The 91,783-nt window shown below is 31.8% G+C and carries 82 protein-coding genes; 55 read left to right on the forward strand and 27 right to left on the reverse strand.

The genetic code is table 11. The annotated features are described in order from the left end of the window. Nucleotides 1-543 precede the first annotated feature (543 nt). Together B3578_RS02095 and B3578_RS02100 are read left to right on the forward strand one after the other, a co-directional pair. Nucleotides 544-1,080 (forward strand): RNA polymerase sigma factor, encoded by a 537-nt coding sequence (locus tag B3578_RS02095; protein ID WP_291046807.1) that lies wholly within the window; start codon nucleotides 544-546, stop codon nucleotides 1,078-1,080. 24 nt (nucleotides 1,081-1,104) lie between these two features. Beyond that, nucleotides 1,105-1,521 (forward strand): hypothetical protein, encoded by a 417-nt coding sequence (locus B3578_RS02100; protein WP_125350307.1) that lies wholly within the window; start codon nucleotides 1,105-1,107, stop codon nucleotides 1,519-1,521. A gap of 6 nt (nucleotides 1,522-1,527) precedes the next feature. Here the strand turns inward: B3578_RS02100 and B3578_RS02105 are convergent, their stop codons facing one another. The 3 genes from B3578_RS02105 to mnmD all read right to left on the reverse strand — a co-directional run bounded on the left by B3578_RS02105 (nucleotide 1,528) and on the right by mnmD (nucleotide 3,447). Beyond that, complete coding sequence (locus B3578_RS02105; RefSeq protein WP_180905936.1) at nucleotides 1,528-1,824, reverse strand: ATP-dependent Clp protease adaptor ClpS; 297 nt, start codon at nucleotides 1,822-1,824, stop codon at nucleotides 1,528-1,530. Nucleotides 1,825-1,830: 6 nt separating this feature from the next. Continuing rightward, on the reverse strand, nucleotides 1,831-2,658 hold the full coding sequence (gene prmA / locus B3578_RS02110; RefSeq protein ID WP_038336885.1) for a 50S ribosomal protein L11 methyltransferase: 828 nt from the start codon (nucleotides 2,656-2,658) through the stop codon (nucleotides 1,831-1,833). 72 nt (nucleotides 2,659-2,730) lie between these two features. Next, entirely contained in the window at nucleotides 2,731-3,447 is a 717-nt protein-coding gene (gene mnmD, locus B3578_RS02115; protein ID WP_114999065.1) for a tRNA (5-methylaminomethyl-2-thiouridine)(34)-methyltransferase MnmD, read from the reverse strand. 80 nt (nucleotides 3,448-3,527) lie between these two features. Between mnmD and B3578_RS02120 the strand changes: the two genes are divergently transcribed. From B3578_RS02120 to B3578_RS02130, 3 genes are all read left to right on the forward strand, one after another. Beyond that, nucleotides 3,528-4,589, forward strand: a complete 1,062-nt coding sequence (locus B3578_RS02120) for a branched-chain amino acid aminotransferase (RefSeq protein ID WP_291046810.1) — start codon at nucleotides 3,528-3,530, stop codon at nucleotides 4,587-4,589. A 105-nt stretch (nucleotides 4,590-4,694) separates the two neighbouring features. Continuing rightward, nucleotides 4,695-5,717: a DUF4407 domain-containing protein gene (locus tag B3578_RS02125; protein WP_291046811.1), complete on the forward strand. Its 1,023-nt coding sequence runs from the start codon at nucleotides 4,695-4,697 to the stop codon at nucleotides 5,715-5,717. Nucleotides 5,718-5,771: 54 nt separating this feature from the next. Continuing rightward, nucleotides 5,772-6,200 carry a hypothetical protein gene (locus B3578_RS02130; RefSeq protein WP_291046812.1) on the forward strand — a complete coding sequence of 143 codons (429 nt, stop codon included), beginning with the start codon at nucleotides 5,772-5,774 and terminating at the stop codon, nucleotides 6,198-6,200. Between the two features lie 32 nt (nucleotides 6,201-6,232). On the opposite strand, the gene folP is transcribed toward B3578_RS02130, so the two are convergent. Beyond that, entirely contained in the window at nucleotides 6,233-7,060 is an 828-nt protein-coding gene (gene folP / locus B3578_RS02135) for a dihydropteroate synthase (protein WP_291046813.1), read from the reverse strand. 53 nt (nucleotides 7,061-7,113) lie between these two features. Here folP and B3578_RS02140 point away from each other — a divergent pair, with 53 nt between their 5' ends. From B3578_RS02140 to B3578_RS02165, 6 genes are all read left to right on the forward strand, one after another. Beyond that, a complete protein-coding gene (locus B3578_RS02140) occupies nucleotides 7,114-7,662 on the forward strand; it encodes a DUF1599 domain-containing protein (RefSeq protein WP_038336876.1) in 549 nt (182 codons plus the stop codon). Then, nucleotides 7,659-8,783 carry a BT_3928 family protein gene (locus tag B3578_RS02145; RefSeq protein WP_291046814.1) on the forward strand — a complete coding sequence of 375 codons (1,125 nt, stop codon included), beginning with the start codon at nucleotides 7,659-7,661 and terminating at the stop codon, nucleotides 8,781-8,783. The genes B3578_RS02140 and B3578_RS02145 overlap by 4 nt, the downstream gene beginning before the upstream one ends. Before the next feature lie 3 nt (nucleotides 8,784-8,786). Beyond that, nucleotides 8,787-9,869 carry an ABC transporter permease gene (locus B3578_RS02150; RefSeq protein WP_291046815.1) on the forward strand — a complete coding sequence of 361 codons (1,083 nt, stop codon included), beginning with the start codon at nucleotides 8,787-8,789 and terminating at the stop codon, nucleotides 9,867-9,869. 76 nt (nucleotides 9,870-9,945) lie between these two features. Then, the gene (gene tpiA / locus B3578_RS02155; RefSeq protein ID WP_180905945.1) at nucleotides 9,946-10,704 is read left to right on the forward strand and encodes a triose-phosphate isomerase; all 759 of its coding nucleotides are present in this window, start codon (nucleotides 9,946-9,948) and stop codon (nucleotides 10,702-10,704) included. A 219-nt stretch (nucleotides 10,705-10,923) separates the two neighbouring features. Further along, nucleotides 10,924-11,685, forward strand: a complete 762-nt coding sequence (locus B3578_RS02160; RefSeq protein WP_038336870.1) for a hypothetical protein — start codon at nucleotides 10,924-10,926, stop codon at nucleotides 11,683-11,685. Between the two features lie 123 nt (nucleotides 11,686-11,808). Further along, on the forward strand, nucleotides 11,809-12,723 hold the full coding sequence (locus tag B3578_RS02165; protein ID WP_291046816.1) for a helix-turn-helix transcriptional regulator: 915 nt from the start codon (nucleotides 11,809-11,811) through the stop codon (nucleotides 12,721-12,723). Nucleotides 12,724-12,756: 33 nt separating this feature from the next. Here B3578_RS02165 and B3578_RS02170 read toward each other — a convergent pair whose 3' ends face one another. Beyond that, nucleotides 12,757-14,898 carry a type IA DNA topoisomerase gene (locus B3578_RS02170; RefSeq protein WP_221854610.1) on the reverse strand — a complete coding sequence of 714 codons (2,142 nt, stop codon included), beginning with the start codon at nucleotides 14,896-14,898 and terminating at the stop codon, nucleotides 12,757-12,759. 323 nt (nucleotides 14,899-15,221) lie between these two features. On the opposite strand from B3578_RS02170, the gene B3578_RS02175 reads away from it, so the two are divergent. The 4 genes from B3578_RS02175 (at nucleotide 15,222) to B3578_RS02190 (ending at nucleotide 18,239) form a co-directional block, all read left to right on the forward strand. Then, on the forward strand, nucleotides 15,222-16,034 hold the full coding sequence (locus tag B3578_RS02175; RefSeq protein WP_038336866.1) for a MotA/TolQ/ExbB proton channel family protein: 813 nt from the start codon (nucleotides 15,222-15,224) through the stop codon (nucleotides 16,032-16,034). An 88-nt stretch (nucleotides 16,035-16,122) separates the two neighbouring features. Next, entirely contained in the window at nucleotides 16,123-16,713 is a 591-nt protein-coding gene (locus B3578_RS02180; RefSeq protein ID WP_291046817.1) for a biopolymer transporter ExbD, read from the forward strand. An 18-nt stretch (nucleotides 16,714-16,731) separates the two neighbouring features. Continuing rightward, nucleotides 16,732-17,259, forward strand: coding sequence for an ExbD/TolR family protein (locus B3578_RS02185; RefSeq protein WP_038336863.1), 528 nt, complete (start codon nucleotides 16,732-16,734; stop codon nucleotides 17,257-17,259). 32 nt (nucleotides 17,260-17,291) lie between these two features. Then, nucleotides 17,292-18,239: a hypothetical protein gene (locus B3578_RS02190; RefSeq protein ID WP_038336862.1), complete on the forward strand. Its 948-nt coding sequence runs from the start codon at nucleotides 17,292-17,294 to the stop codon at nucleotides 18,237-18,239. A 175-nt stretch (nucleotides 18,240-18,414) separates the two neighbouring features. On the opposite strand, the gene B3578_RS02195 is transcribed toward B3578_RS02190, so the two are convergent. After that, nucleotides 18,415-19,482 carry a M20 family metallo-hydrolase gene (locus B3578_RS02195; protein WP_038336860.1) on the reverse strand — a complete coding sequence of 356 codons (1,068 nt, stop codon included), beginning with the start codon at nucleotides 19,480-19,482 and terminating at the stop codon, nucleotides 18,415-18,417. Next, on the reverse strand, nucleotides 19,476-20,243 hold the full coding sequence (gene argB, locus B3578_RS02200; protein WP_038336859.1) for an acetylglutamate kinase: 768 nt from the start codon (nucleotides 20,241-20,243) through the stop codon (nucleotides 19,476-19,478). Before argB ends, B3578_RS02195 begins: the two co-directional genes overlap by 7 nt. A gap of 251 nt (nucleotides 20,244-20,494) precedes the next feature. Between argB and B3578_RS02205 the strand changes: the two genes are divergently transcribed. From B3578_RS02205 to carB, 8 genes are all read left to right on the forward strand, one after another. After that, nucleotides 20,495-21,073: a GNAT family N-acetyltransferase gene (locus B3578_RS02205; protein WP_219034927.1), complete on the forward strand. Its 579-nt coding sequence runs from the start codon at nucleotides 20,495-20,497 to the stop codon at nucleotides 21,071-21,073. 70 nt (nucleotides 21,074-21,143) lie between these two features. Then, nucleotides 21,144-21,596 carry an arginine repressor gene (locus B3578_RS02210; RefSeq protein ID WP_221854616.1) on the forward strand — a complete coding sequence of 151 codons (453 nt, stop codon included), beginning with the start codon at nucleotides 21,144-21,146 and terminating at the stop codon, nucleotides 21,594-21,596. 7 nt (nucleotides 21,597-21,603) lie between these two features. Beyond that, nucleotides 21,604-22,785: an argininosuccinate synthase gene (gene argG, locus B3578_RS02215; protein ID WP_291046818.1), complete on the forward strand. Its 1,182-nt coding sequence runs from the start codon at nucleotides 21,604-21,606 to the stop codon at nucleotides 22,783-22,785. 94 nt (nucleotides 22,786-22,879) lie between these two features. Next, entirely contained in the window at nucleotides 22,880-23,866 is a 987-nt protein-coding gene (argC, locus tag B3578_RS02220; RefSeq protein ID WP_291046819.1) for an N-acetyl-gamma-glutamyl-phosphate reductase, read from the forward strand. 33 nt (nucleotides 23,867-23,899) lie between these two features. Continuing rightward, nucleotides 23,900-24,259, forward strand: coding sequence for a four helix bundle protein (locus tag B3578_RS02225; RefSeq protein ID WP_219034924.1), 360 nt, complete (start codon nucleotides 23,900-23,902; stop codon nucleotides 24,257-24,259). Nucleotides 24,260-24,295: 36 nt separating this feature from the next. After that, the gene (locus B3578_RS02230) at nucleotides 24,296-25,432 is read left to right on the forward strand and encodes an aspartate aminotransferase family protein (RefSeq protein WP_280050113.1); all 1,137 of its coding nucleotides are present in this window, start codon (nucleotides 24,296-24,298) and stop codon (nucleotides 25,430-25,432) included. Further along, a complete protein-coding gene (gene carA / locus B3578_RS02235; RefSeq protein ID WP_291046821.1) occupies nucleotides 25,425-26,513 on the forward strand; it encodes a glutamine-hydrolyzing carbamoyl-phosphate synthase small subunit in 1,089 nt (362 codons plus the stop codon). The genes B3578_RS02230 and carA overlap by 8 nt, the downstream gene beginning before the upstream one ends. Before the next feature lie 11 nt (nucleotides 26,514-26,524). Continuing rightward, nucleotides 26,525-29,755: a carbamoyl-phosphate synthase (glutamine-hydrolyzing) large subunit gene (gene carB / locus B3578_RS02240; RefSeq protein WP_219034921.1), complete on the forward strand. Its 3,231-nt coding sequence runs from the start codon at nucleotides 26,525-26,527 to the stop codon at nucleotides 29,753-29,755. Nucleotides 29,756-29,945: 190 nt separating this feature from the next. Here the strand turns inward: carB and B3578_RS02245 are convergent, their stop codons facing one another. After that, nucleotides 29,946-30,980, reverse strand: a complete 1,035-nt coding sequence (locus B3578_RS02245) for a DUF3667 domain-containing protein (protein ID WP_221854620.1) — start codon at nucleotides 30,978-30,980, stop codon at nucleotides 29,946-29,948. A 149-nt stretch (nucleotides 30,981-31,129) separates the two neighbouring features. Between B3578_RS02245 and B3578_RS02250 the strand changes: the two genes are divergently transcribed. Next, on the forward strand, nucleotides 31,130-32,929 hold the full coding sequence (locus B3578_RS02250) for an ATP-dependent nuclease (protein WP_221854621.1): 1,800 nt from the start codon (nucleotides 31,130-31,132) through the stop codon (nucleotides 32,927-32,929). 57 nt (nucleotides 32,930-32,986) lie between these two features. Here B3578_RS02250 and B3578_RS02255 read toward each other — a convergent pair whose 3' ends face one another. From B3578_RS02255 to B3578_RS02265, 3 genes are read right to left on the reverse strand one after another with little or no spacing between them, the layout of a single operon-like run. After that, nucleotides 32,987-33,694, reverse strand: a complete 708-nt coding sequence (locus B3578_RS02255; protein ID WP_125350289.1) for a hypothetical protein — start codon at nucleotides 33,692-33,694, stop codon at nucleotides 32,987-32,989. Between the two features lie 60 nt (nucleotides 33,695-33,754). Then, a complete protein-coding gene (locus tag B3578_RS02260) occupies nucleotides 33,755-34,477 on the reverse strand; it encodes a tRNA threonylcarbamoyladenosine dehydratase (protein WP_038336843.1) in 723 nt (240 codons plus the stop codon). 15 nt (nucleotides 34,478-34,492) lie between these two features. Continuing rightward, nucleotides 34,493-35,149, reverse strand: coding sequence for a TatD family hydrolase (locus tag B3578_RS02265; RefSeq protein WP_221854622.1), 657 nt, complete (start codon nucleotides 35,147-35,149; stop codon nucleotides 34,493-34,495). A 73-nt stretch (nucleotides 35,150-35,222) separates the two neighbouring features. Between B3578_RS02265 and mdtD the strand changes: the two genes are divergently transcribed. Continuing rightward, nucleotides 35,223-36,626 (forward strand): multidrug transporter subunit MdtD, encoded by a 1,404-nt coding sequence (gene mdtD, locus B3578_RS02270; RefSeq protein WP_219034956.1) that lies wholly within the window; start codon nucleotides 35,223-35,225, stop codon nucleotides 36,624-36,626. Nucleotides 36,627-36,688: 62 nt separating this feature from the next. On the opposite strand, the gene B3578_RS02275 is transcribed toward mdtD, so the two are convergent. After that, the gene (locus B3578_RS02275; RefSeq protein ID WP_180905964.1) at nucleotides 36,689-37,729 is read right to left on the reverse strand and encodes an asparaginase; all 1,041 of its coding nucleotides are present in this window, start codon (nucleotides 37,727-37,729) and stop codon (nucleotides 36,689-36,691) included. A 125-nt stretch (nucleotides 37,730-37,854) separates the two neighbouring features. Between B3578_RS02275 and B3578_RS02280 the strand changes: the two genes are divergently transcribed. The 5 genes from B3578_RS02280 to B3578_RS02300 all read left to right on the forward strand — a co-directional run bounded on the left by B3578_RS02280 (nucleotide 37,855) and on the right by B3578_RS02300 (nucleotide 43,109). Next, nucleotides 37,855-38,691, forward strand: a complete 837-nt coding sequence (locus B3578_RS02280) for a hypothetical protein (RefSeq protein WP_219034955.1) — start codon at nucleotides 37,855-37,857, stop codon at nucleotides 38,689-38,691. 63 nt (nucleotides 38,692-38,754) lie between these two features. Further along, entirely contained in the window at nucleotides 38,755-39,210 is a 456-nt protein-coding gene (gene lysM / locus B3578_RS02285; RefSeq protein WP_219034954.1) for a peptidoglycan-binding protein LysM, read from the forward strand. 149 nt (nucleotides 39,211-39,359) lie between these two features. Beyond that, nucleotides 39,360-40,202 carry an OmpA/MotB family protein gene (locus B3578_RS02290; protein ID WP_181816279.1) on the forward strand — a complete coding sequence of 281 codons (843 nt, stop codon included), beginning with the start codon at nucleotides 39,360-39,362 and terminating at the stop codon, nucleotides 40,200-40,202. Between the two features lie 92 nt (nucleotides 40,203-40,294). Further along, nucleotides 40,295-41,593 (forward strand): cation:proton antiporter, encoded by a 1,299-nt coding sequence (locus B3578_RS02295; RefSeq protein ID WP_286496087.1) that lies wholly within the window; start codon nucleotides 40,295-40,297, stop codon nucleotides 41,591-41,593. Nucleotides 41,594-41,732: 139 nt separating this feature from the next. Then, on the forward strand, nucleotides 41,733-43,109 hold the full coding sequence (locus tag B3578_RS02300) for an AAA family ATPase (RefSeq protein ID WP_291046831.1): 1,377 nt from the start codon (nucleotides 41,733-41,735) through the stop codon (nucleotides 43,107-43,109). Nucleotides 43,110-43,146: 37 nt separating this feature from the next. Here B3578_RS02300 and B3578_RS02305 read toward each other — a convergent pair whose 3' ends face one another. From B3578_RS02305 to dnaN, 3 genes are read right to left on the reverse strand one after another with little or no spacing between them, the layout of a single operon-like run. Then, on the reverse strand, nucleotides 43,147-43,581 hold the full coding sequence (locus B3578_RS02305; RefSeq protein ID WP_219034952.1) for an META domain-containing protein: 435 nt from the start codon (nucleotides 43,579-43,581) through the stop codon (nucleotides 43,147-43,149). A gap of 13 nt (nucleotides 43,582-43,594) precedes the next feature. Next, the gene (gene pheT, locus B3578_RS02310) at nucleotides 43,595-46,024 is read right to left on the reverse strand and encodes a phenylalanine--tRNA ligase subunit beta (protein WP_291046834.1); all 2,430 of its coding nucleotides are present in this window, start codon (nucleotides 46,022-46,024) and stop codon (nucleotides 43,595-43,597) included. Nucleotides 46,025-46,060: 36 nt separating this feature from the next. Further along, a complete protein-coding gene (dnaN, locus tag B3578_RS02315; RefSeq protein ID WP_038337242.1) occupies nucleotides 46,061-47,179 on the reverse strand; it encodes a DNA polymerase III subunit beta in 1,119 nt (372 codons plus the stop codon). A gap of 268 nt (nucleotides 47,180-47,447) precedes the next feature. On the opposite strand from dnaN, the gene B3578_RS02320 reads away from it, so the two are divergent. The 5 genes from B3578_RS02320 to B3578_RS02340 all read left to right on the forward strand — a co-directional run bounded on the left by B3578_RS02320 (nucleotide 47,448) and on the right by B3578_RS02340 (nucleotide 52,196). Further along, complete coding sequence (locus B3578_RS02320; protein ID WP_125350239.1) at nucleotides 47,448-47,726, forward strand: GNAT family N-acetyltransferase; 279 nt, start codon at nucleotides 47,448-47,450, stop codon at nucleotides 47,724-47,726. A 6-nt stretch (nucleotides 47,727-47,732) separates the two neighbouring features. Next, entirely contained in the window at nucleotides 47,733-48,359 is a 627-nt protein-coding gene (locus tag B3578_RS02325) for a carbonic anhydrase (RefSeq protein ID WP_219034949.1), read from the forward strand. A 63-nt stretch (nucleotides 48,360-48,422) separates the two neighbouring features. After that, on the forward strand, nucleotides 48,423-51,248 hold the full coding sequence (locus tag B3578_RS02330; protein WP_291046838.1) for a hypothetical protein: 2,826 nt from the start codon (nucleotides 48,423-48,425) through the stop codon (nucleotides 51,246-51,248). Between the two features lie 4 nt (nucleotides 51,249-51,252). Beyond that, nucleotides 51,253-52,002 (forward strand): SDR family NAD(P)-dependent oxidoreductase, encoded by a 750-nt coding sequence (locus tag B3578_RS02335; RefSeq protein WP_219034947.1) that lies wholly within the window; start codon nucleotides 51,253-51,255, stop codon nucleotides 52,000-52,002. Nucleotides 52,003-52,019: 17 nt separating this feature from the next. Beyond that, on the forward strand, nucleotides 52,020-52,196 hold the full coding sequence (locus B3578_RS02340; RefSeq protein WP_286496092.1) for a hypothetical protein: 177 nt from the start codon (nucleotides 52,020-52,022) through the stop codon (nucleotides 52,194-52,196). A gap of 28 nt (nucleotides 52,197-52,224) precedes the next feature. Here B3578_RS02340 and B3578_RS02345 read toward each other — a convergent pair whose 3' ends face one another. Next, the gene (locus tag B3578_RS02345; protein WP_286496093.1) at nucleotides 52,225-52,683 is read right to left on the reverse strand and encodes a GNAT family N-acetyltransferase; all 459 of its coding nucleotides are present in this window, start codon (nucleotides 52,681-52,683) and stop codon (nucleotides 52,225-52,227) included. Between the two features lie 49 nt (nucleotides 52,684-52,732). Then, nucleotides 52,733-55,099, reverse strand: coding sequence for an outer membrane beta-barrel family protein (locus B3578_RS02350; protein WP_286496095.1), 2,367 nt, complete (start codon nucleotides 55,097-55,099; stop codon nucleotides 52,733-52,735). A 122-nt stretch (nucleotides 55,100-55,221) separates the two neighbouring features. Between B3578_RS02350 and B3578_RS02355 the strand changes: the two genes are divergently transcribed. Both B3578_RS02355 and B3578_RS02360 read left to right on the forward strand, forming a co-directional pair. Further along, nucleotides 55,222-56,544 (forward strand): sensor histidine kinase, encoded by a 1,323-nt coding sequence (locus B3578_RS02355; RefSeq protein WP_125350246.1) that lies wholly within the window; start codon nucleotides 55,222-55,224, stop codon nucleotides 56,542-56,544. After that, complete coding sequence (locus B3578_RS02360) at nucleotides 56,534-57,211, forward strand: response regulator transcription factor (protein ID WP_125350247.1); 678 nt, start codon at nucleotides 56,534-56,536, stop codon at nucleotides 57,209-57,211. The genes B3578_RS02355 and B3578_RS02360 overlap by 11 nt, the downstream gene beginning before the upstream one ends. 89 nt (nucleotides 57,212-57,300) lie before the next feature. Here B3578_RS02360 and gdhA read toward each other — a convergent pair whose 3' ends face one another. Further along, nucleotides 57,301-58,650 (reverse strand): NADP-specific glutamate dehydrogenase, encoded by a 1,350-nt coding sequence (gene gdhA, locus B3578_RS02365; RefSeq protein WP_221854634.1) that lies wholly within the window; start codon nucleotides 58,648-58,650, stop codon nucleotides 57,301-57,303. A gap of 199 nt (nucleotides 58,651-58,849) precedes the next feature. Next, complete coding sequence (locus B3578_RS02370) at nucleotides 58,850-59,440, reverse strand: DUF937 domain-containing protein (RefSeq protein WP_180905983.1); 591 nt, start codon at nucleotides 59,438-59,440, stop codon at nucleotides 58,850-58,852. Between the two features lie 104 nt (nucleotides 59,441-59,544). On the opposite strand from B3578_RS02370, the gene B3578_RS02375 reads away from it, so the two are divergent. Further along, complete coding sequence (locus B3578_RS02375) at nucleotides 59,545-60,582, forward strand: GyrI-like domain-containing protein (RefSeq protein WP_219034942.1); 1,038 nt, start codon at nucleotides 59,545-59,547, stop codon at nucleotides 60,580-60,582. Nucleotides 60,583-60,668: 86 nt separating this feature from the next. Then, nucleotides 60,669-63,494, forward strand: coding sequence for an excinuclease ABC subunit UvrA (gene uvrA, locus B3578_RS02380; protein WP_291046839.1), 2,826 nt, complete (start codon nucleotides 60,669-60,671; stop codon nucleotides 63,492-63,494). Between the two features lie 45 nt (nucleotides 63,495-63,539). Here uvrA and B3578_RS02385 read toward each other — a convergent pair whose 3' ends face one another. Next, on the reverse strand, nucleotides 63,540-64,076 hold the full coding sequence (locus B3578_RS02385) for a hypothetical protein (RefSeq protein ID WP_291046840.1): 537 nt from the start codon (nucleotides 64,074-64,076) through the stop codon (nucleotides 63,540-63,542). Nucleotides 64,077-64,328: 252 nt separating this feature from the next. Between B3578_RS02385 and B3578_RS02390 the strand changes: the two genes are divergently transcribed. Further along, nucleotides 64,329-64,793, forward strand: coding sequence for a Dps family protein (locus B3578_RS02390; protein WP_038336951.1), 465 nt, complete (start codon nucleotides 64,329-64,331; stop codon nucleotides 64,791-64,793). A 109-nt stretch (nucleotides 64,794-64,902) separates the two neighbouring features. Here the strand turns inward: B3578_RS02390 and B3578_RS02395 are convergent, their stop codons facing one another. Both B3578_RS02395 and B3578_RS02400 read right to left on the reverse strand, forming a co-directional pair. Continuing rightward, nucleotides 64,903-65,229, reverse strand: coding sequence for a YegP family protein (locus tag B3578_RS02395; protein WP_291046841.1), 327 nt, complete (start codon nucleotides 65,227-65,229; stop codon nucleotides 64,903-64,905). A 127-nt stretch (nucleotides 65,230-65,356) separates the two neighbouring features. Then, nucleotides 65,357-67,306, reverse strand: coding sequence for a KUP/HAK/KT family potassium transporter (locus B3578_RS02400; protein WP_221854639.1), 1,950 nt, complete (start codon nucleotides 67,304-67,306; stop codon nucleotides 65,357-65,359). 325 nt (nucleotides 67,307-67,631) lie between these two features. Here B3578_RS02400 and B3578_RS02405 point away from each other — a divergent pair, with 325 nt between their 5' ends. From B3578_RS02405 to B3578_RS02435, 7 genes are all read left to right on the forward strand, one after another. Next, a complete protein-coding gene (locus B3578_RS02405; RefSeq protein WP_019976592.1) occupies nucleotides 67,632-68,093 on the forward strand; it encodes a MarR family winged helix-turn-helix transcriptional regulator in 462 nt (153 codons plus the stop codon). Continuing rightward, nucleotides 68,077-70,476, forward strand: a complete 2,400-nt coding sequence (locus B3578_RS02410) for a 3-hydroxyacyl-CoA dehydrogenase/enoyl-CoA hydratase family protein (RefSeq protein ID WP_291046842.1) — start codon at nucleotides 68,077-68,079, stop codon at nucleotides 70,474-70,476. Before B3578_RS02405 ends, B3578_RS02410 begins: the two co-directional genes overlap by 17 nt. A gap of 39 nt (nucleotides 70,477-70,515) precedes the next feature. Next, complete coding sequence (locus B3578_RS02415) at nucleotides 70,516-70,866, forward strand: four helix bundle protein (RefSeq protein ID WP_114999168.1); 351 nt, start codon at nucleotides 70,516-70,518, stop codon at nucleotides 70,864-70,866. A gap of 54 nt (nucleotides 70,867-70,920) precedes the next feature. Continuing rightward, entirely contained in the window at nucleotides 70,921-72,102 is a 1,182-nt protein-coding gene (locus B3578_RS02420) for an acetyl-CoA C-acyltransferase (RefSeq protein WP_286496101.1), read from the forward strand. A gap of 86 nt (nucleotides 72,103-72,188) precedes the next feature. After that, on the forward strand, nucleotides 72,189-73,991 hold the full coding sequence (locus B3578_RS02425; protein WP_291046843.1) for an acyl-CoA dehydrogenase family protein: 1,803 nt from the start codon (nucleotides 72,189-72,191) through the stop codon (nucleotides 73,989-73,991). A 498-nt stretch (nucleotides 73,992-74,489) separates the two neighbouring features. After that, nucleotides 74,490-75,170 carry an SIR2 family NAD-dependent protein deacylase gene (locus tag B3578_RS02430; RefSeq protein WP_280037613.1) on the forward strand — a complete coding sequence of 227 codons (681 nt, stop codon included), beginning with the start codon at nucleotides 74,490-74,492 and terminating at the stop codon, nucleotides 75,168-75,170. Nucleotides 75,171-75,209: 39 nt separating this feature from the next. After that, on the forward strand, nucleotides 75,210-76,343 hold the full coding sequence (locus tag B3578_RS02435) for a M28 family peptidase (RefSeq protein ID WP_291046844.1): 1,134 nt from the start codon (nucleotides 75,210-75,212) through the stop codon (nucleotides 76,341-76,343). 1,012 nt (nucleotides 76,344-77,355) lie between these two features. Here B3578_RS02435 and B3578_RS02440 read toward each other — a convergent pair. Both B3578_RS02440 and B3578_RS02445 read right to left on the reverse strand, forming a co-directional pair. Next, nucleotides 77,356-78,453 carry a hypothetical protein gene (locus B3578_RS02440; protein WP_125350260.1) on the reverse strand — a complete coding sequence of 366 codons (1,098 nt, stop codon included), beginning with the start codon at nucleotides 78,451-78,453 and terminating at the stop codon, nucleotides 77,356-77,358. Between the two features lie 2 nt (nucleotides 78,454-78,455). Next, complete coding sequence (locus B3578_RS02445) at nucleotides 78,456-79,238, reverse strand: RNA polymerase sigma factor (RefSeq protein ID WP_225542675.1); 783 nt, start codon at nucleotides 79,236-79,238, stop codon at nucleotides 78,456-78,458. Nucleotides 79,239-81,116: 1,878 nt separating this feature from the next. On the opposite strand from B3578_RS02445, the gene B3578_RS02450 reads away from it, so the two are divergent. Continuing rightward, a complete protein-coding gene (locus B3578_RS02450; protein ID WP_291046845.1) occupies nucleotides 81,117-81,464 on the forward strand; it encodes a helix-turn-helix domain-containing protein in 348 nt (115 codons plus the stop codon). A gap of 21 nt (nucleotides 81,465-81,485) precedes the next feature. Here the strand turns inward: B3578_RS02450 and B3578_RS02455 are convergent, their stop codons facing one another. Then, nucleotides 81,486-82,325 carry a tyrosine-type recombinase/integrase gene (locus B3578_RS02455; RefSeq protein WP_291046846.1) on the reverse strand — a complete coding sequence of 280 codons (840 nt, stop codon included), beginning with the start codon at nucleotides 82,323-82,325 and terminating at the stop codon, nucleotides 81,486-81,488. A gap of 323 nt (nucleotides 82,326-82,648) precedes the next feature. Between B3578_RS02455 and lnu(H) the strand changes: the two genes are divergently transcribed. Beyond that, nucleotides 82,649-83,431 (forward strand): lincosamide nucleotidyltransferase Lnu(H), encoded by a 783-nt coding sequence (gene lnu(H) / locus B3578_RS02460; RefSeq protein ID WP_026726551.1) that lies wholly within the window; start codon nucleotides 82,649-82,651, stop codon nucleotides 83,429-83,431. Nucleotides 83,432-83,677: 246 nt separating this feature from the next. On the opposite strand, the gene B3578_RS02465 is transcribed toward lnu(H), so the two are convergent. Further along, a complete protein-coding gene (locus B3578_RS02465) occupies nucleotides 83,678-85,204 on the reverse strand; it encodes a SulP family inorganic anion transporter (RefSeq protein WP_115000917.1) in 1,527 nt (508 codons plus the stop codon). 384 nt (nucleotides 85,205-85,588) lie between these two features. Here B3578_RS02465 and B3578_RS02470 point away from each other — a divergent pair, with 384 nt between their 5' ends. The 6 genes from B3578_RS02470 to B3578_RS02495 all read left to right on the forward strand — a co-directional run bounded on the left by B3578_RS02470 (nucleotide 85,589) and on the right by B3578_RS02495 (nucleotide 91,189). Beyond that, nucleotides 85,589-86,101, forward strand: coding sequence for a hypothetical protein (locus B3578_RS02470; protein ID WP_291046850.1), 513 nt, complete (start codon nucleotides 85,589-85,591; stop codon nucleotides 86,099-86,101). Between the two features lie 306 nt (nucleotides 86,102-86,407). After that, the gene (locus B3578_RS02475) at nucleotides 86,408-87,064 is read left to right on the forward strand and encodes an SH3 domain-containing protein (RefSeq protein WP_291046852.1); all 657 of its coding nucleotides are present in this window, start codon (nucleotides 86,408-86,410) and stop codon (nucleotides 87,062-87,064) included. Nucleotides 87,065-87,077: 13 nt separating this feature from the next. Then, the gene (locus B3578_RS02480) at nucleotides 87,078-88,088 is read left to right on the forward strand and encodes a PD-(D/E)XK nuclease family protein (RefSeq protein ID WP_291046854.1); all 1,011 of its coding nucleotides are present in this window, start codon (nucleotides 87,078-87,080) and stop codon (nucleotides 88,086-88,088) included. 237 nt (nucleotides 88,089-88,325) lie between these two features. Next, nucleotides 88,326-88,799: a hypothetical protein gene (locus B3578_RS02485; RefSeq protein ID WP_291046856.1), complete on the forward strand. Its 474-nt coding sequence runs from the start codon at nucleotides 88,326-88,328 to the stop codon at nucleotides 88,797-88,799. Between the two features lie 414 nt (nucleotides 88,800-89,213). Beyond that, nucleotides 89,214-90,128, forward strand: a complete 915-nt coding sequence (locus B3578_RS02490) for a hypothetical protein (RefSeq protein ID WP_291046857.1) — start codon at nucleotides 89,214-89,216, stop codon at nucleotides 90,126-90,128. A gap of 146 nt (nucleotides 90,129-90,274) precedes the next feature. After that, nucleotides 90,275-91,189, forward strand: coding sequence for a glutaminase (locus tag B3578_RS02495; RefSeq protein WP_065722182.1), 915 nt, complete (start codon nucleotides 90,275-90,277; stop codon nucleotides 91,187-91,189). Between the two features lie 141 nt (nucleotides 91,190-91,330). On the opposite strand, the gene B3578_RS02500 is transcribed toward B3578_RS02495, so the two are convergent. Then, a partial coding sequence (locus tag B3578_RS02500; RefSeq protein WP_291046861.1) for a transposase occupies nucleotides 91,331-91,783 on the reverse strand: 453 nt, incomplete at its 5' end.

Raw genomic sequence — 91,783 nt, forward strand, 5'->3', positions numbered from 1 at the left:
AGGCTTTTTTTGTGGGTATACTTTTTTGTAAAATGTACAAAGTAAAATGTAAGCTACCACATCTCCAGACTATGTTTTATAAAACAAGAAGCTTGCTTTCATCCAACAAGAGCTTCTAATTAGTCAACTAGAAGCTTCTTCTTGATAAAAAGGAAGCTTCCTTTTTGCAACTAACTCAGAACTTACAACCAGCGTTAGGGAGAGTAGTCTAAATCCTTTTGTAGAAATTGGATTTTCTTACTTGTAATAGAATTTTATTCTACAAAAGATTGCAACGGATAGCCCGACCGAGCGATTTACATTTCTTGTTATTGAATTATTAAGAGATAATTGAGGGAGATTGTATAAATACGAGGAATAGAGCGAGTGAATGCCCAAATAAATTTTTCAATAGAAATATACTTTTATTGATAGGTTCATACTTAAGTATATGTGGAATATGGATTTGATTTCATAAAAAAAATATAAAATATAAACTATGTTCAAAATTATTAGAAGTTTATCATTTGAAATTTAATAGCTTTACAGCTTAATATTACTTAATTGGATCAGAAAATATTAGATCACATTTTAGATAAGGATTGGGAACAGGCTTTTAAACTTCTTGTAAAAGATTATCATCAGAGAGTTTATTGGCAAATTCGTCGTATGGTTTTGATTCATGAAGACGCAGATGATATTGCTCAAAATGTTTTTATAAAAATCTATCAAAATTTGCATTCATTCAAAAATGAATCAAAATTATCGACATGGATTTTTAGGATTACTTATAACGAAACCATCAATTTTATTCATAAAAATGCTAAAGAACAAAATGTTTCGTTTGAAGATTATTCGATGAATATTGCAGATGATTTATCTACGGATGAGTATTTTACAGGTGATGAAATTGAGTTGAAACTACAAAAAGCGATTGCAAGTTTGCCAGAAAAGCAGCGCGTAGTATTTATGATGAAATATTATGATGAAATGAAATATGAACAAATTTCTGAAATTTCAGGAACATCTGTTGGTGCGCTAAAGGCGTCTTATCATCATGCAGTTACAAAAATTAAAGAATTTTTAGAGGATGAAGATTAAACCTTTTTAACTTTTTTTTGTCTTATGAATGATATGAAAGAAAATGGATTAAAAAATAATTTTAAGGTTCCAGAGAATTATTTTAAGAATTTAGAAGATGAAATTTATTTTAAAAGCTTAAAACAAAAGGAAAATTATACAACCCCTACTAATTATTTTGACGATTTAGAACAGTCAATTTTATCGAAAACTATTGATAAAAAAGAAACAAAAGTTGTACATTTCAATATTTGGTGGGCTGCTGCTTGTATATTGCTATTAGCATTGGTTGTAACTCCTTTTGTGATTAATTCTACAGAAAAATCTACAGAAGTTGTGGATACAAAAACAGAAAATCATGTTTACGAGAAGATCTATGATTCGTATATAGTGAGTGATCAAAACAAAAAATCGTCCAATGTAACATTAGACGATTCTGATTTTGCTTTATATGATTATTAAGAAATTCTAAATAATTTCTGCACTTAAACCTCGGTTCAATAATTCTGTGCATCGAGGTTTTAAATCTTCTAATTCACCCGTCAAGACTTCGCATTTACCTTTGTAGTGAATCAAAATAGAACATTGTTCCGCTTGCTCTGGCGTGTGTTCACAAACATCAATCAACGATTCGATTACCCAATCAAAAGTATTCACATCATCATTGTAAACAATAATTTGATATTTGTGTGATTCCTGTTCCAATACATCAACAGCCGAATCTTTTTCCGTTTCCCACATGGGTTGCGTTGCGTATTTTGTCATATCATTTTATTTTTTGAAATGTAGCGCAATCCACTCATTTCGTTGTTTTTTAGATACAAATTTCAAACCATTTTCTGTACAAAAAGCTAAGATATCATCAAAATCTTGCTCCATCAATCCACTTAAAAATAAATCACCATTTTCATTCAAAACATTGATGTAAGAAGGAATTTGACTGATTAAAATATTTTTGTTGATATTCGCTAAAATAATGTCAAACTGTTTGCTTCCCAAAAGTGAATTATCACCCATTTTCGCATCTAAACTAACACCATTTCGTTTTCCATTTTCGATAGAATTTTCCACAGCCCACTCGTCAATATCGATACATTCTGCATAATTTGCACCACGTTTCATTCCTAAAATTGCAAGAATTGACGTTCCACAGCCCATGTCCAAAATATCTTTTCCTGTAAATTCAGTTTCCAAGATATATTCTACCATCAAATGTGTTGTAGAGTGATGTCCAGTCCCAAAAGACATTTTTGGTTGAATGATAATTTCGTACGGAATATTTTCAACTGTTTCGTGAAATTCTGCACGAATCAAACATTGGTCATTCACTAAAATTGGCGTGAAATTTTCTTCCCAAGTTGCATTCCAATTTTGTTGTTCAATTTCTTGACGCGTATAAGAAAAATCAATATTCTCGATAGAATCAATCACTTCTTTTACTTGGTCAATATTTTCGTCAGTTTTTGGCATGTAAGCATCAAAACCTTCTTCGTTTTCAACAAAACTTTCAAAGGGTAGTTCAGAAATCATTGCAATAATAATTTCATTAAAAGGCTCTACTTCCGCAACTTTAAATTTATATTCGATATAATTTGTCATAAAAAAATGTAGAAAACATCAAATTGTTTTCCAGCGCAAATTTACGATTTTTATAATTAATGATAAAGGAGATTATTTATCAAATGGAAAGTCCTTCAAACCAACCATCATTTCACGTTTTCCTGGAGGCCCAGGACGTTTTTGTACAATATAGCCCAAATCTTTCAAACCTCTTTTTATGGTTCCTTTCGCTGCATAAGTGGTAAAAATGGCAGATTTTTTAGTTAAAGAATCAACAATTTCTAACAATTCTTTTTCCCATAATTCTGGTTGAACACGAGAACCAAATGCATCAAAATAAACTAAATCAAAATTATTTTCGTTGATATTTTTCAGATTGAAAAAATCTTCTTCCACTTTCTTAACTTCAAAATATGGAGAAATTTTATTCCAATTTTCCCAATTTGAATGAAATAATTGTTGATAATAATCTAAAAACTCTTCTTTTCGATGTTCAAATTCCGGATAAAGTTTGAAAACATTTTCGAAATAATTCACCAATTCAAATTCTTCATCAGAAACTGGAAATTTTTCAATTCCAACATATTGCACTGGAGTTTTATGTTTTTCAGCTTCCATCAAAGTAATGAAAGAATTAAGTCCCGTACCTAATCCAATTTCTATAATTTTTATAGGATTTTTTGTTTCTGTAAAATGATGAAATCCATTTTTTATAAATACATGAAAAGCCTCTTGTACAGCGCCATGCTTAGAATGATAAGATTCATCCCAATCTTCAATATAGATAGTTTTAGATCCATCTTCCGTTTCTTGAATAATTCTTTTCATCGTCGAAAGTTATGATATTTATTATGAAAAAGTGCAAATAAAATGTACCTTTGATAAGCACAAACAAAATATATCATAAAATGATTATAGAAAAAATTGCTGAATCAAAATTTAACGATTCAGTTTTTAACTCTACTACTTTTGGGAAAGAGTTTACAGATCACATGTTGATCGCGCATTACAAAGATGGTAAATGGGATGAGCCAAAAATTGTTCCTTACGGACCAATTTCAATGACTCCAGCAGCGATGTCTTTCCATTATGGTCAAACAATTTTTGAAGGAATGAAAGCCTACAAAAATGATAACGAAGAAGTGTTTATTTTCCGTCTAGAGAAAAACTTCGAGCGTTTTAATTTATCTGCGGCACGTCTTAATATGCCTCAAATTCCGAAAGAAATTTTTATTGATGGTTTAGAAGCTATTATTGATATCGATCGTCAATGGGTACCAAAAGATTACGGAACGTCATTATATATTCGTCCAGTAATGTTCGCAACAGAAGAAGCAGTTTCTGCTAGGGCATCTAACGAATATATTTTTGCTATTTTATTAGCTTATGCTCCTAATTATTACGATAAACCTTTATCAGTAAAAATTGCTGATTATTATAGTCGTTCAGCTCAGGGAGGTGTTGGTTTTGCAAAATGTGGAGGAAACTATGCTGGATCTTTCTTTCCAACTTCTGAAGCTCAAAAAGATGGTTATGATCAAGTAATTTGGACAGATTCTATCGAGCATAAATACATTGAAGAAGCAGGAACAATGAATGTGATGGTGCGTATAGGAAATAAAATTTTAACAGCGCCAACGTCTGAGCGTATTTTGAACGGAGTAACACGTGATTCTGTTTTAACTTTAGCAAAAGATAGTGGATATGAAGTAGAAGTACGTCCTGTAGAAGTACAAGAATTGTATGATGCTTACAAATCAGGAGAATTAAAAGAAGTATTTGGATGTGGAACTGCTGTTGTAATTACACAATACGATGCAGTTGGATTTGGTGAAGAGCGTGCTCAATTACCAACTTTAGCTGAAGAAGATTCTTTTGCATTACAATTGAAAAAGAAATTAAAAGATATTCAATACGGATTAGCAGAAGATCCTTATGGATGGAGAATTAAAATCGAAAAACAAGCTTAATTTTGTTTAAGTAAATTTTTTGAAAATATAAGCTGACAATTTGATTGTCAGCTTTTTTTGGCACGATATTTAATAATATGTTATACAAAGTACTATATTTGCAAAATGAATGGACTACAGAAATTTTTAATCATCTGTTCAGGGAGTAGTCTTGAACTCTTGAAAAAAACACCAACAGATATCAACAAACATGTTGGTATTGGAGGTGTCATATTATTTACAGGAATTTTGGCGGCTTTGTCTGCTGGATATGCGCTGAATACTGTTTTTGATAATATATATGCAGCAACAGGTTTTGGTTTGTTGTGGGGATTAATGATTTTTAATCTTGACCGATATATTGTCACATCAATGAAAAAGTCAGGTGGATTTTTTCGTCAGTTTTTTATTGCTTTGCCACGTATTTTGGTTGCAATTTTATTAGGTATTGTGATTTCGAAACCGTTAGAATTAAAAATTTTCGAGAAAGAAATTAACAAGCAATTAAATATTATTGTCAATCGAAATAAAGCGGAATTACAAAAAGGAATTGATGCGCGTTATGCTGAATTGGGAACGCCTTTTTCGAATGAACGAAAAGAAATTTATGCAGAAATTGATAAATTAAGAAATGAGTATAATTCAGCTTCTACCGAGTTGGAAAAAGAAGTTGTTGGTACACAAACTGAAACAACAACTGGACGCGAAGGTTATGGACCAAATGCGAAACGAAAAGCAGAATTGAAAAAACAAAAAGCTGCCGAAATCGAAACTTATATTCAACAATCTGCGCCTCGTTTAGCTGAAATTAATAAAGAATTAGATCGATTGAATGTTGCAAAAGAAAAAGAAATTGATGCGGCTAAACCAACCGAAGAGAATTACAATGGTTTTGCTGCACGTATGCAGGCTTTAGACGAATTGTCAGTTAATAATCCAATTTTAGGGATTGCAGCTATTTTTATAGCTCTTGTGTTTATCTCGTTAGAAACTGCGCCAGTTTTAGTGAAATTAATTGCACCAAAAGGACCTTATGATTTTCTCTTAGAAAAACATGAACATTCGTTCAAGATTTTCAGTAAAGAATCCATTCAGATTATGGATATCAAATCTGAAAAACGTGTGAAACATGAGTTAGAAAAAGTATAAATAATTAAAAAAGTAACTTCCGTTTGAAGTTACTTTTTTAATTTTGCATAAGATATGGAAACTTATAAAATAGAAATTTACGGAGAAGACGAAAACCAAATTCAACGAATGGAAGAGGTGATTGCTCCAATAAAAGATATACAGGATTATTTTTGGAAAATTCTTTGGGTTGATGGTGAAAGTGAAACGGACGAATATTCGGTTTTCGAATTGCAAGAAGTGATTGATCAACAAGACGGAATTTTTGTGGAATATGATCAGTTAGAAAGTATGTGTTATAAAATGGAACATGTAACGGAGGCGTTGATTATTGGAGATAGAAAAGAAAATAATTTGCATGTAAATATTGAGGATGAAAATTTATACGACAACGAAGTTGTGTTTGAATTTGTGAAAGATTCACATTGGCAAATTTTGACTTCGGATATCAATATTGTTGATACGTTCAAAGTTTTCTTTCCAAATAGTAAAATCATTGATTAAAAATAAAAGCCACTTTTTAGTGGCTTTCTTATTTATTTTTGATTCAATTTTTGGAAAATTTGTAAGGTTTCTTTTGCTTCTCTTACATCGTGCACACGCAAAATTTTTGCACCTTTTTGTAACGCAACCATATTCAGGACAGAAGTTCCGTTTAAAGCTTCTTGCGGAGTTGTTTCGAATAAATTATAAATCATCGATTTTCTTGAAATTCCTACTAATAAAGGAAAACCTTCAAAACCTAAAACTTCCATTTTACTGAATAATCCGTAATTATGATCCAATGTTTTTGCAAAACCAAAACCAGGATCTAAAATAATATCATTCACTTTTGCAGCTTTTAATTGCGCAATTTTTTTGGAAAAATATTCGTTTACTTCCAGCGTAATATCTGCATATGCAGGATTATTTTGCATTGTTTTTGGCGTTCCTTTCATATGCATTAAAATGTATGGAACTCGAAGTTCTTTGATTGCATCAAACATATTTTCGTCTAACTCCCAACCCGAAACATCATTTATAATAGAAGCACCAACTTTTACAGCTTCACGTGCAACATTTCCTCGAAAAGTATCAATCGAAATAATCAATTCTGGATATTCTTCAATAATTTTTTCGATAATTGGTGCAGTTCTATCAATTTCTTCCTGCTCCGAAATATTTTCTGCTCCAGGTTTTGTCGAATAACCACCAACATCAATCATATCGGCACCTTCGGACAAGTGTTTTTCAACTTTTTCTAAAATCAAATTCATCGATTGATTACTGCCACCATCGTAAAAAGAGTTTGGCGTTGTATTCAAAATTCCCATAATTTTAGGCTCGTTCAAATCAATCAAACGACCATTACAATTAATTGTCATATCTTAGAAGTTCTTTAAGCAATTTCAATTATTTTTGAAATCGAAACGAAATTATGAAAAATACCTCAATTCAATTTAAAGAAATCATCTCTGTTTGTCGAGATTTATATACAAAAAAATTACAAGATTACGGTCCAGCTTGGCGTGTACTGCGTTTGCCGTCTTTAACAGATCAAATTTTTATCAAGGTAAACCGTATTCGTACGTTGCAAGAAGCAGCGGAGCGTTTGGTTGATGAAGACGAAGAAGGAGAATTTGTGGCAATCGTTAATTATTCGATTATGGCATTGATTCAGTTGGAACTTGGTTTTGCAGATCAGCCAGATTTGACAGACGAACAAGCTATCGAATTTTATGATAAATATGCAACAATTGCGCACGATTTGATGATGAAAAAAAATCATGATTACGGTGAAGCTTGGAGAGATATGCGTGTAAGTTCGATCACAGATTTAATTTATCAGAAAGTTTTGCGCACAAAAAGTATCGAAGATAATAAAGGAAAAACAATTGTGTCTGAAGGTTTAGATGCAAATTATTTGGATATGATTAATTATTCGATTTTCGCAATGATTTTAATTAACGAAAAGAAAGCTTCATGAGGTATTTAGTTCAATTTGCCCGAATTATAGTTGGAGTTATTTTTATAATTTCTGGATTTGTAAAAAATGTAGATCCAATTGGGTTAAGTTTCAAATTAGAAGAATATTTTTCGCCAACAGTTCTTAACATTCCATTTTTAGAAGGTTTGAGTTTGCCTTTGGCAACTTTCTTTTCACTTTTTGAAATAGTTTTAGGCGTTTTATTATTGCTTGGAGTTTGGAAAAGATTTACAACAATAGCTTTATTGTTAACGATTATTTTCTTTACATTTTTGACATTTTATTCAGCTTATTTCAACAAAGTAACCGATTGTGGATGTTTTGGTGATGCACTAAAGTTAGAACCTTGGACATCATTTTACAAAGATGTTGTGCTTTTGGTGTTGATCATTATTTTAGTGATTGGTCAAAAATATATCAAACCATTATTTGTCGAAAAAGCGAATTACGTAATCAATTTTATAACAATTTTAGGTTCTGCAATTATTGCTTATATCGGAATTAATCATTTACCAATTATCGATTTTAGATCTTATGCAGTTGGCAAAAATTTGATTGAAGGAATGAAATCTCCGCAAGAGTTAGGTTTGAAACCAACAACGTATAAAACGATTTACACGATGAAAAACAGTGTTGATGGTAAAGTAGTCGAAATTGATGATGCGCAATATATTGCTGATGACAAATGGTACAAACACGGAACGCCTTGGGTAATTGAAGCGGATAAAACACGAACTATTGTCGAGAAAAAAGGGTACGAACCTCCAATTCATGATTTTAGTTTTGATTGTAATGGCATTGATAAAACTTCTGAGATTCTAAATGCTCCGAAAGCGATTGTTTTTGTTGTTCCTTTTGTTGAAAAGGTAAATGAGAAGCAAATTGAAAAATTGAATATTTTAGGAAAAGAAGCTTCTAAATATAAAGGATATAGAGTTGTTTCGGTTTCAAATAATCCGATTAAAGGTTTGGAACTTGAAAATTGTTTTATGGATCAAACAACAATGAAAACAATTATTCGCTCTAATCCAGGTGTGATGATTTTAGAAAAAGGAACGGTGAAAGCGAAATATCATGACAATGATTTTCCTTCGCTTAATCAATTAGAAGATTTATTTTAACAAGTGATTAATTATATTTTAAATAAAATTTTCTACGGATTTTTGACACTTTTTGGTGTAGTAAGTGTAGTTTTTCTATTGTTTTCGGTACTTCCTGGAGACCCTGCGCGTATGATGCTTGATCAAAAAGAAGATCCAGAGCAATTGGCTCAAATTCGAAAAAACTTAGGTTTAGATCAACCTTTATGGAAACAATATGCGTTTTATATTAATGATTTGTCACCGATTTCTTTTCATAATATTGACGAAAACAATACAACATATACTTCATTAAGTTCTGATAAATACAATTACACAAAATTGATAGATTTCGGAACAAATGAAATGGTTTTGAAAACGCCTTATTTGCGTGAATCTTTTCAAAAACAAGGAAAAAGCGTCAGTACAATTATTGGAGAAACTTTACCAAATACAATGGTTTTGGCAATTGCAGCCATCATTATTGCAACGATAATTGGTGTTGCGTTGGGAATTGTTTCTGCTTTGATGAAAGATACATGGATTGACAGAGTTTTGTTGGTCGTAACAAGCTTTGGTATGAGTATTCCGTCTTTCTTTTCGGCAATTATCATTGCCTATATTTTTGCTTTTTTGATGCACGATATTACAGGGCTGAATATGATTGGAAGTCTATATGAAGTGGATGATTTGGGAGAAGGAAAACATTTGATGTTGAAAAATTTAATTCTTCCAGCAATTACATTAGGTTCGCGTCCGTTAGCGGTTTTTACGCAATTAACACGAAATTCGTTGTTAGAAGTTTTGAACCAAGATTATATCCGAACAGCTTTTGCAAAAGGACTTTCTAGAAAAACGGTGATTACAAAACATGCATTACGAAATGCACTTAATCCAGTTGTTACAGCAATTTCGGGTTGGTTTGCGTCGATGTTGGCAGGATCGGTTTTTGTGGAATTTGTTTTTGGTTGGAATGGTTTAGGAAAAGAAATCGTAAATGCATTGAATACATTAGATTTACCAATTGTGATGGGAGCTGTTTTAGTTATTGCGGTGATGTTTATTGTAATTAATATTCTGGTTGATATACTTTACGGAATTCTAGATCCGCGCGTTCGCATAAAATAAATCAGGTATAATTTCGCAAGAAATAATTATCTTGCAATAAATATTAAAACCAAAATCAAATAAAATACACTTTTTTATGCGTGATAGAATAGTAGCAGGAAACTGGAAAATGAACTTAAATTATGAAGAAGCAATTCATTTAGCAACAAACCTTAATGCTTGGGTGGCAGATAATCATCCAATTGCACAAGTTATAATTGCGCCTTCTTCTATTTATTTACAAACATTGTTAGAAGCTGTAGATGAGCAATATGTTAAGATTTCTTCGCAAGATATTTCTGCTCACGAAAAAGGAGCGTATACAGGAGATATTTCAGCAGAACAATTGGATAGTATCGGATTAGATTTCGCTATTATTGGGCATTCTGAGCGTAGAGAATATCAAGGAGAAACAGATATTGTAATTGCTGAGAAATTAAAACAAGCTTTTAAACATCAAATTAATCCAATTCTTTGTGTAGGAGAAAAATTAGAAGAACGTGAAGCTGAGAAACATTTTGAGGTTGTAAAAACCCAATTAATGGATGCTTTAGTTGCTCAAAAACCAGAAGATCTTTCTCGTTTGATTATTGCTTACGAACCAGTTTGGGCAATTGGAACTGGAAAAACAGCTACACCAGAGCAAGCGCAAGAAATTCATGCATTTATTCGTAAAGTTTTGAATGATGAATTTGGCGTAGAAGTCGCGAATGATACAAGTATTTTGTACGGAGGAAGTGTAAATGCACAGAATGCGAACGAAATTTTTGCTCAACCAGATATTGACGGCGGTCTTGTTGGTGGTGCTTCATTAAAATATGATGATTTTGTGCAGATAATTGCTGCATGTAAATAATATAAAAGCTCAACTTATTTGAGCTTTTTTTATGTTTTATATTTTCTAAATTTTGAAAAATAATAAATTTAACTCCTCTGAATCCCTTATAAAATAAGTCAATTAAGAAAACTATAACATTTATTAGGATTAATTAAGAGTTTTCGGAACAGTGTCTGCAAAGTTCTAAAATGTACTAACTATTTAAAAAGTATCATTTTTAAACAAAACACATTTATTATGAAAAAATTGACGCAAGTATTAGGAGTCGTAGCAATAGGGTTAGTTTCTTTCTCTTTTACTACAAAAAATGAAATAAAAGTTCCTACAACAGAAATTACAAATAAAGTTGTAGAAGATGCACCAAAAGTTGTCATTTTAGATATTGTAGATAATATCGCTGTAGAATCAGGAACAAATATCGCATCAGAATTTAAAACAAAGTTAGAATCTTTGAATAAAGAAAATGTTCAGGTTCTTTTATGGAAAGATTTAACGAAAGGATTAAAAGATGAAGAGAAAAGATCAATCATCGATAGTTTAAAACCTGAGTTAATCATGACATTAAATTTTGAAAAAACTGATGATAATACAAATAAAGTTGCCGCAGTTGTTTTTAAACAAAATGTTGCATTTAACGAAACAGTTAAAGTAGCAAAAGAGTTAACAGAAAACTTAAATTCAACAGCTGTTAAAAATGACGGAGTTTATCAAAACGAATCAAATTATATTCAAGATAATGCTGCACCATCAATTTTCTTAAGCGTAAAAGTGAAGAATGAACCAACTTCTAACGCAGAAATTGTTGATAAACTTTCTAATTTCATCGAAACAGCGAAAGTTGAAGATAGCACAACTCCAGTTGAAATAACATCAGAAGTAGTAGTAGATTCAGCGGCAGCTACGGTAGACTCAGCTACAACAACAATAGAAGCGGCGGTACAAGATGTAAAAGCAGCTACGAAAGATGCAAAAACAAAAGTAAAAAAATCTAAAAAATAGAATCCGTTTTTTCGAATATTTCATTTTTATTAATGAAGAAAAAGTAACATTTTGTAATGAAATGTTACTTTTTTTTGTTTTTAATTACAGATAACTTAAGTTTGCTCAAACACTTCCAATTCAATGTCAAAACAAGGTTATATCGCGCGTTATTTCAATATTGTTCGTAAATTATCACAACAAAAATATTGTTCTTATGAAGATTTAGAGCGTTTTTTGGAACGAGAATTTGAAATGCTTCAACTTAATGATGATACATTAGAGTTTAATTTTTCTAAACGTACATTGCAACGCGATATTCGAGAAATCAGAAATATATTGGGAATTGATATAATGTATAGTCGCAGTCAGCGTGGATATTATATTATTCAAGACGATTATAGCTCTGATTTATTTCTGAAAACTTTAGAAGAAATTAATAGTTTTTCTGCTTTGAAATTGACAAATTCGCTCGAATCTATTGTGTATTTGGAAAAAAGAAAGCCAAAACGCGCCGAATTTTTACCAGATATTGTACAAGCAATTCAAGGAAAAAAGAAAATTGAATTTCATTATCAAAAATTTGGAGAGGAAAAAGAAACGATTCGTAAAGTTTCGCCAATTGCAATTAGAGAGCACAATAACCGATGGTATTTGATTGCGGATGATAAAGGAATTGTCAAAAATTTTGGTTTGGAACGAATGAATAGAGTTTCGATTTTTAGAGATAAAATTGACGATAATATCGAGTTTAATTACAATGATAAGTACAAATATTCGTTCGGGATTATTGTTCCAAGTTCAGAAAAACCAGAAAAAATAGTGCTTTCTGTGACCAAAAAACAAGCAGCGTATTTAGAATCTTTGCCTTTGCATGAATCCCAACAAATTTTAGAAATTAAAAACGATGAAGTTTTAATTGGATTAGAATTATTTTTGACCGAAGATTTTATCAGCGAAATTCTTTCTATGAGTCGTTCAGTTACAATTATCGAACCTAAAAAATTGAAAGAAAAAGTCAAAACAATTTTAAAAGAAACGTTGGAGAAATATAATTAGCGAGTTTCGAATTTCGAAACTCACTTTATTTTTTTACATTTCTTCAAATTCTAAATCGAAATTCATTCCCAAAATAGCTTTACCAGTAACTTTTTCTCCATTTTCAGGATTGATTAAGCCAGCCATTTTTCCAGTTTTTTGTTTGGTTAACAAATCCAAAATTTGTTTATCAGTTAATTTTTTACCCATAAACTCGAACGGAATTTTGAATCCACATGCTGCAAAGTTTGCACAACCATAAGCGGCTTTTCCTTTGACTAATTTATGTGTTTTACATTTTGGACAAGTTGCATCTTCCAGATTAATTTCTTCTTTCGGTTTACGTTCCTTTTTAGGTTTTTCAGCTATTTGAACTGAATTCTGATGAGAAGCGATTGGTCTGAAGTAACTATTTTTTACATCAAATGTTAGTTTCGAAACCATTTCAATCAATTCTTGCTTAAATTGTTCTAATTCGTATTCACCTTTTTCAATCAAACGAAGTTTTCGTTCCCAAACACCTGTCAATTCAGGAGATTTTAATAATTCATTTTGAATGGTATCAATCAAATCAATACCAGTTTGTGTGGCGATAATATTACGTTTTTTCTTTTCGATGTATTTTCTACGAAACAAGGTCTCGATAATATTTGCACGCGTTGAAGGTCGACCAATTCCATTTTCTTTCATCAATTCGCGCATTTCTTCATCATCTACTTGTCGTCCAGCAGTTTCCATTCCTCGTAATAGAGTCGCTTCTGTATAATGTTTTGGCGGAGTTGTTTTTCCTTTGTGAATAAATGGTTCGTGAGGACCTTTTTCACCAATCTCAAAAATCGGCATTATCTTTTCCTCATCTTTTTCGTCTTCCTTTTTATCTTTTGCATAGACTTCGCGCCAACCCATTTCGAGAATTTGTTTTCCCGTTGCTTTAAAATTTATAGCAGAAAGTTGACCGTCTTTTCCATTATTTTCAACTTTTCCTTCGACAGTTGTGTTGGCAACTTTACATTCTGGATAAAAAACAGCAATAAAACGTCGTGCAACCAAATCATAGATACGTTTTTCTTCGTTCGATAAACCTTGTGGAAAGATTTCGGTAGGAATAATAGCGTGGTGATCGGTTACTTTTGTATTATCAAAAACTGCTTTTGACATCGGAATTGGTTGCGTCATCAAAGGAGCAATCAAATTTTGATAAGCGGTTAATTTATTTAAAATTCCAGGAACTTTAGGGTGAATATCTTCCGAAAGATAAGTGGTATCAACACGAGGATAGGTCACAAATTTTTTCTCGTAAAGACTTTGTATATATTTTAAGGTATTTTCTGCCGAAAACGCATATTTTTTATTCGCTTCTACTTGTAAAGCAGTTAAATCGAATAGGCGAGGATTTTTTTCACGACCCTCTTTTACATCGAAATCAATGATTTCAAACTCTCGATTTTTGATGAAATCTAAACCTTGTTTGGCTTTTTCTTCAGATTTTAAACGAGGTATTGTCGCATTAAACTCTACTTCTTTGAAAATCGTTTTCAATTCCCAATATTCCTCAATAATAAACGCATTGATTTCTTTTTGACGCTGTACAATCATTGCTAATGTAGGTGTTTGCACACGACCAATAGAAAGAACTGTTTTTGGCGGCGCAAATTTTTTGGTAAATAATCGTGTAGCGTTCATTCCTAGTAACCAATCGCCAATTGCACGCGCTTGTCCTGCAGAAAAAAGATTGAAATATTTTTCTCCATCTTTCAAATTATCAAAACCTTCTTTAATTGCTTCTTCTGTCAACGAAGAAATCCATAAACGCTTCATTGGCGCTTTAGCACGCGCTTTAAGTAAAACCCAACGTTGTATCAATTCTCCTTCCTGTCCAGCATCGCCACAGTTTATAATCTCGTCGACTTGATCGTTCGTGACTAATTTTTCGATGATATGAAATTGTTTCGAGACACCTTTATCTGCAATTAATTTAATTCCGAAACTTTGCGGAATCATTGGCAAATAATTAAGATCCCAGCTTTTCCACTCGGGTGTATAATCTTGCGGTTCTTTTAATGTACACAAGTGTCCGAAAGTCCAAGTGACCTGAAATCCATTTCCTTCATAGTATCCATCGTGCTTTTGATTCGCACCAATTACTTTGGCGATATCTTTAGCAACACTAGGTTTTTCGGCAATACAAACTTTCATAGCATTTATAATTATTGAAGTGCAAAAGTCAAAATAATAATTTAATTCTTAAAAAAAAATATAAATATGTATAATTATTGAATAAATTTGCGATAGGTTATTTTTTGTGGGAAGGCTGATTTTAATAAAATTATACATTGTTTAATATTAGATATATTGTTTTGATTATTTTTTAATTGTCAAATCAGTAAAAAATTCTATTGATTTCAAGTAGATTGAAAATTTAATATGATAACAACGTAAAAAATTTAGAAGAATTAAAAAATTTTCACTTAATTTACACCCACATTAATAAAAATCATAATATTTAAAAGAATTAGTAAATGGAAAAGAATGTAACAGTACCAGCTAAAACTAAAAAGGGAGGTCTTAACCCTGTGATTACTATGATCATTTTAATTGCAATCGCAATGGGGATCTTCAAGTTTGTATTTGGAGCAGAAGGTAATTTCGAAGGAGGAGATGTAGAAAAAGGTAATCCTTTAAACTTTTTAGGAATTATTCATAAAGGAGGGGTGATTATTCCATTCTTAATGTCTTTCTTCTTTATGGTAATCGTTTTCTCAATTGACCGTGTTATCGCTTTAAACAAAGCAAAAGGAACTGGATCTGCTGAGAAGTTTGTAAATGACATTCGTGCTTTATTAAACAAAAATGAAGTTAACAAAGCAATTGAATTATGTGACAAACAAAAAGGAGCTGTAGGTAACGTAGTTAAAGAAGGTTTAACAACTTACAAAGCTTTAGAAAACGACACAACGTTAAACAAAGAGCAAAAATTAGCTCAATTAGGTAAAACGTTAGAAGAAGCGACTACATTAGAAATGCCAACGTTAGAGAAAAACATGACTATTATCTCTACAATTGCTTCTGTAGGTACGTTAATTGCCTTAATGGGTACAGTAATCGGGATGATTAAAGCATTCTTCGCATTAGGTGAAGGAGGAGGATCTCCAGATGCAGCTCAATTATCAGTAGGTATTGCCGAAGCCTTAATTAATACAGGTATGGGTATTGGTGCTTCTGCATTCGCTATTATTATGTATGCTTTTTTAACTTCTAAAATTGATGATTTAACATTCAAAATTGACGAAGTAGGAATGAGTATCCAACAATCTTTCTCTGCTCACAATTAATATTCAATTGACGAAGCCTTAGAAGGATAGTATAAGGACAAAATCAAACAACAAACAATTTAGAATATTAATTAATAATACAGAGAAAATGGCAAGAGTAAAACCAAAAAGAAGAGGTCCTTCGATGGACTTAACAGCTATGTCTGACATGGCTTGGCTTTTGTTAACTTTCTTTATTTTGACATCTAACTTTAGAGAACCTGAAGTTGTTCCTGTCGTAACACCAACATCTGTTTCGAACCAAAAAATGGCTGCTGAAAATATGATGATCATTAAAATTGATGGTGAAGGTAAGTTCTTATTCGGATTAGAAGAAAAAGATCGTATTCCTACATTAGAAAGAATGGGTGATAAGTACGGAGTAAAGTTTACAGATGCTGAAAAGAATGCATTCAAAAGCATAGTAGAGTTTGGTGTACCAATGAATGAAATGAGAAATTATTTGAATCAGTCTGCTGATAAACAACAATCATATCATCCAGGTATTCCATTAGATACGATACCGAACAAAAATCAAGAATTAATTGATTGGGTATTTGAAGCAAAAGAAGTGAACCCAGATATTTTCTTAGCAATTAAAGGTGATCAAAAATCTGAATACAAAAAATTCAAAACTTTGATTCAACAATTGCAAATGAAAAATATGAATAAGTTCCAGTTAATTACATCTCAAGAATAATTATTAAGAAATTAGAAAATGGCACAAATAGAAAGTCACGATGACGGTGGCGGAAAGAAAGTCCGTTCCAAAAAGAATTCGACGAAAGTCGATATGGCTCCTTTGGTTGATTTAGGTTTCTTATTAATTACTTTCTTTATGTTTGCGGCGACATCGATCAAACCAAATGTAATGAACTTGAATATGCCTCCAAAAATTGACAAATTAGATCCAACTGATAAACCAGAAATAAAATTGAATAATTCTATATCAATTTTAATTGGAAAGGATAATAAGTTATTTTGGCATCAACAAGATCAGGCAGGATTAAACGGAGGAACTCTAAATGAAACTGACTACTCTAAAATTCGTGATGTTATTACAGCAGCACAAGGTAGAGCAGATAAAGATAAGTTTACTGTAATTATCAAACCTATGGATGATGCTACGTATGATAATTTAGTAACTATCTTAGATGAAATGGAAATTACAAAGTCTACTCGTTACGGAATCGTACCTGTTGCACCTTTTGAACAAAAAGTGTTCGACGAAAAAGTAGGTAAATAATTAGTTTAATTGTTAAATTTAAAAGAATTAAAATGTCAGAAAATAACAACAAACTAAAATCCTTAGACGAGATTGTATTTGAAGGTAGAAATAAAGCGTATGGAGCTTATGACATGAGAATGTCTGAGAAGAGTACATTATTGAAAGCTTTCATTCGTGGATTTATAGTAATTGCGATTTTAGCTTTTGGTCTTATTGCTTCTGCAACAGGTTTGTTTGAAAGTAAAAAGTCAGAAGACGTAGTCGTAGATGTTCAGCTTGAGGATTTGAATATTCCTGAGCCTCCAAAAGAGGAAGAAGTGGTTGAACCAGAGCCACCAAAGCCAGAGCCAGAACAAAGATATCAAGAAGAAACAGCTCAGGTTAGAGTGGTTATGCCAGAACCTAAAGCTCAGCCTAAAAAAGAAGAGCCTATTGTCGAAGTAAAGGAAATGGCCGATAAAGATTTAGGTTTAGTAGATAGAGAAGGGCCAAAATCAACAACACAAACTGGAGGTGCTAATGAAGTAAATACTAAAAAAGAAGCACCAAAGGATACACCAAGTACTCCTAATCCAGGGAAAGGTACAGAACCTGCAGCTCCATCTACAGTAACTGCTCGTACAGCGGCTGTAATGGCGGTATATCCTGGTTGTGAGAAAGATGCTGCAAAAGGTAAACAAGCTGCAACAGACTGTTTATCTAAAAAGTTATCACAAGATTTACAAGACGAGTTGCAAGATTTTGCGAATGACGCTGCTGGTCAAGGTTTATCTGGTGTAGTAGCTGCTAAACTTTCTTTCCAAATTGACACTGAAGGTAGAATCGTTGGAATTTCTCCAATGGGTGATGCTAAGTTAGGTCCTGAAGCTAAAAAAGCTTTAGAGCGTATTACACAACGTCAACAAAAAAGAGGGAAAACGATCAAACCTGCTCAAACAGAAGATGGTCGTGCTGCGAAGTTGAATTTCAACATTCCAGTTAAAATGCAAATTGAGTAAGACTTAATTTCATATATAAAAAAAGAGGCTAAAATTAATTAGCCTCTTTTTTTGTGTTTAATTTTTAGAACATATCTTTATGTTTTGCAGGTTTTAATTATCAGTTTTGATAAAATTAAAAAGCATCTTCAATTGTATGAAGATGCTTTTTCGATTATAAGAGTTTATTCTTAATTTAAAACGTAAAATCTTTTAATAAACTTGTATATCGTTCAATTCCATGTTCTATTTCGGATAAATAAATATATTCGTCTGGTGTATGAGAACGAGCTGAATCTCCAGGTCCCATTTTTACCGTTTCGAAATTCATCATTGCTTGATCCGACATTGTTGGCGAACCATATGTTGTACAACCTAATTCGATTCCTTTTTGTACAATTGGATGATTTTCTGAAATACGTGAAGAATTTAAACGCAACGAACGTGCTTTAATTTCTGCTTTTGGTAAACAACTTGAAATAATATCAACAACTTCTTGATTTGAGTACAATTCGTTTACACGACAATCTACAACCAAACGACATTCATCTGGCACAACATTGTGTTGCTTTCCTGCTTCAATTTGTGTAACCGTCATTTTAACTGGTCCTAACATATCCGAAACTCTTTCGAATTGATACGTTTTGAACCAATTCATCACATCAATCGCTTCGTAAATTGCATTTACACCTTCGTTTCTTGCAGCATGTCCAGTTTTCCCTTTTACAATTACGTCCATTACAACCAAACCACGTTCTGCAATTGCCATGTCCATTTGCGTAGGTTCACCTACAATTCCCAAATCGATTTTTGGTAAATTAGGTAAAATACTTGCAACATTTAATTGTCCTGAACTTTCTTCTTCAGCTGTGACTGCGACAATTAGATTAAATGGTAAATCATCATTCAAAAAATTGATATAAGTGGCTAATAAACTTACCGCAGAAGCTCCTGCATCGTTACTTCCTAAACCTACTAATTTATCACCTTCGATTGTAGCTTTTAATGGATCATATGTCCAAGAAGAGCCAAATTTTACAGTGTCGTGATGAGAGTTTAATAAAATTGTTTTTTTGTTCTCATCAAAATTTGGATGAATACTCCAAACATTGTTATTCTGACGATGAGCCGTAGCACCATGATCAGTTAAAAACTTGAAAATAATATCGGCCGTTTTATCTTCTTCGCTCGAAAAAGATTGAGTTTCGATTAATTGACACAACAAATCGACAGCTTTCTTTTTGAGAACAGTTAATTCTAACATAAAATTGTTTTAATCTCTGAGTTAATGTTGCGCGCGTGCACCAAACATACATTTTTTACACCCGCATTGATTACTTTGAATGAATTGTCTAATTTTGGAATCATTCCTTCGAAAATTACACCTTCTTCTTTTAACTGCAAATATAAAGTTTCGTTAATTTTTGGAATCAATGTTGTGTCATCATTTACATCACGAAGTACGCCAATTCTATCAAAACAGAAATTTAATTCTACTTCATTTTCTTGTGACATAGCAACCGCAATTGTAGAGGCAATAGTATCTGCATTAGTATTCAACAATTGTCCATTTCCATCATGTGTAATCGCACAAACTACTGATGTGATATTGTTATCAATTAATAATTGAAATAATTCTTTGTTGACACTTTCATCATTCAAATCTCCAACAAAACCATAATCAATAGTTTTTACAGGACGCTTAGAACCTTTGATTGCATTACCATCTGCACCAGATAAACCTAATGCATTGCATCCAAATTCTTGTAATTTAGAAACGATAGATTTGTTCAAATTTCCAGCATATAATCCTGTCACAACATCCAATGTTGGTTTGTCTGTAATGCGACGACCTTCGATCATTTTTGGTTCGATTCCCAATTGATTTAACATCTTCGAAGCACCTTTTCCTCCTCCATGAACCAAAATTTTAGGTTCTTTAATTTCGGAAAACGTTTGTAGGAATTGTTCTAAGTCTTGCTCGTTATCGATAATTCCGCCTCCTATTTTAATAATTTTCAACATTTTAATAAATATGTAAATTTTGTTTGCTTTTTTTTGGTGATACAAAAATATAATATTTAACTTTGCATCTCAGTATAATAACTGAATATCTTGTTGATTAATGGAAGAAATTACTGAAATTGTTCTTCTCAATTATGAGAGTGGCTTTCGTAATGAAAGCGCACCTTTTGGTTCTCATATTTTACTTAAGTGTGATGACAAAAGGTCATCTTTTTTCAATTCCTCTTTATTAATCGACTTTCCCTTAAATTATGTATGTTAGAATAGCAAATGCAGATGATGCCAAGTACACAGAATTGTTGTGCGAATGGTACGAAGAATCAGCTCGTATGAGAAAAACGGGTATTGCTAAACGAAATCCAGTTTATCTTGAACGCAAAATGCGTAATGGAAATGCTGTGATTGCTTTTGATGATGATGATCAAATAGCAGGGTTTAGCTACATAGAAACGTACGAAGAAGAAAAATTCGTCGTAAACTCAGGTTTAATTGTTCGTACAGATTTAAGGAGTTCAGGAATTGGACGCGAAATAAAACACGCTGTTTTTGAATTGTCACGTACAAAATTCCCGAAATCAAAAATCTTTAGTATTACAACTTCTTTAGCTGTAATGCGTATGAACACAAAATTAGGATACAAGCCAGTAACATTTTCGGAATTAACACAATCGGATGAATTTTGGAATGGATGTAAAAGTTGTAAAAACTATCACATCTTGATGGAAAATGATCGCGAGCGTTGTATTTGCACGGGATTGGTTTATGATAACCTTGATGACGAGTACGCTAAGCGTGCATTGGCAAATCAATCAAAAAAAGAAAATGAATAAATATACGAACTAAGGTTTTTTTTTGTCTAAAATGAGTATATTTGCATAAAATTTCGAATAAATATTCAAAATGAGTAATAAAAAATACAGATTCCAGATTATAAAAGATTTAATAACAGATCAAGAAATAAGTAATCAAGACGAATTATTAAAAAAATTAATTGATTTAGAGATCACAGTTACTCAAGCAACTTTATCGAGAGATTTGCGCGAATTGAAAGTTTCAAAAGTTCCTAATAGTTCGGGACAATACATTTATCGCCTTACAGAAAGTGCTGTTCCAACGGCAACCGTTACACATAACGAAAATGCAAGTTTGATTTTCTCTAAAAATTTGGGAGTTATCAAAACAAAACCAGGTTATGCAAACAGAATCGCTTTTGAGATTGACAACACACATTTCAATACAATAATTGGAACAATTGCTGGAGACGATACGGTATTAATCGTAATGAAAGAAGAGAGTAGTCGTGAAGAGGTTACCAATGAATTAAGAAGAATTATTCCCAATATAAACAAATAAACAAATAATGAGCAACAAAGCAGTTTTAGCTTACAGTGGAGGTTTAGATACATCGTACTGTTTGGTTAACTTAACAAAAGATCAAGGAATGGAAGTGCATACAGTAATTGTAAATACTGGTGGATTTTCGGCAGAAGAGTTAAAAGATATCGAAGAACGTGCCTACGAATTAGGATCTTCTAAACACGTTACAATTGATATTACAGACAAATATTACAACGATTGTGTTCGCTACTTAATCTACGGAAACATCTTGAAAAATAACACTTACCCATTATCAGTAAGTGCAGAACGAATGTTTCAGTCAATTGCAATTGCTCAGTATGCAAAAGATGTAGATGCAGAATACATTGTACATGGATCTACAGGAGCAGGAAATGATCAAATTCGTTTTGATGTTGCTTTTGCAGTTATCTCACCACAATCTAAAATCATTACACCAATTCGCGACGAAAAATTATCTCGTCAACAAGAGGTTGAATATTTACAAGCAAATGGTGTAAACTATAGTTGGGAAAAAGCTAAATACTCTATTAACAGAGGAATTTGGGGAACATCTGTTGGTGGAGTTGAAACATTAACATCTAACCAAGCGTTGCCAGAAGATGCTTATCCAACACAATTATCAAGAACAGAATCATCTGTTATCGAAATTGAATTTGAGAAAGGTATTCCAACTGCTTTAGATGGAGAAAAATTATCTCCAGTAGCTTTAATTCAAAAATTAAACGAAATCGGTGGTGAATACGCAATTGGTCGCGACATCCACGTAGGAGATACAATTTTAGGTATCAAAGGACGTGTAGGTTTCGAAGCGCCAGCAGCTTATTTACTAATCAAAGCACACCACTTATTAGAAAAACATACACTTACAAGATGGCAATTGTTGCACAAAGATTCGTTATCAAACTGGTACGGAACCTTATTGCACGAAGCACAATACTTGGATCCAGTAATGCGTGATATTGAAGCATTCTTAGAATCTTCTCAAAATCATGTAACAGGAAAAGTGAAAGTACAATTAAATCCTTATCATTTCTCAATGATTGGAATAGAATCGCCTTATGATATGATGCAATCTAAAGTCGCTACTTATGGAGAAGAAAACGAAGCTTGGGACAGTAGAGATGCAAGAGGTTTCATCAAAATATTCGGTAATCAATTAAAGATTGTTCATAGTTTCGATTAATTGATTCTTTAAAGTGGATTCCAACGAGCCCACTTTATTTTAGAAATATAGTATAGGTATTATACCTTAAAAAAACACGCGCAAAACATAACAAATGACAAACAAAATTAACGTAAGCATTGTAGGAGGTGCTGGCTACACAGCAGGCGAACTGCTAAGAATATTGATACATCATCCGATGGTTAATATTTCGTCTGTGTACAGTACATCAAATGCAGGCAACCCCGTTACCAAAGTGCACGACGATTTGTTTGGAGAAACTGACATCTTATTTTCGGATAAAATAGACGAAAATGCTGATGTCGTTTTTTTATGCCTTGGTCACGGAAAATCGGCAGAGTTTTTACAGAACAATAAATACTCAGCCAACACAAAAATTATTGATTTGAGTAACGATTTTCGATTAAATGCGAACCACATTTTCGAAGATAGAACGTTTGTTTACGGTTTACCAGAATTAGATCGCGAAGCAATCAAAACAGCTCAAAATATTGCAAATCCAGGTTGTTTTGCAACAGCTATTCAATTAGCATTGTTACCATTGGCAGCGAAAAATGAAATCAAAAATGATATTCATATCAATGCTGTAACGGGTTCTACAGGTGCTGGACAAAGTTTATCAGCTTCTACGCACTTTAGTTGGCGAAACAATAACGTTTCTTTCTACAAAGAATTTACGCATCAACACGAAGGAGAAATTTACCAAACATTGAATCAATTAGAAAAAGATTTCAATAACAAAGTATATTTCTTACCAATGCGAGGAGATTTTGCGCGCGGAATTTTAGCAGGTGTTTATTTAAAATCTGATTTATCAGAAGAAGAAGCAAAAAATATCTTCAACGAATATTACAAAAACGAACCTTTTACACATGTTTCTGACGCACCAATTGCATTGAAACAAGTCGTAAATACCAACAAATGTTTTTTACATATCCAGAAACAAGACGATGTATTGTTAATCACTTCTATCATCGATAATCTAACAAAAGGAGCTTCTGGACAAGCCGTAGAAAACATGAACTTGATGTTCGGTTGGGAAGAAAACTTAGGACTTAATCTTAAAACGGTGGCGTTTTAAAAAGTTGTGAGTATTGAGTTATAAGTTTTGAGTATGCAAGATTATAGAAAATTACAAGTTTGGAATCGTTCACATCTCTTGGTTTTAGATTTATATAAAATTGTAAATCAATTTCCAAAAGAAGAACAATTTGGATTAATTTCTCAAATTAAAAGAGCATCATCTTCTATACCAGCAAATATTGCAGAAGGTTGTGGAAGAAACTCAAATAAAGACTTTGCTCAATTTTTAAATATTTCTTTAGGCTCTTTGAATGAAGTCACATATTTTATTTTGCTAGCTAAAGATTTGAATTATATAAATATTGAAGAATATTCAAAATTAACAGATGAGTGTAATGAAATTAAAGCAATGCTAATTGGATTAATAAATAAAATTAGAACAATAGCTTAACTCATTACTCAAAACTCATCACTTAAAACTTATTAAATGAAACTATTTGACGTATATCCATTAATGAATGTAACTCCGGTTAAAGCTAAAGATTGTATTCTTTGGGACGAAAACGGAAAAGAATATTTGGACCTTTATGGAGGTCACGCAGTGATTTCTATCGGTCACTCGCATCCATATTATGTTGAGAAATTAACAGAACAAATTAATAATATCGGGTTTTATTCAAACTCAGTAAATATTCCGATTCAACAAGAATTGGCAGAAAAATTAGGTAAAGCATCAGGTTACGAAGATTATACTTTATTCTTGATTAACTCTGGAGCAGAAGCTAATGAAAATGCAGTAAAACTAGCCTCTTTTCACACAGGAAAAGACCGTGTAATTGCGTTCAAAGATGCGTTTCATGGACGAACTTCAGGAACAGTTGCGCTAACAGATAATCCAAAAATTGTAGCTCCATTTAATTCTCATCACAAAGTATCTTTCGTAGAATATAACATTGATGAAGTGAAAGAAGTAATTGCTGGAGGAGATGTTGCAGCGGTAATTTACGAACCAATTCAAGGAGTTGGAGGAATCATTTTACCTTCTGACGAGTTTGTACAAGAATTAAGAAAAGTTTGTACAGAAAATGGAGTGGTTTTAATTGCAGATGAAATTCAATGTGGTTACGGACGCTCAGGGAAATTCTTTGCACATCAACATTCTGGTATCAAAGCAGATTTGATTACGATGGCAAAAGGAATGGGGAATGGATTTCCAATCGGAGGAGTTTTAATCTCTCCAGAATTTAAAGCTTCTTACGGATTATTAGGAACAACTTTTGGAGGAAATCATTTAGCTTGTGCTGCAGCGGTAGCCGTTTTAGATGTGATTGAGCAAGAAAACTTAATCGAAAATGCAAAAGAAATTGGAGAATATGTTGGAATCCAATTAAATAAATTTCCAAAAATTAAAGAAGTTCGTGGTCGAGGATCAATGATTGGAATCGAGTTTGATTTCCCAATCGGCGAATTAAAAAATAACTTAGTTACAAAACACAATATTTTTGTAGGCTACGCAGGTACAAACGTTATTCGTTTATTACCACCTTTAACAGTAACAAAACAATACATAGATAAATTCATATCAGCTTTAGAAACTGAAATTAACATTATCATCAATGGATAAGACAGTAAAATTAGTATTCCAAGACGGATTAGAAATCGAAGGAAAATCTTTCGGTGCGTATACTTCTGCCGCAGGAGAAGTAGTATTCAACACAGCTTTGGTTGGATATAATGAAAGTTTGACTGACCCTTCTTACAAAGGGCAGATTATGGTGATGACAGCTCCAATGATCGGAAACTATGGTGTTCCAGATGATAAAGCAATGATTAATGAAATTGAAGCTTGGATGGAATCGAACCAAATTCAAGTAACTGGTTTGGTTGTTTCTTATTATGCTGATGATTATTCGCATTGGAACGCTATTCAAAAATTAGGAGCTTGGTTAGAAAGTCAAAATATCCCTGGTATTTATGGCGTAGATACACGTATGATTACAAAAAAATTACGTGAGCAAGGTTCTACTTTAGGAAAAATTGTAGCTGATACAGATGTCGCATATTACGATCCGAACGAAGATAATTTAGTAGATCAAGTTTCTTGTAAAGAAGTGATTCGTTACAACGAAGGTGCTGATGTCAAAATTGTTTTGATTGATTGTGGAGTGAAAAATAACATCATCCGTTGTTTTGTAAATCGTGATGTTGAGGTAATTCGAGTTCCTTGGGATTATGATTATTCAACATTAGAATATGATGGATTATTTATCTCGAATGGACCTGGTGATCCAGCTTTATGTGTTCCTACGATTAATAATATCAAAGAATCTTTGAAAGGAGATAAACCAATTTTCGGAATTTGTTTAGGAAATCAATTGGTAAGTTTAGCAGCTGGTGCATCTACTTTTAAATTAAAATACGGACACCGTTCGCACAATCAACCTGTACAATTAGTAGGAACAAAAAGATGTTTCATTACATCTCAAAACCACGGTTTCGCAGTAGATGATTCGAAATTACCAGAAGGATTTAAAACATTCTTTACGAACTTAAATGATGGAACATGTGAAGGAATTCGTCACGAATCAAAACCAATTTTTACAGTTCAATTCCACCCAGAAGCAATGGGAGGACCAGTTGATACAGAATATTTATTTGATGAGTTCATCGAAGAAGTAAAAAAATATAAAAACGCTAACGCATAATCAGAATCACGATGTTAAAAAAAGATATTAAAAAAGTATTAGTATTAGGATCAGGAGCATTAAAAATTGGTCAAGCTGGTGAGTTTGATTATTCTGGTTCGCAAGCGTTAAAAGCGTTAAAAGAAGAAGGAATTAAAACAGTTTTAATTAATCCAAATATTGCAACTGTTCAAACTTCTGAAGGAATTGCAGACGAAGTTTACTTCTTACCTGTAACGCCTTACTTTGTGGAAGAAGTCATTAAAAAAGAAAAACCAGACGGAGTTTTAGTTGCCTTTGGAGGACAAACAGCTTTAAACTGTGCGGTTGAATTAAATAAAGAAAATATATTCGAGAAATATGGTGTTGAGGTTTTAGGAACTCAAATTCCAGTAATTGAAGCAACGGAAGATCGTGATATTTTCATCGAAAAATTAGACCAAATTGGTGTTTTAACTGCTCGTTCAGAAGCAGTAGAAACTGTAGAAGACGCAATGGCAGCTGGTAAACGCATCGGTTTCCCATTAATCATTCGTGCGGCGTACGCTTTAGGAGGTTTAGGTTCTGGTTTCGCAAATAACGAAGAAGAATTATTAGATTTAGTTGAAAAAGCATTCAATTATTCTTCTCAAGTTTTAGTGGAAGAGTCATTAAAAGGATGGAAAGAAATTGAGTACGAAGTAGTTCGTGATTCTTACGATAACTGTATCACAGTTTGTAACATGGAGAACTTCGATCCGATTGGAGTTCATACTGGAGAGTCAATCGTTATTGCACCTTCTCAAACTTTATCAAATTCAGAATATCATAAATTACGTGAAGTTGCCATTCGCACAATTCGCCATCTTGGTGTAGTTGGAGAATGTAACATTCAATATGCTTTCGATACTGTTTCAGAAGAATATCGTGTAATCGAAGTTAACGCTCGCTTATCTCGTTCGTCAGCTTTGGCGTCAAAAGCAACAGGTTATCCTTTAGCTTTCGTGGCTGCTAAATTAGCTTTAGGTTATTCTTTAGATGAGTTAAAAAATAGTGTAACGCAAACGACATCTGCGATGTTCGAGCCAGCGTTGGATTACTGTGTAGTGAAATTGCCTCGTTGGGATTTAAATAAATTTTACGGAGTTCGTCGTAACATTGGTTCTGCAATGAAATCTGTTGGAGAAGTAATGGCAGTTGGACGTTCTTTTGAAGAAGCAATTCAGAAAGGAGTTCGTATGTTAGATATTGGACATAGAGGTTTCGTAGCAAATGGATTCAAAATTCCAGAAGGTGAATCGTTGGATACATGGTTAGCTGAGCCAAATGACGAGCGTTTATACGCGATTACTGAAGCTTTCAAAGCGGGATATTCGATTGAAAAAATTCACGATTTAACAAAAATCGATTTATGGTTTTTACAACGTTTAGAAAGAATTTTTAATGTATCAAAAGAATTTGAAGCATTAGAAAGATTTGAACAAGTTGAAGCAGATTTAGTAAAACGTGCAAAATTATTAGGATTCTCGGATCAACAAATTGCAGTTTTAGTAAAAGGAGATCAAAACGTACACAGAAACGAATTAACAGTTCGTGAATTACGTAAAAACTTCGGAATTAAACCTGTTGTAAAACAAATTGATACGTTAGCAGCAGAATTCCCAGCACAAACAAATTATTTATATGTAACCTATCACGGAACTGAAAATGATTTGGAGCCAGAAACTGAGAAAGCAGTTTGTATTTTAGGATCTGGAGTTTATCGTATTGGTTCGTCTGTAGAGTTTGACTGGTGTTCTGTAAATGCAGCGCATACAGCATCAAAAAATGGTTACAAAACAATTATCATCAACTATAATCCAGAAACGGTTTCGACAGATTATGATGAGTCAGATCGTTTATACTTCGAAGAATTGTCTTTTGAACGTGTAATGGATATTTTAGATTTTGAACAACCTAAAGGAACAATTATTTCGACAGGAGGTCAAATTCCGAATAACTTAGCGATGAAATTGTACGATCAATCAATTAATATTTTAGGAACTTCTCCTTTAAGAATTGATGATGCAGAAAATCGTCACAAATTCTCAGAAATATTAGATGAATTAGGAATCGATCAACCACGTTGGAAAGAGCTTTCTTCTTTAGAAGCGATTCACAAATTTGTGGAAGAAGTTAATTTCCCAGTGTTAATTCGTCCTTCTTATGTCTTATCTGGAGCTGCGATGAACGTAGTTTCGAATACACATGAGCTAGATGCTTTCTTGAAATTAGCGAAAGAAGTTTCTCCTGATTATCCAGTTGTAGTTTCAGAATTCGTACAAGGAGCAAAAGAAATTGAGTTGGATGCAGTTTGTCAAAATGGAGAAATTGTAGATTACGCAGTTTCTGAACACGTAGAATTTGCGGGAGTTCACTCAGGAGATGCAACAATGTATTATCCACCACAAAAAGTGTACATCGAAACAATTCGTCAAATGCGTAAAGTTGCAGCGAAAATTGCAAAACGTTTCGAAATTTCTGGACCAATGAACATTCAGTTTTTATCAAAAAATAATACAGTTCGTGTTATCGAAACTAATATTCGTGCTTCTCGTTCGTTTCCATTCGTATCGAAAGTTGCAGGAAATAATTTAATCGAAAAAGCAACAAAAGTTTTATTAGGATTAGAAGTAGAAAAAGGACATTCAGAAGTCGTTTACGATTTAGATTATGTAGGAGTGAAAGCTTCTCAGTTCTCATTTACACGTTTAGCAGGAGCTGACCCAGTTTTATCAGTTGACATGTCTTCGACAGGAGAAGTAGGGTGTATCGGTGATACAGCAGAAGAAGCTTTATTAAAATCAATGTTATCTGTTGGATATGAAATTCCTGAGAAAACCGTTTTAATTTCTGGTGGACCAATTGCTTCTAAAGTTGCTTTATTAGAGCCTGCGAAACAATTAATCGCAAAAGGTTACAAAATTTATGCAACAGAAGGAACGCACAAATTTTTTACAGAAAATGATGTGTATTCTACGCTTGTTTACTGGCCTTCTGATAAAAAAGAGCCAAATGTAATGTCTTATTTACATGACAAGAAAATTGATATGGTGATCAACATTCCGAAAAACTTAACAAAAGCGGAATTAGACAACGATTATCAAATTCGTCGTACAGCTGTAGATTTCAATATTCCGTTGGTAACAAATGCACGTTTAGCTTCGGCTTTCATTAATGCATTTACAAAATTATCGATGGATGATTTAAAAATCAAAACTTGGAATGAATACCGTAATAAATAGAAATTAGAATCTAGATATTAGAAGTTAGAAAGCCTCGCATTTGCGAGGCTTTTTTTATGTTATTTTTTTGAATTTGTCATTCCGACAAAAGAAGGAATCTAAATTTAATGCGAAGCTGAAACGAGTTCAACTTAAGTTATCCTGAACTTGTTTCAGGAACACATCATACGTGATTGCCTAATAATCTTGATTAAACATGAAGAAATGAATACACAATAATTCCAATAACAATTATTGAGAAAATAAACGTATTAATTCCTAAAAGTATAGCACCTTTAATTGTTGTAATGATAAATCCTTGGTTATAGAGTTTTTTCAACGCAAGGAAAAAGTAAACAATAATATATAAAACAATCAATGTATTAATCAAAGCTATTATGGCTGATACAGCATTACTATCAATATAATTTGAAAGTTTATTCAAAAGAAAAATTACCAAAATTGATAAAAGAATTACCGTAAAATAATGCAGTGTAAAAATTCCGTGATCAAAATACCACCATTTCTTTTTGTTGTAAAAAATCCATAAGAAGAAAGCAAACAAAGGCATGTATACAAACAAAACTTTCGGAATGACATGCAAAGATTTCTCAACAATAGCTTCTCCTAATTGATCGTCAGAAACCTTTCTTTTTCTCAACTCTTGGTATTTTTCAATAAAGGGAGATAATATTGGAACGTTATTTTTTACTTTAGATTGCAAGTTTTCAATAGATTCCTCGTTCAAATCTTCTAAAGAGTTTGCATTTTTATTTTTTTCAACTTCAGATTTTATTTTTGCACTTTGCTCGACAGTTGTCAATCCTTTGTTCTGTAAAGTGTCTATTGTAGCATTAAGTGCTTTTTGAATTTTTTCAGTATTTTCTATTGATATAGGTTCATTGGAACTATCATTATATTCAGTTTTATGAGAAGGAAATATAGAAATAAGGAAAAACGTTACAAAACTGACAAAAATGTACATTTTAACAGGATTAACAGAACTATTTCGTTTACCACTCAAATATTCTTTGGTTAAAACTCCAGGTTTCAAAAATAGTTTTTTGATTGTTTGCCAAAAACTTCCATCGTAATGAACAAAATCTTCGATAAAGTGAGTAAATAAAAAGTGAAACGGTTGACGTGTTTCTACATTTTCTTGTCCGCAATGTTTGCAATAATGTTCTTCTACGTAATGTCCACAATTTTGGCAATTATGATCTTCTCTTAGTTTTCCGTGACTCATGTGTTAATTAAATAGTTATAAAGCTATAAAAAGATTATTTATTTTGAAAAACACACGTTTGAAAAAATTGAAATTATTTTAAAATTTAGAATGAAATTTATTAAGTATACAGAATATTGTATTTTAGTAGAAATCTATTAGGAAATTTTATGTTTAAATCTTTACAGCTTAAAACTGATGTAACAAAACAATATCAAACAGAATGCGAGGAAAATAATTTGAATAATCTTTCTAAAATTAACATTTTTATCGGACCTAATAATTCTGGAAAAAGTCGTTTTTTGAGAGATTTGTTCTCAATTGAAGAAATCAGATATAATCTAATTCAATTAAAATTAATTGAGTTAAGCGAAATTTATGATGAAGTATCAATTAATATAAAAAATCTGAAGATAAATTATCCATATGAAGTTGATAATAGGCTTAATGTAGATAATTTTTATATTAAAGATGAATATGATAAAGAAGAATTAGTGATTTTGTTCGATGAATACAATAAAATTGATTTAAATAAACAATATTCAAGTTATCATGGAATTAATAAAGATATATATAATAATTTAAAATCTTTAAAGGATAATTTTAATAAAGTTGATTTTAATAATAATCTTTTAAAATTAGATTTTTCAAACAAAGCAATATATATTCCAATTCTTCGTGGTTTAAGAAGCATTAATTATCAAAATGAGGAATTTACGAGAGAAGATTTTTATTTTGAAAGAACAAAAAATGATTATTTTAAAGATGCGAAACTTGAGTTTAATACAGATGAATCTATTAAATCTATTTTTACAGGTTTATCTTTTTATGATGATGTTCAAGAATTATTACTTGGAAATTACGAGCAAAGAAAGTTAGTAAAAGATTTTGAAATATTTTTGAGTCAAACATTCTTCCAGAATAAGAAGATTACCATTATTCCAAGATTAAAAGAAAAAGATGTTTACATTAATATCGAAGGTGAAGAAGATAGACCAATATATAATTTAGGGGAAGGCGTACAAGCAATTATTATTCTTACTTATCCTTTATTTTTTAATAAAGGAAAAAACCTTAAGATTTATATTGAAGAACCTGATGTTTATTTACATCCAGGTTTCCAACGTATTTTAATTGAAACTTTATTGAACACGAAAGGTTTTGAAGAGTTTCAATATTTCTTTACAACTCATTCTAATCATTTTTTGGATATGACATTAGATTATAAAGAAATTTCTGTTTACAAATTTACTAAGGAAAAAGAACAATTTTTTATACATAATATTGATAATCCAGATATAACTTTATTAGAACATTTAGGTGTTAAAAATTCATCTGTTTTTCTAACGAATTGTACAATTTGGGTAGAAGGAATAACAGATAGAATTTATATCAGAAAGTATTTAGAACTTTATCAAGAAAGTTTATCAAAAGAATCTAAAAAATATTTTGAAGATATTCATTACTCTTTTGTAGAATATGGAGGAAATAATATTACACATTGGAGTTTTTTAGATACTTCTGGTATTAATGTAGAGCGTTTGTGTGGTAAATTATTTCTTTTAACAGATAGCGATAATGCTAAATCAGGCGCTAAATATGAAAGGTTTACTAAACTTCAACAAAAATTAGGAGATCAATATTATTGTCTGCAAGCTAAAGAAATAGAAAATTTATTAACTAAAGAAATTTTATTAGAAACTTTAAAATTAATTGATAAAACGAAAGATAAAGAAAGTATAAAATTTAAGGATAAAGCAAAGTTTAATCCTAACACTGCAATAGGTACTTTTATAGATAATCATATTGAAGGACTAAATAAAATGTATAAAAATGAGAGTGGAACAATAAAAGAAAAAGTCCAATTTGCTCAAGGTGTAGTGAATGTTCTTTTAGACTTTAATCAACTTACAGATGAAGCTCAAAAATTAACAATGAAAATTTATAATTTTATCAAAGAAAATAATTAAAACAAAAAATCCACTTCTCTCGAAGTGGATTTTATATTTCTCGTAAAAATAATTTTCTTAAAACTCAGCAAAAAAAGCTTCTACTTTTTCTACGCCGTTTGCGTCTAAGGCTTCAACCAATTCTTTTTTGATTTCTGTTAATTCTTTCTTTTTCGCTTTTTTCAAAACTGGTTTTGCAGTTTCCAAAAAGTTTTCGATTTGTTCTAAACCACGAGAACTTAAGAATTTTTCGTCTGTTTTTTTCAATTTAGCGTAAACTTGTACCAACATTCTACATTGTTCCAAAGCCAAAACGTATTCTTTTACAGTTTCTAACGTAATCATATAATGCAACATCAATTGTACTGAAGGCATATTACGTTGATGACCAAATTTCGTGTATTTTTCTAATGCAATTCCAAAAGATTCTTTACTACGTTCGATATTTTTATTTAAAGCTGCAGAAATGACAACATTAAACCAATCGTCTGAATTATCAGAGTTTTGAGCGATATCGAAAAATGCATTATCCGCATTCTCAAAATCTTGTAAACTATAATATGATAAAGCAATTAATTTCTTAGCATCGTACAATTGTTTTGGGTCTTTCGCATCCAATAAACCTTCACAAATTTTGATACACATCTCGAAATTGCTGTTTCCAAATAAATCTCTCGCAGTGTTCAACAACGAATTAGTCGCATTCTGTTCCAACGCTTGCTCGTACATAAATTGACGTGCTCTCAAAACATCCTCGTATGTGATATAATCGTAATTGATTTTCATTTTTTTCGTCTCTTTGTTAATTCGCAACTAAATTAATTAAATCTTTAAGAAAGTACTTAATTATTTATCTTTTTTTAATAAATGTCGAATCACCGTTTCTGCCGCATGCAACCCGAATAAACCAGGCATCCACGAATTAGTTCCGTAAAACGATTTTTTATAATTTTTTCCATCCGTTAATTTAACCGAAGATTCATCAGGAACTTCTGTCGAAAAAACAGCTTTTACACCTTTATTAATTCCTTCTTTTTTTAATCGTTTTCTAACATTTTTTGCCAAAGGACAAACATCTGTTTTACTAATATCACGCACTTGTACTTTGCTTGCCAAATATTTTCCTCCAGCGCCCATATTGCTGATTACTTTAATTTTTTTGCGTTTTGCAGCTAAAATCAAATTAATTTTTGGTGTAACAGAATCGATGCAATCTAACACATAATCAAAATCTGGTGTGACGATTTCGTGTGTACGTTCTGGACTCAAAAATTCGTTGATACGCGTTAATTCTAATTCAGGATTAATGTCCATTAAACGATCGCCAACGATGTCTACTTTGTTCATTCCAACAGTTGAGTGTAAAGCGGGTAATTGTCGATTAATATTTGTAATATCAACAGTATCACCATCAACAATTGTCATTTTTCCAACTCCTGCGCGTGCGATAAATTCTGCGGCAAAAGAGCCAACTCCACCTAAACCAACAACTAAAATGTTCGAATTTTTTAGGATTTCTAAACCTTCTTCTTTGAATAATAATTCAGCTCTTTCTTGCCAAACTGCCATTGAAATGTATTTTAATTATGATTGAACTTCGTAACCGAAAACTGCTTTCCAATTTTTCGCTTGTTGAAGTTGTAATTCCTCGATTGTAATTTTTCTCAAATCCGCTGCAAAAGTATAAATTTCTTCAATAGAAATTTCGCTTGCATCATTCTCCAAAAAGAATTGATTCGCAGAAAGATTTGCAAATATAATTTGTAAGTTTTTGTTTGATAGAAGATTTTTACCAAAAGATGCAAAACAATTTTGCGCAATAATTTGATTGAGTAACTGTTCATTCTTATTGAAACCATGAAAAATAAACGGAATCGTCAATTTCATTTGTTTTCGAATCTGTAAAATTTCTTGATAAGCACGAACCGAATGTATAATGACTGGAAGTTGATATTGCATCGCAATTTCTAACTGTTTTTTAAAAACGTTGATTTGTAATTCAAAATCTGTTTCGCACAATTTATCTAATCCAATTTCACCGATTGCTAAACAGTTTTTATTCGAAATAGTTTGATTAATAATTTCGATTTCTTCCTTTATTGATGAGGTTTTGATGTAAGCTGGATGAATCCCAATTGAAAATAATTTAGCTTCATTATTCAACTCATTTGGAAACTGATTATACAGTTCCAAAACATCTGTTTGATCGGATAAATGATGTGTATGCGCGTTGAGAAACATAGTTCAAATTTAATCTTTTTCAATGATTTTTCGAAATGTTAAAATAGGAATAGAATTTGCTATAGGAATTTGAATGAATTCAGATCATATTTTAAGTCCAAAAATGTTGAAGTTTTTGCCATGGCTTGGTGCGATGGCAATTTTTATGCAAGCTTTGGACGCTACAATTTTAAATACATCTTTACCTACAATTGCAAAAGAATTAGGAAAATCGCCTTTAGAAATTCAGTCGATTATTGTTGCGTATACGTTAACAATCGCTTTGTTAATTCCTTTGAGTGGTTGGCTTTCGGATAAATACGGAACGAAAAAAGTTTTTCAATCTGCTATACTGATTTTTACACTTGGATCCACACTTTGCGCATTTGCCACAACTTTACCTTTTTTAGTCATTTCACGCGTTATACAAGCGATTGGAGGATCGATGATGGTTCCTGTTGTACGTTTAGCAATTTTATATGCTTATCCAAAAAGTGAATTATTAAAAGTAATTAATTTTATCACCATACCAGGGTTAATAGGACCACTTTTAGGACCAACAATTGGAGGTATTTTGGTTGAAACTTTATCATGGCATTGGATTTTCATCGTGAATATTCCATTCGGAATTATTGCACTTTGGATGACAACTTTTGCGATCCCCGATTTTAAACATCCAGTTTTTAAATTTGATATCAGAGGTTTGATTCTTTTTAGTGGAGGAGTTACTGTCTTAACATTGATTATGGAATTGACATCTTCTCGTGTGATTGGCCTGCAAACTGTATTGGCATTGACTGTAGTTTCTGCCTTTTTGATTGGTTTGTATATTTATCATGCAAAACATAAACAACATCCTTTAATCGATTTGAATTTGTTTAACATTAGAACTTTGCGAATTGGTATTATAGGAAATCTTATTACACGATTAGGAATTGGAGGAATACCTTTTCTTATTCCGCTTTTATTGCAAGTTGGTTATGGATATTCGGCTACTGTAGCGGGATTAATTATGATTCCATCTGCAACAAGTAACATTATTGCAAAATCGTTTGTTGTGCCAATTGTGAATAAATTTGGTTATCGAAATATGTTGATTTCCAATACAATAACTTTAGGATTAATCATTTGTATGTTTTTCTTTTTAGAATCGAAATCACCAATTTATTATATCATTCCGTTAATGGTTTTGAATGGATTTTTTAGTTCAATTCAATTTACGGCGATGAATACCTTGTCTTTAGCAGATTTGGACGAAAATACATCCAGCGAAGGGAATAGTTTATTATCGGTTACACAACAATTATCACTAACATTTGGAATTTCTGTAGCTGCATTAATTTTAGGTGTTTTTAGACAAGCAGGATTTGTAAATGGAGTGGAAGTACAAGCTTTTCGTTATTCATTTTTGACGATGGGCGTGATGACAATTTTATCAACTTACATCTTTTTCAAATTAAGAGAATCTGATGGCGCTTCAATGTCGGGGAAGAAATAAAATTTAGAACATAAAAAAATCTCTACCAAGTAGAGATTTTTTTCGTTTTATATTATTTTGATTTAATCATTGTAAAAATGATGGCGAAGTTCACCTTTCAAGTTTGCTTCGTATTGCGTTTTGAATTCTTCTTTCGAAAGGTTTTGACCTAATAAATAAATGGCTTTGGTAATTGCAGCTTCCATTGTCAAATCATAACTCGAAATTGCGCCCATATTTAGTAACGCATCACTTGTAGCATAACGTCCAAGTTCTACCATTCCGCCAGCACATTGCGTGTTGATGATAAGATGAACTCCTTTATTCGTTACTTCTTCCAGCAATTCAATAAACCAACTATCGGTAAAAATATTTCCTGTTCCGAAAGCCTCAATAATAAAAGCTTTCATGTTCGGAGCGTTTAAAACACTTTCGATAAAAGAACGATTCATTCCAGGGAAAATCTTCAAGACACCAACATCAGCATTTAGATTTTTGTTGATCGAAAGTTTATCCGTAACAACATTTTTTAACAATAAATCTTCTTTCACTTCCAGATGAACACCGGAAACTCCAATTACTGGATAATTCGGCGACTCGAAAGCATCAAAGTTTTCTGCATTAATCTTAGTTGTTCTATTCGCACGAAACAATTTATATTCAAAATACACACAAACTTCCTTGATAATTGGTTTGTCATTTTTACGTAACGAAGCCAATTGAATCGAAGTAATTAAGTTTTCTTTCGCATCTGTGCGCAAATCTCCAATTGGTAATTGTGAACCAGTGAAAATGACAGGTTTCTCGAGGTTATCAATCATAAAACTCATTGCAGAAGCTGTATACGCCATTGTATCTGTTCCGTGCAAAACAACAAAACCATCATAGTTTTCGTAGTTTTGTTGAATGGTTTCGGCAATTTCTATCCAATATTTAGGTTTCATATCAGACGAATCTATAGGCGTATCGAAACTATGATAATCGAAAGAACAATCTAGAAGACCTAACTCTGGAATTTGTTTTAACAAATTATCAAAATTGAAAGGTTTCAAGGATTGGTCGCCATAATCTTTCGCCATTCCGATTGTTCCTCCTGTATAGATTAATAAAATTTTTGTTTGCATGCGGTTTGATTAATTTCTGGTTAAAATTAATGATTCTAAAAAATCTGTACAACATCTTTTCTTAAACTCCGATATTTTGTAAATTGGATAAATAATTGTGAACATAAATTTAAACTATCAACTTGATGAAACTATTACTTTTAGCCATTACAACTTTGTTAACATCAGCTTATGTTAATGCACAATCTGATGAAGGATTGTTTGAAGTTGAGTACGAAATGAACGGACAAGAACTGAAATCTTTTGCTTTTTCTACGGATAATTGTGCGCAGAATTTGATTGTGAAATCGTGGGAAAATTGGGTAACGAACAAAGAAGGTTCTTCTGCTTTTTTGAAAAGACATGAAGCGAGTAATATCAAGTTCAAAAATTCGCAAGATGTGTATAAATCTGTGATTAGTTTGGTTGATGAAGAAAATGGAAAAACGACTGTGATTAATACATTAACGGATCAAAATGGAATGACATTTAATAGTAATTCGGCAGAGTTTGATAAAATTTATGCTCAATTGCAAGATTTAGCAACAAAAACGAAGCAAGGTTGTGTACGAAATGAGTTGAGGTTAGCGAACGAAAATATGATTCGATTGACAAAAGAAAACGCTGATGCACAATTGAAAAAAGGAAACTCGATCAAATCATATCTAAAAGATAATAACACCTTATTGAAATTAGAAAGTAAAAAGCAAGCTTTGGGCGATAAGTTAGATTTGGTGGTGAATCAATTGGAAAGAGAATCGAATGATAAAGTAACTGATGGTTTGATGAAGAAAAAGATAAAAACAGAAAATTCTTTGCGATCGATAGAAGATCAAGTAGTAACATTGAGCGGAAAAATACAAATTGCCGAAGAGAACGATAAAGTTTTGGATGCAAAAATTAATCAATTAACAAGTCAAATTCAACAACAACTCTCGATTACCGAAAATTTAAAAAAGAAATATTCATCAATTGCACGATAATTGTTAGAGAAATTATATATTTACTAAATATCAACAAATAAATATTATTAAAATCAACTCGTTATGGGATTATTTTCATTTATCAAAAATGCCGGAGAGAAAGTCTTCGGAGGTGCAGAAACACCAGAAGAAAAAGCAGGTAAAGTACAAGAACAAGTTGCAAAGCAAGGATTTGATTTGTCAGGAGTAACTTTTTCTACTGATGGAGATAAAATTGTAGTAGCTGGACAAGCGTTGGACATCAACGAGAAACAAAAAATTTTAGCAACAGCAGGTAACATTGATGGAGTGGAAGGAGTAGAAGATCAATTAACATTGAAAACACCTTTGAGAATTGAGATTCCAGATTTATCTAAGACAATGTATACTGTAAAAAGTGGAGATTCTTTATCTAAAATTGCAAAAGAAGTTTATGGAGATCCAATGCAGTATCCAAAAATTTTCGAAGCAAACAAACCAATGTTAAAACACGAAGATAAGATTTATCCAGGTCAGGTTTTATATATTCCTCAGGATTAATACAATAGAAATAAAATATTAAGGTTAAAACTCCTACAACCAAATGATTGTAGGAGTTTTATATTTTTACAGCATGGTTTTTGCAGAATATATACTCGCAATAAAAAATAATAACATATATTCGTATAACTGAAATAAAAAAAATAATTATGAAAGTTTCAATTTTGCCAGTAGCGGTTATCGCTGCTTCAACTTTATTTAGTTGTGTTAGTCAGAAAAAGTATGATGAATTACAAAATAAATTCAATTCTGCTTATTCTGAGAACCAAGGATGTCAAACAGAATTGGCTGTAGCGAAAGCTAAATTAGCTAATTTTGAATCTAACCAAGGTCAGTATGAAAACACAGTTCAGAGTGAAAGAAATCAAATTAAACAATTACAAGAACAATTGAAAAATTGTATTAATGGTGGTTCTAAAAACGTTTCTGAATTAGTGAACGAAATCAATCAGTCTAACAAATACATCAAACATTTGATCGATGCGAAAAGCAAATCGGATAGTTTGAATATGGTTTTAACAAACAACTTAACGCGTTCTTTATCTAGCAATGAAGCAAAAGATGTTGATGTTAAAGTATTAAAAGGTGTTGTTTACATCTCGTTAGCTGATAACATGTTGTACAAATCTGGTAGCTACGAAATTTCACCTGCTGCAGGAGAAACTTTAAGTAAAATTGCGAAAATCATCAACGATTATAAAGATTACGATGTATTGATTGAAGGTAACACAGATAATGTGCCAATTTCTAAACCAAACATCCGTAACAACTGGGATTTATCTGCTTTACGTGCATCTTCTGTTGTACAAGCATTACAAAACCAATACGGTGTTGATGGTAAACGTTTAACAGCTGGTGGACGTGGAGAATATAACCCATTAACTACAAATGCTACTGCGGAAGGAAAATCTAAAAACCGTCGTACACAAATTATTATCTTACCTAAGTTAGATCAATTTATGGATTTAATTGGGCAAGCTCCAAAAAACTAATTTTGATAAAAAAATCAAATTAATATAGAAAGAGCCACTTTATAGTGGCTCTTTTTTTGTAACTTTTTCCAAATTTTAATCAATCAATACCAATGGAACTATATTATTCTTTTTCGGTTCTAATTGTTCTTGCTGCATTATTTTCTTATGCAAACCTTCGATTCCTAAAATTACCTGGAACAATTGGAATTATGATTATCGCCATGTTAGTATCTATCGCTATCCGTTTATTGGGAGATAGCTATTTTCCTGATGCTACAAAAGACATGTTTCAACTCTTTAATAGTTTAGACTTCAATGAAATATTGATGGGCGCAATGCTTAATTTTCTGCTTTTTGCAGGCGCAATGCACGTTAATATTCTCGATTTGAAAAACTTGAGATGGACAATTGCTACTTATGCTACAATATCAGTAGTATTATCAGCATTTATTATATCAGTAATTTTATATTACATTGCGCCATATTTTGGTATTCAAATTCCGTATATCTATTGTTTATTGTTCGGAACATTAATTTCACCAACTGATCCAATCGTTGTATTAGGAATTTTGAAACAAGCAAAAGTTCCTAAAATTATTGAGACAAAAATTACAGGAGAGTCACTGTTTAATGATGGTGTGGCCGTTGTAATGTTCGCAGTAGTTTTACAAATAGCAACTAATCCAAGCTTTGATGCTGATTTTTCAAGTGTTTCAAAATTATTTTTAATGGAAGCCGGAGGCGGAATCTTACTTGGATTATTACTTGGATTTACAGCGTCTAATTCGATGAAAAAAATTGATGATTATAAAGTTTCAGCTTTAATTACATTGTCGATTGTAATGGGAGGATTTTTGATTGCAAAAGAACTTCATATTTCTAGTCCTTTAGCTATGGTTATCGCAGGTTTAATAATCGGAAATTATGGAAAGAAATTCGCAATGAGTAAAACAACTCAAGATTATTTAAACAAATTTTGGGAGCTTATTGATGAGGTAATGAATGCCATTTTATTCCTTTTTATAGGTTTCGAATTGTTGTTAATAGAAGATTTAATGGATCAAATTCTATTAGGAATTGCCACAATTTTTATAGTCCTATTATCTCGAACATTATCAATTGTTATTCCAGCTCGTACTATTTTAAGAAAAAACACTTTTTCTAAAGGTTCACTTATTGTCTTGGTTTGGGGAGGAATTCGTGGAGGAGTTTCAATTGCGTTAGTTCTTTCGATGCCAAATTCGGAATGGAAAGATTTGTTATTAGAGATTACATACATCGTTGTTTTATTTTCAATCGTTATTCAAGGTTTAACTGTAGGTAAAGTGGCTCATCGTGTTCTAAAAGACGAATCTGATGAAGCAAATAAAGAAGAAATGGAAGATTATCTTAATTCATCTAAATTGTAAATAATTTTAAAATATACAATTAAAAGGAGCAAGCGCATCTATAGATGCGCTTGCTCCTTTAACAGAAGTTTAGAACTTAAAATGGTTTAGTTCACGAATTAATCTTTATTTTTAATAGAAATTAGAACAAGCCAACAGAATGAAATTAAAGGATTTATCTAATCAACTCGAAATATCTTTAGGAAGTTTACAGAATTTTATCAATGATTTTAATATTGATTTGAGTTTTTGTATTGACGAAAATTTTAATGTAACACAACAATTTATAACATTTTCGGAAGAGAATAAAGATTTCTTAAAAAGATATGCCGAAGATTATTCCAAAGAAAAAACAATAGAAGAAATCGCTAAAACAATTGGAGCGAAAGAAGAAGAAGTGCTTCATTTTTTTGTGACAAATGGAATTCCTGCCGAGGTTGCAAAGCAGATGAAAACGGGAGTGTCAAGTTATTTGATTCATTCTTACATTGGGGGAAAATATCCGTTTATAGAAAAAGCATTTCCGCAATGCGAAGATTTTTCTGGTAAAAGTTTAGTTGGTTATACTGATTTGTATTTTTATATGACTGATATGTTAGATCCATTTATCAGCAAAGATCAAGGAGAAAGTTGGGGAATCTCAAAACCTGCTGGCTTGATTTTGTATGGACCTCCAGGTAGTGGGAAAATATATTGGACAAAGAAAATAGCGGATATGATTGGTTACGAATTTGTACATATTTTCAATGATTATTTAGTTGGGAATTTTGATAACAAAAAGAATAAATTCTCCGATTTTCTTTCAAAAAAGATGAATCAACCTAAAACATTATTGTTTATTGATTCGTTCGACGAAATATTACATTCTACTTCTGTAAATACCATTTATCCCGAAATGGTCGATTTGTTTTATTCCGTTCTTAGACATATTCAGAAAAATGATACGAAAGAACTTTTGATTGTTGGAGCTGTTGAATCTTTAGCAAATTTGAATGATGAAATCGTTGCACCTGGTCGTTTTGATTTACATATTCCGATTTTTCCTCCAACTTTTGACGAGCGCAAACAATTACTTCTACATCACATGACTACGAATTTGGCGCAAGATTCTCCGTTATTATCAATTTTGAAAAATCAAAATGCGTTGAACAAAGATTTCTGGACGCCTTATGCGGCTGAAATGAAAATTTTCTCAAATACAATGATGATTGATTTTACACAATCGCTTAAAAAACGTTTATATGCATTATACAGAAAAGATGAAACGAAAAATATTGTGATGACAGAAAAGGTATTGTTTTCTGCATTTCAAGAAGCAAAATCGAAATTAACGCCTGATTATTTAAAACATTGCGCAATTTTCTTAACAGAAGCCAAGCAAAATGTTGGTCAAGATTTTCCGCATCGTCTGATCGAATTAAATGCTGATTTAGAGTTTTATTTATCATCAAAAGAAATTCCGATTACTAAAATTGGTTTCAAGCAAAGTGATGATACTGTTGAGATAAAATCGGTAGAAGAAAATAAAGAAACATAAAAAAAGCTCCTTGTAAGGAGCTTTTTTATTATAAAAACTAAATTGTTTTGAATTTTAATAATAAAATATTGCTTTTGTAAAGATGTAATTCTTTTCCTGAAACTTCGTAACGATTTACACTTTTCAACATCGATAAAAATGCTTTTTCTTCTTGCAAATTAGGACAAGCCATTTTAGTTTCAGAAAAATTAACAAAGCTTGTAACGCCGCTAACTTTTGTAAAAGAAGCATTGAAATTGTTGCAACCTGCAAATCCACTTACAGTCGAATTAGCTTCGTCAATAACCAACATCACGTCTTTATCGTACAAACCTTTTACTACGTTGTTATCGTTGATCAAATACCAATTTTGATTTGAAATCGAAACTTCCGCTTTAGGTTTAATTTTAGCAGTACTTGCGCTTGTAGAACAAGAAGTTGCTATAAAACTCATCAAAATAGTTGCTGAAAATAAAGTTACAATCTTTTTCATTTTTCGGAATATTTTATCTCAACTCAGCGTTGAATTTTTCTTGATACAATTTGATTAATTTATTCATTAAACCATCAATTTCTTGATCGCTTAATGTTTTATTTTCGTCTTGAATCATAAAACTTAAAGCATACGATTTTTTACCAGCTGGCAATTTATCTCCTTCGTAAACGTCGAATAAATTAACGGCTTTCAACAAATTCGTTTTGACTTCTTTTGTCGCTTTGTACAATTCTTCATATTTCACAGAAGAATCAAGCAATAAAGCTAAATCTCTACGAGAACCTGGGAATTTAGAGATTTCTTTGTATTTCAAATCGTGTTTGTTTGCTAAAGCAACCATTGCATCCCAATTTAATTGAGCAAAGAAAACATCTTGATTAACGCCTAATTTTTTTGCTAATTTTTTGCTGATGATTCCAAGTTTTCCTAATGATTTTTGACCAGAAACAAATTCAATTCCATCTAAGAAATTATCATCTTTTGCAGGTAACTCATCTGTAATTTGAATATCTAATCGAACAAAAATTTGTTTAATCAAACCTTTCAAATCAGCAAATGAAGCTTTACGTAAATTTCCTGTCCACGATTCGCTATTAAAGTTTCCTGAAAGAACGATTCCTAAACATTTATTTTCTTCGTAAATACCATCAATTTTGCGATAAACTTTCCCAAATTCAAATAATTTAACATCCGAATTACGACGGTTGATATTGAACGCAACATTTTCTAATAAACCATTCAATAAAATGCGACGCATTACAGCTAAATCAGCAGAAAGCGGATTTAACATTGCAACACTTTCACCTTCTGGATAAAAGAAAATTTCTTCGTATTCTCTTTTCGTTAACGAGTTATTCATCGCTTCATTGAATCCGAAAGAAATCAATTGACGCGCAATAAAATCTTCGATTTTATCTGGACTAACTTTTTGATTTGGAACATAAGAAAACGAGAATTTTGAAGGAATTTCGATATTATCGTATCCATAAATCCTCAAAATATCTTCAATCAAATCTACATCACGTTGTACATCTACACGATAAGCTGGAACTTCTAAATCTAAAATTCCATCATTTTCTGACAAAATTTTAATTTCTAAATTTTCTAAAATCGATTTGATTTTATGTTCTGGAATTTCAACTCCTAATAATTCAACCACTTTATGTAAACGTAATTTTACATTAAAGTTTTGAATAGGATTTGCATAAATATCATCAATATTAGATGCAATTTCAGCACCAGCAATTTCAACTAACATCATCGCAGCTTTCTTCAACGCGTCGATAGTTATGTTAGGATCAATTCCACGTTCAAAGCGGAAAGAAGCATCCGTATTTAATGCATGTGCTTTCGCTCCTTTACGAATTGTTACTGGCTCGAAATATGCTGATTCTAAGAAAATAGTTGTCGTTGCATCCGAAACTCCAGAATCTTTTCCTCCGAAAACTCCAGCAATACACATTGGATTATTCTCGTTGCAAATCATCAATTCATGTCCTTTTAATGTACGTTCAACGCCATCTAAAGTTGTGAATTTTGTTCCTTCTGCTAATTTCTGAACGATTACTTTATTTCCTTCAATTTTAGCTGCATCAAAAGCATGTAAAGGTTGTCCTAAATCGTGTAAAATGTAATTGGTAATATCAACCACATTATTAATTGGCGATAATCCTATAACTTTTAAACGATTTTTTAACCAATCTGGCGACTCAGCAACTTTTACATTTTTTAAGTAAACACCTGCATAACGAGGCGCTGCTTCTGTATCTTTAACCTCGATAGAAATAGGATTTTTTCCGAAATCTGTCGTAGGATAATTTGATACATCATATGTTTTGAATGTTGACGCGATATCACGAATTTTAAGGGCCGCATGTAAATCACGCGCTACACCAAAATGTGACATTGCATCCGCACGATTTGGCGTTAAACCAATTTCGATTTCGTGGTCAACTTCATCATTTTTTCCGAATAGGTCGAACGTAGAAGTTCCAGGTTTTAAATCTTCTGGTAAAACTAAAATACCAGAATGATCTGTACCAATTCCTAATTCTACTTCAGAACAAATCATTCCGAAAGATTCTTCACCACGAATTTTTGCCTTCTTGATTTTAAATTCACCATCTGGTGAAGGTAAAACCGTTCCGACAGTTGCAACAGGAACATTTTGACCTTCTGCAACATTAGGAGCTCCACAAACAATTTGCGTTTCTTTTCCGTCTCCTAAATCTATTTTAGTAACTCTTAATTTATCTGCGTTTGGATGTGGCACAGCTGATAAAACTTTACCAACTAATACGGTTTCCAAATAATTTTTAGCTCCACCTACTTGTTCTACACCTTCAACTTCTAGACCCGTACTTGTAAGTGTTGAAGACACTTCATCAAGTGTGATATCTGTATCAATGTAGGTTTTTAGCCAATTGTATGAAATTTTCATTGTATTGTATAAATGAATTTTATGTATTCTTTTTGATTATGCGTTTAACATAACTGGCATAACTAGCATTAAGATTTCTTCGCCATCTTCTAGTCCATCAACTGGTTTGATGATTCCTGCACGATTCGGTTCAGACATTTCTAATGTTATTTCTTCTGATTGTAAATTGTTCAACATTTCGATTAAGAAACGAGAATTGAAACCGATTTGTAAATCAGTTCCGTTGTAATCACAAGGAAGTCTTTCTTCTGCTTTGTTTGCAAAATCGATATCTTCAGCAGAAATTGTCAATGAATTTCCAACTAATTTTAATCGAACTTGGTTTGTTGTTTTGTTAGAGAAAATTGCCACACGTTTCAAAGATGTCAAGAATAAGTTTCTGTTAATCGTTAATACATTTGGATTTTCTTTTGGAATTACCGCTTCATAATTAGGATATTTACCATCAATCAAACGACAAGTTAACACGATGTTTTGGAATGAAAAACGTGTATTTGTATTGTTATATTCGATTGTTACATCGTCATTATTTCCTCCTAAAATATTTTTCAATAAGTTAAGTGGTTTTTTCGGCATAATATATTCAGCAGCTTGTAAATTGTCTAAGCCATTGCGAGTATATTTTACCAAACGATGCGCATCTGTAGCAACAAAACGGAAAATATCTGCATTTGCTTGGAAGAAGACTCCTGTCATAATTGGACGTAATTCGTCGTTTCCTGTCGCAAAAATAGTTTTGATAATTGCTTCTGATAAAATGCTTGCACTAAGTGTTGTAGAGCTTGCGTCTTCGATATCTGGCGTTTGAGGATATTCGTTTGCGTCTTCGAATGCTAACTGATAATTTCCTTGTTCTGAAACAATTTCCAACGTATTTCCTTCTTTTTGGATAAAAGTAAGCGGTTGCGCAGGGAAAGTTTTCAACGTGTCAGTTAAGATTTTTGATGGAATTGCAATTTTTCCATTATCATTAGACTCAACTTCTAAAGTTGTTGAAATTGTTGTTTCTAAATCAGAACCAGTGATAGTTAATTGGCTACCATCCAATTCGAATAAAAAATTATCAAGGATTGGTAAAGTATTATTAGAGTTAATAACCCCTCCGATTAAGTTAACATTTTTTAATAACGTGTTGCTCGATACAATAAATTTCATATGAAGAATATTTCCTTAAAATATCTAACAAATGTAATAAATAATCAAGTAAAAAACTCAAACCTATACATTAAATATTATATAGAATGGCTTGTTGTTGATTATCAAATAGAAAGATGATTGTAAATTGATTGTTATTATTTGTTTAAATTTTCTTTGAATTAAAAACTTTTCACCCGTAAATTTGTCTTGTATATCGAGACTTTTAACAAATCTTTTTGACCAAATCTCATCCAAAAAGATTAATTTGAATTTAAAATACTATTCTATGAAAATTGAATTGAATTTAGAAGGAAAAAATGGAGTTTTTATACTTCTTGATGAGAATAATAAAGAAGTTGGTGAATTAACTTTTATGCTGAAAGAAAAACAAATGTTGATTAATCATACAGGTGTTAATCCCGAATTGAGAGGACAAGGTTTGGCCGAAAAATTAGTGTTAGAAGCTGTAGATTACGCAAGAAAAAATCAGTTGAAAATCATTCCATTTTGTAGTTATGTGAGCGTTTATGTTGGTAAACATCCAGAAGTACAAGATGTAATTTAGAAAATTATGAATTTAGAAAAAGTTTTTGAACACAACCAAGAGTGGGTAAATAAACGTTTAGGACAAGACGAGCAATATTTTGATAAGCTTTCGGCTGGTCAAAATCCAGAAGTGCTTTACATTGGTTGTTCGGATAGTCGTGTGACGGCAGAAGAGTTGTTGGGAGCGGAGCCAGGTGAGGTTTTTGTACACCGCAATATTGCTAATATGGTAATTAGTTTGGATATGAATACCACTTCTGTTTTAGACTATGCGGTAGAACACCTAAAAGTGAAACATATTATAGTTTGTGGACATTATAATTGTGGAGGGATTAAATCTGCAATGATTCCGAAAGATTTAGGAATGATGAATCCTTGGTTGCGTAATATTCGAGATGTTTATCGTTTACATTCAGAAGAATTAAATGCAATCGAAAACGAAGGAATGCGCTATAATCGTTTGGTAGAGTTAAATGTACAAGAACAATGTGTAAATGTGGTAAAAAATCCTTTCGTGCAACGTGCTATGGAAAATGGATTGGAAGTACACGGTTGGGTGTTCGATTTGTTTACTGGGAAATTAATTGATTTGAATTTAAACTTCGATAAAATCTTAGAAAATATCAAAGAAATCTACGATATCAACGAATAAATTTAACATTTTGTTATATCTGGTATAATAATTGTTCTTAAGACTGTTAACCAAACTATATCAATGATTAAAAACCGTTGGATAAAAAAAATAGGTATCGCTTTAATTTCTATTATTGCGGTACTTTTTATTTTAAGTTTTTACATCTCCTATTTTCTGAATGATCGACTTCCAAAAATCATTGCAGAAAAAAACGATACGGCTTATAATCTGACTTACGAAGATTTGAGCTTTTCTATTTTTAATTCGTCTTTATCACTAAAAAATGTTGAAGTTTCTCCAAAAGATTCTTTGTTGATAAAGGATTCGATTGATGCAACAGGAAAAGTGAAAGAAATAAATGTTGTCGGTATCAATTTTATAAAATTAATTACCAAAAAAGAAGTTACAGCATATTCAATCAACATCAATAATCCCTCTGTAAATTATTATCTTAAAGAGAAAAAAGATTCGGTCAAAAAAGATACAGCGCAATCCAAAGTTGGTCAAAGTATTGATGTTTCCAATGTAAATATAAACAACGGCGAATTCAATTTGTATTCTCAATCAGGGAAAAAACATATTGCAAATGTTTCTAATTTTTCGATTGATTTTGACGGTGTTCGTTTCAATGAGCGAACAGCGGACAAAAAAATTCCGTTCAGATATTCTGCTTTTGATATTAAATTAGATTCGATGTTTTTTGTGGTTAAAGATCAACAATTGATTAGAGCACGAAAAGTTCGTTTTAATGAAACTGATTTTGAGTTGGATAATTTCTTGATGAAACCACTTAAAATGAACGGAAAAATGTACGTTCAAAACGATTCTGAAAATGATTTATTAGATATTGAATCGCCACTTCTTTCGCTTTCTAAGATTGATTGGGGATTTACTTCAGAAGATAAATTATATTTTAAAACAGATTTAATTAAATTCAAAAAGCCAAAAATTACCATTATTTCTGCTAAACCAGAGAATAAAGTTGAGAAAGAATCAATCAAAAAAGTAAGCATAAAAACGGAAGATGCGGAGTTAATTAATATCAAAAAGTTGCAAATAGAAAACGGTAAAATTCGTTCACTCTACTCGAATGCAAAAACGGTAAAATATGCAATAAATAATGTGGCGTTAAATATCGAAGGAATAAAAATGAATGCGTTGACACGCACAAATGATATTCCGATTGATTATAAAACTTTTCGTATTAAGTTGGATTCGATGTATTATCGATTGAATGAAATGCATACCTTAACAGCATCTAATTTTGATTTAACTGAAAAGAAATTGATTCTGAAAAATTTCAAAATGAAACCATTAATTTCAAAAAATCAATTTAATCAAAATTATACTAAATCAAATACATTATTAGATGTCGAAGCGCCAATTTTGACGTTGAATAATAACAGTTGGGGAATAAAAAATGGTGATTTTTATTTTCATACAAACTCAATCAAATTGGATGAGGTAAATGTGAAAATCATCGATCAAAAGAATGAAAAAGTTATTGCGAAGAAAGTTGAAAAAGTAACAGAAAAGTTCTTGATTAATTTTAACCTTGGAATTGATACAATTCAAATCAAGCAATCACGTTTTATTGCTTTACAAAAATTTGATTTCAATAATGTTAATTTGACGGTTTTAGGATTGAAAAATGATTATGGGAAAGAACTTCGAATCAATCAGGTTATTTTCAAAAATCCAAAATTTACGATTTATGGACAGCCCAGACGAGTGGCGCAACGAGAAGGAAAAACGTCAAAAGAATTTAACGATGTTATAAAAGTCGATAAAATTTCGTTGGTAAATGGACATTTAGATGTGATTCCTTATCAACAAAAAACGCCGAATTTAACATTGAAGCAAATTCAGTTAGCGTTTAATCAAATTAATGTTGATCCAAAAACAATTCAAGAAGCGATTCCTTTTTCGTATAAATCTGTATTACTGAAATCTTCGGGAATCGATTTTGATTTAGGAAAAATATATAAGATGACTACTGGAGCTTTGCAGTTTCAGAATGGAAATTTGACGTTAAATCAATTAAAATTGACACCAAAACTTACTCGAAAAGCATATACTGCATCTTTGCAAAAACAAGCTGATTTGTATACTGTTTCTGTGAAACAATTGCAAGGAAACGGTATACAATGGGGAATTTCGCCTTCAAAAGATTTTTTCTTGAAAGCGAATCAAATAAAATTGAACCAGCTTTATGCAAATATTTATAGAAGTTTGGTTCCACCTGATGACACAAAACGTAAAACAATGTTTTCACAAAAATTACGTGAAATGAAATTCGATTTAGGGGTGAAACAGTTGCAATTGGTCAACTCTAAATTAGAATATGAAGAGGAAACGGCTAAAAGTATTGGAACAGGAAAATTGACGTTTTCGTCGATAAATGCAAGGGTTAAAAATGTCAATTCGGGTTATCGTAAAATATCTTTACCAAACGTTGATGTTGATTGGCATTCAGAATTTATGAATGGAGATTTGCGTGCAAATTGGACATTTAATCCAATGAATCGTTCAGAGAAATTTAATATCAATGGTTCAATTTCAAAACTTCCTGCAAAAAATCTCGATCCTTTTGTGAAACCATATCTTAAGGTTTCTGTTGATGGATTTTTCAATCAAATAAAATTTAATTTTGATGGAAATGATAAAGTTGCTGGAGGAAATTTTGGAATAGATTATCAAAATTTGAAAGTGAATGTTTTGCGTGATGATGGTTCGAAAAGGAAATTATTATCAGCAGTTGGAAATGCAGCGGTAAAGAATGATTCTCGTGGAAAAATGAAAGAAGAAAAAGTAGAAAATATCGAACGAAAACAGGATAAATCATTTTTTAATTTCTTTTTAGCTTGTATCTTAGACGGTCTTAAAAAAGCACTTTTAATTATTTAAGAAAATGAAAAGAACAGTCTTCATAACCGGAGCAACATCTGGCATAGGAATGGCGACAGCAAAGAAATTAGCACCAAATTATCGTTTAATTTTGTGTGGGCGTCGTCAAGAACGATTAGATGAAATTCAGGCAGAATTGAGTCAAATTACGGAAGTAAAAACCATTCAATTTGATGTTCGAGACAAGGAAGCTGTTTTTAATGCAGTAGAAAGTTTAGAAAATGAGTGGAAAAATATTGATGTTTTAATCAATAATGCGGGAAATGCGCACGGATTAGCACCTTTTGATACAGCTGATTTGGAGGATTTGGAAGCAATGATTGATATCAATGTAAAAGGATTAATTTACGTTTCGAAAGCAATTATTCCAATTCTTAAACAATCATCAAATGCTCATATCATCAACCTTTCTTCGATTGCGGGAAAAGAAGTTTATCCAAATGGAGGAACATATTGTGCGTCGAAAGCGGCGGTAGAATCGTTAAGCAAAGGAATGCGTTATGATTTGTTACCTTACGGAATCAAAGTTTCCAATATTGCGCCAGGAGCGGTAGAAACAGAATTTTCTTTGGTTCGTTTCAAAGGAAATCAAGAACTTTCGGATAATGTATACAAAGGTTTTGAACCATTGGCTGGAGAGGATATTGCAAATGCAATAGAGTATTTGTTGCAACAACCAGAACATGTACAAATTGCTGATGTTACAATTTTTCCAAAAGCGCAAGCTGGAGGAACTGTTTTCTTGAAAAAATAATCTATTTCGAAAAATTGATGTCGATAAATAAGGACGGAAGTAAAATTCGCTTTTTAACGGAAAATGCAAATGCGAAAGTTTTTAAAAATGTGTTGATGAGTATTAACAGCGATGATCAACAAATGTACATGATTATGGATGGTGAAATTACGGCATCCGAAATGAACAAAATGGTAAAAGAATCTAATAAATAATAAAAAAGCTGAGCATCGCTCAGCTTTTCTATTTCAATATTTTTTCATAACAAACACTTTCTTCGATGTCTTTGTATTGATCGTAATTTTCGATTCTTGTGTAATCACATCGTTCATACAACGCGATTGCTTCGGGTTGTTTCAATCCGGTTTCCAAAATACATCGTTCATAATTTAATTCGATTGCCCAATTTTCTAACTCATTCAGAACTTTAGCTGCAATTCTATTTCCTCTAAAATCAGGATTTACATACATTCTTTTCACTTCCATCGTTGTATCATAATAATGTTTTATAGCGCCACAACCAACAGGATTTTCGTTTAAATAGGCGATAGCAACGTGATTTATTTTGTCAACTTTATTGTATTGCGAAAAGAAAGAATGAAATTCGCCATTTCTTATCGCTAAATCTTTATCTAATTCTGTTACCAATTCTTGAAAATCTTTGTTAGAAGAATTTGTTCGAATGATTTTTACTGAATTCATTTTATTGCTTTTCCTCAAATTTAATAAAACTTAAGTTTTTTTTGTAACGCTAAATTCTATTTTGTTCTGCAGTTTTTTCCGCTTGTTTCGCTTCTTTTACTTTCTGGTTTCCGAAATTGTATTTCAAATTCAACATAAAATATTGTGTATCGCGATAATCTTTGAAATATTGATTTTGGTTTGCGTATTTCGTAGAAATCGTATTGCGATCAGTTTTAAAAATATCATTGAAAACCAAACCAATTTCAAAACGTTTATCCCATATTTTTTTGTTTAAAATCAAATATGTATTTTGAGAAGAACTAATATCAAATGAAGCTTGAATAGCTGGGGAATTATAATGATATCCTGTCGAAATATTAAATGTTTTTGCTTTGTCTAAATCCAATTGAGTGCTTAAAGAAATATAATAAGTAAACACATCATTTTTGTATTGTTGTTGATCTGGTCCGAAAAAATAATTTTGATTATATTCCACAAATGTAAATAAATTCAGTTTCCACCACGATTTTAGATTAAAATTTTTCGAAAGATTTGCTCCAAAAGCTTCTCCATTTTTGATGTTTGTAAAATGATAAACTGTTTCGAAAGTTTCAGGATTTTGAATAGAAATTTCCATCGCTGGATTTTTCTCGTATCGATAATAGGCTTCAAAATTCCAATCTTTCAAAGTGTAAGATAAACTCAAATTGTGAATAATCGTAGAAATTGCATTGGCATCGCCCTGAAAATAAGAAAACAGATTGTAATATGATTTTGAAGGATTCAAGAAATTATAATCTGGTCGATCAATTCTTTTTCCATAATTCAAACCAATTTGTCCAGTATTTTCAAAATTATACATGACGTATAAAGTTGGAAAAAGATCGGTGTTTGTTCGTTTATTTTGGCTAATTGGATTATCAGAAATCGTATTTATAAGAGCTGTTTCAGATCTCAAACCAGCTTTTGCTTCCCATTTTTTCCATTTGTAATTTCCAGAAATATACAACGCAAAAATCTGTTCTTTGTAATCAAAAATATTACTTTTTTCGGGTTGATATTCGATTTGATTTTGAATCGACTCAAAGAAATCTAAATCATTATCATTCTTCACAAAACTATATTTCGCTCCCGCTTCCAAGCCGAAATTTTCATTAGTGAAACTATAATCAATTTGTGTAGAAAATAGATTCAATTTTTGAAGTGCAGCACTCAAAAAACGATTTTCTTCATAAGGTTTATCCTTGAAATTCAGTTTTGTTAAAACATCTTGATTTTCTTTGTAATAACGATGACTAAAATTGTTACTCCAAGTCAAATTATTTTTCGCAATTTTTTTGTCATAAACCAAATACGTATTAAAATTATTTGAAGCTTCGCGACGATGATTTTGTGTTTTATAAAATGATTCAAGTTGATTATTTGTTGTATTGTAAATATTTGTCGGAACGTTATAATTCCCAATTGAAGCAGGATTTCTAGAACCATTTATTCCAAACTGAAAATTCTGTAAACTATCAATTGAATATTGAGAAGCAAAGTTGTAAATATGTTGTTGTTTCGCAACTGTTCGACGAATCATGTCACTTTCCCAGCGTGTCTGATCTTTTTCATAAGTTGTTACATCAAAATTCTTGCGAACATATTTTCCATTCACAAAATAATAACTTCCTGTCAATTGCCATTTTTCTGTATTGTAAGATTGGGTAGTACCCAGCATTCCTTTGCTATAAATAGATTGATGATAACGTGTCGCAATTTGTCCTTTGTAACCAGAAAGCACATTTTTCTTCATTTTAATATTTATAATCGCGCTTCCAGAAGCTTCATATTTTGCAGGCGGATTGGTAATGACTTCAACCGAAGAAACTGTTGCACCATCAGTATTTTCCAACAATTGTTTCAAATCATCTTGGGACATTAATGTTTTTTTATCATTAATTGTGACTAAAATTTGCGTATTTCCTCTCACACTTAACTGTTCATTTTTTAGAAGAACATTTGGCGTGTTTTTCACGATATCCCAAGCACTTAAATTTTGCAAAGGCGTATTTTCGACATTAAATTCTATTCGATCAATTTTTCGTTTCAACAAAGGTTTTTGACTAGAAAAAACAACGTCTTTTAAGTTAATTGTTTCATCTTTTTGAAGCGTAATAATCAAAGAGTTTTCTGAGTTAGCTTGATATGTCTTTTCAAATTCTTGGTAACCAAATTCTTTAATGTAAATTGTAAATGATTGTGCTTGATGAAGCTCAAAATTAAATTCGCCATTTTCATTCGATTCAGCTACAATTGGATCTTGTGAAGGAATTTCAACTTCAATAGAACTATTTTTGATTGGTTGATTTTGCTCATCGATAATTTTTCCAGAAATAATTTGTGCAAAAATTAAATTTGGAAGTAGCAGAAAAAATGTTATTACTATTTTCATGGTTCAGATTTTTAACAAATCTCTTTCAAGTTTCGATTTTACTTGGTTAATGAACGGTTAACGATGAGTTAATGTGTAATTTATGTGCGAAAACAATGTATTTTTGAATTGATGGAAAGCTTATGAAATTATCTAAAAAACATTATACATTTATTTTCTCTTTTGCATTGATCGTTTTGGTTGCATTGCAAGGGTATTATATCTACAATTTGTATCGATTGATTGAGAAAGATATGAATAAAGAGGCGTGTGAAATTGGAGTTAAAGTGATGAATTTTATGTCAAAATATGAAACAGATTCTAATGATGATAAGATTTTAGATTATTTCAAAAAACTGAATCATGATGAAAAAAAACAGTTTGATGAATTACAAATAATTCGAACGAAAGTAGATTATAATTATGAGATTTATACGCCAATTGTAGATTCTCTATTAGACGTTTATTCTAAGGAAAATAATTTTGAAATAGCGCTTCGTACAGATGTTTATTCGGTTTATGATGAATTGAATCATAAAGAATTATTGCCAAAGAAAAAGTATGTGATTTACGAAACGACAAATAAAATTGCGAAACCAACTAATATTAATCAAAGTGTTTGGTCATCGGATGATATTAGTAATCAAACAGATTCTGATTTAGGAATTAATAAAAATGAACGTCATAAATATAAAATTAGAGGAAAGACAGATTTTGAATTACTGAATTTGAAATTTTTAATTCTCAAGAAAATTATTCCTTTAATCATTGTGAGTTTGTTGATTGTTGGATTAATTGTCTTTTTGTATTGGAAAAGTCTTAAAAATTTATCGAAACAAGAAGAAAAAATCAATCAATTACATTTGACAATAGACTCTATTGCGCATGAATTGAATACGCCAATTACGACGATGAAATTTGCTTTGCATCAAGTTCAACATCCAGAAACGCAACAAATGATGAACAGACAAATTAATCGTTTGGAGCAAACTGTTGATTCTATTTTTGTGAAAAATGACGAAAATTCTGAATTGTTAGATGAGGTTATTTTGAATGAAATTATCCAAAAGATTCAACTTCAATATCCAGAAATTAAACTTATTAATCAAAGTATTTTCGAGAAAAATAATGTACTGAAAACAAACGATTTTAAACAAATTGCTCAGAATTTAATTGAAAATTCAGTCAAATATGGAGCTACTGAAATTGTATTAGATTTTAAATTTCAAAAAAAAATAACATTGAATTTTTCGGATAATGGAATTGGAATTCCAACCAATGATTTGCCTCTTATTTTTGATAAATATTATCGTGTGAATCGTTCTATTAACCAAAATGTAAGCGGTTTGGGTGTTGGATTATTTTTGGTCAAGAATACAATCGAACGATATTTAGGAACAATTAACGTTCAGAATAATAAAGACAAAGGTGTTCAATTTTTAATCATTTTGCCGAATGAAAACTAAATTAATTTTAGTAGAAGATGATCAAGATTTGGGAACTGTTCTCAAACAATATCTAGAATTTTCTGATTTTGAAGTGACTTGGTTTGATCATCCACAAAAACTATTGAAGGAAATAGAATCGTTGGAATCAGCTCAATTAATCATTTTTGATGTCATGTTACCCGAAATTGATGGTTTTTCTTTGGCGAAAAAATTAGCCGAAACCATTACAATTCCATATTTATTTTTGACTGCTAAGGCGCAAAGTTTTGATCGTGTTTTAGGTTTGAAATTAGGTGCAGATGATTATATCACAAAACCTTGCGATCCTGAAGAATTGGTCTTGCGAATAAAAAATATTTTGAAACGAAATCAACCTGTTTTAGAAGAATTGATCAAAATTGGAGCTTATGTTTTTCTTCCAAATCAATTGCAATTATCTTATCAAGAAGAAAAATTTCAGTTAACAGAAAAAGAAGCAGAATTGTTGAGTTTCTTGATTCAGAATAATCAAAAATTAGTGAGTCGTAAAGAGATTTTAGAAAAAATTTGGGGTGAAAACGATTATTTTATGGGTAGAAGTTTGGATGTTTTTATGACACGTTTGCGCAAATATTTTCAGAACGACGAAATGATAAAATTTGAATCTGTTCGAGGTATTGGTTTTAAAATTAATTTTCCACTCTAAAAAAATAAAGCTGAACAGAAGTCCAGCTTTAATAACAAACAATTGAATTCTAAATTCAGTAAAGGGAACCGAATTTTATAAATGGATTTTTATATTCCTTGAGCAATCATAGCATCGGCAACTTTTACGAAACCAGCTATATTAGCGCCTTTGTAATAATTTATATTTTCTTGAAATTCACCTTTTCCATATTTTTTACATTGGTGATGAATTTTTATCATAATTTCTTTTAATCGATAATCTACTTTTTCTCTGTTCCAATTTTGACGGATCGAATTTTGAGACATTTCCAATCCAGAAGTTGCAACACCACCAGCATTCGCAGCTTTTCCAGGACCGTATAAAATTTGATGATCCAAAAAATAATGAACCGCTTCGGGAGTTGTTGGCATATTAGCACCTTCGGCAACCAATTTGCAACCATTGAGATGTAAAGTTTGCGCATCTTGTAAATCCAATTCGTTTTGTGTTGCACATGGCAAAGCTATATCACAAGGAACTTTCCAAGGATTTTGGTCGGAGAAAAATTTAGCGTTTGGATAATAATCAACATACTTTGAAATTCTATCGTAATCATCATTCTTAATTTTGAAAATGACATTTAGTTTTTCTGTATCAAAACCGTCTTCATCATAAATATATCCAGAAGAATCAGAAAGTGTAACCACTTTTGCGCCTAATTCCAGAGACTTTTCAGCAGCATATTGTGCAACATTTCCAGAGCCAGAAATAGAAACTGTTTTTCCTTTTAAGGTTTCTTTTTTTTCGGCTAACATACATTCTACAAAATATAATAAGCCGTAACCAGTAGCTTCAGGACGAATCAAAGAACCGCCATATTCTAATCCTTTTCCAGTTAAAACACCTGTAAATTCGTTTCGCATTCGTTTGTATTGACCAAATAAATAACCAATTTCTCGTCCTCCAACGCCAATATCACCAGCAGGAACATCGACATCTGCACCAATATGACGAGATAATTCGCTCATAAAAGATTGGCAGAAGCGCATAATTTCCATGTCCGATTTTCCTTTTGGATCAAAATCAGAACCACCTTTTCCGCCACCCATAGGTAAAGTTGTCAAGCTGTTTTTGAAAACTTGTTCAAAAGCTAAGAATTTAAGAATAGAAAGATTAACAGATGGATGAAAGCGCAAACCACCTTTATAAGGACCAATCGCAGAATTCATTTGTACACGATAACCTTTGTTGATTTGGATTTCGCCTTTATCATCAACCCAAGTTACTCTAAATTGAATAATACGTTCTGGTTCTGCAATTCTTTCAAGAATTTTGAACTTTTTGTATTTAGGGTTTTCTTCTACAAATGGTAAAATGGTTTCGGAAACTTCTTCAACTGCTTGTAAAAATTCTTTTTCGTTAGGGTTTTTTGATTTAATTCTTTGAATGAATTTTTCTGAGTAAAATAAAGTATCCATGCTATTTGTGTTTTATTGTTGATAAAATTATATTAAATAACAAATAAAATAATATATTTTTTAAATCAAACTTTTAATATTTATGAATTTGATAATTTCGAATACTTAGAATATATAGGTTGATAATTTTTGAAACAAAAAAAGCAGGAAAATTTCCTGCTTAATAAATTTTGTATTTTTATTCAGTTTAAGACAAGACTTATTTTTTGAAAAATCCACCCAATAAACTCATGGCATCTCCAATTCCTAATTGTCCATCACCATCCTGATCTAACAATTTTTCGAAACCTCCTAAATTTACTCCGCTTTGGTTTGTTTGAGTTGTAGAACCACCAACTAAACCGCCTAATAAACCAGCAATCCCATTTGAATCTAATCCAGCAGATTGTTTTTGTTTACCCAAGTAGCCCATTACAATTGGCGCAACTAACGCTAAAATTTGAGTAACTTGTGCTGTATTCAATCCAGATTGTTGAGAAATTGCAGATTCTACATTTTGTTGTTTATTTCCTAAAACGTGACCTAAAATTCCTAATCCATCTTGTTGGTTTCCTCCTTGACCTAAAAATCCAGAAAGATTATCCAAAATACTCCCGTCATGTTGATTCAAAGCATTCGAAATTCCTTCAGCACCTCCGCCTTGTGCATTTTTATTTAAAGCAGACAATAAAAAAGGTACAGCTGCTGCAACAGCAGTTTGAGCTTGAGATTCATTAATCCCTAATTGTTTTGCAGCAGAACCAACAATTTGTTGTCCCATTGCTCCTTGAATTAAATTAGTAAAGTCCATAAGTTTATATTATTTACTCAAATATACTATTTTTAAAAGATTAATTCAGATTAATATTAAGAGTCCTACAAAGTATTTCTATTTTTGTACAATCAATTTTGTAAATGAAACAAATAAATCTTTTTTTAGTAATCATTATTGCGGTTTTGGCTTTATTACCAATCGTTTTACCGAATCGTTTCGACGAAGAAATGCAATATGAATTTGATGCACCTGTTGGTTTGGTGTACGACGAATTTTATAATCTTCGTCAATTCTCGAAATGGCAACAATTTACAGCTTCGGATTCTTTGACAATCAAGAAATTTTCGAATACAAAAGAAGAGGACGAAAATTATATGATATGGGATTCAGAAGATGCTTCAATTGCTTCAGGAAAAGTAACGATTGAAAATTTTTCGATTAATCGTTTCGTTAATTATACGATAAAATATGATGGTTGGGAAAAATTAGATAGTTTGAATGTCAAATTTGAACAACAAGAAAATGGGAAAACAACTGCAAAATTGAATTATTTAAGTCAAGAAATTCCTTATTTCTACCGCTATTTTGCTTTTTTCAAAAATCCTGAATCTAAATTTGAAAAATCTTTGGATAACCTAAATCAAAAAGTGAAAGTTAGATTAGATAAGGATCAAAAAGAAGGACGATTGAATTATGGTGAATATCGAATTGTAGAATTAGGTCGAACAAATTTATTAGCGATTCGTAAACAATCAAGTTTAGCGGAAAAAGATATAATGGATAAAGTAGATGGTGCTTTTGAGGTGATTTATAAATCGTTAATGAATAAAGATGAAGGTGGTTTTGATTTCGATTTAGGTTTTCCATATGTCTACTTTACTGATTTTGATAAAGAAAAAGATAAGACAACATTTTTTGCTGGAATACAATTAATAGAAGATTTGCCTTTGCAAAAAGAGATGAAAAAAGTGGTTGTTCCTGGTGGAGATTATTTGTTGACATTGCATTTAGGACCTCGTTCTAAGCGTGCGCAAACAATCGAGAAAATGAAGAATTATGCAAAATCTAAAAAATTACAACTGGATACAAAACAATTAGAAATTATGTTAAACGATCCGAAGGAAACAGATAGTTTAAAACTAATTTCTCGAATTTATATTCCAATTAAAAAACAATAAATACTTAAGAATTAACAATTTTTAAAGTACACTTAGCCACAGTAATGTGGCTTTTTTTGTATTTTTGCAACTTCTTACAAACGAACATGGAAAAAGATTTTATTGAAGTTTACGGTGCACGTGAACATAATCTAAAAAATATTGATGTAAAGATTCCTCGAAACGAGCTTGTGGTAATCACGGGTTTAAGTGGAAGTGGGAAATCTTCGTTGGCTTTTGATACGATTTATGCAGAAGGACAACGTCGTTATATCGAAACTTTTTCGGCTTATGCACGTCAATTTTTGGGAGGTTTAGAACGTCCAGATGTTGATAAAATTGATGGTTTGTCGCCTGTTATTGCAATTGAGCAAAAAACGACCAATAAAAATCCGCGTTCCACTGTTGGTACAATTACAGAAATTTATGATTTTCTTCGTTTGTTGTATGCGCGTGCTTCTACGGCTTTTTCAGTCGAAACAAACGAACAAATGGTTGCTTACACAGAAGAGCAAATTATTGAGTTGATTCGAACACAATACAGCGAGAAGAAAATTGCGATTTTAGCGCCAATTGTACGTTCAAGAAAAGGTCATTATCGAGAAGTTTTTGTAACATATTCTAAAAAAGGTTTTCTTGAAATGCGCATTGATGGCAAGTTGCAAGATATTACGCCTGGAATGATGTTAGATCGTTACAAAACGCATGATATCGAATTGATGGTGGACAAAATGTTGTTGAATGATAAGGTGAATGATCAACGTTTGCGTTCAAGTATCGATCATGCAATGCAACAAGGTAATGGGATTACGATGATTTTGGATTACGAAACCAATGAAACGAAATTCTTTTCTCGTTCATTGATGTGTCCGTCGACAGGAATGTCATATGCGTTGCCAGAACCGAATACATTTTCGTTCAATTCACCAAAAGGTGCTTGTCCGACGTGTACAGGTTTAGGTGAGTTGAAAGTGGTAAATCACGAAAAATTATTTCAAGATAAAGATAAATCGTTGTTTGATAATTTGGAAGAATTATTTGAGACGTTAAAATCATCTTCTCGAATAGAAAAACAATTGGAAGCGATTTTTGTCAAACATAATGTAGACCAGAAAGTTGCTTTCAAAAAACTTCCTCAAGCATTGATTGATGATGTAATGAATGGTTTGAAAGAAACATTGAATCTTGATCTTAAATTTGCATCAGTTAAAAAAACATATAAAATCGATTTTGAAGGATTGAATGAATTTCTTTCTGAAATTATGGAAGATAAAAATAATCCGTCTTCAAGTTCGATTAGCAAAAAGTTTGGAAAGAAAGTTATTTGTCCAAGTTGCGAAGGGAAACGTCTTAAAAAAGAATCACTTTTCTTTCGTATCGATGATAAAAATATTGGTGAAGTTGCGGAAATGGATCTTCAATCGTTGCTAAAATGGATTGAAAGCGCACCAGTTTCGATGACGTCGAATCAACAACAAATTGCGCACGAGATCCTGAAAGAAATTTATACGCGTTTATCCTTTTTATTGGATGTAGGATTGGATTATTTGAGCCTTAATCGTTCTTCTAGAACACTTTCTGGAGGCGAGGCACAGCGAATTCGTTTGGCAACGCAAATTGGTTCTCAATTGGTGAATGTGTTGTATATTTTAGATGAGCCAAGTATTGGTTTGCATCAACGCGATAATGTCAGATTGATAGATTCGTTAAAGAAATTACGCGATATCGGAAATTCAGTTTTGGTTGTAGAACATGATAAAGACATGATTTTGGAATCAGATTATGTGGTTGATGTTGGACCAAAAGCAGGAAAAAATGGTGGTCAAATTGTTTGGGAAGGTGAACCAGAACAAATGTTAAAATCAAATACATTAACATCAAAATACTTAAACAATCAGTTACAAATCGAAGTTCCAAAAGAACGAAGAAAAGGTAATGGATTAGAATTGAAACTTTTTGGAGCATCTGGAAACAACCTGAAAAATGTAAATCTTACCATTCCTTTAGGAGAGTTGGTTGTAGTTTCGGGTGTTTCAGGTTCTGGAAAATCAACGTTGATTAATGAAACGTTGTACAGAATTCTGAATCAACATTTCTTTAGAGCAGAAAAAGATCCGATGCCTTACAAAAAAATCGAAGGTTTAGAACATTTGGATAAAGTAATCGAAGTGGATCAATCGCCAATTGGTCGTACTCCTCGTTCTAATCCTGCAACTTATACGGGAATTTTCTCTGATATTCGTACGTTGTTTACAAATTTACCTGAAGCGAAAATTAGAGGTTATAAACCTGGACGTTTTTCGTTTAATGTAAAAGGTGGACGTTGCGAAACTTGTCAAGGAGCAGGTTTGCGTGTGATTGAAATGAATTTTTTACCCGATATTCATGTCGAATGTGAAACATGTAATGGAAAACGATTTAACCGCGAAACGTTGGAGGTTCGCTACAAAGGAAAATCAATTTCGGATGTGTTAGAAATGACGGTAAATGAAGCGGTAGAATTTTTTGAAGCAATTCCGAAAATATTTCGTTATGTAAAAATGTTGCAAGATGTAGGTTTGGGTTACATTACGCTTGGGCAGCAGTCGACAACATTGAGTGGAGGAGAAGCGCAACGTGTAAAATTAGCAACAGAATTGGCTAAAAAACAGACAGGAAAAACAATTTATATTTTAGATGAACCGACAACAGGTTTGCATTTCGAAGATGTAAATGTGTTGATGAAAGTAATCAATAAAATTGTGGAATTTGGAAATACGGTTATCATTATCGAACATAATTTAGATGTGATAAAGTTGGCTGATTATGTGATTGATATTGGTCCTGATGGTGGAGGTAAAGGAGGTAAAATTGTCGCCGAAGGAACACCAGAAGAAATTGCTAAAAATTCTAAAAGTGTGACAGGAAAATTTTTGAAAGACGAATTGAAATAAATATAAAAAAATCCATCTAAAAACTTTAGATGGATTTTTTATGACTTATAATCCGATTGAAACGCCCATAAAAGGTTGTAATCCTGAAGAAAATATACTTTCGTTTTCTTTGTATAAAACATTGTACATCACACCAGCTTGAAATCTTACTGGTCCACTCGATTGATATCCAGCTCCCAACCATAACGCAGATTCGTCCATGTTAGCTTCATAAATACTGTTGTAATATGGCGTACGATCGTTGTATTTTTGTTTTCCTGTGTAGTACATATAATTGGCTCTCAAGAAAATATTTTCGATTGGAAAAAAGTTAATGTAAGGACCAACATTAAACAAATTTTGTTTTACATAATCATCTTTTGCATACTGATAGCCAGCTGTCGCACCCAATTCTAAATTGTTTGCAACCATGTATCCAACACTTGGAGAAATATTAAATCCAAAATAACTATTATTCCCAAAAGATAGTCCCAAACCACTACCGAAACGCCAATTGTCATTAAGTGTTTGATTTTTATTTGTTTGAGAAAAAGAAGTATTGCTTAGGGTTAAAGAAATGATAAATAAAAGAAACTTTTTCATAGAAATTTAATTAATTTTTAACTTTTAAAAATGGCTCTAATTGAAAAAACCACTATAAATTTGTCTTATCAAAAATAGTAATTCTGTTTTTAAGTAAACATCATTATTTATTTTAAGTTAATTCGAGTCGTTCATAGTTTTTAATTATAAAAGAATAGAAATAAGATTTAATAAATCTATAATTCATTCATTTTCTGGTTTTATATTTGCATTAGTAAAGTTAATCAAATAGACAATATAAAATTTAATCATATGAAATTATTATCGCCAGAAAAAAAGCAAAAAATCGCTGATATTTTAATTAAATTATTAGCTGATGAACATATTTTATACTTAAAAACAAGAAATGCACATTGGAATGTAGAAGGTCCTGATTTTCAGACAATACATGTGTATTTTGAATCGTTATATAACGAGTTACAAATTGTTATAGATGATGTTGCAGAAAAAATTCGTCAAAAAGATGTTTATGCACCAGCAACTATGGCAGAGTATTTGCAGTTAGCTCACTTATCAGAAACAAGAAAAACTGAAAACAAAGATAGTTTAAGTTTTATTGCTGATTTACTACACGATCACGAAGTTATTATTGACTTTTTGGCGCAGGCTGTAGTAGAAATTGATGAATTTCATGATATCTCAACTTCGGATTTCTTAGTTGGTTTATTAGAACAACATCAAAAAACTGCTTGGATGCTTGGATCGCATCTAAAATAAATTTGAACATTATTTTACTTCATAAGTTTTTAGTGTTAATTCATATTAGTGTTAATTAGGTTGAGCCTTGGATTTATCCAAGGCTTCAGCTTTTTATGACGGTTTGTAATTAACCTTCTACTTCTTTTATTTCTGCATCAGCAGCATTTGTTTTTACAGAAGCAATTCCATTTTTAGCGCCAGATTCAGTTTCGTACGATTGGCTTGTCCCAATTACTTGTCCATTTGTTGCCTTTAAATTGAAATGCCATTTACCAGAAGCACCTTCTTTTAATTCGTATTTAGAATCATCTTGCGAATTTTTGCGAACAGATTCAATTCCGTTTTCGCAGCTTGCTTTTTGTTTATAACATTCGCTTGCCAAAATATTTTGTCCATTTTTAGCTTTCAAACGAAAACGATATTCTCCTGCTTTGTCTTGATAAATTTCGAACATAATTTAATTTTTTATAAATATTTTATTTTGTTGATTGATATAAATTTATAAAAATTATTTGATAATTATCAATCTATAAAATATTTACAAAAAAAATCCTGAAAAATTATTTCAGGATTTCTATTTCTTATTGAATTCTTTTTAAATCGTCAATATTATGTTTGTGCATATAAAGAGGAATGTGTTCTATAACAACGTCGTTCTTTTCTAGACCAAAAGATTTCGGAATGTTGAATTCTATTTTCTTTAATAAATAATAAACTTTTAGTGTGAAAAATTCTTTCATACTTAATTTGGTTTCAATTGAAGGAAATTTCTCAATCAAAACAAATTTCATGTCAGGATCTTGATTGTATTTTTTCAAACAGGTACTCAGGTATTTTAATTCTAATTCTCCATTTGCATACATATCGTTGATTACTTTTTTGATATATTGTTCTGTTTTTGGTTGAACTCTAAATCCTACATTAAATGTAATTCGATATATTTTTTGATCGACAATTGGCAATATTTTATAACTCAACGTATAGGGTTCACTATCTCGGTTAATGTTTACAAACCAATAAACATCTGCACGTTTTGGGCGTTTTGATAAAATAGATTGAATACTGTATTTTTCGATATTTTTTGGATTCGTAGATTTCGTTAAGTAAAACAAGAAAGTCGAGTATTTATTGATTGTTTTATCTTCGCTCAATTCTGTTAATACATTTGCGTAGCGCTTTATTTTTACGAATTCTAAGTTTCGTGAATTAAGAATTTTTCCGTAAAAACTACAATACATTATTACAAAGAACAGCCATCCCATTAATAATGCTAAATAGCCACCATCAACAAATTTGACAACATTTGCTACGAAAAATGAAGATTCTATTGCTACGAAAATCGACAAAATTGCCACAATAAATACTTTGTTGAATTTTGTATAATAATTAAGATAATAGGATAACAAGAAAGTCGTCATTAACATGGTAACCGTTATGGCAAGACCGTAGGCGGCTTCCATATGGGACGAATCTCGGAAATATAAAACAATAAAGACACAGCCAGCCCATAACATAAAATTGATTGTAGGAATGTAAACTTGGCTTTTGTGCTCGTTTGGTTGAATAATTAATGTTCTTGGCCAAAAACCTAAGTTGATAGCTTCATTGATTAATGTAAAAGATCCTGTAATCAAAGCTTGAGACGCAATAATAGCTGCACCTGTGGCAATACAAATTCCAGGAATTAAGAACCAATCTGGCATCATTTCGTAGAAAGGATTTCTACCATCTAACATAGGATTGTCTTGATGCATTAACCAAGCTGCTTGTCCTAAATAGTTTGTTACTAAACAGATTTTAACGTACAACCAACTAATTCTAATATTTTTTCGTCCACAATGTCCTAAATCGGAGTATAATGCCTCAGCACCTGTTGTACACAAGAATACAGCGCCAAGAATCCAGAATCCGTGAGGATAATTCATTAACAAGTTATACGCGTAATAAGGGTTTAATGCTTTGATGATACTTGGATGATGTACGATATGTAAAACTCCTAAGCCTAGAAGCATTGTAAACCATAAAACCATAAATGGTCCAAATATTTTTCCTACTTTATTTGTTCCAAATCGTTGGAAGAAAAATAACATCGAAAGGATGAAGATTACAATAGGTATAGTAGGTAGATTTTCGAGTCCGTTTAGCATTCGTAGTCCTTCAACAGCAGAAGAGACGGAAACGGGGGGGGTGATAATTCCATCGGCGAGCAAAGCAGAAGCTCCAATGATGGTTGGAATAATTAGGTTTTTACCTTTTTTCTTGATTAATGAATACAAAGAAAAAATTCCTCCTTCGCCATCATTATCCGCTTTTAGTGTCAACCATACATATTTGATAGAAGTCTGAAAACACAAAGTCCAAAAAACACATGATACGCCTCCGTAGACAATGCTCTCTTCAATCACGCGATTCTCGCCAATTATCGCTTTCATTACATATAAAGGACTTGTTCCAATATCACCATAAATGATTCCAAATGCGATTAAGAGCGTTGCCGCAGTTACTTTGTTCATCGTATGGTTTGATTCCATAAGCAGTATTTTAAAATTTCTACGAATGTATGTCGTTGAAAAGAGATTAAACAATCTTATTTATTTATAATACAAAACCAACATTATACTTATTTTCGATACTAATTATAGCGTATTTTTACACTACTGCAATCGGTTTTTTATTAATGGAATAAATTTAAGTATTATTTAATCATACTATTTATTTTATTAATCATAATTTAAAGTTACATTTCATTGAGAAATAGTAAATTGAATCATTATTTGTTAAACAAAATTAAATTTTAAAACTTTATTATGCTTGCATAATAAAAAAAGATTATATTTGTTAGACATACACTAAAATATGTTAAGAGAAGATTTAACGATAGATTATTTATTGCGTTCAACATGGTTGTCAGTTCAGAAAATGTATAATGAGCAAGCAGGTGCTTACGATTCTACAATGGTGTATGCCTTTACATTATTATCAATAGATCCGAAAGGAGGTACGCCAAGTACGTCGCTAGGACCAAAGATGGGAATAGAGCCAACAAGCTTGTCGAGAACATTAAAAAACTTAGAAGCAAGAAATTTTATCGTTCGAAAACCAAATCCAGAAGATGGGAGAAGTGTGTTGATCACTTTGACTGAAGAAGGATTAAGAATGAGAGATATTTCAAAACATTTTGTTTTGCAATTTAATGAATCAATTAATAATCACATCGAACCAGAGAAAATGCAAATTTTCTTGGAAGTGATTTATAAGATTAACCAATTAATATCGGACAAAAAAATATTTAAAAACAATTATGAGAAGACACGTTAAACACGTAACTGTATTAGGATCAGGAGTGATGGGTTCTGGTATTGCATGTCATTTTGCAAATATCGGAGTCGAAGTCTTGATGTTAGATATGGTTCCTCGCGAGCTTACACCACAAGAGCAAGCGAAAGGACTTACTTTAGAGAGTAAAGTAGTTCGTAACAGAACTGCTCAAACTCACTTAGATGCTGCTTTAAAAAGCAATCCTTCACCAATTTATGACAAAGCATTTGCTTCTCGTATAACTGTAGGGAATTTTGATGATGATTTCGAGAAGATTAAAAACTCGGATTGGGTAATAGAGGTTGTGATCGAAAGATTGGATATTAAACAATCTATTTTTGAGCGTGTAGATAACTTCCGTAAACCAGGAACTTTAGTCACTTCTAATACTTCTGGTATTCCAATTCATTTGATGGCTGAAGGTCGTTCAGATGATTTTCAGAAACATTTCTGCGGAACGCATTTCTTCAATCCGCCACGTTACTTAAAATTATTCGAAATTATCCCAACTCCTCAAACAGATAAATCTGTTGTTGAGTTTTTCCAAAACTATGCATCTTTATTTTTAGGTAAAACACCAGTTTTATGTAAAGATACGCCAGGTTTTATCGGGAATAGAGTAGGAGTTTACTCGATGGCGAAAGTGATGGAATTGGCGCAAGAAATTGGATTAACGATTGAAGAAGTTGATACTTTGACAGGTTCTATTTTGGGTCGCCCGAAAACGGGAACATTCAAATTGGGTGATTTGGTTGGTTTGGATACTGCATATAATGTAACAAAAGGTTTACAGCAAAATGCGCCAAATGACGAAATGATCCAAGGTTTGAAAGATTCAAAATTCTTGGATTTCTTAATCGAAAATAAATTCTTAGGAGATAAAACAAAAAAAGGCTTCTATTATAAAGAAATTGATAAAGAAGGGAATACCAATCGTTTTGCCTTAAATCTTGATACGTTAGAGTATCGTCCAATGGAACGCGCAAAAGTTACAGCTGTAGAAACTGCTAAAAATGCAGGATCTATGCGTAATAAATTAGGTATTTTATTGAAAGATTCTGGTAAGGCTGGAGAATTGATTCGCAAACATTTTGCTTCATTATTCGCTTACGTTTCTCAACGTGTTCCAGAAATTACAGATGTACTTTATCCAATTGATGACGCTTTAAAAACAGGTTACGCTTGGAAATATGGTCCATTTGAAACATGGGACTTGGTTGGGTTACAAAACGGAATTCAATTAGTAGAATCAGAAGGTTTCAAGGTTTCGGATTGGGTGAAAGAATTGGCCGCAACTGGTGCAAATTCTTTTTATAAAATCGAAAATGGTAAGAAATTATTCTATAATCAATCATCAAAGCAATTCGAATTAATTCCAGGTCAAGATGCATTTATTATTTTAGATAACATTAGAAAAACAAATGAAATCTGGTCAAACCAAGAAACATCTATTCAAGATTTAGGAGATGGAATCATCAATATTGAGTTCCGTTCTAAAATGAATTCTCTTGGAGGAGGAGTTTTACAAGGAATCAATAAAGGAATCGAGTTAGCAGAAAAAGATTATCGTGGAGTTGTAATTGGTAACCAAGGAGATAATTTCTCTGTTGGTGCTAATTTAGCCATGATTATGATGATGGCTGCAGAACAAGATTGGTGGGAATTGAATATGGCAATCAAAATGTTCCAGGATACGATGATACGTGTTCGTTATTCATCTATTCCAGTTGTTGTTGCTCCTCACGGAATGACGCTTGGTGGAGGTTGCGAAATGTCGATGCATGCGGATAAAATTGTAGCTGCTGCCGAAACTTACATTGGTTTGGTTGAGGTTGGAGTTGGATTAATCCCAGGTGGTGGAGGTTCGAAAGAATTTGCGCGCCGTGCAACTGAATTCGCTTTAAAAGATGATGTAAAAGTAAATCATTTGCGCGATAATTTCATGAATATCGCAACTGCGAAAGTAGCAACTTCAGCTTATGAAGCTAAGAATATGGGAATTATTCGTGAGCAAGATATTGTAGTGGTAAATGCAGAACGTCAAATTGCAGAAGCGAAGAAACATGCAATTATTTTGGCAGAAGCAGGTTACACACAACCAATTCAACGTAAAGTAGAAGTGTTAGGAAAAGAAGCGATGGGAATGTTCTATGTCGGAACAGACTCTATGGTTGCTGGACGTTTTGCTTCGGATCATGATCGTTTAATTGCGAATAAATTAGGATATGTAATGACAGGTGGTAATTTATCTGAATCAACTTATGTTTCAGAACAATACTTGTTAGACTTAGAGCGCGAAACATTCTTATCTCTTTGTGGAGAAAGAAAAACATTAGAGCGAATTCAGCATATGTTAAAAACAGGTAAACCGTTGCGTAATTAATATTTGTATTAAGTAAAAAGTAACATGTAAAAAGTATTTATGCATGATTTTAAAGAGTTAATCGTTTGGCAAAAAACAATGAATTTTACGAAAAGGTTTTATGAGATTACTTCAAATTATCCTAAAAGTGAGATTTATGGTTTGACCTCTCAATCAAGAAGAGCTTGCGTATCGATAGCTTCAAATATTGCAGAAGGTGCTGGTCGAAATTCGAATGCTCAATTTATTAATTTTCTCAATATAGCTTTAGGTTCGTCTTTCGAATTGGAATGTCAAATTATTTTAGCAAGAGATTTAGAATTTATTCAAGTAGAGATTTCGGATAATTTATTAAAAGATTTAAAACATATACAGAATATGTTGGTCAAATTAATTCAGAACTATAATTAAATACTTTGTACATCATACATTTTACATTGTACAATCTAATAATACTTAAAAAAAATGAAACAAGCATATATAGTTACAGGATATAGAACAGCTGTAGGAAAAGCGCCAAAAGGAACATTGCGTTTTACACGTCCAGATGAAATGGCAGCTACAGTAATCAAGCGCTTAATGCAAGATTATCCAACTTTAGATCCAACACGTATCGACGATCTAATCGTTGGATGTGCAATGCCAGAGGCAGAACAAGGATTGAATATGGCACGTCTTATCTCATTAATGGGATTAGACACAGACAAAGTTCCAGGTGTTACAGTAAACCGTTACTGTGCATCAGGATCAGAAGCAATTGCGTTGGCAGCTGCTAAAATTAGAACGGGAATGGCAGAATGTATCATCGCAGGTGGTGCAGAATCGATGTCGTATATTCCGATGGGAGGTTACAAACCAATTCCAGAAACAGATTTAGCGAAAGATCATCCAGATTATTATTGGGGAATGGGATTAACAGCTGAAGAAGTAGCAAAAGAATTTAAAGTGTCTCGTGAGGATCAAGATTTATTTGCATTCAATTCGCATCAAAAAGCATTAAAAGCAAATGCTGAAGGAAAATTTGCATCTCAAATCGTTCCAATTGATGTTGAATACAGTTTCTTAGATGATAAAGAAAAAGTTCAAACAAAGAAAATTGATTTTAAAGTGGACGAAGGACCACGTGCTGATACATCTATCGAAGGTTTAGCAAAATTACGTCCTGTTTTTGCGCAAGGAGGTTCAGTTACAGCAGGTAACTCTTCTCAAATGTCGGACGGAGCAGCTTTCGTTATGGTAATGTCAGAAGATATGGTGAAAGAATTAGGTCTTGAGCCAGTTGCACGCTTAGTTGCATATTCTACGGTAGGTTTAGCACCTCGTATTATGGGAATGGGACCTTTGTTTGCAATTCCAAAAGCGTTAGAACAAGCAGGAATGAAATTAGAAGATATTCAGTTAATCGAATTGAATGAAGCTTTCGCTTCTCAATCAGTTGCAATTATGCGCGAGTTGAATCTTAATCCTGATATCGTCAATGTAAACGGAGGTGCAATTGCTTTAGGGCATCCACTTGGATGTTCGGGTACGAAATTAACCGTGCAATTGTTACATGAAATGGAAGCGCGTAAAGCGAAATATGGAATGGTAACCATGTGTGTTGGTACAGGACAAGGAGCAGCTTCAATTTTCGAATATCTAAAATAATATATAGAATTGAGAGGTTAGATGATAGATTTCAAATTTATCTAACTTCTCAATTTTAAAATCTAATATCTAAACAACAAAAAAATATGTCTACAAATCCAAATAGATTAATCGGAGGTCAATATTTAATTAAAGATGCCTCTTACAATGATATTTTCACTTACGAAGATTTATCAGAAGAACAACAAATGATTTTGCAATCTGCAAAAGAGTTTATTGATAAAGAAGTAGTGCCTAAAAAACACCAAATTGAGAAAAAAGATTATGCGTTGATTGAAGAATTAATGCGTAAAATTGGTGAATTAGGTTTATTAGGGATTTCTGTTCCAGAAGAATATGGTGGAATGGGAATGGGATTCGTTACAACAATGTTAGTGTGTGACTATATTTCAGGAGCAACAGGTTCGTTAGCGACAGCTTTTGGAGCACATACTGGAATTGGAACAATGCCAATTTTATTGTACGGAACAGAAGAGCAAAAACAAAAATATTTACCAAAATTAGCAACAGGAGAGTGGTTTGCATCTTACTGTTTAACAGAGCCGGAAGCAGGTTCTGATGCAAATTCAGGAAAAACAAAAGCTGTTTTATCAGAAGATGGTAAAGAATATATCATCACAGGTCAAAAAATGTGGATTACAAATGCAGGTTTTGCTGATTTATTCATTGTTTTTGCACGTATTGATGATGATAAAAATATCACAGGTTTCATTGTAGAAAAAGATAAAGCTGGTGCTGGATTCTCATTAGGAGAAGAAGAAGATAAATTAGGAATTGTTTCTTCATCAACACGTCAAGTTTTCTTTAATGAAGTTCGTGTTCCGGTTGAAAATCTTTTAGGAGAAAGAGACGGAGGATTCAAAATTGCGATGAATGCCTTGAATGTTGGTCGTATCAAATTAGGAGCAGCATGTTTAGATGCGCAACGTCGTATTTTAGATTATTCGTTACAATATTCTTCAGAACGTAAACAATTCAATACATCAATCAATACATTTGGTGCGATTAAAGAGAAATTAGCTGATATGGCTGTTTCTGCGTTTACTTCAGAAGCTGGTGCTTATCGTGCAGCGAAGGATGTGCAAGATGCAATCGAAGATAATATTGCAAAAGGAATGCCTCATAACGAAGCGGAATTAAAAGGTATCGAAGAATATGCAATTGAAGCTTCTATCTTAAAAGTTTGGATTTCTGATGCTGCTCAAATTTCTGCGGATCAAGGGATTCAGATTTACGGAGGAATGGGATATTCGAAAGAAATGCCAATGGAAGCAGCTTGGAGAGATGCACGTATTTCTAGAATTTACGAAGGAACAAACGAAATCAATACCTTATTATGTGTATCGATGTTAGTAAAACGAGCATTCAAAGGAAAATTAGATTTAATGTCTCCTGCAATGAATGTTGCAAATGAATTAATGTCTATTCCATCGTTTGATGTTCCAGATTATTCAGAATTATTTGCGCAAGAAAAAGAAATCATTGCAAATCTTAAGAAATCGTTCTTTATGGTTGCGGGTTCTGCTTTGCAAAAGTTTGGTGCAGAATTAGAGCAACACCAACAGTTGATTATTGCTGCTTCTCGTATTATGCAAGAAATTTATATGGTTGAATCGGCGATGTTACGTGCAGAAAAAATTGCAAATGTAAAAGGTGCTGATGCGGCGAAGAATGCAGAAAAATTAGTTCAATTACAATTATTCAAATCGGTAGAAATTATTAAAACAGAAGCTACTCGCGGTATCGTTTCTTTCACAGAAGGAGATGAGCAACGCATGATGTTATCTGGTTTAAGAAGATTTACACGTTACAACGAATATCCAAACGTAGTTAACTTAAAAACTGAAATTGCAGATTTGTTAATCAAAGAAAATAAATACACTTTCTAAGTATATTTTAAATACAAATTATTTAAAGCAGTCAATTTATTGACTGCTTTTTTATTTTTAATATGTTGAAATATAATTTGGTATATCATTTGATGATTCTAGAGTAAGTACTAGTCTTTATATAAGTTAGTTGAGTTTTCATGGTACTTAAGTTTTAGTAGAGAAAGGCCTCAGTTGTTCCCAATTGAGGTTTTTTTATGCCTTGAGGTTAAAGTTTATTCATTAAAAATAAGAGAGTTAAGTCGATATTTCTTAATGAAATACTTTTCGAAAGAAATGATTTGAAGTAACTTTAATTCAAATCAATAACCCAAAAACAAAGCTTATGATAATTAATGCAGCAATTCTTACGTTGACCATGTTTGCAACATTTAGTATTATGTGTCTAGTCAAATTAGATGAATTAAAAAAAATAAAATAAAACAACAAAACTCCCTTTATAGAAATGGAGTTTTGTTGTTTTATAAAGTTATATTTACTTCAATTAATACATTCGAAATGAAAAAGAAGCTAATTGTTTTAACGGGAGCTGGAATTAGTGCTGAAAGTGGAATTTCAACTTTTCGAGATGCCAATGGTTTGTGGGAAAATCATGATATTATGGAAGTCGCTTCGATTGAAGGTTATCAAAGAAACCCAAAATTGGTTCAAGAATTCTATAATCAACGTCGAAAACAATTATTCGATGTTGAACCCAATACTGCGCATCATTTCTTGAAAGAGTTAGAAAATGATTTTGAAGTTGTAATTATCACTCAAAATGTAGACGATTTGCATGAAAGAGCAGGTTCTTCTAAAATAATTCATTTGCATGGCGAATTGAGAAAAGCGCGAAGCGAAAAAGATGAGAATCAAATTATTGATTGGAATAAAGATATCAAACTTGGAGATTTGGCTGAAGATGGAAATCAACTTCGTCCGCATATTGTGTGGTTTGGCGAAATGGTTCCGGAAATAGAAAATGCGATTGATGAGGTTTTAAAGGCAGATATTTTGGTAATTATTGGAACATCGATGCAAGTGTATCCAGCTGCTTCGCTCAAAGATTATGCAAAAACAAATGTCCCAATTATCTATATCGATCCATCAGATACCTATACCAATTCATCTATTACGCATATCAAGAAAAAAGCAACAGAAAGTATCGAAGAATTAAAAACTATTTTGAATAATTTTTAATCTTTTACGTTTTACTGTTGATTAATTAATTTAGAGAATATGAAGTATATATTTCTACCATTATTTGTTTTTTCTATTAATGCGACTGCACAAGAGTTAAATCCGTTTTATCAATCGATAGTAGATCAAGTTAAATATGATTCTGTTCATCAAAAGCTACAAAAATTTCAAGATTTCGGAATTAAAACTGTTGGTTCGTCAGCTCATGAAAATACATTTACATGGTTGAAATCTTATTATACAACATATGGTTATGCCACTATAGAGCAACAATCAGTTAATGTTTTTGGAAATGTTGGAAATAATTTGATCATAACAAAAATTGGAAAAAAATATCCTGATGAATTTATTATCATCGATGGTCATTATGATACATTAAATGGACCAGGAGCGAATGATAATGGATCGGGAACGGTTACTTTATTAGAAATTGCTCGATTAATTAAAGATATCGATACTGATTATTCGATCAAGTTTATTCATTTTACAGGAGAAGAACGCGGTTTAATAGGAAGTCAGACATATGTCAATCAAATTGCAGTTCCTCAGAATTTAAACATTAAAGCTGTTCTGAATATTGATGAGGTAGGAGGAGTGGCGAATAAAGTAAATTCAACAATTGTTTGTGAGCAAGATGAAAGTAATCCAACATCAAATAATGCAGCTTCTTCTGATTTGACTAATCAAATGTCGAATATTTTTCCCTTGTATACAACTCTAAAAACTGAAATTTCGAATGCTTATAGTTCCGATTATATGCCTTTTCAGGCAGTTGGTTATCCAATAACTGGACTTTTCGAAAAGAATGAAACACCTTATGCACATACTGCTCAAGATATAATAGCTAATTTAGATTTGAATTATTTGACAGAAGTAGCGAAAGGAGCTTTGGCGACTTTATTACATTTTTCTCAAGCACAAGAGAAGTTGACTACAACAGATCATACTATTTCAACTTTGCAAGTGTACCCAAATCCAGTAAAGAGAAACCTTCATTTTTCGCAGATTTTAAAACAACCTACAATTTCTATATATAACGAAACAGGAATACAGGTCTATGAAAAGAAGTTTCGAACAGCTGTTTCGCAGATAAATTTAGAACATCTTACTTCTGGCGTTTATTTCGTTAAAATAAATTCGAATCAACATAGTTTTAAGATTTTGAAGAAATAAATTGTTGCGTCTCATTTATGTAATAAATTGACTTTTTTAGTTGAATAGTTACTTTTTTTGTCTAAATGGTAATCAACCTTTCGATACACGAGCACCGAACAAACCATACGCAATGGATATACAATGGATACGGAATCGATACAGCGAGGATACACAACCGATACAGAAAAAATGCATTTTAGTGCATACAACCTCCATTTAGGTTAATGGATAACCAATTAGGTTCATTATTCGTCACTTCTAGTTAATTTGCTTGTCTAAGGGTTAATTTTACATCGTTGTTGTGCCCCATCAAGAAGAATACCGAATAAAAAATGAATATTCTAACCACAATAGAAACATAGGTTTTATTAAGTTTTACGTTCTACGCTTAACGTTTTACGGATTTTATCATTCTGAGTTTATTTCAGAATAGCATCAAATGATACTTATTTTAGAGGTTTGAATCGTCTTGGTCATTGTGCTGAATATCAAGTGGAAATACTGTTTTTGGTCATGTGTTCTTACGATTTAAATGATTCTCAAAGGTTATTTTGGTAATCTACTTCATTTTATATTTGTATTCAAAAAGTGATTTTGTGTTATTTCGAAGCCTTGAAAATTCCAGCCTCTCACAAATACATAATGGATTTTACTTAATACATTATAAATATTACATAGTACAACACTAAAATCTACTTTTTTAAATGAGATTTAAAGATTATCATTGCTCAAATGACGAGTTTAAATTCATTGAAACTTTAAAAATGATATCCTTTTGTTTTCCACTAAACATTTTTTTGTATAAAAAACAACTTGGCAATTATTACAACCCCTGAACTACAAAAATCTTTTACATACATTCTACTGCCACTATGTTGCCTTCATCCTGCCTTTATGTTGGGAGTATCTAGCAAGTATCTGTAGATGAAAAAAAAATTGGCCCTTGCGTTATATATGTTGTTTATATTTAGTGAGTGTTTATTATCAACCTCACCTTACGGGTGTACAATCACCCTCAAAAATTATATTTTTAAGCTGTTATAAGCTCAATTCCTGCTTTATCTGCCTTATATTTTATTTTGGTCATCAGTTTATAATAACTCCAATTTCTCAGTACAAAATCTTCTTCTTTGGCCAGCTCTATCTTTTCTTCTTGATCCATTAAAATAAGTGTTCCTGCTTTATTATTTACACAAAAATCAATTAACTTTCTGCTGTAAACATGTAGTCGATGATGCACATAATTTTTTTCTACTTGACTCATTTTATCTAGCGCTTTTAGTTTCCTCGTTTTTCCTTTGCCCGATTTTGCATAAGTTGCCCCAATTTGTATTCGTTTACGGGACGCTTGTATCGCTAACCTTCGGTATAGAAACTCTTCTTTGGTTCCTATAGTAAGCCGAGATTTTCCTATTTTTACAACCAACGGATATTCTAAAGAGAGGGAAGCTTCTGCAATAATTTCGGGTTGTAATTGATGATTTTCTTTTTCGATCTCAACAACAGCTAACCAAAATATTTTACTTTTTTCTAACTTTATTTGTGATGTACAAAGTTTAATTTCTCCGCTTACCACTTGTTCCAATAACCTTTTATTACTTGTAAAATCTTTTCCCAAATAGGTTTTGAATGGAAGTTGAAACAACCGAAAACAAAAACATTTTTTCTCAGGATTGTAAGAGAAGCTACGTATACTTTCTGCTCCAAAAGGAAATGCCATATCTCGTTTGAAGTTTTTTAACGAAGCTTCTCCTTTCCAATATCTTTGAGAATCTTTGTTGTATGAACTGTGGAGTCTATTATTTAAACAAGATAATATATTGGTTGGAATTTCACCTTTAAAACGGTCTGATAGCACACGATAAGTGGTACTCATTTGCGAATTTTTTAATATACCCTCTGCATCTTTCTTCTCGTCCATTAATTTATATTTAACACCTTCAGAGAGGTACAAAAAATCTTTCATCATTTCTTGTAAATACAAATGAGAAACAATCAAATTAGCGGCTTTAAAACATCTGTTTTGCCATCTATAAAGCTTGTCTAATGCCTCTTTGCGTTCTTCTTGAGTTGGTAAATCGATAAGTATTTGTATTTTTCGAGTGAGTATTAAAGTAGATTTTTCCATGATCAATAGTTTAGGGATTGAACTTTGTTTTGTTGAGTGAATTTATAAGCGACTATAAATTCATTGTGTACCTCTTTTTGAGACAATTGTAATGCTGAAGCTATTGTTGAAAAAGATTGTTTATGCTTACATCGAAGTTTTAAAATCAACGATTGTGTTTCAGATATTTGATTTTCCTTCTCTGCTGTAGAGACTGTTTTGGTTTTAATAATTAATTTATCTTGGTGACTTAAAATCTTCTTAAGATCATCAATAGCATGTTTAATTTCGTTACTCGTTTCAGTGATTCCTCTTCCCATTGCTTTAGCAATCGCTTTGTATTGAAATCCATGTTTTAAACAGAGTTCAATCAAATGCTTTCTTTCAGCACTTAATAAGGGTAATACTTTTATAATTTGATCAAAATAGTGCTGTTGTGTTTCTTGTTCGTTTAGGTTTTGAATGTTATCTGCGGGATCATATCCAGCCAAATAACTTTGATAATTCTCATAACTTTCTAGTGAACTTACAGTTCTAAAAAACTTATTCTTCGGTTTAGCATAATGCGAATAGCAACTGTATTTCATTACAAACCTTAAAAAGAAAAAGATATGATCAGGAGATTCCATCTTTTCGCGATATTCCCATAATTTTAGAAATGCATCTTGTACCAAGCATTCTACTACAAATTCATCCTCAATTATTTGTTTACCAAACCAAAAGATTCGTTTATTGTACCTGACATAAATACGTTCGAAGGCAGTAGAATTACCTTTTTTTAATAATTCAAATTCTTTTTCTAGCATAATAAAGGTGGTTTTATTTATGTTTTACGTGATACGTATGACGTTCTACGTTTTTACATAGTTTTTAAATTCAACATTAGTTTTAAAAGTCACTCTTTTTCCTGTACATCGCGCCAACTTTGTTTTTGGAAAAGGGTTTTTTGTTTTTTATTTCAAATTTGTTCTTTACTTTCATTTTTTTGCTCATCCAAAAAACGAAACAAAAAAAGATGCCGACAGTAGTCTCTCAATGATTCAACTAAATAAATTATTTCCATAAAGTTGATAACTCACTTCGTTCAAACACCTCAACTTTTTTATTCCAATAATTTAGAGTTGAATTGCATTTCGATTCTAAATCGTCGGATTTTTAACTCTTTTTTCAATACTCAAATCCTTTTTTAAAACGGGCACTGAGGCATTCGAAGTGCAGAACCGTATCCAATATGTCATTTCGGGGTATTGAGAAATCTTTCTATCACTTTTTTATTCATAGCATATCTATTTTAATTATCGGTATTCACATGCCCTTCGGGGAAGAGAGCAAAAAAGTAATCAAAAAACTCTTGGCCGTAAACCTCTCTACTCAAAATGTTTTCACTCCACTAAAGATTTAAAAAAAACTATGGGCTAATATCTTTTTAACGTTGTACTCAAACATTTTCTTAACGTGAGAGTTTTAATGCCAGTTTCTTAATCCTTTTTTAATATTCAAATTCGTTATCACTTTTAACAACGGATTTTAGAGTCGACATACGATTTGCAGACGAGCTTCAATCCATTGAAACAAGCGTAAAAAAGATTAGTGAGCGTATGCGAAACATTTAATCTTTTTAGTGCGTGAAATGGTAATTGAACGTCGAAAATCGCGGTCTTGATTTTTTTTGTTCGTTTTTTCATCAAGGAAAAAACGAATGTAAAATACTTTCTATCACTTTTTTATTCATAGCATATCTATTTTAATTATAGGTATTCACATGCCCTTCGGGGAAGAGAGCAAAAAAGTAATCAAAAAACTCTTGTCTTTGATTTTCGACGGTCAAAATAAGTTTCAGCCATTGAATGTTTTAAATCATTTGCTACGCAAATAGTAAAACATTTTAACCATTTTCTTCAACTTTTTGACACTCGCCTCCAAATCATATGACATTTTTTTAATCCTTTTTCAAATACATAATACATTCTACTTTTTACATAGTACAACTCTAAAATCTCAATTCTCATATCTAACATCTAATCTGTACATCATACATTTAACTCATTACTTATAACTCATTACTTACAACTTAAATCAGGTAGTAGCCCCAATAAATTTGGAAAATGGCAATAAAGGGTTTACTTTTAATGTGCGAAAAATAAAAGTATAACCTAGCTGTCAAAGTCTCATTACCGAGGCTCTGATAGAGAGCGAGTAAAGAAAGGGGAACCTTTTCTTTACGTTCCGTTAAATGTTATAAAACGGAGAATTGTTCTTTAAAAGAATGGAAAAAACGAACAGACTTTGTCTGGAGGTTTTTTACGGATGAATTGAAATTGTTTCGTTCTCATTTTGTGTTGGGTTTTATGGAACGATGTTTCTCGTGTATGAAGAAATACTTGCAAAAAAAGCAAGGCGGCTTCACACTTTAGTACCGTGGGCGACCAAACCCAGCTTATAAACTCGAAAGTTTAAAAGTTACCCCTAAAGCATATGTGAAAACCGCCCATGCCGTATTACGAAAGTACAAAACTTTTGAGACATGGAGCGATTTCACGAAACTCTCGAGGTAAAATTGGTCGTTTCGATTCGAGATTCATCGTTTTAATTATGACTATTAAAAGTCTAATTATCAATTCGCTTATACAAATATAAACAATTTTAATTAAAACCCAATATGTTGGGTGATTATTTTTAGTTAAATGAATAAAATATTCGAATTTGAAACTACACAATTTGATTTTGATTTAATTAATCATGTGAAAAATCTCAGAAAAGTTAATAGGATAACTAAAGATGAACTAAGCCTAAAAATGGGGGTTGCTAGAAGCTTTGTTAGTAATGTTGAATCTTATACACAGCGACATAAATATAGCACCCGTCACATAACTCTTTTGGCAAAAGCATTTGGATATAAAAACATTGGAGAATTGTTAGATTTTCCAACTCCTAAATATGATAAAATTAAAGTGACTGTAGAGCAAACTTATAATGAGGCAGGCACTAAAGTATTGAAAAGTGAGGTGGTGAAGATTGTTGAGATAAAATAATGTGTTAGATTTTACAAATTATCACAAAAAATCTAAAGGACTTGGTGTCGATTTTTTATCAATATCTGTAATGTGCGTATAAATCATGGTAGTTCTAATGTCGTTATGACCTAATAATTCTTGAACTACACGTACATCAATTCCACTTTTTATAAGATGAGTAGCATATGAATGTCTTAAAGTATGTACGCTGCCTTTTGATAAAACACCAGCTTTACTCATAGCATTTTTTAAAATTAATTGGACGCTCCTTTCGCTGTATTGATTCCCTTTAGCCCCTTCAAACAAAAAGTCTTTAGGTTGATAAACCTTATAATATTCTCTCAATAATAACAAAAGTTTATCTGGCAAAGCTACTATTCGATCTTTGTTACCTTTACTTTGACGAATAAGAAGTAAATCACTTTCCGATTTTATATCTGCAATTTTTAAATTTATCAATTCGCTTAGTCGCAATCCACAGCTATAGATTATGGTAAGAATAGCTTTATGTTTTAAATTTTCTGTTGCATTTAATAAATTTCGTACTTCTTCTTGAGAAAAGAAAGTTGGTAATTTATTAACTTTTCGTTTCGGATAAAGATAATTTAATTCGATTTTCTGATTTTCAACTAATTCAAATACTTTTTTAATTGCCCCAACCAAAGAACGTTGATAGGAAACACTGATATTTTCTTGAGTTACTTTTGTATTGATAAACAATTCGATTTCTGAAATAGGAATTTCATCTAATCTATTGTATTTTTCCATCTGCTCTAAGAAAACTTGAGCGTAACCACAATACGATTTTATGGTATTGTTTGCATATCGTTGTAATTTTAATCGATTTTGCAACGTTTTTAGAATTGTTTCGCTATCCATACATTCATTATTACATTTTACATCAAATTACTTCGTGATACATGAATTTTATTTTTATAAGTATCTAATTTACAAAAAAATAATTATATTTGTTTTTAATTTTACGAAATGCGGATATAGCTGTTTTTTTACGAAACAAATGCTAGATCAGTTTCGTGAAAAAACAATGTTAGCGGTAATTTTACCAAACAGAATGTTGAACATAAAAAAATATAATCCGATGAAGCTATAAGTAACTGTCCAAAATATATAAACTTAAACCTTTTCATTGCTTTCAAAAAGTAATGGAATTTTCTATTATTAACTTTTAAAAATTAGAAAAAATGACACAGTTACAAATGATTAACAAAACAAAATCTATAGCTCAACAAGACGAAAATATTTCCGCTGTTTTTATGTATGGTTCATTTACCAAAAACGAAGGAGACAAATATTCTGACATCGAATTTTACATCTTTGTAAAAAATAAAGAAAATTTCTCAGCAGAAAAATGGGTAAATCAAATTCATCCTGTGGCTTTATATTTTATAAATGAATATGGAACCGAAGTTGCTATTTTTGAGAATTTGGTCAGAGGAGAATTTCATTTTTTAAAAACAGAGGAAATTGAAATTATCAAATCTTGGGACGGAATAGTTACATTTAGCGATTTTGACCAAATGAACCTAATCGACAAAGACGGACATTTAACGAAAACGCTTAATCAAATCAAAACGAAATCGCCCGAAAGAATAACAAATGAAAACATCTTGTGGTTAAGTCAATCATTACTGAATGTTGTACTGACAACAAGTAACTTAATTAAGAGAGAGGAATTTGCTCACGCTCATCATAGTTTATCAAACGTTCAGAAATATTTGCTCTGGCTTATTAGAGCAAGAATAAACAAAACCCAACATTGGGAAAGTCCGACTAAAAGTCTTGAAAAGGATATTGATATGACTTGGTATTCTGCGTATAAAACAATAACATCGGATTTAAATCCTAAAAACATAATTTTAGCTTTTGAAAACTCATTAAATTTATCGGAGAAACTATTTGACGAACTAAATATTGAAACAAAACTGAACGAAATCCTACACGAAATAAGAAAAAACTACCGCTAACAAAGGCTTGGCGCAATGGCGGGTTAAGGCAAAATTTGAAGTTTCGGCTTTCTATTCCGCAAAAAGCCAATTATATTGACTTTTTTATTAAATTTATTCAATTAATTGGCTTTTGCTTACTGTGTCGCTAAATTGAAACTTTTCGCTTCAATTTCCGCCACTGACGCCAAGCCCCGAAACGTTACCTGCAACCCTTTCCAAACACTACGCAACAAGAAAGCGACCTCGAAAAGTCGCTAAAAAAAATTATTTATCTAACATCACTTTATAAGTTGGGTCTTCAATGATATTTACTTCGATAACACTTTCTGCATTTTTCAATAATTGTCGACAGTCTTCGCTTAGATGCTTCAAATGTACTTTTTTATTTTGCTTAGCATAACGATGTGTCAAAACGTTCAACGCTTCTATTGCTGACATATCTACCACTTTACTTTCCTTAAAATCAATAATTATTTCTTCGGGGTCACCAATTACATCAAATTTTTCTGTAAAAGCTGTAGTTGAACCAAAGAAAAGTGGACCAAATATTTCGTAATGCTTTACTCCTTTATCGTCAATGTATTTTCTGGCACGTATTCTTTTAGCACTTTCCCAAGCAAAAACTAATGCTGAAATAATAACTCCTATTAAAACTGCCAATGCGAGATTGTGTAGCAACACAGTAACTAAAGCAACTAACATACCTACAAAAATGTCGTGTCGTGGCATTTTATTAATAATACGGATACTTGCCCATTCAAACGTACCTATCGCTACCATAATCATAAGTCCAGTAAGTGCAGCCATCGGAACTTTTTCAATTAAACTACTACCAAACATTATAAATACTAAAAGAGCCACAGATGCAATAATTCCAGATAATCTCGCTCTTGCTCCACTGGATACATTAATTAAGCTTTGTCCAAGCATTGCACAACCGCCCATTCCTGAAAAGAAACCCGATAAAATATTAGCCGTTCCTTGTGCCACTGCTTCTCTATTGCTATGTCCTCTTGTTTCAGTAATTTCATCAATAATATTCAAGGTCAATAAACTTTCAATCAAACCAACCCCTGCAACAATAGCCGCATACGGAAAAATGATTTGAAGTGTTTCTAAATTAAAAGGAATTTGAGGAATATGAAACGGCGGAAATCCACCTTTTATAGAAGCAATATCGCCAACAGTTTTGGTATCCAATTTTAAAAAATAAACCAACCCAAAAACCACTAAAATAGCAGTAAGGGAAGCGGGAACAGCTTTTGTAATTTTAGGCAATCCCCAAATAATAAGCATTGTTAAACCCACCAAAGCCAAGAGAATATACATATTTGAACCTGTGAGCCAATTGCCCGAAACATCTTTGAATTGGTCTAACTGCGACATAAAAATAATGATGGCTAAACCATTCACAAAACCAAAAATAACAGGATGCGGAACCAAACGGATAAGTTTTCCTAACTTTAAAAATCCTGCTAACATTTGAATAATTCCTGCCAAAATAACGGTGGCAAAAACGTATTCCACACCGTGCGTTTTTGCTAAAACAACTATGACTACTGCTATTGCACCAGTTGCACCCGAAATCATTCCGGGACGACCGCCTAAAATGGACGTAACCAAGCCCATCATAAAAGCGGCATAAAGACCCACAAGCGGAGAAAGTCCTGCAATTAAGGCAAACGCAACTGCTTCTGGAACTAAAGCCAAAGCAACGGTAATACCTGATAAAATTTCGGTTTTGTAATCTACTTTTTGTTTGAAATCAAACAAATTGATAATTTTCTGCATAAGATATTTGTATTGTAAAAATTTATAAAATGTAATTTGCACCGAAAATCAGCATTTCGGGTACACGAAAGAAACCAATAAAAGGAATTGGGAAAAAACAGCAATTAACCAACCATTAAGGCGGAGTAACTTGAGAAGATATTTGCGTTGTTTTTTTCATTGAGGTTGCAAAATTAACATTTTATGACAACTTGACAAAACAAAACTTGACAAAACCTAATAAAAAATTAGGGCAGCAGGTAACAAGGTATTGCCAAAAGCGGGGCTGAAGGAATTATATTGAACATTTTTGCTATATTTGAACTTTGGTATTTCTATTGAAGTTTGGTGCTAAAACTCCCCGCCTTCGGCAATACCCAAACCGTTAGGCGAAATTATAAGAAAATGAAATCAACAATTAAATTTTTATTAAAAATATTCACTGTCACAGCATTAATATTTGGATTTATGTTAGTAATTCCAGAATTATTTTCAAATCAAAAAATTGAAATAAAAGAAATTAGTATAAAAGCATTAATCTTTGGACTTCTTATGACCATAATTCTTGGATTACTTCAAGTGGTTAAAATGAAAAAAAATGGAATAAGAAATGCCTCTGACTTGGACTTTAAAGTTAATCAAAAATCAACATTTACTTCAAAATTAACTTTAAAAGAAATATTTGATGAATTAAAAACTAAATACAAATCAATAAACCTTACTTCAGACAAAATCATTATAAGAACATCTATTAGTTTATATTCTTGGGGCGAAAACATTGAAATTACAAAAGGAAGCACTAATGAATTTGAGTATGAAATTACGAGTAAGCCACAATTACCAACAACCTTGATTGATTATGGTAAAAACAGTGAAAACATCTTGAAAATAAAGAAAATAATAAATAACTTCGCCTAACATCGTATTGCTAAAATGCGGGATTGAAGGCTCTTGCGTTGAAAATTTTGTGAAATTTAGTCGCAAAAAATGTTTCCGCCTCCATTTTTTTATTAATTTAGTCAGCGGAAAACATTTTTTGCTTCGTGCAGTTTTTAGTAGAAATTTCAGGTGTAAAAGCCCGCACTTCAGCAATACGTTTCCCGTTATATGCCATTTTAGGACAACGCAACGCAAGAAAATATCGACTACGACATAGTTTGACGTAAGACGAAACAACTTTTGCAAAAGCTGAAAACTAAATTGGCTAAAAAAACGGAACGGCTAATGAAAAAAATTATTACAACTTTTGGATTATTCTTAATCACAACTTTCAGTTTCGCACAGGAAACAAAATATGTAAACACAGAACTTTTAAATGTTCGCTCTGGTGCGGGAACTAAATACGAAGTAATCGACAAAATTTCACAAGGCGAAAAAGTAACCGCCTACTCTACTCAAGGAACTTGGACAGAAATTGAATTAAACAACGGAACAAGAGGATATGTTTCAACTAAATTTCTTTCAAACTCACAAAATAAAAGTTCAACAAGCGACAAGAAAGGCAATTCTTGGATTGGCTATTTATTAGTAATTGGTTTTGTTTTATATGCTCTAAACAAAGTCCGCAAATTCTTTACTGGTGGAAATTCTTCTTATAGTTCAAGCTCTAACTCTCAACCAAGAGAAAGAGTTGAAAAACCACAGCCCAAACCTAAACAAAAATATATTTGTAAGCATTGTGGTTACGAAAATGAAAATTTAGGAACATTGACTTTTTTCACTTGTACAAAAAGTCCGACAAAGAAACATCAACCCTTAGAAGGCGGAGTACAAGATATGTATTCCTGCAAACATTGTGGTTATCAAAACAAAAACTTGGGTACACTAACCTTTTTTACTTGTAGCCGAAGTCCTACAGGAAAACATCAACCTTTGTCCTAAAACTAAATCATATATGCGACCAAACATTTTTGACATTGCAACCAAAGAATTAAATCAAGACGCTTTTATTACTTGGCTTTTGCAATTTGCTGATGATAATTATCAATCAGTAGACCAACATTTAAACAAATGTGGAAAAACATTTGTAACTCAACTAATTCAAAAACAAAACCCCAACTTCAACGAAACAATCTCAAAAGTTGAAGCTGGAAGACAATGGGAAAACATAGATGTTTGGGCAGAGGTAAACGATAAATATTTAATCATTATCGAAGACAAAACACATAGCAACCAACACTCAAACCAATTGGCTCGTTACAAAGAAACTGCTGAAAAATGGTGCGAAAATAATAACTATGAAAACCCGATTTGCATTTATCTAAAAACAGGAAACGAAAGCCAAACAAGCCTAAACAATATTCAGAAGCAAGGGTTTTCAATTTTCAGCAGAATTGACTTTATCAGCTTGCTTGACCAATTTAAAGAAACAACAAACAATATTTTCGTTGATTTCTATGAAAGATTGACAAGAATTGAAAAATCAAACAACGAATTTGAAACTAAAATCTTAAAAGACTGGAACGGTAATGATTGGCAAGGATTTTTTCAATTCCTCGAAAAAGAAATTTATGTAGATTGGGGTTATGTAAACAATCCAAATGGAGGATTTTGGAATGCTGTTTTAAATTGGGATTATTGGAACGATTATCCAGCTTACATCCAACTTGAAGAAGGAAAACTTTGCTTCAAAATATCGACCGACCCTGACGAAGTAGAACTTCCTGAAGATATGACAAGAGGCGAAATCCGCAATCAACTTCACGACCTCATTATGATTAAAGCAAATGACTTTGGACTTAATCATATCAGACGACCAGACCGATTTGGAAGTGGAAACTATATGACAGTTGCAATTGTTGACAGAGAAAATTGGTTAGGTTCTGATAACGACACCATCAACAAAGAAACCATTGTGAAAACATTGACTGATTATCTAAATTTTCTGCGAGAAACAATAAAATAACATAGAAAAAACGGCATATAACATCGCATTGGCAAAATGGCGGGTTAAGTGCAAACTTCAACTTTTGTGCTTTTTATTCCGCCGAATGTGTTCCACATTCAGCTTTTTTTAATAATTTAGCTTCTGTGGAAACACATCGGCTACGTTACTGCTAAATTGAACTTTTCGTCCAATTTATCCGCCACTTCGCCAATGCGTTTCCCGTTAGCTGTAATTGCACAAAATCAGACCGACTAAATGAAAATCAAAAAACTTTTTTACACTATTATATTTGCTTTGATTTTATTTTCTTGTAAAAGTAGATCAATTACATATAATCATACTAGAATTGTTAAACTTCAAGAAAGTGGTTATTCTGTCTTTTTTGACACACTGAAAATAAATTTTAAAAATTTTTATTCGAGTAAAGAACAAGTTAACAGAATTACAAAAAATAAAAAATATAAAACTATTAATATAAAATCGAACGGAAATAGTAATATCATTGAATCTGAAAACTTAAAAAATAAAACTATTAAAAATTTGAGTATTCCTGAATTTGGTCTACTTATCATTGACGGATATCCTGTAAGTTCAGAGAATTTAAAAACAAATGTCTTAATTGACTTGAACTCAATAAAAAATATAAAAATCTTAAGTAAAAATGATTATCAAGATAAATTTCCACATTTAGATTTAAAAGGCGGTATTGTGATTTTACAGACTAGATAAAAAATTTGCAAATTGCAACTACAGCTAACAAGGTATTGCCAAAAGCGGGGCTAAAGTGGTAAATTCAAGGTTCTACCATAATTTTCCGCCAAAAACGAATTTTATTCGTTTTATATTTTTAAATTTAACTCATAAAAATTCGTTTTGGCTCGCCTCGGTGCAAAATCGAAACTTTCCGCTTCGATTTCCCCGCCTTCGGCAATACCCAAAACGATGTGACGCAATTCTCCGCTATGCTACGAATCGCGTCACATCGGTTGACGGATTACATCCGATAATGTACACATTTCATCGCTATCGCTCCGAACTGCGTACATCATCGAATTTGCTAAATAAAAAATACACGCAACTTCGTTGCTATATTTTTTACTGTCGCAAATCCGTCAACCGTTAGCAGCAAGCATTTAACCGAAGATGAAAATTATTGAAAACTATCTTAAAGAAGAAAACTACTTTGGACTATTAGTTTATGGACCATCAATCGACGAAATAATAGAAATATATAATAACACAATTCTGGTACCATTGAAATCTTTGTATCATAATCACTACATTGATTATATAAAGGATTTCTTTGAAACATTCAAATATAAATACGCAGTATCTAATATTGAAACATTTGATAAGGATTATTCCGATAATATTCCTGTTTGTTATATACTTTATAAATCCAATGAATCGCAATCTAACATATTAAATTTTGAGAAAGAATGTAGTGTTCATCTTGAAAAAGCAAAACTGTTTCTTTCTTTAATATCAGGTCAATCCCCCGTTGAGTTTTTTAAAGTTGTAAAAATGAATGAAAAAATTATGTATAAAACTGAATTAGTTCAGTATAACAGATTGCACAGACTATGGATTAGTTTAGAAGAGAAACTTTCATTCATTAATAACGCTGAAAAAATAATTGATAATCAAAATTTTTCCTTGTCACTTTTTCATGACGCAAACAAAGAGACTAATCATATATACAAATGTGCCAGATATTTTATGGTACTAGAAAGTATTACAGAAAGTAATCATGAATCTCGCAAACATGTAAAATCGTTTTTTGCTAAGAATAATTATTCGCCAACTTTAAACCACAATAATTCGGTCAGAAATTATAATTTGTCAAATATTGATGCTGTTGAAATTGCAGGCATAATGAGAGCGAAATTATTTCATGGTGCCACTCTGAAATATGATTATTTTAAGAGAATCATTTCAGTACAAGACTACAATTATTTAATTTCTAATCCAGAAGAATTAAGTAAACACATGAGGGATTTATGTGAAACAGCGTTTTACTTAAAAAACAACCAAAATAATGAAAATGCCAGCCGCTAACAAGGCATTGCCAAAAGCGTGGCTGAACGGCTTCGAATTGACATTTGTGCAAAGTTCAACTTTTGTCCTTCGATTGAACTTTTGTGCTAAAAATACCCGCCTTCGGCAATACCCAAACCGTTGTGTACAATTAAATTAAAAAAGAGGTGAATTTAGAAGAAATAGTTAGGGCAACCTATGAAGAGGTTAAAAATACAGATGACAAAGGACGATTGGCATCTTATATTCCTGAGTTGGTTAACGTTGATTCGGAAAGTTTTGGAGTATTTATATCAACAATTGACCACACTAATTTTGGTATTGGCAATTTTAACGAAAAATTTTCGATTCAGAGTATTGCAAAAGTACTTTCACTAAGCTTAGCATATAGTATTCTTGGCGAGAAAATTTGGACAAGACTTGGAGTAGAACCTTCAGGAACAGCATTTAATTCTCTAGTTCAACTTGAAGCAGATAAAGGCATACCTCGAAATCCCTTTATAAATGCTGGAGCAATTGTTATTTCAGATATTCTACTTAGCAATCTGAAAAACCCAAAAGAAGAATTTTTATCTTTTATTAGAAGCATTTCCAATAATTCAGAATTAAACTATTCACGCAAAATAGCTGCTTCAGAAAAAAGCGTAGGATTTCGAAATGTGGCATTATGTAATTTCATTAAATCCTTTGGAAATATTGAAAATGAACCCTCAGATGTTCTTGACTTCTATTTTGATCTTTGCTCTCTTGAAATGAATTGCAAAGAGCTTTCAGAATTATTTTTGTTTTTAGCAAACAATGGCTGTAACATATTTGCTAACAATTCGATACTTACCAAAAGCCAATGCAAAAGAATAAATGCACTAATGCAAACTTGTGGCTTATATGACGAATCTGGAGAATTTGCCTTTAAAGTTGGACTTCCTGGAAAGAGTGGTGTTGGAGGAGGGATTGTTGCAATCCATCCAAATCATTATGCGATTGCAGTTTGGAGTCCGAAATTGAATGAAAAAGGAAATTCATATAAAGGGATGAAATTTCTTGAAGAGTTTACAACAAAATCTCAGTTATCGATATTTTGAGATGAAATAGCCATGATTGGAACAAATCACCAACCGAAGATGATATTATAACCAATCTGGCGTATTCCATGTGACCCATAAAAATAAATAATAACACATGAAAACTGTACACAACATCGGTAACTGTTGCACAACTCCAATTTACAGTAAAAAACAGAATATATGACCTCGTTTAAGCCTTTTTAAGCGAGGTTTATTTTTAGAAAAATATATTAATGTAAAATTAGGTTTGCTTAAAAACTCTCTTTTTAAGGAGTGAAGGAGTGATTTTGTAGAAGCGTAGTTCTTCCCTTGTTTTAGGGAAACAACTTGGGCTAAAACACTTGATTTTTTGACTGTAAAGCGTAGATATTTCTTCAAGTTGTAAGATAAACTTGACATCAAAACGTGTTTATTGGCTTGTGCCATTCCTCTGCTGTTGATTCGTTTTAAGTTAAAGAAGTTAATCAACGTTCCTAAAACTGGTTCTACTGTAGAACTTCGACGTTTAACTAACCTGCGATGATAGGCTTTGTTTTGGGTGAGTTTTTCGTGCATTTTATCGTAAAGTGGTTTATGAATACTTTCTTCCAGCTTTTTAAACTTGGTTACCTT

This window comes from Empedobacter sp. UBA1574 (genome assembly GCF_002322895.1).
Classification (GTDB): domain Bacteria; phylum Bacteroidota; class Bacteroidia; order Flavobacteriales; family Weeksellaceae; genus Empedobacter; species Empedobacter falsenii_B.

Coding starts and splice junctions, on each gene's coding strand:
- B3578_RS02230 (WP_280050113.1), top strand. CDS start 24,296: ATGAAACTATTTGACGTATATCCATTAATGAATGTAACTCCGGTTAAA.
- gdhA (WP_221854634.1), bottom strand. CDS start 58,650: ATGGATACTTTATTTTACTCAGAAAAATTCATTCAAAGAATTAAATCA.
- B3578_RS02260 (WP_038336843.1), bottom strand. CDS start 34,477: ATGGCAGTTTGGCAAGAAAGAGCTGAATTATTATTCAAAGAAGAAGGT.
- lysM (WP_219034954.1), top strand. CDS start 38,755: ATGGGATTATTTTCATTTATCAAAAATGCCGGAGAGAAAGTCTTCGGA.
- B3578_RS02105 (WP_180905936.1), bottom strand. CDS start 1,824: ATGACAAAATACGCAACGCAACCCATGTGGGAAACGGAAAAAGATTCG.
- B3578_RS02190 (WP_038336862.1), top strand. CDS start 17,292: ATGTCAGAAAATAACAACAAACTAAAATCCTTAGACGAGATTGTATTT.
- B3578_RS02375 (WP_219034942.1), top strand. CDS start 59,545: ATGAAACAAATAAATCTTTTTTTAGTAATCATTATTGCGGTTTTGGCT.
- B3578_RS02125 (WP_291046811.1), top strand. CDS start 4,695: ATGAATGGACTACAGAAATTTTTAATCATCTGTTCAGGGAGTAGTCTT.
- B3578_RS02395 (WP_291046841.1), bottom strand. CDS start 65,229: ATGTTCGAAATTTATCAAGACAAAGCAGGAGAATATCGTTTTCGTTTG.
- B3578_RS02295 (WP_286496087.1), top strand. CDS start 40,295: ATGGAACTATATTATTCTTTTTCGGTTCTAATTGTTCTTGCTGCATTA.
- argG (WP_291046818.1), top strand. CDS start 21,604: ATGAGCAACAAAGCAGTTTTAGCTTACAGTGGAGGTTTAGATACATCG.
- B3578_RS02415 (WP_114999168.1), top strand. CDS start 70,516: ATGCATGATTTTAAAGAGTTAATCGTTTGGCAAAAAACAATGAATTTT.
- B3578_RS02300 (WP_291046831.1), top strand. CDS start 41,733: ATGAAATTAAAGGATTTATCTAATCAACTCGAAATATCTTTAGGAAGT.
- B3578_RS02205 (WP_219034927.1), top strand. CDS start 20,495: ATGTATGTTAGAATAGCAAATGCAGATGATGCCAAGTACACAGAATTG.
- B3578_RS02145 (WP_291046814.1), top strand. CDS start 7,659: ATGAGGTATTTAGTTCAATTTGCCCGAATTATAGTTGGAGTTATTTTT.
- B3578_RS02370 (WP_180905983.1), bottom strand. CDS start 59,440: ATGGACTTTACTAATTTAATTCAAGGAGCAATGGGACAACAAATTGTT.
- B3578_RS02385 (WP_291046840.1), bottom strand. CDS start 64,076: ATGAAAAAGTTTCTTTTATTTATCATTTCTTTAACCCTAAGCAATACT.
- B3578_RS02425 (WP_291046843.1), top strand. CDS start 72,189: ATGTCTACAAATCCAAATAGATTAATCGGAGGTCAATATTTAATTAAA.
- B3578_RS02340 (WP_286496092.1), top strand. CDS start 52,020: ATGTCGATAAATAAGGACGGAAGTAAAATTCGCTTTTTAACGGAAAAT.
- argB (WP_038336859.1), bottom strand. CDS start 20,243: ATGTTGAAAATTATTAAAATAGGAGGCGGAATTATCGATAACGAGCAA.
- prmA (WP_038336885.1), bottom strand. CDS start 2,658: ATGACAAATTATATCGAATATAAATTTAAAGTTGCGGAAGTAGAGCCT.
- argC (WP_291046819.1), top strand. CDS start 22,880: ATGACAAACAAAATTAACGTAAGCATTGTAGGAGGTGCTGGCTACACA.
- carA (WP_291046821.1), top strand. CDS start 25,425: ATGGATAAGACAGTAAAATTAGTATTCCAAGACGGATTAGAAATCGAA.
- B3578_RS02420 (WP_286496101.1), top strand. CDS start 70,921: ATGAAACAAGCATATATAGTTACAGGATATAGAACAGCTGTAGGAAAA.
- B3578_RS02490 (WP_291046857.1), top strand. CDS start 89,214: ATGAAAATTATTGAAAACTATCTTAAAGAAGAAAACTACTTTGGACTA.
- B3578_RS02350 (WP_286496095.1), bottom strand. CDS start 55,099: ATGAAAATAGTAATAACATTTTTTCTGCTACTTCCAAATTTAATTTTT.
- B3578_RS02245 (WP_221854620.1), bottom strand. CDS start 30,980: ATGAGTCACGGAAAACTAAGAGAAGATCATAATTGCCAAAATTGTGGA.
- B3578_RS02185 (WP_038336863.1), top strand. CDS start 16,732: ATGGCACAAATAGAAAGTCACGATGACGGTGGCGGAAAGAAAGTCCGT.
- B3578_RS02405 (WP_019976592.1), top strand. CDS start 67,632: ATGTTAAGAGAAGATTTAACGATAGATTATTTATTGCGTTCAACATGG.
- B3578_RS02280 (WP_219034955.1), top strand. CDS start 37,855: ATGAAACTATTACTTTTAGCCATTACAACTTTGTTAACATCAGCTTAT.
- B3578_RS02390 (WP_038336951.1), top strand. CDS start 64,329: ATGAAATTATTATCGCCAGAAAAAAAGCAAAAAATCGCTGATATTTTA.
- B3578_RS02320 (WP_125350239.1), top strand. CDS start 47,448: ATGAAAATTGAATTGAATTTAGAAGGAAAAAATGGAGTTTTTATACTT.
- B3578_RS02160 (WP_038336870.1), top strand. CDS start 10,924: ATGAAAAAATTGACGCAAGTATTAGGAGTCGTAGCAATAGGGTTAGTT.
- B3578_RS02455 (WP_291046846.1), bottom strand. CDS start 82,325: ATGGATAGCGAAACAATTCTAAAAACGTTGCAAAATCGATTAAAATTA.
- mdtD (WP_219034956.1), top strand. CDS start 35,223: ATGAATTCAGATCATATTTTAAGTCCAAAAATGTTGAAGTTTTTGCCA.
- B3578_RS02325 (WP_219034949.1), top strand. CDS start 47,733: ATGAATTTAGAAAAAGTTTTTGAACACAACCAAGAGTGGGTAAATAAA.
- B3578_RS02210 (WP_221854616.1), top strand. CDS start 21,144: ATGAGTAATAAAAAATACAGATTCCAGATTATAAAAGATTTAATAACA.
- B3578_RS02165 (WP_291046816.1), top strand. CDS start 11,809: ATGTCAAAACAAGGTTATATCGCGCGTTATTTCAATATTGTTCGTAAA.
- B3578_RS02120 (WP_291046810.1), top strand. CDS start 3,528: ATGATTATAGAAAAAATTGCTGAATCAAAATTTAACGATTCAGTTTTT.
- dnaN (WP_038337242.1), bottom strand. CDS start 47,179: ATGAAATTTATTGTATCGAGCAACACGTTATTAAAAAATGTTAACTTA.
- B3578_RS02435 (WP_291046844.1), top strand. CDS start 75,210: ATGAAGTATATATTTCTACCATTATTTGTTTTTTCTATTAATGCGACT.
- B3578_RS02250 (WP_221854621.1), top strand. CDS start 31,130: ATGTTTAAATCTTTACAGCTTAAAACTGATGTAACAAAACAATATCAA.
- B3578_RS02445 (WP_225542675.1), bottom strand. CDS start 79,238: ATGCTAGAAAAAGAATTTGAATTATTAAAAAAAGGTAATTCTACTGCC.
- B3578_RS02450 (WP_291046845.1), top strand. CDS start 81,117: ATGAATAAAATATTCGAATTTGAAACTACACAATTTGATTTTGATTTA.
- tpiA (WP_180905945.1), top strand. CDS start 9,946: ATGCGTGATAGAATAGTAGCAGGAAACTGGAAAATGAACTTAAATTAT.
- B3578_RS02265 (WP_221854622.1), bottom strand. CDS start 35,149: ATGTTTCTCAACGCGCATACACATCATTTATCCGATCAAACAGATGTT.
- B3578_RS02175 (WP_038336866.1), top strand. CDS start 15,222: ATGGAAAAGAATGTAACAGTACCAGCTAAAACTAAAAAGGGAGGTCTT.
- folP (WP_291046813.1), bottom strand. CDS start 7,060: ATGACAATTAATTGTAATGGTCGTTTGATTGATTTGAACGAGCCTAAA.
- B3578_RS02355 (WP_125350246.1), top strand. CDS start 55,222: ATGAAATTATCTAAAAAACATTATACATTTATTTTCTCTTTTGCATTG.
- B3578_RS02480 (WP_291046854.1), top strand. CDS start 87,078: ATGCGACCAAACATTTTTGACATTGCAACCAAAGAATTAAATCAAGAC.
- pheT (WP_291046834.1), bottom strand. CDS start 46,024: ATGAAAATTTCATACAATTGGCTAAAAACCTACATTGATACAGATATC.
- B3578_RS02100 (WP_125350307.1), top strand. CDS start 1,105: ATGAATGATATGAAAGAAAATGGATTAAAAAATAATTTTAAGGTTCCA.
- B3578_RS02410 (WP_291046842.1), top strand. CDS start 68,077: ATGAGAAGACACGTTAAACACGTAACTGTATTAGGATCAGGAGTGATG.
- B3578_RS02335 (WP_219034947.1), top strand. CDS start 51,253: ATGAAAAGAACAGTCTTCATAACCGGAGCAACATCTGGCATAGGAATG.
- B3578_RS02465 (WP_115000917.1), bottom strand. CDS start 85,204: ATGCAGAAAATTATCAATTTGTTTGATTTCAAACAAAAAGTAGATTAC.
- B3578_RS02470 (WP_291046850.1), top strand. CDS start 85,589: ATGAAATCAACAATTAAATTTTTATTAAAAATATTCACTGTCACAGCA.
- B3578_RS02475 (WP_291046852.1), top strand. CDS start 86,408: ATGAAAAAAATTATTACAACTTTTGGATTATTCTTAATCACAACTTTC.
- B3578_RS02430 (WP_280037613.1), top strand. CDS start 74,490: ATGAAAAAGAAGCTAATTGTTTTAACGGGAGCTGGAATTAGTGCTGAA.
- B3578_RS02140 (WP_038336876.1), top strand. CDS start 7,114: ATGAAAAATACCTCAATTCAATTTAAAGAAATCATCTCTGTTTGTCGA.
- B3578_RS02485 (WP_291046856.1), top strand. CDS start 88,326: ATGAAAATCAAAAAACTTTTTTACACTATTATATTTGCTTTGATTTTA.
- B3578_RS02440 (WP_125350260.1), bottom strand. CDS start 78,453: ATGGAAAAATCTACTTTAATACTCACTCGAAAAATACAAATACTTATC.
- B3578_RS02130 (WP_291046812.1), top strand. CDS start 5,772: ATGGAAACTTATAAAATAGAAATTTACGGAGAAGACGAAAACCAAATT.
- B3578_RS02195 (WP_038336860.1), bottom strand. CDS start 19,482: ATGTTAGAATTAACTGTTCTCAAAAAGAAAGCTGTCGATTTGTTGTGT.
- B3578_RS02345 (WP_286496093.1), bottom strand. CDS start 52,683: ATGAATTCAGTAAAAATCATTCGAACAAATTCTTCTAACAAAGATTTT.
- uvrA (WP_291046839.1), top strand. CDS start 60,669: ATGGAAAAAGATTTTATTGAAGTTTACGGTGCACGTGAACATAATCTA.
- B3578_RS02225 (WP_219034924.1), top strand. CDS start 23,900: ATGCAAGATTATAGAAAATTACAAGTTTGGAATCGTTCACATCTCTTG.
- B3578_RS02255 (WP_125350289.1), bottom strand. CDS start 33,694: ATGAAAATCAATTACGATTATATCACATACGAGGATGTTTTGAGAGCA.
- B3578_RS02305 (WP_219034952.1), bottom strand. CDS start 43,581: ATGAAAAAGATTGTAACTTTATTTTCAGCAACTATTTTGATGAGTTTT.
- carB (WP_219034921.1), top strand. CDS start 26,525: ATGTTAAAAAAAGATATTAAAAAAGTATTAGTATTAGGATCAGGAGCA.
- mnmD (WP_114999065.1), bottom strand. CDS start 3,447: ATGAAAAGAATTATTCAAGAAACGGAAGATGGATCTAAAACTATCTAT.
- B3578_RS02330 (WP_291046838.1), top strand. CDS start 48,423: ATGATTAAAAACCGTTGGATAAAAAAAATAGGTATCGCTTTAATTTCT.
- B3578_RS02275 (WP_180905964.1), bottom strand. CDS start 37,729: ATGCAAACAAAAATTTTATTAATCTATACAGGAGGAACAATCGGAATG.
- B3578_RS02170 (WP_221854610.1), bottom strand. CDS start 14,898: ATGAAAGTTTGTATTGCCGAAAAACCTAGTGTTGCTAAAGATATCGCC.
- B3578_RS02290 (WP_181816279.1), top strand. CDS start 39,360: ATGAAAGTTTCAATTTTGCCAGTAGCGGTTATCGCTGCTTCAACTTTA.
- B3578_RS02360 (WP_125350247.1), top strand. CDS start 56,534: ATGAAAACTAAATTAATTTTAGTAGAAGATGATCAAGATTTGGGAACT.
- B3578_RS02400 (WP_221854639.1), bottom strand. CDS start 67,306: ATGGAATCAAACCATACGATGAACAAAGTAACTGCGGCAACGCTCTTA.
- B3578_RS02180 (WP_291046817.1), top strand. CDS start 16,123: ATGGCAAGAGTAAAACCAAAAAGAAGAGGTCCTTCGATGGACTTAACA.